109 protein-coding genes, 1 tRNA gene, 1 pseudogene and 1 riboswitch (2 of these 112 running past the window's edge) are annotated in these 112813 nt (G+C 54.5%); of the genes and pseudogenes, 58 read left to right on the forward strand and 53 right to left on the reverse strand.

Annotated elements, in window-relative coordinates:
* The 6 genes from ACI0FJ_RS00600 to ACI0FJ_RS00625 form a co-directional block, all read right to left on the reverse strand.
* Window positions 1-1212 carry the 5' portion of a transferase gene (locus ACI0FJ_RS00600; protein WP_424297911.1) on the reverse strand. Its footprint begins 222 nt before the window's first position, so the window shows 1212 of its 1434 coding nt (coding positions 1-1212); it begins with the start codon at window positions 1210-1212; its stop codon lies beyond the left edge, outside the window.
* Between the two features lie 82 nt (window positions 1213-1294).
* Window positions 1295-2761 (reverse strand): DASS family sodium-coupled anion symporter, encoded by a 1467-nt coding sequence (locus ACI0FJ_RS00605; RefSeq protein ID WP_424297912.1) that lies wholly within the window; start codon window positions 2759-2761, stop codon window positions 1295-1297.
* A gap of 30 nt (window positions 2762-2791) precedes the next feature.
* Complete coding sequence (locus ACI0FJ_RS00610; RefSeq protein ID WP_424297913.1) at window positions 2792-3340, reverse strand: CBS domain-containing protein; 549 nt, start codon at window positions 3338-3340, stop codon at window positions 2792-2794.
* Between the two features lie 39 nt (window positions 3341-3379).
* A complete protein-coding gene (locus ACI0FJ_RS00615; RefSeq protein WP_424297914.1) occupies window positions 3380-3748 on the reverse strand; it encodes a hypothetical protein in 369 nt (122 codons plus the stop codon).
* Window positions 3749-3956: 208 nt separating this feature from the next.
* Window positions 3957-4307 (reverse strand): NifB/NifX family molybdenum-iron cluster-binding protein, encoded by a 351-nt coding sequence (locus tag ACI0FJ_RS00620; RefSeq protein WP_424297915.1) that lies wholly within the window; start codon window positions 4305-4307, stop codon window positions 3957-3959.
* A gap of 7 nt (window positions 4308-4314) precedes the next feature.
* Entirely contained in the window at window positions 4315-5769 is a 1455-nt protein-coding gene (locus tag ACI0FJ_RS00625; RefSeq protein WP_424297916.1) for a sigma-54 interaction domain-containing protein, read from the reverse strand.
* 163 nt (window positions 5770-5932) lie between these two features.
* On the opposite strand from ACI0FJ_RS00625, the gene gluQRS reads away from it, so the two are divergent.
* Window positions 5933-6919: a tRNA glutamyl-Q(34) synthetase GluQRS gene (gluQRS, locus tag ACI0FJ_RS00630; RefSeq protein ID WP_424297917.1), complete on the forward strand. Its 987-nt coding sequence runs from the start codon at window positions 5933-5935 to the stop codon at window positions 6917-6919.
* 152 nt (window positions 6920-7071) lie between these two features.
* Window positions 7072-7170, forward strand: a riboswitch (TPP riboswitch).
* 106 nt (window positions 7171-7276) lie between these two features.
* Window positions 7277-8551 carry a phosphomethylpyrimidine synthase ThiC gene (gene thiC / locus ACI0FJ_RS00635; RefSeq protein WP_424297918.1) on the forward strand — a complete coding sequence of 425 codons (1275 nt, stop codon included), beginning with the start codon at window positions 7277-7279 and terminating at the stop codon, window positions 8549-8551.
* 443 nt (window positions 8552-8994) lie between these two features.
* Here thiC and ACI0FJ_RS00640 read toward each other — a convergent pair whose 3' ends face one another.
* Window positions 8995-10254 (reverse strand): APC family permease, encoded by a 1260-nt coding sequence (locus ACI0FJ_RS00640; RefSeq protein ID WP_424297919.1) that lies wholly within the window; start codon window positions 10252-10254, stop codon window positions 8995-8997.
* 116 nt (window positions 10255-10370) lie between these two features.
* Here ACI0FJ_RS00640 and ACI0FJ_RS00645 point away from each other — a divergent pair, with 116 nt between their 5' ends.
* The 4 genes from ACI0FJ_RS00645 to ACI0FJ_RS00660 all read left to right on the forward strand — a co-directional run bounded on the left by ACI0FJ_RS00645 (window position 10371) and on the right by ACI0FJ_RS00660 (window position 13897).
* Window positions 10371-11243 (forward strand): LysR family transcriptional regulator, encoded by an 873-nt coding sequence (locus ACI0FJ_RS00645; protein ID WP_424297920.1) that lies wholly within the window; start codon window positions 10371-10373, stop codon window positions 11241-11243.
* Window positions 11244-11416: 173 nt separating this feature from the next.
* Window positions 11417-12442, forward strand: a complete 1026-nt coding sequence (locus tag ACI0FJ_RS00650) for an ABC transporter substrate-binding protein (protein WP_424297921.1) — start codon at window positions 11417-11419, stop codon at window positions 12440-12442.
* Entirely contained in the window at window positions 12430-13131 is a 702-nt protein-coding gene (locus ACI0FJ_RS00655) for a GTP-binding protein (protein WP_424297922.1), read from the forward strand. Before ACI0FJ_RS00650 ends, ACI0FJ_RS00655 begins: the two co-directional genes overlap by 13 nt.
* Entirely contained in the window at window positions 13121-13897 is a 777-nt protein-coding gene (locus tag ACI0FJ_RS00660; RefSeq protein ID WP_424297923.1) for an ATP-binding cassette domain-containing protein, read from the forward strand. The genes ACI0FJ_RS00655 and ACI0FJ_RS00660 overlap by 11 nt, the downstream gene beginning before the upstream one ends.
* A gap of 262 nt (window positions 13898-14159) precedes the next feature.
* Here the strand turns inward: ACI0FJ_RS00660 and ACI0FJ_RS00665 are convergent, their stop codons facing one another.
* The 11 genes from ACI0FJ_RS00665 to trmD form a co-directional block, all read right to left on the reverse strand.
* Window positions 14160-14858, reverse strand: a complete 699-nt coding sequence (locus ACI0FJ_RS00665; RefSeq protein WP_424297924.1) for a GGDEF domain-containing protein — start codon at window positions 14856-14858, stop codon at window positions 14160-14162.
* Between the two features lie 850 nt (window positions 14859-15708).
* Window positions 15709-16470 carry a metallophosphoesterase family protein gene (locus ACI0FJ_RS00670; protein ID WP_424297925.1) on the reverse strand — a complete coding sequence of 254 codons (762 nt, stop codon included), beginning with the start codon at window positions 16468-16470 and terminating at the stop codon, window positions 15709-15711.
* A 236-nt stretch (window positions 16471-16706) separates the two neighbouring features.
* A complete protein-coding gene (smpB, locus tag ACI0FJ_RS00675; RefSeq protein ID WP_424297926.1) occupies window positions 16707-17168 on the reverse strand; it encodes an SsrA-binding protein SmpB in 462 nt (153 codons plus the stop codon).
* Entirely contained in the window at window positions 17158-18951 is a 1794-nt protein-coding gene (ptsP, locus tag ACI0FJ_RS00680; protein ID WP_424297927.1) for a phosphoenolpyruvate--protein phosphotransferase, read from the reverse strand. Before ptsP ends, smpB begins: the two co-directional genes overlap by 11 nt.
* A gap of 143 nt (window positions 18952-19094) precedes the next feature.
* Window positions 19095-19403: an HPr family phosphocarrier protein gene (locus tag ACI0FJ_RS00685; RefSeq protein ID WP_424297928.1), complete on the reverse strand. Its 309-nt coding sequence runs from the start codon at window positions 19401-19403 to the stop codon at window positions 19095-19097.
* Window positions 19404-19423: 20 nt separating this feature from the next.
* Window positions 19424-20194 (reverse strand): PTS system mannose/fructose/sorbose family transporter subunit IID, encoded by a 771-nt coding sequence (locus ACI0FJ_RS00690; RefSeq protein ID WP_424297929.1) that lies wholly within the window; start codon window positions 20192-20194, stop codon window positions 19424-19426.
* A 453-nt stretch (window positions 20195-20647) separates the two neighbouring features.
* Window positions 20648-21487: a 16S rRNA (cytidine(1402)-2'-O)-methyltransferase gene (rsmI, locus tag ACI0FJ_RS00695; RefSeq protein WP_424297930.1), complete on the reverse strand. Its 840-nt coding sequence runs from the start codon at window positions 21485-21487 to the stop codon at window positions 20648-20650.
* Window positions 21429-21833 carry a YraN family protein gene (locus ACI0FJ_RS00700; RefSeq protein WP_424297931.1) on the reverse strand — a complete coding sequence of 135 codons (405 nt, stop codon included), beginning with the start codon at window positions 21831-21833 and terminating at the stop codon, window positions 21429-21431. The genes rsmI and ACI0FJ_RS00700 overlap by 59 nt, the downstream gene beginning before the upstream one ends.
* A complete protein-coding gene (locus tag ACI0FJ_RS00705) occupies window positions 21815-22456 on the reverse strand; it encodes a ribonuclease HII (RefSeq protein ID WP_424297932.1) in 642 nt (213 codons plus the stop codon). Before ACI0FJ_RS00705 ends, ACI0FJ_RS00700 begins: the two co-directional genes overlap by 19 nt.
* 102 nt (window positions 22457-22558) lie before the next feature.
* Window positions 22559-22906, reverse strand: a complete 348-nt coding sequence (gene rplS / locus ACI0FJ_RS00710; protein WP_424297933.1) for a 50S ribosomal protein L19 — start codon at window positions 22904-22906, stop codon at window positions 22559-22561.
* Between the two features lie 52 nt (window positions 22907-22958).
* Window positions 22959-24236, reverse strand: a complete 1278-nt coding sequence (gene trmD / locus ACI0FJ_RS00715; protein WP_424297934.1) for a tRNA (guanosine(37)-N1)-methyltransferase TrmD — start codon at window positions 24234-24236, stop codon at window positions 22959-22961.
* Window positions 24237-24370: 134 nt separating this feature from the next.
* On the opposite strand from trmD, the gene ACI0FJ_RS00720 reads away from it, so the two are divergent.
* Window positions 24371-25234, forward strand: a complete 864-nt coding sequence (locus tag ACI0FJ_RS00720) for a YitT family protein (protein WP_424297935.1) — start codon at window positions 24371-24373, stop codon at window positions 25232-25234.
* Between the two features lie 82 nt (window positions 25235-25316).
* Here the strand turns inward: ACI0FJ_RS00720 and cls are convergent, their stop codons facing one another.
* The gene (gene cls / locus ACI0FJ_RS00725; protein WP_424297936.1) at window positions 25317-26750 is read right to left on the reverse strand and encodes a cardiolipin synthase; all 1434 of its coding nucleotides are present in this window, start codon (window positions 26748-26750) and stop codon (window positions 25317-25319) included.
* A 258-nt stretch (window positions 26751-27008) separates the two neighbouring features.
* Here cls and ACI0FJ_RS00730 point away from each other — a divergent pair, with 258 nt between their 5' ends.
* The 7 genes from ACI0FJ_RS00730 to ACI0FJ_RS00760 all read left to right on the forward strand — a co-directional run bounded on the left by ACI0FJ_RS00730 (window position 27009) and on the right by ACI0FJ_RS00760 (window position 33269).
* Window positions 27009-27770 (forward strand): SIR2 family NAD-dependent protein deacylase, encoded by a 762-nt coding sequence (locus tag ACI0FJ_RS00730; RefSeq protein ID WP_424297937.1) that lies wholly within the window; start codon window positions 27009-27011, stop codon window positions 27768-27770.
* A gap of 93 nt (window positions 27771-27863) precedes the next feature.
* Entirely contained in the window at window positions 27864-28550 is a 687-nt protein-coding gene (locus ACI0FJ_RS00735) for a MotA/TolQ/ExbB proton channel family protein (RefSeq protein ID WP_424297938.1), read from the forward strand.
* 12 nt (window positions 28551-28562) lie between these two features.
* Window positions 28563-28982, forward strand: a complete 420-nt coding sequence (locus tag ACI0FJ_RS00740; RefSeq protein ID WP_424297939.1) for an ExbD/TolR family protein — start codon at window positions 28563-28565, stop codon at window positions 28980-28982.
* Window positions 28983-29052: 70 nt separating this feature from the next.
* Complete coding sequence (gene tolA / locus ACI0FJ_RS00745) at window positions 29053-29835, forward strand: cell envelope integrity protein TolA (protein ID WP_424297940.1); 783 nt, start codon at window positions 29053-29055, stop codon at window positions 29833-29835.
* Between the two features lie 10 nt (window positions 29836-29845).
* A complete protein-coding gene (locus ACI0FJ_RS00750; RefSeq protein WP_424297941.1) occupies window positions 29846-31165 on the forward strand; it encodes a hypothetical protein in 1320 nt (439 codons plus the stop codon).
* 176 nt (window positions 31166-31341) lie between these two features.
* Window positions 31342-31947, forward strand: a complete 606-nt coding sequence (pal, locus tag ACI0FJ_RS00755) for a peptidoglycan-associated lipoprotein Pal (protein WP_424297942.1) — start codon at window positions 31342-31344, stop codon at window positions 31945-31947.
* Between the two features lie 245 nt (window positions 31948-32192).
* On the forward strand, window positions 32193-33269 hold the full coding sequence (locus ACI0FJ_RS00760; protein ID WP_424297943.1) for an FmdE family protein: 1077 nt from the start codon (window positions 32193-32195) through the stop codon (window positions 33267-33269).
* 139 nt (window positions 33270-33408) lie between these two features.
* Here ACI0FJ_RS00760 and ACI0FJ_RS00765 read toward each other — a convergent pair whose 3' ends face one another.
* Complete coding sequence (locus tag ACI0FJ_RS00765) at window positions 33409-34200, reverse strand: transporter substrate-binding domain-containing protein (protein ID WP_424297944.1); 792 nt, start codon at window positions 34198-34200, stop codon at window positions 33409-33411.
* 264 nt (window positions 34201-34464) lie between these two features.
* Here ACI0FJ_RS00765 and ACI0FJ_RS00770 point away from each other — a divergent pair, with 264 nt between their 5' ends.
* A complete protein-coding gene (locus ACI0FJ_RS00770; protein WP_424297945.1) occupies window positions 34465-34809 on the forward strand; it encodes a TraR/DksA family transcriptional regulator in 345 nt (114 codons plus the stop codon).
* Between the two features lie 402 nt (window positions 34810-35211).
* Window positions 35212-35523, forward strand: a complete 312-nt coding sequence (locus ACI0FJ_RS00775) for a hypothetical protein (protein ID WP_424297946.1) — start codon at window positions 35212-35214, stop codon at window positions 35521-35523.
* A 165-nt stretch (window positions 35524-35688) separates the two neighbouring features.
* Here the strand turns inward: ACI0FJ_RS00775 and ACI0FJ_RS00780 are convergent, their stop codons facing one another.
* The 7 genes from ACI0FJ_RS00780 to ACI0FJ_RS00810 form a co-directional block, all read right to left on the reverse strand.
* Window positions 35689-38799: an efflux RND transporter permease subunit gene (locus tag ACI0FJ_RS00780; RefSeq protein ID WP_424297947.1), complete on the reverse strand. Its 3111-nt coding sequence runs from the start codon at window positions 38797-38799 to the stop codon at window positions 35689-35691.
* The gene (locus ACI0FJ_RS00785; RefSeq protein ID WP_424297948.1) at window positions 38796-39977 is read right to left on the reverse strand and encodes an efflux RND transporter periplasmic adaptor subunit; all 1182 of its coding nucleotides are present in this window, start codon (window positions 39975-39977) and stop codon (window positions 38796-38798) included. The genes ACI0FJ_RS00780 and ACI0FJ_RS00785 overlap by 4 nt, the downstream gene beginning before the upstream one ends.
* Before the next feature lie 360 nt (window positions 39978-40337).
* Window positions 40338-42659 (reverse strand): ATP-binding protein, encoded by a 2322-nt coding sequence (locus ACI0FJ_RS00790; protein WP_424297949.1) that lies wholly within the window; start codon window positions 42657-42659, stop codon window positions 40338-40340.
* 410 nt (window positions 42660-43069) lie between these two features.
* A complete protein-coding gene (gene rpsI / locus ACI0FJ_RS00795) occupies window positions 43070-43462 on the reverse strand; it encodes a 30S ribosomal protein S9 (protein WP_424297950.1) in 393 nt (130 codons plus the stop codon).
* A gap of 15 nt (window positions 43463-43477) precedes the next feature.
* Window positions 43478-43906 (reverse strand): 50S ribosomal protein L13, encoded by a 429-nt coding sequence (rplM, locus tag ACI0FJ_RS00800; RefSeq protein ID WP_424297951.1) that lies wholly within the window; start codon window positions 43904-43906, stop codon window positions 43478-43480.
* A gap of 280 nt (window positions 43907-44186) precedes the next feature.
* The gene (locus ACI0FJ_RS00805) at window positions 44187-45095 is read right to left on the reverse strand and encodes a Tim44 domain-containing protein (protein ID WP_424297952.1); all 909 of its coding nucleotides are present in this window, start codon (window positions 45093-45095) and stop codon (window positions 44187-44189) included.
* 219 nt (window positions 45096-45314) lie between these two features.
* Window positions 45315-45713 (reverse strand): response regulator, encoded by a 399-nt coding sequence (locus tag ACI0FJ_RS00810; protein ID WP_424297953.1) that lies wholly within the window; start codon window positions 45711-45713, stop codon window positions 45315-45317.
* Window positions 45714-46140: 427 nt separating this feature from the next.
* On the opposite strand from ACI0FJ_RS00810, the gene ACI0FJ_RS00815 reads away from it, so the two are divergent.
* The 14 genes from ACI0FJ_RS00815 to ACI0FJ_RS00880 all read left to right on the forward strand — a co-directional run bounded on the left by ACI0FJ_RS00815 (window position 46141) and on the right by ACI0FJ_RS00880 (window position 57423).
* A complete protein-coding gene (locus tag ACI0FJ_RS00815) occupies window positions 46141-46461 on the forward strand; it encodes an SHOCT domain-containing protein (protein ID WP_424297954.1) in 321 nt (106 codons plus the stop codon).
* Window positions 46458-47246, forward strand: a complete 789-nt coding sequence (locus tag ACI0FJ_RS00820) for an HD domain-containing protein (RefSeq protein ID WP_424297955.1) — start codon at window positions 46458-46460, stop codon at window positions 47244-47246. The genes ACI0FJ_RS00815 and ACI0FJ_RS00820 overlap by 4 nt, the downstream gene beginning before the upstream one ends.
* A gap of 238 nt (window positions 47247-47484) precedes the next feature.
* Window positions 47485-48426, forward strand: coding sequence for a tetratricopeptide repeat protein (locus tag ACI0FJ_RS00825; RefSeq protein ID WP_424297956.1), 942 nt, complete (start codon window positions 47485-47487; stop codon window positions 48424-48426).
* A 259-nt stretch (window positions 48427-48685) separates the two neighbouring features.
* Window positions 48686-49168 carry an adenosine-specific kinase gene (locus tag ACI0FJ_RS00830; RefSeq protein WP_424297957.1) on the forward strand — a complete coding sequence of 161 codons (483 nt, stop codon included), beginning with the start codon at window positions 48686-48688 and terminating at the stop codon, window positions 49166-49168.
* 336 nt (window positions 49169-49504) lie between these two features.
* Entirely contained in the window at window positions 49505-50956 is a 1452-nt protein-coding gene (rpoN, locus tag ACI0FJ_RS00835; protein ID WP_424297958.1) for an RNA polymerase factor sigma-54, read from the forward strand.
* 29 nt (window positions 50957-50985) lie between these two features.
* Window positions 50986-51531, forward strand: coding sequence for a ribosome hibernation-promoting factor, HPF/YfiA family (gene hpf / locus ACI0FJ_RS00840; protein ID WP_424297959.1), 546 nt, complete (start codon window positions 50986-50988; stop codon window positions 51529-51531).
* A 7-nt stretch (window positions 51532-51538) separates the two neighbouring features.
* Window positions 51539-51982, forward strand: a complete 444-nt coding sequence (locus ACI0FJ_RS00845) for a PTS sugar transporter subunit IIA (protein ID WP_424297960.1) — start codon at window positions 51539-51541, stop codon at window positions 51980-51982.
* A 112-nt stretch (window positions 51983-52094) separates the two neighbouring features.
* Entirely contained in the window at window positions 52095-52997 is a 903-nt protein-coding gene (rapZ, locus tag ACI0FJ_RS00850; RefSeq protein ID WP_424297961.1) for an RNase adapter RapZ, read from the forward strand.
* Between the two features lie 31 nt (window positions 52998-53028).
* A complete protein-coding gene (locus ACI0FJ_RS00855; RefSeq protein WP_424297962.1) occupies window positions 53029-53460 on the forward strand; it encodes a PTS sugar transporter subunit IIA in 432 nt (143 codons plus the stop codon).
* Window positions 53461-53925: a PTS sugar transporter subunit IIB gene (locus ACI0FJ_RS00860; protein WP_424297963.1), complete on the forward strand. Its 465-nt coding sequence runs from the start codon at window positions 53461-53463 to the stop codon at window positions 53923-53925.
* Between the two features lie 19 nt (window positions 53926-53944).
* Window positions 53945-54619: a PTS sugar transporter subunit IIC gene (locus ACI0FJ_RS00865; protein WP_424297964.1), complete on the forward strand. Its 675-nt coding sequence runs from the start codon at window positions 53945-53947 to the stop codon at window positions 54617-54619.
* Window positions 54620-54735: 116 nt separating this feature from the next.
* Window positions 54736-55524: a hypothetical protein gene (locus ACI0FJ_RS00870; protein WP_424297965.1), complete on the forward strand. Its 789-nt coding sequence runs from the start codon at window positions 54736-54738 to the stop codon at window positions 55522-55524.
* A complete protein-coding gene (locus tag ACI0FJ_RS00875) occupies window positions 55517-56197 on the forward strand; it encodes a hypothetical protein (protein ID WP_424297966.1) in 681 nt (226 codons plus the stop codon). The genes ACI0FJ_RS00870 and ACI0FJ_RS00875 overlap by 8 nt, the downstream gene beginning before the upstream one ends.
* Window positions 56194-57423 (forward strand): amidohydrolase family protein, encoded by a 1230-nt coding sequence (locus ACI0FJ_RS00880; RefSeq protein ID WP_424297967.1) that lies wholly within the window; start codon window positions 56194-56196, stop codon window positions 57421-57423. The genes ACI0FJ_RS00875 and ACI0FJ_RS00880 overlap by 4 nt, the downstream gene beginning before the upstream one ends.
* A 95-nt stretch (window positions 57424-57518) precedes the next feature.
* Here ACI0FJ_RS00880 and ACI0FJ_RS00885 read toward each other — a convergent pair whose 3' ends face one another.
* A complete protein-coding gene (locus tag ACI0FJ_RS00885; protein WP_424297968.1) occupies window positions 57519-58034 on the reverse strand; it encodes a phosphatidylglycerophosphatase A family protein in 516 nt (171 codons plus the stop codon).
* Window positions 58035-58379: 345 nt separating this feature from the next.
* Here ACI0FJ_RS00885 and ACI0FJ_RS00890 point away from each other — a divergent pair.
* Both ACI0FJ_RS00890 and ACI0FJ_RS00895 read left to right on the forward strand, forming a co-directional pair.
* A pseudogene (locus ACI0FJ_RS00890) lies at window positions 58380-60518 on the forward strand (PAS domain S-box protein); the annotation flags it as partial.
* A gap of 128 nt (window positions 60519-60646) precedes the next feature.
* Entirely contained in the window at window positions 60647-60958 is a 312-nt protein-coding gene (locus ACI0FJ_RS00895) for a response regulator (protein WP_424297969.1), read from the forward strand.
* 67 nt (window positions 60959-61025) lie between these two features.
* On the opposite strand, the gene ACI0FJ_RS00900 is transcribed toward ACI0FJ_RS00895, so the two are convergent.
* Window positions 61026-62257 (reverse strand): IS3 family transposase gene (locus ACI0FJ_RS00900; protein ID WP_424297970.1). Its coding sequence is split into 2 segments (ribosomal slippage): window positions 61026-61903 and window positions 61903-62257, totalling 1233 coding nucleotides; the frame shifts between segments, so codons are not numbered across the junction.
* 108 nt (window positions 62258-62365) lie between these two features.
* The gene (locus tag ACI0FJ_RS00905) at window positions 62366-63439 is read right to left on the reverse strand and encodes an NAD(P)H-dependent flavin oxidoreductase (protein ID WP_424297971.1); all 1074 of its coding nucleotides are present in this window, start codon (window positions 63437-63439) and stop codon (window positions 62366-62368) included.
* A gap of 449 nt (window positions 63440-63888) precedes the next feature.
* Here ACI0FJ_RS00905 and ACI0FJ_RS00910 point away from each other — a divergent pair, with 449 nt between their 5' ends.
* Window positions 63889-64311 (forward strand): Hsp20/alpha crystallin family protein, encoded by a 423-nt coding sequence (locus ACI0FJ_RS00910; protein ID WP_424297972.1) that lies wholly within the window; start codon window positions 63889-63891, stop codon window positions 64309-64311.
* A 45-nt stretch (window positions 64312-64356) separates the two neighbouring features.
* Window positions 64357-66795 carry a Lon protease family protein gene (locus ACI0FJ_RS00915; RefSeq protein WP_424297973.1) on the forward strand — a complete coding sequence of 813 codons (2439 nt, stop codon included), beginning with the start codon at window positions 64357-64359 and terminating at the stop codon, window positions 66793-66795.
* Window positions 66796-66893: 98 nt separating this feature from the next.
* On the opposite strand, the gene ACI0FJ_RS00920 is transcribed toward ACI0FJ_RS00915, so the two are convergent.
* Both ACI0FJ_RS00920 and ACI0FJ_RS00925 read right to left on the reverse strand, forming a co-directional pair.
* Window positions 66894-67955 (reverse strand): phosphotransacetylase family protein, encoded by a 1062-nt coding sequence (locus ACI0FJ_RS00920; protein ID WP_424297974.1) that lies wholly within the window; start codon window positions 67953-67955, stop codon window positions 66894-66896.
* A 76-nt stretch (window positions 67956-68031) separates the two neighbouring features.
* A complete protein-coding gene (locus ACI0FJ_RS00925; RefSeq protein ID WP_424297975.1) occupies window positions 68032-68469 on the reverse strand; it encodes an arsenate reductase ArsC in 438 nt (145 codons plus the stop codon).
* A 151-nt stretch (window positions 68470-68620) separates the two neighbouring features.
* Here ACI0FJ_RS00925 and ACI0FJ_RS00930 point away from each other — a divergent pair, with 151 nt between their 5' ends.
* The 3 genes from ACI0FJ_RS00930 (at window position 68621) to ACI0FJ_RS00940 (ending at window position 70942) form a co-directional block, all read left to right on the forward strand.
* Window positions 68621-69463 (forward strand): helix-turn-helix domain-containing protein, encoded by an 843-nt coding sequence (locus ACI0FJ_RS00930; RefSeq protein ID WP_424297976.1) that lies wholly within the window; start codon window positions 68621-68623, stop codon window positions 69461-69463.
* 97 nt (window positions 69464-69560) lie between these two features.
* Complete coding sequence (locus ACI0FJ_RS00935) at window positions 69561-70517, forward strand: proline dehydrogenase family protein (protein ID WP_424297977.1); 957 nt, start codon at window positions 69561-69563, stop codon at window positions 70515-70517.
* Window positions 70518-70528: 11 nt separating this feature from the next.
* Window positions 70529-70942 (forward strand): DUF2000 domain-containing protein, encoded by a 414-nt coding sequence (locus tag ACI0FJ_RS00940; RefSeq protein WP_424297978.1) that lies wholly within the window; start codon window positions 70529-70531, stop codon window positions 70940-70942.
* Window positions 70943-71153: 211 nt separating this feature from the next.
* Here ACI0FJ_RS00940 and ACI0FJ_RS00945 read toward each other — a convergent pair whose 3' ends face one another.
* From ACI0FJ_RS00945 to ACI0FJ_RS00965, 5 genes are all read right to left on the reverse strand, one after another.
* Window positions 71154-72242 carry a two-component system sensor histidine kinase NtrB gene (locus ACI0FJ_RS00945; protein ID WP_424297979.1) on the reverse strand — a complete coding sequence of 363 codons (1089 nt, stop codon included), beginning with the start codon at window positions 72240-72242 and terminating at the stop codon, window positions 71154-71156.
* 303 nt (window positions 72243-72545) lie between these two features.
* Entirely contained in the window at window positions 72546-73157 is a 612-nt protein-coding gene (locus tag ACI0FJ_RS00950; protein ID WP_424297980.1) for a sugar transferase, read from the reverse strand.
* A gap of 334 nt (window positions 73158-73491) precedes the next feature.
* A complete protein-coding gene (locus tag ACI0FJ_RS00955) occupies window positions 73492-73971 on the reverse strand; it encodes a chemotaxis protein CheX (RefSeq protein WP_424297981.1) in 480 nt (159 codons plus the stop codon).
* Between the two features lie 125 nt (window positions 73972-74096).
* Window positions 74097-75314 (reverse strand): HDOD domain-containing protein, encoded by a 1218-nt coding sequence (locus ACI0FJ_RS00960; RefSeq protein WP_424297982.1) that lies wholly within the window; start codon window positions 75312-75314, stop codon window positions 74097-74099.
* A gap of 48 nt (window positions 75315-75362) precedes the next feature.
* A complete protein-coding gene (locus ACI0FJ_RS00965; RefSeq protein WP_424297983.1) occupies window positions 75363-76238 on the reverse strand; it encodes a CheR family methyltransferase in 876 nt (291 codons plus the stop codon).
* Window positions 76239-76910: 672 nt separating this feature from the next.
* Between ACI0FJ_RS00965 and rsgA the strand changes: the two genes are divergently transcribed.
* Window positions 76911-78035 (forward strand): ribosome small subunit-dependent GTPase A, encoded by a 1125-nt coding sequence (gene rsgA / locus ACI0FJ_RS00970; RefSeq protein ID WP_424297984.1) that lies wholly within the window; start codon window positions 76911-76913, stop codon window positions 78033-78035.
* A 56-nt stretch (window positions 78036-78091) separates the two neighbouring features.
* Here the strand turns inward: rsgA and ACI0FJ_RS00975 are convergent, their stop codons facing one another.
* On the reverse strand, window positions 78092-79042 hold the full coding sequence (locus ACI0FJ_RS00975) for a hypothetical protein (protein WP_424297985.1): 951 nt from the start codon (window positions 79040-79042) through the stop codon (window positions 78092-78094).
* A 227-nt stretch (window positions 79043-79269) separates the two neighbouring features.
* On the opposite strand from ACI0FJ_RS00975, the gene ACI0FJ_RS00980 reads away from it, so the two are divergent.
* A complete protein-coding gene (locus ACI0FJ_RS00980) occupies window positions 79270-79818 on the forward strand; it encodes an Hsp20/alpha crystallin family protein (RefSeq protein WP_424297986.1) in 549 nt (182 codons plus the stop codon).
* Between the two features lie 488 nt (window positions 79819-80306).
* The gene (locus tag ACI0FJ_RS00985) at window positions 80307-80891 is read left to right on the forward strand and encodes a TetR/AcrR family transcriptional regulator (protein ID WP_424297987.1); all 585 of its coding nucleotides are present in this window, start codon (window positions 80307-80309) and stop codon (window positions 80889-80891) included.
* A 135-nt stretch (window positions 80892-81026) separates the two neighbouring features.
* Here ACI0FJ_RS00985 and ACI0FJ_RS00990 read toward each other — a convergent pair whose 3' ends face one another.
* On the reverse strand, window positions 81027-82523 hold the full coding sequence (locus tag ACI0FJ_RS00990) for a hypothetical protein (protein ID WP_424297988.1): 1497 nt from the start codon (window positions 82521-82523) through the stop codon (window positions 81027-81029).
* 258 nt (window positions 82524-82781) lie between these two features.
* Here ACI0FJ_RS00990 and amrB point away from each other — a divergent pair, with 258 nt between their 5' ends.
* The 5 genes from amrB to ACI0FJ_RS01015 all read left to right on the forward strand — a co-directional run bounded on the left by amrB (window position 82782) and on the right by ACI0FJ_RS01015 (window position 87806).
* Complete coding sequence (gene amrB, locus ACI0FJ_RS00995) at window positions 82782-83591, forward strand: AmmeMemoRadiSam system protein B (protein WP_424297989.1); 810 nt, start codon at window positions 82782-82784, stop codon at window positions 83589-83591.
* A 222-nt stretch (window positions 83592-83813) separates the two neighbouring features.
* Window positions 83814-84692, forward strand: coding sequence for a hypothetical protein (locus tag ACI0FJ_RS01000; RefSeq protein ID WP_424297990.1), 879 nt, complete (start codon window positions 83814-83816; stop codon window positions 84690-84692).
* Window positions 84693-84990: 298 nt separating this feature from the next.
* Window positions 84991-85680 (forward strand): response regulator, encoded by a 690-nt coding sequence (locus ACI0FJ_RS01005; RefSeq protein ID WP_424297991.1) that lies wholly within the window; start codon window positions 84991-84993, stop codon window positions 85678-85680.
* Window position 85681: 1 nt separating this feature from the next.
* Entirely contained in the window at window positions 85682-87109 is a 1428-nt protein-coding gene (locus tag ACI0FJ_RS01010; RefSeq protein WP_424297992.1) for a sensor histidine kinase, read from the forward strand.
* A complete protein-coding gene (locus ACI0FJ_RS01015) occupies window positions 87096-87806 on the forward strand; it encodes a hypothetical protein (protein WP_424297993.1) in 711 nt (236 codons plus the stop codon). The genes ACI0FJ_RS01010 and ACI0FJ_RS01015 overlap by 14 nt, the downstream gene beginning before the upstream one ends.
* A gap of 221 nt (window positions 87807-88027) precedes the next feature.
* Here the strand turns inward: ACI0FJ_RS01015 and pnp are convergent, their stop codons facing one another.
* The 11 genes from pnp to ACI0FJ_RS01070 form a co-directional block, all read right to left on the reverse strand.
* Window positions 88028-90229: a polyribonucleotide nucleotidyltransferase gene (gene pnp / locus ACI0FJ_RS01020; protein ID WP_424297994.1), complete on the reverse strand. Its 2202-nt coding sequence runs from the start codon at window positions 90227-90229 to the stop codon at window positions 88028-88030.
* A gap of 348 nt (window positions 90230-90577) precedes the next feature.
* Window positions 90578-90847, reverse strand: a complete 270-nt coding sequence (gene rpsO / locus ACI0FJ_RS01025) for a 30S ribosomal protein S15 (protein ID WP_424297995.1) — start codon at window positions 90845-90847, stop codon at window positions 90578-90580.
* Between the two features lie 53 nt (window positions 90848-90900).
* A complete protein-coding gene (truB, locus tag ACI0FJ_RS01030; RefSeq protein ID WP_424297996.1) occupies window positions 90901-91818 on the reverse strand; it encodes a tRNA pseudouridine(55) synthase TruB in 918 nt (305 codons plus the stop codon).
* A gap of 3 nt (window positions 91819-91821) precedes the next feature.
* Window positions 91822-92853, reverse strand: coding sequence for a DHH family phosphoesterase (locus ACI0FJ_RS01035; protein WP_424297997.1), 1032 nt, complete (start codon window positions 92851-92853; stop codon window positions 91822-91824).
* A complete protein-coding gene (rbfA, locus tag ACI0FJ_RS01040; protein ID WP_424297998.1) occupies window positions 92834-93169 on the reverse strand; it encodes a 30S ribosome-binding factor RbfA in 336 nt (111 codons plus the stop codon). Before rbfA ends, ACI0FJ_RS01035 begins: the two co-directional genes overlap by 20 nt.
* A 78-nt stretch (window positions 93170-93247) precedes the next feature.
* On the reverse strand, window positions 93248-93535 hold the full coding sequence (locus tag ACI0FJ_RS01045; protein ID WP_424297999.1) for a DUF503 domain-containing protein: 288 nt from the start codon (window positions 93533-93535) through the stop codon (window positions 93248-93250).
* A gap of 103 nt (window positions 93536-93638) precedes the next feature.
* Entirely contained in the window at window positions 93639-96719 is a 3081-nt protein-coding gene (gene infB / locus ACI0FJ_RS01050) for a translation initiation factor IF-2 (protein WP_424298000.1), read from the reverse strand.
* Entirely contained in the window at window positions 96720-97037 is a 318-nt protein-coding gene (locus tag ACI0FJ_RS01055; protein ID WP_424298001.1) for a YlxR family protein, read from the reverse strand.
* Window positions 96949-98316, reverse strand: coding sequence for a transcription termination factor NusA (gene nusA / locus ACI0FJ_RS01060; protein ID WP_424298002.1), 1368 nt, complete (start codon window positions 98314-98316; stop codon window positions 96949-96951). Before nusA ends, ACI0FJ_RS01055 begins: the two co-directional genes overlap by 89 nt.
* Window positions 98317-98449: 133 nt before the next feature.
* Window positions 98450-98950, reverse strand: a complete 501-nt coding sequence (rimP, locus tag ACI0FJ_RS01065; protein ID WP_424298003.1) for a ribosome maturation factor RimP — start codon at window positions 98948-98950, stop codon at window positions 98450-98452.
* A gap of 101 nt (window positions 98951-99051) precedes the next feature.
* Window positions 99052-99127: transfer RNA gene (locus ACI0FJ_RS01070), tRNA-Gly, on the reverse strand.
* A gap of 156 nt (window positions 99128-99283) precedes the next feature.
* On the opposite strand from ACI0FJ_RS01070, the gene flgF reads away from it, so the two are divergent.
* From flgF to flgL, 9 genes are read left to right on the forward strand one after another with little or no spacing between them, the layout of a single operon-like run.
* Window positions 99284-100102 (forward strand): flagellar basal-body rod protein FlgF, encoded by an 819-nt coding sequence (gene flgF / locus ACI0FJ_RS01075; protein ID WP_424298004.1) that lies wholly within the window; start codon window positions 99284-99286, stop codon window positions 100100-100102.
* A gap of 32 nt (window positions 100103-100134) precedes the next feature.
* A complete protein-coding gene (gene flgG, locus ACI0FJ_RS01080; protein WP_424298005.1) occupies window positions 100135-100917 on the forward strand; it encodes a flagellar basal-body rod protein FlgG in 783 nt (260 codons plus the stop codon).
* Window positions 100918-100948: 31 nt separating this feature from the next.
* Window positions 100949-101932: a flagellar basal body P-ring formation chaperone FlgA gene (gene flgA, locus ACI0FJ_RS01085; RefSeq protein WP_424298006.1), complete on the forward strand. Its 984-nt coding sequence runs from the start codon at window positions 100949-100951 to the stop codon at window positions 101930-101932.
* A 60-nt stretch (window positions 101933-101992) separates the two neighbouring features.
* Window positions 101993-102703, forward strand: a complete 711-nt coding sequence (locus ACI0FJ_RS01090) for a flagellar basal body L-ring protein FlgH (protein ID WP_424298007.1) — start codon at window positions 101993-101995, stop codon at window positions 102701-102703.
* A gap of 29 nt (window positions 102704-102732) precedes the next feature.
* Complete coding sequence (locus ACI0FJ_RS01095; RefSeq protein WP_424298008.1) at window positions 102733-103854, forward strand: flagellar basal body P-ring protein FlgI; 1122 nt, start codon at window positions 102733-102735, stop codon at window positions 103852-103854.
* A 1-nt stretch (window position 103855) separates the two neighbouring features.
* Window positions 103856-104926: a peptidoglycan DD-metalloendopeptidase family protein gene (locus ACI0FJ_RS01100; protein ID WP_424298009.1), complete on the forward strand. Its 1071-nt coding sequence runs from the start codon at window positions 103856-103858 to the stop codon at window positions 104924-104926.
* 2 nt (window positions 104927-104928) lie between these two features.
* Window positions 104929-105411 carry a flagellar export chaperone FlgN gene (gene flgN, locus ACI0FJ_RS01105; protein WP_424298010.1) on the forward strand — a complete coding sequence of 161 codons (483 nt, stop codon included), beginning with the start codon at window positions 104929-104931 and terminating at the stop codon, window positions 105409-105411.
* Complete coding sequence (gene flgK, locus ACI0FJ_RS01110) at window positions 105411-107534, forward strand: flagellar hook-associated protein FlgK (protein ID WP_424298011.1); 2124 nt, start codon at window positions 105411-105413, stop codon at window positions 107532-107534. The genes flgN and flgK overlap by 1 nt, the downstream gene beginning before the upstream one ends.
* Window positions 107535-107543: 9 nt before the next feature.
* Window positions 107544-109094 (forward strand): flagellar hook-associated protein FlgL, encoded by a 1551-nt coding sequence (flgL, locus tag ACI0FJ_RS01115; protein WP_424298012.1) that lies wholly within the window; start codon window positions 107544-107546, stop codon window positions 109092-109094.
* Here the strand turns inward: flgL and ACI0FJ_RS01120 are convergent.
* Entirely contained in the window at window positions 109091-109396 is a 306-nt protein-coding gene (locus tag ACI0FJ_RS01120) for a hypothetical protein (protein WP_424298013.1), read from the reverse strand. The genes flgL and ACI0FJ_RS01120 overlap by 4 nt on opposite strands.
* Window positions 109397-109427: 31 nt before the next feature.
* On the opposite strand from ACI0FJ_RS01120, the gene csrA reads away from it, so the two are divergent.
* A complete protein-coding gene (gene csrA, locus ACI0FJ_RS01125; RefSeq protein ID WP_424298014.1) occupies window positions 109428-109664 on the forward strand; it encodes a carbon storage regulator CsrA in 237 nt (78 codons plus the stop codon).
* Window positions 109643-110146 carry a flagellar assembly protein FliW gene (gene fliW, locus ACI0FJ_RS01130; RefSeq protein WP_424298015.1) on the forward strand — a complete coding sequence of 168 codons (504 nt, stop codon included), beginning with the start codon at window positions 109643-109645 and terminating at the stop codon, window positions 110144-110146. The genes csrA and fliW overlap by 22 nt, the downstream gene beginning before the upstream one ends.
* Window positions 110147-110252: 106 nt before the next feature.
* Here the strand turns inward: fliW and flgM are convergent, their stop codons facing one another.
* Both flgM and ACI0FJ_RS01140 read right to left on the reverse strand, forming a co-directional pair.
* A complete protein-coding gene (gene flgM, locus ACI0FJ_RS01135; protein WP_424298016.1) occupies window positions 110253-110555 on the reverse strand; it encodes a flagellar biosynthesis anti-sigma factor FlgM in 303 nt (100 codons plus the stop codon).
* A 135-nt stretch (window positions 110556-110690) separates the two neighbouring features.
* Window positions 110691-111104 (reverse strand): DVU0524 family FlgM-associated protein, encoded by a 414-nt coding sequence (locus tag ACI0FJ_RS01140; protein ID WP_424298017.1) that lies wholly within the window; start codon window positions 111102-111104, stop codon window positions 110691-110693.
* A gap of 142 nt (window positions 111105-111246) precedes the next feature.
* Here ACI0FJ_RS01140 and ACI0FJ_RS01145 point away from each other — a divergent pair, with 142 nt between their 5' ends.
* Together ACI0FJ_RS01145 and ACI0FJ_RS01150 are read left to right on the forward strand one after the other, a co-directional pair.
* Window positions 111247-112122 carry an NAD(+)/NADH kinase gene (locus ACI0FJ_RS01145; protein WP_424298018.1) on the forward strand — a complete coding sequence of 292 codons (876 nt, stop codon included), beginning with the start codon at window positions 111247-111249 and terminating at the stop codon, window positions 112120-112122.
* A 78-nt stretch (window positions 112123-112200) separates the two neighbouring features.
* Window positions 112201-112813, forward strand: partial view of an ARMT1-like domain-containing protein gene (locus ACI0FJ_RS01150; protein ID WP_424298019.1) — the 5' end (the start) only. 1085 nt of this gene lie beyond the right edge of the window; 613 of the gene's 1698 nt are visible here — the first part of the coding sequence; it begins with the start codon at window positions 112201-112203; its stop codon lies beyond the right edge, outside the window.

The following is a 112813-nucleotide window of genomic DNA, read 5'->3' on the forward strand; positions in this document are numbered from 1 at the left end:
GTTGCCCAGGCTCAGGGATTTGCTGTGGGCCAGTTCTTCCAGTGCAATGGAGTTCAGTTCCAGATCTTCCATGGTTTCAATGTGGCCCCAAATGAGCTGGTTGTCCGGAATCTGGATGGGCTCCTTTGCATCGATGATGGTATGCGGCATCACAATGCAATTGCGGCCTATCTTGATGCGTGCTTCGGGGGTGCCGTGCACAAAGGAGTTGAATCCCACAAAGGTCTTGCGCCCCAGGTCGGCGTCGATGACTTTGCCGCCGTGGGCGGTGACGTTGAGGCCTTCGTATGTGGAGTTGATGATGTAGCAGTTTTCCTGGGCATTGGAACAGTCGCCCAGCGAGGAGTTTTCAATGTAGGCGCGTTGGGCCACCAACACGTTTTCCCCCACCGCGTTTTCGCCTTTGTACACGGCGTAGGGGTTGGCATAGGCTTCGTCCGGTACGGCGCACGAAATAACCGGGTGCACCGCCGTGTATACGGATTCGAAGTCTTCCTTGCGGCTTTCCACAAAATCCATGAACAGCCCCTGCGGGCGGTTGTCCGGCCCGGCCGTGATGTATTTTGCCAATGTTTCGGGATCGTGCCGGTAGGTAAACTCGAAAGTACCGGGCATGCGTATCCACACACATCCCGGGTCCACACGCCTGTCCATCAGTTCCCCGGCCTGGACATAGGCGTACGCGCCAATGGAGCAGGAGCGGAATGTGGACAGGTCGGCCGTGGCAAAGGGGCCTATGAAGCAGCCTTCCACGGAGGTTCCGTGGATGTTGGCATACTGCATGGACAATGTGTTGTGGATTTTGAAAACTTCCACGTTTTCCGGGTCGTGGGAGTTGTTGTGCACCAGGGTTTTTACCAGAAAGCTATGGCGTATTGCTATGCGTTCATTGTCGAACAGCCGCACCTTGTGCCCGTGTATATCGACAATGTCGCCTTTGCGTTTCAGTTCATCCCCACGGATGTCGCTCTTGTAGAGAATGGAGTGGTCCACCTCGGCCCGGCCCAGAAAATAGGTACCCGCCAGACTGGAGTACTTGAATTTGAAATACAGCGGATGTTGCGTGGTGAGTGCGTAGAATGCGTAGTACAGCGCGTGGCTGTCCAAGGGTATCTGTCCTTCGATGTAGCGGCGGGCGTCAAATCCTGGATACCGGAGGTTGACGTTCACCCGCTCGGCAATATGGTCGAGGAGCTTGCTCAGTGTTTTCATTAGTCCGTGGTCCCTTCCGTTGAAGCGTTGGTGGGCACGTCGGGGGGAGCTTCCCTCTCCCCCCGACGTTTTATTTCAGCAACTACGGTGTGGGTATGGTTACAGGCATTCCCATGATCGGCCAGATCACGTAGGCAGCCAGGGCAACCACAACCATGAGCAGAATACTAGCTGGGATGCCGTAGGTAAAGAACTCACCTGTAGTGAATTGTCCCGAGTCGTAGGCAATGGCGTTGGGCGCGGCACCGACCAGAAGCAGGAAGGGCATGCCCGCCGTTACCAGCGAAGCGTACAGGATGACGTCCGGGGCCACGTGGAGGTACGGAGCAATGACCAGGGCAACGGGCAGCGATATGGCTATTGCCGCAACGTTCATGATGAAGTTGGTCATAATCATGACGAAGAAGGCGATGCTCAGTACGAAGATGAACCAGTTTGCTTCCTGGAACATGGCCAGCCAGTTGACGGCCATCCATTTGGCGGCTCCGGTTTCCCAAAGGCAGAAACCGATGCTCATGGCACCGGCAAAAAGCAGGATGATGTTCCAGGGAATATCTTCCAGATCTTTGAGATCGAGAATCTTGAATACAAAGAACAGCACGCTGGAAACCAGGATAAGCGCAGTCTTGTCCACGGCGTGGAGCGCGGGCACGAAGGCGCGCAGGCTCATAAGCACGATGACGCCGCCCACGATGATTGCGGCCATTATTTCGTTGCGTGTAAGCGGCCCCATCTTGGAGTTGAGGTCTCTGGCCTTTTCACGCAGGCCGGGGATGGTGGCCTTTTCCGGCTTGCAGACGATCATGAAGAATCCCCACAGCAGGAGGACCATGAGCCAGCCGATGGGGAACATGTACCAGGAGAGTTCGAAAAAGCCGATTTCGCGGTGGACAACTTCCTTGAAGAAGCCAAGGGCCACCGCGCCACGGGCCGCGCCCAGCAGGGTGATGATGGAACCGGCACCGGCAACATAGGCCATGCCGATAAACAGCCCCTTGCCGAACTTGGTGGGCTTTTTGCCTTCGCCGTACAGGCTGTAGATGGCCAGCAGCAGCGGATAGATGGTGGCCGCAACCGCGGTGTGGGCCATGATGTGCGTAAGCAGGGCGGTGACCACGAAAACACCCAGATAGATGCGGCTGGTCTTTTCTCCGACGATTTCGAGCATCTTGTAGGCCAGTCGTTTGGTCAGTCCGGTCTTGGTAAAGACCAGCCCGATCATGATGGAGGCGAAGATGAACAGAACCGACGGGTCCATGAAGTCTTTAAAGGCGACCTTGGCGGGCCGGATGAGAAACATGACCTGAAGAATGCCGATAAGCAGGCTGGTTATGCCGATGGGCACGACCTCGAAAACCCACCATGTACCGGCAATAAGAAAAACCGCCAGCGCGCCTTTGCCTTCGCGGCTGAGCACGAAATGCTTGCCCAACGGGTCTACGGCGTCGGGCAGAGGCGGACAGTAGTACATGAGGCAGAAAAGGCTCACGCCCAGGAGCATGAACACCAGTCGTTTCCAATTGAAAGTGTTGGTCTGAGCCAAATCCATTTTTGCAACCTCCGTTCTTGCGATGGCCTTTTACCTGGTCGCGCAGCCTAACATGCAGGCCCGTATCTTTTCGAAGACGTCGCCGAAACGGAGGACGCCTGACACCTTGCCATTGTTGTCACGGACGAGCAGGGGCTGGTGAACCCCTACCATGTAACGGTGGATGGCACGCTCCAGGTCGTCGTCTTCGGATACGAACTCGCCTTCAAGGGGAGTGTGCATCACTTCGAGCACGCTGGATTCCTTTCCACTAGTGCAGAGGTTGGGGAGGGAGTCCGACCACAGGTCGAATTCCCGAAATATGGAGGCCACGTATTCGCTGGTAAGGACTTCGTGTTCCACTTTCCCATCGGTAATGCGTCTGTAATTTGGTTCGAGTGATTGAAAGATATCAATCATGGTGACTTTTCCCAGAAGCTCGCCGTTGTCGTCGAGCACAAGCACGTCGCGGTGGGCGTGGCCATTTTGGCCCTTGCCCTTGAGGTCGGCGTCCAATGCCAGGAAAACATCCAAAAGAGTGGCATCCTTGTGAACGGTCACATACTGGTCCACTGGGATCATCAATTCCTTAACTTTCATTGCGATCCTTCCTGCTGGTGGATTGGGACTATGGTCGAGTTACGATTCGTTACCCATACGAAGCGTCGTGGTGAGAACATCCTTCAGTTCGCCGATATTTACGGGGGTGGCGATTTCCGTCAGCGCACCGTATTTCATGGCGTCCATGGAGAGGTGGACATCACCTGAATGATTGATGAGGACGACTTGCGCGTTGGGACACAGATCCCTGATCTCCGGGATGAAAGCGAGCCAGGTCTGCTCCCGGCTGGAAAGCCCGAGCAACAAAGCTTTCATCTTTTTGCCACAGGCGAGGCATCTGGCCTCGTCCAGGTCTCCGGTATCCAGTGACGCAATTCCGATTTTGCTAAGCTGCAAAGCCAGATTGCTGCGAAACGCGTTGTCGCTATCAACAATCAGCACGTTCATAGCCCAGTTGTTCCTTGTGAATGTGTACCGGTTAACCCAAACCGGTAACCTCTTTATAACAAGGATTATGCCGTAAATCTATAAATTAATAAAAACAGCCTGTTGTCTTATGCTGGGTGGGGGAATGAGAAAAAAGAGACAAGGATAAAAGACAGAATGAAACAATATGAACTGTTTTGGATGGGTGATTATGAAACTAAATGAGACGTTAGGACTCTTCCTGCCCTACATATGCGCCGGGGTGGAGTCGTTCTTCGAGGTGTGATTTTACCGCGGCTTCGGCTAGCCCTACCACGTCATCATACATGCGCACTCCCTTCCACTGGAGAAAATCGTAGTATTCACCTTCTATTCCGGCACAGATAACCGTCTTGATGCCTTCGGTGATCACCAACCGGCAGACTGCCTCGGGGGAGGCACTGTCCAAAACCACCAGCTTGTCTTCCCTGGCAACGAGTTCTTTGTCGTGGCGGACCACGGTTACAATGAGCACGTCGGTCGCCAGGTCAAAGCGCGGTGCGATGTCGGCGTCGAGCAGGGGGATGAGGATTTTTTCCATGCGTGTTTCAGTCCAGTCCGTGGTTTTTCATCTTGCGCCACAGGGTGCTTCGCCCCCATCCCAGAATAGCTGCGGCCTTGTGCTTGCGTCCGCCGGATTTGACAAGCGCGTCCAGTATCATCCGGCGCTCCACATCCTCCCAATTGGCGTCCGTCCCGATGGTGTGCCCCATGCTGTTGCCTGGCGCCGCATCCATAGAAAAGGGGGGCATGCCGTTGCCGTTTGTGACCAGGGAAGTGGGTTCCGGGAGCGGACCGGGAACTGCATCGGGGCGGCGCAGATAGCTTGGCAAATGGCGTACATGAATAATCTCGCCGTCACAGAAATTGACCGCGTATTCTATTACGTTGCGCAGTTCGCGTACATTGCCCGGATAGGGATAGGTGTCCAGCAGGTCGATGGCCCGCTCGGAAAAACCAGTGATGTTTTTGCCGAAACGTTGGCAGAAGCGGCGCAGGAAGTGGTCCTGCAGTAGGGTGACGTCGCGGCCGCGTTCCCGCATGGGGGGCAGGTGCAGGCGGATGACGTTGAGGCGGAAAAAAAGATCCTGTCGGAAACGGTTTTCCCGCACCATGCTTTCCAGGTCGCGGTGGGTGGCGACAACGACGCGGACATCCGAGACAGCGCCTTTTGTGCTGCCCAGCGGATAGATGACCTTGTCGTCCAGAAACGACAGCAGCTTGACCTGCAGATGCAAGGGGAGGTCGCCTATTTCCGTGAGAAACAACGTGCCTCCGTGGGCCAGCCGGAATCGGCCCGGCTTGTCCTGGTCGGCCCCTGTGAAGGCCCCCTTGGCGTGGCCGAACAGTTCGGATTCCAGAAGGGTATCGGGCAGCGCGCCGCAGTTCACCTTGATGAACGGTCCGCCGGAACGTTCGGATGCCTTGTGGATGGCTTCGGCCAGCATGTCCTTTCCTGTGCCGGTTTCGCCCGTGATGAGGACGGAGGAGTCGGTCTGGGCAACGCTTGGCACCATTTTGAACACGCGTTCTATTTGTGGACTTTTGCCGATGAGGCCGCCGAAACTGTATGTTCCGGGACCGGGGATTTCATGCTCTCCGGTAGCTGCCGCCGAGGTGACGGTCTCCACAATGCCCACCTGGCGGCCCTTGCCGTCGAGCAGCGGGGCTATAGTCAGCCGGACCGTGAGTTTGCGGCGTTCCCGGTTGATGATGGTGGCTTCGGATTTTTGTGGCTCGAAAGAGTCTATCTGGGTGCCGTTTCCGGCGTGGACGGGACAGCCCCGGAGACAGTAGTCGCAGCGCAGGGCGTGCAGGCATCCCAGGCCGATGATGTTCTCGCGCGCCGCTCCGGTAAGTTGTTCATAGGCGGTGTTGGCCAACATGATGTGGCCTGTTTTGTCCATTATGCAGACGCCCACGGGCAGTTCGTCGAAAAAATTCAGGAATACGCCCGGAGCGGACAAAACCCCGCCCAGATGATGTACTGCGGAATCCATCATGCTAGTCCAGTAGCACGGCAAGGCATGACCGGCAATCGCTTTGCGCGGGTATTAAATATTGTATGTGAACGACGGCGGGCATGGGGGGCTTTTCAACCGTAAAGGGTTTCCGTACCATGCCGCGATTGAAAAGCGGCCCTGGGCCGCATGCAGGAGATGGAGAGTGAGTACTATTCGCGGACGTTTCGCGCCGAGTCCGACAGGGCGCATGCACCTGGGCAATGCCTTTGCCTCTTTGCTTTGCTGGCTTGCGGCCCGCAGCCGGAGGGGGGAGGTCGTCTTTCGCGTGGAGGACATAGACCCGCAGCGCTCGCGTACCGAGTACGTGGATTTGCTTTTGCAGGATCTTGAATGGCTGGGGCTGGACTGGGACGAAGGGCCGGACAAGGGCGGAAGCTGTGGGCCATATGTGCAAAGCCGGCGGCTGGAGCGTTACGAGGCAGTTCTGAATACTCTGCAGGAGCGGCGTCTGGTCTATCCCTGCTGGTGCACGCGCCGGGAATTGCAGGAAGCGGCGCGCAATGGGCCACAGCCTGCCCGCCGTAATGCCGGGCCTGCCTATCCTGGTTTTTGCCGCGATTTGAGCGATGAAGAAAGGCGAGCCCGCATGGCCGGAGGCCGTACTCCTGTGCTGCGCTTGCTTTTTCCAGAACGCGACTATGAATTTACAGATCTGAATCTCGGCCATGTTTTGCTTTCCGGGGCGGAGATTTACGGCGATTTCAGCCTGCGCCGTTCGGACGGTGTTTTCGCCTACCAGCTTGCCGTGGTGGTGGACGACGTGGACATGCACATCACGCAGGTTGTGCGCGGGGCCGATATTTTGGACAGCACTCCCCGCCAGATGCGCCTGCTGGAACTTTTGGGAAAGCCGTTGCCCGAGTATGCGCATGTGCCTCTGTTGGTGGATGGCGGGGGAAAAAAACTTTCCAAAACCCACGCTTCCCTGGAGCTGGCCGCATTGCGCGGGGCTGGCGTACGCCCGGAAAATATCGTTGGGTACCTGTTGTGGCTGGCCGGGCTGCAGCAAGCGCCGCGCCCCGCCCGTGCCGGAGATTTTGTGGACAATTTCGATTTTGGGCCTGTGCCTTTGCAATCCATCGTCATTGCGGACAATGTGGCGGATATTCTTGCTGGCATGGGACGCTGATGGCCGGCACCGTGCGGAATGGGGTGGCATCGGGTCGGGGGTGTTTTTGCTTTCTTCGTAAAACCCCACATATAAACTTTCAGTATACACAGCTGTTTGTTTGTTTTTTCCTGTTACCCACTTGCATTCCCTTCACCCATCTGTAACATTGTCTCTGCCGATTGGGGTGTCCCGCGCGGAGCGGGGCTGAGATTAAACCCATGGAACCTGATGCAGTTCACACTGCCGAAGGGAATCGGGGCCGTGCCCCCCTTTCTCGGGGCATACACTCCACGACCTCTTTTCTTCTTTTCCCCGGCGGACTGCCAACGCGCTGATTGGGAGCGCACAACCCGCTTGCTCAAGCAAGGACGGATTATGTTGCAAATACAGAAAAACAAAGCTTTGACCGCACTTATGGACTCCTGCCTGGCTGATGTCTGCCAGCGTGAAGGTCTGGAAGAATCCGCAGTACGCGAGGCCATTGCCCAGGGGACAATGGTTCTGCTCGGCAACCCTGGCCGCAAGGATTTCAAACCCACGTTGGTGGGGCAGCCTGCCAAGGTGAAGGTGAACGCCAATATCGGAACGTCTCCCTTTATGAACGAGCCTGAAAGGGAAATGAAAAAGGCCAAGCTGGCCCAGGCTGCCGGTGCCGACACCATCATGGACCTTTCCACGGCGGGCGACCTTACCGCCATTCGTCAGGAAATGCTGGATAGCTGCCCCCTGCCTTTGGGAACCGTGCCCATCTACGGCGTGGCCGCAAAGTACATTCTGAACAAAGAAGATCCGGCCGAATTCAAGGCCGATGAACTGTTCGAGGAAATTCGCCGTCAGGCCGAGCAGGGCGTGGACTTTATGACCGTGCATTGCGGCGTGACCCGTCGCGCCGCTGCCCTGGCAAAGAATGCCAAGCGCATGATGGGCGTTGTTTCCCGCGGCGGTTCCATCACCGTGCGCTGGATGCATATCAACGACAAGGAAAACCCCCTTACCGAGCGTTTTGACGAGCTGCTGGAAATCGCGGTGAAGCACAACGTCACCCTGAGCCTGGGCGACGGTATGCGTCCTGGTGCCGGTGTGGATGCTGGCGATACCGCCCAGTGGGATGAGGTCATCACCCTTTCCGAGCTTACCCGCCGCGCCTGGGATGCAGGCGTGCAGGTGATGATTGAAGGCCCCGGCCACGTGCCCATGAACGAAGTGGAAACCCAGATTCGCGGCATCAAGCGGCTGTGCATGGGCGCTCCTCTGTACGTGCTTGGACCCCTGGTTACCGATTCAGCTCCCGGCTACGACCATATTGCCGGTGCCATCGGCGGTGCCATTGCCGTAACCCACGGTGTGGACTTCCTGTGCTATCTTACGCCTGCCGAACACCTTACCTTGCCCAATGGCGAAGACGTGCGCGCCGGTGTTATTGCCTCGCGCATTGCCGCCCAGTGCGGTGAGGCTGCCTTGGGACGTCCCCATGCCGTGCAGCGTGACAAGGACATCTCCCAGGCTCGTGCCGATCTCGACTGGAAACGCATGGCAGAGTTGGCCCTTGATCCTCCCACGGTGCACCATCGCCGCAAAGACCATGCGGACAAGGACGAATGCGCCATGTGTGGTGAATTCTGCGCGGTGAAGATGCTGAAGGATTTCTAACCACTGAAAACAGATCGGGGGCCGGGGCCATAATGGCTCGGTCGGCCCCTGTTTTTGATTTAATGAGAAAGGCCCTGCCGATGCATATGCGTTGGCAGGGCCTTTTGTTGTCGTGTTTGGAGGTTGTCGCGCCAGCTTATTTCGGGCCAGCTTGTGCGGGCCAGCCGGTTGAAGGCGGGGCATGGTGTGCTGGAGACGGCTCCCGGTCGGATTTTTGCCAGTTGGAGCGTATTTCAGCCTCCGTAAACCGTAAAAATATATATGAAGGGTGGGGGCGTTACGCCCTCAGGCTGCTGACAAAGGCACGGCAGCGTCGTTGCCTCAAAAAACTCAACCCCTCGCGTATCAGGAAATACGCGTCAGCCTTGAGTTTTTCTTACGCCTCGCTCTCGCACCTTTTTGAGCAGCCTGGAAGATGTAACTTTGTAACCAATCTTAGGACGTTACGCCCTTTCTTTTGTGTGTTTTCGTTGCAGCAGGCCGGCCTCCTGCGCCAGTACCGCGCAGGTGACTGCTCCCAGCCCCACCAGAATCCAGGGCGGAGAAAAGGACAGCAGGGAAACAAACCCCAGGCAGAGCAGGGCGCAGGCCATGCGCAGCGGCCAGGGGGGAATCAGCCGCATGGCAGCGGCCACAGCAAGCAGGGAGTTGGACAGAAAAAATGCGTTTGCCGCAGCAATAATATCTTCCAGGGAAAGGATCTTGAGGTGCAGCAGGAGAAGACTGATGAATTGAAGCCCGACAAGGAGTCCCAATGCCGCGACGGGGGCATCGTGTTTGTTACGTTTGGCAAGAACGGCGGGCAGGCGATGTTCTAGAGCCAGGGATGCGGCAAGGCGGGATACACCGCCGACAATCATCAGATAGGTACAAACGCACAGCGTGGTGGTGATGAGCATGATAACCACATCCGCCAAGGGCCCAAGCAGGATAGTGACCACAGCGGCCACGGACCGAGGGCCCTGGGTGTATGGTCCTTGGGTAGGCGGGATGACGGCCAGGGCCCAGGCAATCAGGATGTACACTCCGCAGATTATTGTTACTGCCAGGGCCGTGGCCACCGGAATGGTTGTCTTGGGCTGCCGTACATCCATGGTGTAGTTGCCGATGATTTCCCAGCCTATGATGGCCCAGAACAGCACGAGCAGGGTTCGTCCCATGGCCGCAATGTCCAACGGCGTACCCGGCAGGGGAAGCGTGGGCTCGGTGCATATGGTCGTCAGGCTGCCCGCTACCAGCACAATGCTCACAGCCACGCTGGCGGCAAAAGCGATATTTCCCACCAGGGTTATTCTGCGGGTAAGCAGCCAGCCGCACAAAAGGAGCAGACCGCCTGCCATGAGAGTCTCCACATCCGGCTGCAAATGCACAGCGTGTGAAATGGTCTTGGCCGCTGTCATAAGCACGGCTGTGGGGCCCACGCACACGGCGCACAGCAGATAGACCGAGGCAAGCCTTCCTGCCCGTGCGCCAAAGGCCTTGCGAATGGCAATGGGCGCGCCCTCCGCTCCGGGATAGGCCAGTGCCAGTTTGGCAAACACCATGGCAAAGGCGGCTCCCAGCCCCATAATCACGAGCCATGCGGCAAGGGTCCATTGGCCCAGCCGTGCCTGCGCTATGGGCGGGAGGAGAATGACGCCAGACCCTAATACGGCTCCGGCAATCAATCCGCTCAGTTGCAGCACCCCTATTTTTTTCTGCATTGTAAAGCTCCTTGACGTGGTTCAGCTGGTTTCGTAGCAGAAGTTGGAGAATCGATAAAACTGAATTTTTAAAAGAAAACATTCGCTAAAGCTGATTGATCCCATGCGGAGGGCGTATGGAGATTCGCAATTTTCTGACATTCAAAGCCATTGTCGAGCAGGGCAGCTTTGTTAAGGCGGCACGGACGCTCCATTATGCGCAGTCTTCGGTCACCTCGCATATCAAGGCGCTGGAGGACTACTACGGGCAGCCGGTGTTTGACCGTATCGGCAAGAGCGTGGTGCTCAACGCGTTCGGGCAGTTGGTATACAAGCGCGCCAGCGTGTTGCTGGCAGCATACGATGACGTCCTGGCGTTGAAAGACGAGACGGGCGACCCCATGGGACGTCTTCGGATCGGTGCGCCGGAATCGACCTTGCTCTACCGGCTGGCTCCGGTTTTGCGGCGGTATAAGGAACTGCATCCTCAGGTGGAACTGGTCATGGAAAACGCCACCTGTCCGCAAATGCGCCTGGCTTTGCGCAGCGGGGAACTGGACATGGGAATTTTGTTGGAACAGGTCGGCAACGAGCCGGACCTGGAGCGACTTCTTCTGTTTGAAGAGCCCATGAGCATTGTCATGCCCAAGGAGTACCCGGGCGACGAACTGTCGTCGGAAAACAGCTACACCATTTTGTATACCGAGGCGGGATGCAGCTACCGGGCGATATTCCAACGGCTGCTCGAAGAACGGGGTGTTGGTACCGACAATGTCATTGAAACCGCAAGCCTCGAGGTCATCAAGCAGTACATATTGTGCGGCATGGGTGTTTCGTTTCTGCCGACCGTTGTCGTGCAAAAGGAATTGGCTGCGGGCGAGCTGAAGCATGTTCCCTGGCAGACCTTGGACCCTGTCGTCATTCAAATTGTCCGGCACAAGGACAAGTGGATTTCGCCCGCCATGGCCGCGTTTACCCGTATTCTTCAGGAGGAGGCCCGTCGCTGGTGAGCCATAGGGCATGAAGTGGGAGTCACTGGAAAATCTGCATTCTGTTTGTATTCTCTTGGCAACTGGTGCACGTTTTGCAAAAAATCGCCAAGACATGCGTGGAAGGGATATTTAGCTACATTTTTGTGTTTTCTTCAGAATTGTCTCATATTTTCGCCACAAAAAGGAGCATTATGAAGACTCTTGACCAACTCATGGCCTCGGTTATCGCTTCGGGCCAACAGGATACTCCGGATTCCGGCGATCTCGACCTGCTGCTGTATTCTCCCTGTCCGGTCAAGCTGGCGGTCAAGGATCGGCTCGATGCCATTGTTTTGGAATCCGAAGCCGCAGGCGACCCGCTCAATATCCACATTCCCATGGGCTGCACCTCGGTGGACCCGTTCGATCCCCTTTACCTGGAGACCGACCCTGACAGGCTGCCGGACATTATTGCCTCCATCGGTTTCGGCGATTTTTTCAGAAAGGGATTTGCCGAACGTTTCGTGAATACCGGACTGTTTGAAGCCGTGCTGCCGGAAAGCGTTCATCCTTTGCATAAGGAAGCGGGAATAGTGGACCCGGAGGGGCGCTACACGGTGTACTCCCTTACTCCCTATATATTCATGGTGGATACGACCCGGTTGGGCGATTTGCCGCTGCCCCGCCGCTGGGAAGATCTGCTGCACCCGCGTTACCGGGGGCAGATCAACATGTGTGGCGACGGCGACGACATGGCGGACGCGGCCCTGATGTGCATCTACAAGGAGTTCGGCATGGAGGGCGTTGAAAAGCTGGCCGCCAATGCCCACGGCCTCATGCACTCCTCGCACATGGGCAAATCCGGTGGAGCGTCCAAGGCCGGAGGAATCTACATACTTCCGTACTTTTTTGCGGAAACCTCGCAGCAGCCGGAACATATGCGGGTGATCTGGCCCGAAGACGGCACGGCCGCCAGTCCCATCTATTTTCTTGCCAAGCGCACGGCCCGCCCCCGGCTGGACAAGCTGCTGGATTTTTTTACCAGAGGATTCGGCCAGATCCAAAGCGCCCGCTGGTTTCTGCCTTTGGGTGGTCCCTTGCCCGAGAGCCTGCCTGCCGAGGCCCGCATCAAGTGGGTGGGCTGGGATTTCATCCGCAGGCATGACGTAACAGCCGTGCGTGATGAACTGAACAGTACCTTCAGGCGCTTGGTGAAGGAAACGCCGTGCGACTCGTAACCGTTGCCGGGCCGCCTTCATGCGGCAAGACCTCCATACTGACCAAGGCCTGCTCCGAACTCATGCGCCAGGGCGTCTCCTGTGCCGTGGTCAAATTCGACTGTTTGCAGACAAAGGACGACGAAACCTATGCCGAGGCAGGTATTCCAGCCACGGCTGCTCTCTCCGGCGGACTGTGTCCCGACCATTTTTTTGCCACCAATCTGGAGGAGGCGTTTGCCTGGGCAGAGGGCACAGGGGCCGAGTGCTGCATCATTGAAACCGCAGGGCTGTGCAACCGGTGTTCTCCCCACTTGCGTGGGGCGCTGGGGCTGTGCGTCATCGACAACCTCATGGGCATCGAGGCACCCAAGAAGATCGGGCCCATGCTGCGGCTGGCCGATCTGGTGCTGGTCACCAAGGGGGATCTCGTTTCCCAGGCCGAGCGCGAAGTCTACCGCCACCGCATCCGGCAGATGAATTCCAAGGCCATCATCCGGCACATCAACGGACTTACAGGCCAGGGATGCCGCGACCTGGCCACCATACTCGCCATGGCGCCGTCCATCGGCTCGGTTACGGAGATGCGCCTCCGTTTTGCCATGCCTGCGGCGGTCTGTTCCTATTGTCTGAGCGAAACCCGCATCGGCAACCGCTATCAGAAGGGCAATGTAAAGAAGGCAACTTTCGGAGGCGGCCATGAGCGGTGATTTCTTGACCTTGAAGAGCCTGACCGTCACGGCGGGGCAGGACAAGTCCGGGCGTGATGAAAAACTGGATATTGTATTTTTGCCTGGAGAAATAACGGCGCTGCTCGGCCCTACCGGATCTGGCAAAAGCCGCTTTCTGTACGACATCGAATCCCTTGCCGACCGCGATACACCTTCGAACCGCTGCGTGCTGCTGGACGGAACCAAACCCGACGCGGACCGTCGGTTCGAGTTGCAGGGCAGGCTGGTGGCACAACTTACCCAGAACATGAATTTCGTTCTGGACATGGGAGTGCGCGACTTCATCCGTACCCATGCGGAAAGCCGTGGAACGGACGATCCGACCGCCACAGCCGAAAAAGTCATCCAGGCGGCCAATGAACTGGCCGGGGAACCTTTTCAGGTGGATACCCAGCTCACCCAGCTTTCGGGCGGCCAGTCCCGTGCCCTGATGATTGCCGACGCAGCCTTGTTGAGCTGGTCGCCCATTCTTCTCATCGATGAAATAGAAAACGCGGGCGTGGACAAGACCCGGGCTTTGGAGCTGCTGGTCAAAAGCGACAAGATCGTGGTTATTGCCACGCACGACCCGGTGCTGGCGCTTTCCGCCAACCGGCGTCTGGTGTTCGAGCACGGTTCGGTGCGCGCCATCATGGAGCGTTCTGCCGAAGAGGAACGGCTGCTGGTTCGGCTGGAGGAGATGGAAGCGGAGTATTCGCGCATAAGGTCGTGTCTCAGACGGGGCACCCCTGTGTCGGGCGGCTGAAAAAGGCGCGTTGGCTGCGTTGCTTCGGAATATTTAAGCCGCTCATGTACTTAAGAGTACACTTCGCGTTTAAATATTCCTCGCGCCTTGCTTTCACACCTTTTTGAACCGCCCGACAGGACGTACTTTTCTTGGCGTCTGCTTGCGCGGGGAGCGTTCGGGGAAGGGAAAAAAGGCAGGGCGGCTGCGTTGCTTTGAAAGGCTTTTCCTTTTGTTTTCCACTTGTTGGGGCAAATCAGACAGAGAAATTTGACCGTATGCCTTACGCCTGTTCGTCCGGTTTCAGGCAGGTAATATTGTCCTGCGACGGGTCGGCGATATAAATGCAAATCTGGTTTCTTCCATTTTCCTTGCTCTTGTAGAGAGCTTTGTCTGCACGTTGGACAAGGTTTTCCGCTGACGTGTTGTTATCCGGAACCATCGTTGTCACTCCAAGACTCAGCGTGACGATTTTTCCCGCCGTGGACGTTTTGTGAGGGATGTTCATTTTTCGCATATGATCTTGGAGTGTCTCGGCCACGTTGCGGGCTCCATTTTCCCCTGTATTCGGCAGTATCATCACGAATTCCTCCCCGCCGTAGCGGGCTGAAATATCCGAACCTCTTCCGCCGGACTTTCTGAACACATTCGCCACAGCCCGTATGCAGTCGTCTCCGGCCTGGTGCCCATAGGTGTCGTTGAAATTTTTAAAGCAGTCTATGTCGGCCATTATCAGGGAAAGAGGATGGGAAGTCCGCTGCAAACGGCTGAATTCTTCCAGCAGTTTCCTGTCAAAGTATCTTCTGTTGTAGAGATTGGTAAGCCCGTCCTGGTTGGCGATATTGGCGATGTGCCTGTTGGCGTCCCTCAGGTCGCGTTCCATGCGGTGGGCGTTGAGAATGATCAACGACTGGGTAATGCCTACCACGGCCACGGTTGTCATTATAATCAGAATACACTGGAATATTTCGGATTCTTGCATGAAACTGTGCGGTGTCCCTTGCAAGGATGTTACAATGATCCGGAGAACAGCCGAGGAAAGGGCAAACGAAATCATCGTGATGAGCAACCAGTTCTGGCTTTCGAGAACTGCCGGAACAAAACGATAGGCAATATAAAGTGCTTCGCTAAAAAGTATCGCCAATAGAATGCTTATGCATATGACGCGTGCAAACAGATTTGGATGAATATATGTTGCTATGAAAAATGTGCCCCAGTACGCGATAAGCAGGAGCGAATAGAAAACAGGATTTTTCTCCTGAACATTGAGAAATTTTTCCAGACCACGTGTCAGCATGTACGGCATTGCAAGTATGAGAAAATTTGCGCAAAGAATGGTCAGAAAATCGGGGAGAATGCCCCGGAGTGCAATTAATGCGGCTCCAAGGCTTATACATATGAAACCGATGGTCCAGTTGTGGAATCCTGGGTATGTTTTTCTCGCTATGGAATGGTACAGCATTATGCCTGCTGTGGTCATCGAAACAATCGCTCCGGAGACCATAACAGTTCGTATATCGAGTGAGTACACCATCAGTTTCCTTTCAAGAGAAGATTAATGCTTTGCTGGTACCATATAGCGAAGGGGATTATTCTTTCTTCTGTTGTCTCCGGGTGGATGTGCATTGCTCCTTTTTCTTGTCGGAACCGGGTGCTGGTTCAACAAGCTGTTTTCCGGAAGAGCGCTCCGGCAATTTTGCGTGACTATATTTAGCACAGAGCACATGGCTGTGTACACAAAATGTGCACAATCAAGATTTGCTGAGGCGTTATGGAAGGGCAGTCGGTGGATTAAAAATTCAACAGGCTTTCACCTCGATCTCCCTATTCTTTTATTCGGCACGTCCCGACGTAAGAAATTGGGCCCAGTCATCACGCTGTCTTTGCCGGGCAAGCGAAGCGGCCCTGTGGTGGTCGTAAGGAACTTTTATCTGCCGAACCTCCCAACCTTTTCGATTTTTTTCGAGGAGTGCATAGGATGCATGGGGACAGAAATTTTCCATGGCATGGGGAAACGGTTCATCATCCGAGTAGGCGGGCAGCCCCACGCTGCCTGGATTAACCACAAGCTGTCCGTTGCCAAGTGCCACAGTGCGCGGAATATGTGTATGACCGCAAAGGATAAGCTCCTCTGTCCTGCCCGCCAGGGACGACGTGATGTCGTCGTCTGAACGCATGGCGGGATGGCCGGAGGCAACGTCTTCCAGAAGATATTCCATGTCGTTTATCGGGGAACCGTGACACATGAGTATGTCGCTTTCCGGACAATACAGAGACGGCAGGGAAGCCAGCCATGCCAACGGCTCGGTGCCAAGGTCGTCCAAGACGAATTGCATCGTCGGGTTGGCGGCGGTTTCTGCAGGAGTCGCCTCCAGAATTTGGCGGTCCTGGTTGCCCAAGATAGTCAGGATGGTCAGGTTGGTGGGCATGGAGAGGCTTTGCAGCAATTCCCAGGTGGCACGTGGAGCAATGGGGCCGTAAAAAATATCCCCAAGGTTGAACAGCAGCTCCACCCCGTTGGCCTTGGCATTTTCCAAAACGGCTTCTAGTGCAAAACAATTGCCGTGGATGTCCGATAGAACAGCGATTTTCATGGACGTATCTCCAGGGAAGAAGTTCTCGGAGGCAGGCTAAAAATAGGTGTGTCGCGCCCGTGGAATTTATTTGATGGAATTTATTTTGTGCTAGGAAAATCAGGAACGCGACACGACACAATAGTGGGCACAATGAGGTGTGGCCTTACATTCGGGAGCGGTGGAAGCGCACCTGAAAACCGTATTTTCAGGGCGGTAATTCCGCAAAGTACCCGGGGTACTTTGCGGAGGTAATGCTAAAAATTAACCATTTGCCGTTTGGTTTCGCGGTCTATGTCGCGCTGCTTGAGTTCCTGCTTGCGGTCGTAGGTCTTTTTGCCGCGTGCCAGGGCTATCTCCACCTTGAAGCGGCCATGGACCAGGTAAATCTTGGTGGGAATGACGGCCAATCCCTTCTGATCCACCTTGGCGGATAACTGCGTTATCTCACGCGTGTGCAAAAGCAGCTTGCGCGGCCGCTCCGGGTCGTGCTCGCTGTATCCCGAGTGGTCGTAGGGCGCAATATGGACCCCCACGAGCCAGGCTTCGTTGTTGCGGAACTGGATATGGCCGTCCTTGAAGCTGATTTTCCCTTGGCGCATGGATTTTACTTCCGTGCCGACCAGGGACATTCCAGCCTCGAAGATTTCGAGAAATTCGTATTCGTGCCGTGCTTTTTTGTTCACGGCCACGGTTTTATGCGGCTTTTTAGGGGGCATTGCCGTTTCCTTCATCGCTTTCCAACAGGGAACTGAAAAAGGTCAGTTCCTCGGGGAAGCGTTGGTAAATTATGTCTTTAACCAGACGGTTTGTACGCGAAACCGTGCTGGAAGTAAGTACGAGTTTGAGCAGCGAGGCACATTCCTCCGTGGTTGTTTGCCGGATGATGCGCTTTATGCCCGGAATGGCCTGCGGGTTGAGGCTCAGGCAGTCGATGTGCATGCCGATGAGAATGGGAACGCAGAACGGGTCTGCCGCCATTTCGCCGCACAGGGATATCTCGATGCCCGCCTTGTGGGCCGCGTCCACGGCGTGTTTGATGCTGCGTACAATGGCCGGATGGAGCGGCTGGTACAGATAGGACACATGGTTGTTGGTCCTGTCTATGCCCAACGTGTACTGGATGAGGTCGTTGGTGCCGATGCTGAAAAAGTCGACTTCGCGGGCCAGGAATTCGGATACCATGACGGCGCTGGGCAGCTCGACCATTATGCCGGTGGGCAGATCCGGGTTGAAAGCGACGCCTTCCATAGCCAGCTCGCGGCGGCATTCCGAAAGCATGTTCTTGGCGTAGCGCAGTTCCTTGAGCCCGGAGATCATGGGGAACATGACCCGGACGTTGCCCTGGGTGGCTGCGCGGAGAATGGCCCGAAGCTGGGTTTTGAAAATCTTCGGGTGGCGCATGCAAAAACGTATGGCGCGCAACCCGAGCGTCGGGTTGGTCTCTTCCAGCGCTCCAAAGGAGGAAATCATCTTGTCCGCGCCCAGGTCCAACGTGCGAATGGTCAGCGGCCGCGGATTGAGAATGGAGGCCAGCTCGGAATATTCTTCGTAGAGTTCCGTTTCCGTGGGCAGGTCCCTGCGGTTCATGTACTTGTATTCGGTACGCAGCAGGCCCACGCCTTCGCCGCCGTTGTCCAACACCTGCGCCACTTCCTCGAACAGCTCTATGTTGGCCAGGATGCGCAGGGAATGACCGTCCCTGGTTTCGCCGGGCAGGTGACAGAAACGGATGATGCTTTTCTGGTAGTCGTGGAACTGATCGCTGAGCTCTTCGTATTGCGCAAGTTCATCTTCGCTTGGATCGACGAGGATCTTTCCCTTGAATCCGTCGACAACCACCAGATCGCCATCCGAGACCTTTTCCTCAAGGTCGGATACGCCGACGACCGCCGGAATTTGCAGAGAGCGGGCCAGGATGCCGGTGTGCGAGGTCTTGGCGCCCAGCGTGGTTACAAGGCTCATGATGCGGGTAACCTCCAGCTCCACGGTGTCTGCCGGGGAGAGGTCGTGCGCCATAAGCACCACGCGGCCTTCAAGAGCCTGCAGGTCTTTCTTCCCGCCAAGCAGCTGGTCCATGATGCGGCCGGCCACAATACGAATGTCGCCCAGGCGTTCACGGAAATATGGGTCGTCCAGTGATTCAAAGACACGGCCAAGTTCATCCACGGCCTTTTCCAAGGCCCATTCGGCGTTGATGGCGTGTTTTTCCAGAATGTCCGCAGCGGTTTTGGAAAGTTTGGGGTCCCGCACAATCATGATGTGCGAGTCGATGATAAGACCGTGCTCCTGCAGTTCGGCAGGCACGTTGGCGCGAATTTCCTCAAGCTGCGCAGCAGTGGCGGCAAAGGCCTTGTTGAGGCGTTCCAGCTCCCTTGCTATGCGGCGTGGGGATATGATGCGGCGGGGCAGGCGTTCGTACCGGTTTCTATTGAGAAAGAGCGCCTTGCCGATGGAGACTCCGGCTGAAACCGGAATGCCGCGAATGATTGTCCTGGCCATTGCTAGCGTCGCACTCCTGTGGCTTATCCTGAAAAAACGTGGCCAATTTGGTGTAGGCCGTTCGCTGGGCAACGTATGTTATTCGCGAGGTGCCGCCGGTGCGGAGTGGTGTTCCCACCGGCGGCGCCAGGCGATGGAGTTTTTCAATCCTCGTCGAATTGATTGTGAAACAGGGTTTCCAAACGGTCCAGAGCCTGGACTGCGTCGCAGCCTTTGGCCCGCATGACCAGATTGGTTCCAGGTGCGGCGGCCAAAGTCAGGATGTCGAGAATGCTTTTGGCATCCACTTCCTGTCCGGCGGCTTTCAGCACTATGGTGCAGTCGAACTTCTGGGCTTCCTGGGCAAGCTTTGCGGCGGGGCGCGCATGCAGGCCAAGCTCTCCGGTCACATGGACGTGCCGGACCAGGAAGCCGTTGTCGTTTTCGTCTGCAGTGTTTTGATTTTCGAGCATTTCAACCTCTATTTTCTTGGTCAGGCAGCCATCAGACTGGTGATAAACCGGCTGGTGAAAGGCCAGACCACAAGGGACAGAAGTATGAGCCAGGCCACGAGTTCTCGGGGCAGCTGGAGCCGTATGGCCAGTGCGGCGGCTAGTCCCAGGGTACACATACCCCAAAGCCATTCCCGCCACTGCAGCGGCGCGGGCCATAGCAGCACCCAGAAAAGTATAAGCAGCATACAGTTGACATATTTGATGCGCTTGCCCCAATCAATGAGGTTGAGACGGCGAATAGCCCTGAGAACCTCGAACTGACGGCGAAAACCAACCCAAAAAGTTACTGCCTTGAAGACCTGCAACGCTGTGAGCAAAACGGCTCCCAATACCATGGCGGACACCGGATAGCCAGCGGAAATCAGGCATACCGTGGCCAGGGACCACAGCGCCAGAAGGCTGCCGCCAAAGAAGGAATCACCTATGGCGGAAAGAGTGTAAACCGCCGTACTTTTGATGGATTCGAAAGCGTCCGTCGGCACCACTTTTTTGGCTATCCCCGTTTCCAGAGAAAGAAAAATTCCGGCCAGCATGGGGGTCCAGAAAAAATGGGTATTGTAATGTTTGATATAGCGTTTTCTTGCAGCAACAAGAGCGTCCGGGTCTTTATACAATGCCTTTAAGCCAGGTTCCAAGGCGAAGGCCAAACCCACATTTTGCATTCCACGTGTATTAAAGGCCGCACCGACCAGATAGCAGCGGGCGAAACAGTGCAGCATTGTCATGCTGGAGAGGCGAGCGGTCGGCATAAGCATCCTTCAGGTTGTTGAAAAGCGTGCGTTAGCTACGTTACTGCGGGAAATTTTCTCCCCTCGCGTATGGAAGAATACGCGTCGGGTCAAAATTTTCCTTGTGCCTTGTTTCCGCACGCTTTTGAACAACCTGCCGTGTGGGGTGTTTGAAAAGCGCACGTTAACTACGTTACTGCGGGAAATTTTCTCCCCTCGCGTATGGAAGAATACGCGTCGGGTCAAAATTTTCCTTGTGCCTTGTTTCCGCACGCTTTTGAACAACCTGCCGTGTGGGATGTTTGAAAAGCATACGTTAACCAGGTTATCGGCCTTTGGGAAATCCGTTTTCCTTACGGTCTCCCTGCCATTCTTTTCAGTTCGTATCCGCCCAAGTCTGAACAACTGGACAAAGGGACGGGCACAAGTTTTTTCAATTCTACTGAGTTTGCGTTTTTTCGGCAAAAATCTCGATTATTTTTCTTTTTGTGCCGCCATCCGTTCGTACACAGCCTTGGCAGTCCAGCCGAGCGACCGGTCTGCCACGCGTCGGGCGATGGCCTTGGGCTTGCCACCTGCTTCGGATTCCTCGGCAATGAGTTCATCGAGGGCGTCCTCATCGAGCTTTTCGTCGCGGTCCGGCGGGGCGATAACCACGGTGATCTCTCCGAGGTATTCCCGCTCGTCCCCTGCCATTTCATCGAGCTTTCCAAGGATAAACTCCTCGTGCTCCTTGGTCAATTCGCGGCAGATGGCGCATGGGCGGTTACCCAAAGCTTCCAGGGCCAGACCGAGCGTGGACTGCAGCCTGGATTTTCGTTCAAAGAAAACCAGGGTGGTCCGTATGTGTGCGAATTCCCCCAGAGTGGACTTTACGGCCTTGTCGGACCGGGGCAGAAATCCCAGAAAAGTATAAGGATAGGGCGGCAGCCCGCAGGCGCTGAGCGCGGCCATGGGAGCGGACGGTCCGGGAACGGGCGAAACATCCAGGCCTTTTTCCCGGCAGGCCCTAACCAGCCGGTAGCCGGGGTCGGAAAGCAGCGGGGTGCCTGCGTCCGAAATGAGGGCCACGTCCTTGCCCGATTCCAGCCAGTTGACCACGCTTTGCACGCGGCCTTCCTCGTTGTGCTCGAAAAAGCTGACAAACCCTTTGGCCTTCAGCCCCAGGCGTTGAAAAAGAAGTCCGGCGCGGCGGGTATCCTCCGCCAGAACCACATCCGCCTGTTGCAGGATGTCTTTGGCGCGGGGCGAAAGGTCACCAGGGTTGCCAAGCGGTGTTGCCACCACCCATAGCCGGGGAGAGGTCAAAGGCATTTTCAACATGCTCCAGAGTAAAGGATTCTCCGTCATACAATACACTGACGAAGTCGAAGCGGCAGGGGGCCTGCCATTTGTCTTTTTCGCTCAGCCACAGGCCCGCCGTCCGGGCCAGGGTTTTGCATTTGCTTGCCGAAAGCCCGTCCTGTGGGCTTGCCAGGGAGCCGGGGCCGCGTGTCTTCACTTCCACAAACACGTACATGCCGCGCCGCTTGCATATTATATCCAGTTCGCCCTTGCCCAGCCGGACATTGCGGTCCAAAACCGTGTAGCCCTTGGACCGGAGAAAATTCGCGGCTTCATCTTCGCCAAGTCGTCCCAAGTCTAGATGCCGGGCAGACAAATGGCCACCTCCCGTTCCGTGCGCACTCCCCTGAAGGTCACGCGGTGGACGCGACAGGGGCCGAGCCGCTCTATGGCTTCCATGTGCTCCCGTGTTCCGTACCCTTTATGCTTGGTCAGTCCGTATCCGGGATAGCGCCTGTCCAGTGCGGCCATGAGTTTGTCGCGAAAGGTTTTTGCAATGATGGAAGCCGCGGAAATGCACGGCTGGCTGAGGTCGCCGCCAACAATGGCCCGCTGGGCAATGGGGGATGAAAAGGTTCGGTTGCCATCGACCAGCAGCAGGGCGGGCCTGCTTTTGAGTTGTTCGCTGGCCCGGGCCATGGCGCGCATGGTGGCCTGCAAAATATTTATTCGGTCTATTTCCTCGGGCCAGGCCACCCCCAGCGCCCAGGACACGGCCTGTTCTTTGATGGCTGCTGCCAGAATTCCGCGTTTGGCTTCCGGTACCTTTTTGGAGTCGGTCAGCCCCGGCAGGTCGTATGCGGCTGGCAGAATGACTGCGGCAGCTACCACGGGTCCGGCAAGACAGCCGCGGCCGGCTTCGTCTATTCCGGCGGTAAGTTCCGGGGGGACAGCAGCTTCGGCAGCGCCGGAAAGCGGGGATGTCAGCAGGTCGGCCATAGAATGAATCCTTTGCAGAACACCGATAAAAAATGCCAAACGCAAAAAGGGAAGCCCCTGACGAGGCTTCCCTGAATGAACAATATCCGACCCCGTGAGGGACTAGTAAATGTTCTTGGACTTGATGCGGGCGGCTTTGCCCTTGAGAGCGCGCAGGTAGTACAGGCGGCTGCGACGTACACGGCCTTCGCTTACTACTTCAACGCGTTCGATGAAGGGCGAATGCAGGGGGAAGATACGCTCCACGCCCACGCCGTCGGAAATTTTACGCACAGTAAAAGTCGCGTCCGTGGTGCCGTTATTCCTACGGGTTACCGCGCCCTGGAAAACCTGGATGCGTTCCTTGTCGCCCTCGATGATGCGGAAATGCACCTTGACCGTGTCACCGGCCTTGAACCGGGGTACATCCATGCGAATGTGTTCGCTTTCAATCTGTTTGATAATATTCATGGCGCTCCTCCTGTGAGAAAAACGTTCGTTTGCGCGTTTTATATCTGTCCGTTTAGTATGCGTCTGCCAGCAATCTGTCCAGTGTAATCGCAGCAGCTGCCCGGACGGACAGATGGTTGTAATCGTCCATGTAGCGGATCGGGGGCAATGTGCCGTCCACGCGGTCCATGACTTCCCTGGCGAGTCCGTGTCCGGTTCCGAAGAGGAGTACGACCGGCCTGTCATCCATGACCTTTCGCAACTCGCTCGCGGATACGGTTGCCTTTCCCACGGCGCTTGTGGCTGCGAGATAGGGTATTTGTCCCGTGCGTTCATGCACATCGTCAATGATCTCGTCAAGTGATGCAGCGAGTCGTATCAGCGACATGGCTTCCGCCCTGTCGGGGTTGCTTCTGCTGCCGGGGCCGTTCACCCAATGCTGTACCAGACGTTCGGCCATTTCCCTTTGATCGGCCAGAATCGTTTGCACGTACATTCCGGCCAGTCCGTAAGAACGGGAAACGCGGCTAATATCGTGTAAATCCAGATTCGTCAAGGAAACGGCTGTTACTTTTTTTCTTGGATCGTACACCGGATGATGCAGCAGGGCGGTGTATAGGTTGCGTCCCAGCCGGGGGCGCGGCAGGGAACGCAAAAATTTCACGTCGTGCTTGTCCAGCGTGGCTTCTTCCAGCAGTTCCGGGCGTCGCAGAAGGGTGGTTTCCAGGGATTTCTGCCTTCGCCAGGTCGCAATGCGGCCGTGGTCCCCGGAGGTGACGATCTGCGGAACCTTCAGCCCCTCGAATTCCTCGGGGCGGGTGTAGTGGGGATATTCCAGCAGCCCGCCGGAAAAACTCTCCTCCTCGCCCGAGGCAATCTTGCCCATAAAGCCGGGAACAAGCCGGGAAACCGCCTCTATGACGGAAAGCGCGGCGCTTTCTCCGCCATTGAGAACAAAGTCGCCAACACTGACGGATTCCACCGGATAGAGGTCTTCAAAACGGGCATCGATTCCTTCGTATCTCCCACAAATTAGAGTGAGAGATTCGGATTTCGAAAGATTTTGCGCTTTTTTTTGAGAAAAAGGCTTGCCTCTCGGAGTCATAAGGAGTAGTGCCCCCGGCTCTTGAATGGTTTGCATTGCTGCCGCGAGTGGCGGCAGAAACATGACCATTCCGGGGCCTCCTCCATATGGAGTGTCATCCACGCTTTTATGGCGGTCGGTGGCGAAATCGCGCGGGTTGATCAGTGAAAATGATAAAAGCCCGGCGTCCACCGCACGGCCCATAAGGCCGGATGACAGAGGGGACTCGAAAAATTCCGGGAACAAGGTCAAAATGTTTATGTGCATGGCTTTTTCCCACGGCCCGCTGAAGAAATAATTGAAGTCGTCAAGAAAACGTGAGCCTGCGGGATATACGAAAACAACGACTTTGAAAAGTGAACGACGTTCATAACAATAAATATGTGTTTGGGAGGGAAGCCATGTCACCCGCTCGCATCAAGATTCTCGCATCGTCCATAGCCTGGAACCTCACGCTCATTACCGTGGGTTCCGTCATTTTCGCTATCGGCATGAAGTCCATCGCTGTAAAGCACGGGCTCGTGGCAACCGGCGTGTTCGGTACCGCACTCATGGCCGAATACCTCAGCGGGATATCTGCAGGTACCTGGAACATTTTGCTGAACATCCCGCTGTTCATCGTCGGCTGGCTGTTCGTAAGCCGCAAGTTCTGCCTGTACAGCGCGTATTCCGTTGTTGTGACAACGATCGCCTTTGAACTTATACAGATAAATTTCCATATCGACACGCAGCTGTATGCGGCGGTGGCCTGCGGTGTCATCTGCGGCACCGGGCTGGGCATCATCTTTCGTTCGCTGGGGTCCAGCGGCGGGTTGGATATCGTGGCCGTTCTGCTGTGGAAACGCTACAATATAGGCCTGGGGCAGACCTACATGCTCTACAATGCGATACTCTTTTCGGCCAGTGCCATGTTCATCGACATGGACCTGATCGTCGTATCCACCATCATGGTCTTCATCCTGTCCGTTACAGCCGAGCGTTGTTTATCCTTGTTCAACCAGCGCAAGGCCGTGCTGATCATTTCCGACGAAGCGCAAGCCATCGCCGGTGTGGTTTCCCGCAAGATAGGACAGGGCGGTACCATTCTGGACGGCCATGGTGCGTACAGCGGCGAGAACCGCAAGGTGCTGCTGACCATCATCAGCAATGTCCAGCTCAAGAAGCTGGAGGAAATCGTCTACACCCACGACAGCCAGGCCCTGATGGTGGTGGAAAACACCTTCTCCGTACTGGGCGCGTCTTTTTCCCCGCGCAAGGTGTACTAGGCGGAAGATACTTACAATTTGCCCGAATGAATTGCACAGGGCCGGAGGAAGTTTTTCCTCCGGCCCTGTTTTGCGTTGTATTCTATAATATAGGGGCGAACAGCCTCGCCACCCTGACCGCCGCCTTGAATCCGATCCAACGTCCGGTGTATTCCTCTGCCGTGCAGCGCACGCATTGGGCAAAATCCTGTTCCAGCATCTCTTCCACGCTGCGGACAAAGACCGGATCGAATCCCACCATTGATATCTCGAAGTTGAGCCGGAACGAACGGTTGTCGCAGTTGGCGGTGCCCACGCTTGCCATGGCGTCGTCCACCAGGATGATTTTCTGGTGCAGAAAACCCGGCTGGTACCGATAGAATTTTACGCCCAGGGATTCGAGTTCCGGCAGGTAGGAGAACGAGGCCATGTAGACCACCTTGTGGTCCGGCTTGAGCGGCAGCATGACGCGTACGTCCACGCCGCGCAGGGCGGCCAGCTGCAGGGCGGCGATGACTTCGTCCCCGGGCACGAAATACGGGCTGACGATCCAGATGCGTTTTCTCGACCTGTGAATGGCGTGGGTAAAGAACAGATTGCACGATTCCAGCTCGTCGGCCGGGCCGGTGGGCAGGGTGAGAAAGGGCATGTTGGCCTTTTCGGAAGGGCGTATGGTCCAGTCCAGCTTGGGCATGGTATGGGCGGACCAGTACCAGTCTTCCATAAAGGAAAGCTGCACCAGGGTGACGCACGGCCCTTCAAAGCGGCAATGGGTGTCTCTCCATTTGCCGAATTTGGGGTCGCGGCCCATGTATTCGTCGCCCACGTTCAGACCGCCGACAAAGGCGACCTTGCCATCCACCACCACGATCTTTCTATGGTTGCGGAAGTTGATCTGAAACTGGTTGCGCCAGCCCTTGGTGGTATGAAAGGCCCTGGCATCCACGCCCGCGTGCAGCAGTTCGTCCACATATTCGGTAGGGAGCTTGTGGCTGCCTATCTCGTCGTACAGCAGGAATATCCGTACGCCCTGGGCGGCCTTGGCCAGGAGCTTTTCCTTCAGGTCGCGGCCTATCCTGTCGTCGTGGATGATGAAAAATTGCACCAGAATATAGTCCCTGGCCTGATCCATGGCTTTGAAGATGGCTTCGAAGGTGGCATCGCCATTGATCAGAAGTTGGGCATGGTTGCCTTCGACAATGGGCGTTTTGGCGAGTTTTTCCAGCATCTGGAAACGGGCCTGGGGGCCGTCCAGGGAGACATCGAAATTCGACCGGTAGGGTTTGAGTTCGCGGGAAATCGTTTCAATTTCCTTGTCCCCTTCGCGCCGGGCCCGCACATAGCCCTGAAACCGGTTGCGCCCGAAAATCCAGTACAGAGGGACGGCCAAATAGGGAAACGTGACCATGGACATGATCCAGGCAATGGCCCCTTGTGATGATCTGGCTGTGAACAGGGCATACAGTCCCGACATGATACCGAGCAGGTGCAGGCAGCCCACAAGGGCGAGAAGAATATTTTCGTAATGCGCTTCCATGCATTCTCCCGAAAGCCTTTAAAAAAGGGGGTGCGGACCTTGCAGGCGGTTTGTCGCCCGAGGTCCCAAAGGCTTTGCATCGTCTGTTGTCATTTCATCTTGTTGTAATACTTCTAGCATATCGCAGGGGGTGTTCCTGCGGCATCATAGCATGGGGACGGGCGGCCAACAATTGGTGCTGCGGCCGTTTTTTTCCGTGCAGGGCGCAGGCTTGGGCAAGGGCTTCCCCTCGAAGGTTGGGCGTGGTATTTTCGGAATATGAAAAGAAAACAAGATGATCTGCTTTTTGCTGCAGCCGACATTCTGCGCAATGCCAAAAGCGTTGTGGCCTTTACCGGCGCAGGAATTTCAGTGCCCAGCGGCATTCCGGATTTTCGCAGCCCCGGCGGGCTGTGGTCGAAATACGATCCTTGGGAGGTGGCCTCGCTGCAGGCCTTGCGCGTCAATGCCACAGGTGTGTGGACGTTTCTTCTGGAAGCGGTGGACATGTTCGGGAGGGCGCGGCCCAACCCGGCGCACGAGTCCCTGGCCCGATTGGAATCCAAGGGATTTCTGGACGGCGTCATCACCCAGAATATCGACGGCCTGCATCAGGCGGCCGGGTCCGCCAATGTGGTTGAGTTCCACGGCGGATGCGAGAATTTTTATTGCATGCGTTGCCGTCGCGAGTACGACGCACAGGAGGCCCGCAGCCTGGGCAAGGATGACATTCCCTGGATGTGTGAATGCGGAGGCGTTATCCGTCCCGACATCGTTTTTTTCGGGGAAGGAATTCCCGGCCCTGCAACAAGGCGCTCCGATGAAATGGTGCGGCGTGCCGATGCCGTCATCATTGTGGGCACCTCCGGCGAGGTTACGCCCGCCTGTCTCATCCCCGGACGCATCAAGTCCGGCGGTGGAAAAGTCATTGAAATCAACATCGGTCCCACCGGGTTCGGCGGAGTAACGGACATTCGTTTCGATGCCCCGGCCGAGCAGGTTTTGCCCGTGCTGGCGGACCTGGTTGAAAGCCCGGCCTGAACAACGTACCCTGCCCGAAATTCCGAATGCCGAGATAACGTCCGGTAGATGGAAGGGCTTGATTTTCAACAATAACTCAACCAAGGTATTGCTATGGACACCCTTTTTTGGAGTGTGCTCACCGAATCTTCCGTTGTCATCCAGCTCGTCATGCTGCTTCTGGTTCTCATGTCGTTGGCCAGTTGGAGCGTTATCTTTTTTAAGTTTGTAACGCTGATCAAAGCAAAAAAACGGGCAGTTGCCGACTTTAAAACCTTTCAAGACGCAGGCGACCTGAGCGAGGCCATGCAGGCCATCAAGGACCGCCGTTCGAATATTTTCCAGATAGGCTATATGGCAGTGCGTGAACTGCGCAAGCTGGAACGGGCCAAGCTGGACGAAGGCGTCAAAGGAAAGCTGGCTCTGGACAACGTGCGCCGGACCCTCCGGCAGGGCGTCAGTTCGGAAATGTCCAATTTGGGCGCGGCTCTGCCGCTGCTTTCCACCTGCGCCAACGCCGCTCCTTTTCTTGGCCTGTTCGGCACGGTGTGGGGCATCATGCGGTCGTTCCATGCCATCGGCCTGATGAAGACCGCGTCCCTGGCCGTTGTCGGCCCCGGTATTGCCGAGGCCTTGAGCACCACCGTCGTCGGCCTGTCCGTCGCCATTCCGGCGGCCATTGCCTACAACGTCTTTGTGGGGCTGTTGGGCCGCGTGGAAATTGAATTGGTCAACTTTGCTGGTGAATTTCTCAACCGCATGCAGCGTGAACTCGGCCTGGGTGCCGATTCCGCCGAATAATCGGAGGGCCCCATGTCCTTTGATTACCAGAGCAAGCGCGAGTACATGGCGGACATCAACCTCACGCCCCTTGTGGACGTGGTGTTCGTGCTGCTGATCATTTTTATGGTGACTGCGCCGCTGATGACACAGGGCGTTGATGTGGAATTGCCCCAAACCCGTACGGTCAAGAATCTGCCCATGGATACCAGCCATGTGGTGCTGAGCGTCAAAAAGGACGGAAGCGTCTTTTTGGACGAGTACGAAGTTCCGCAGGACCGGCTGGAGCAGGATCTCAAACGGCTTGTGACCACAGCCGGAAAGTCCCTGTACCTACGTGCCGACAAGCAGACGCCCTATGGCGAGGTTGTCCGCGTGATGGGTGAAATCAAGGCTGCCGGAATCGAGAAGATCGGTGTGGTGGCCGAAGAGGACAAAAAGAAATCAAAATGAGCATTCTGCCTGCAAGGCTATATGACTATCGGCTTTCGCGCGGAGTGTCCTTGATGAGGTGTCGGGTCTGATGCGGCTGACCAGTATTCTTTTCTCCGTGCTTGTACACGTTCTCGTGTTGGTGCTGGCTTTCTTTTGGAAGCCTGCCTCCACGGTGCATGTCCGGTTGGATGTGCCGTCGTACCAGGTGGATCTTGTTACCTTGGAAGCGCCCAAACCGGCGCCCAAGCCCAAGGCTGTGCCCAAGCCCGAGCCCGAGGTCAAAAAGCCCGAACCTCCCAAGCCGAAACCCGAACCCAAGGTCAAACCCCAGCCAAAACCGGAACCCAAGCCCAAGCCGCAGGACATCAGCGCCAAAAAGGTGAAGAAGAAAAAACGTCCCAAGCCCAAGCCGCGCGAAAATCCCAAGGATGTTCTCGCCAAAGCGCTCAAGTCTGCCAAGGCGGATGCGGCCCGCAAGGAAAAGGCGGAGCGCAATGCCCTGGCCAACGAGCTCAAAAACCTGCGCAGTCAGGTTAAAAAGGATGACGAACAAAGGGCTTCTTCCGGGCAGGGCGAGGCAGTGGCCTCGGGAGCCGAAGCGGTTTATGCCGGTATTGTTGAAGGTTTGATCAAACAGAACTGGCGCTATCCGGCCATTACATCCAGCGCCTATTTGACCTGCGTTGTCCAGGTGGATCTTGCACCCGACGGCACGATTACGGGCAGTCGGATTCTGCGTTCCTCTGGCCGGGGCGATTTCGACTCCTCCGCATTGCGCGCGGTGCAGGAGACGCAAACCCTGCCGGAGCCTCCGGGCCACGACATCAAAACAATTCAGATCAACTTCAACTTGCAGGAGTTGTTGGATTAAACGAGGTATTATGCGTTTAAGACTCTTTTTCAACACCCTTGTTCTGTGTTTTTGCCTGCTTTGGGCAGGAGCCGCGCCAGCCATGGCCGCCCGGGTGCTGACCGTGGACATCCACGGCCCCGGACAGAACAAGGCGAATATCTATTTGGCCCCGGCCTTTGCGCAAGAGGGAACAACCCTGCCCTCCATGTCTCCCAAGCTGGCAGAGGCCATTCGGAACGACCTGGCTTATCTTCCTTTTCTGTCTCCCGAGTTGCCAGAGAACATCCTGGGCGGTCCCAAACTGAAGGGAGCTACAAGCAAATACATCGATTTCAAGCGGTTTCAGCTGAGCAAGGTGGACCTGCTGGTCTCTACGGTATGGACCGAAACCCTTGGCGAACAGAGCGTGGAACTGCGCGTATATGAAGTCTTTTCCGGGAATCTGTTTCTGGGCAAGGCCTATTCCAATATCGGCCCGGACAATGTGACGCTTGTGGCCGATCGTTTTTGCGCCGATCTGATGAAGGCCCTGACCGGGCAGGAAGGTTTTTTCTCGTCCAGTCTGGTGTTTTCCAGAAACCAAGGAAAGCAGCGCACCATCTGGCGCGTCAGCGCCACCGGCCGCAAGCTGCGCCAGTTGACCCAGGACGAAGGCAAGGCGTTGAGTCCGTCCTTTTCCCCGGATGGCAAGCGGGTGGTCTTTTCCTACGTAAGCCGGAACGGGCACAGGCTGGGCGTGTGGGAAAAGGGGCAGAAGACCAGGCTCCTCAAACTGCGCGGCAATTCCGTCATCGGCCCCACGTTTACTCCAAACGGCAATATCGCGCTGACCCTGGATATGACCGGCCAGCCCGATATTTATCTGTTGGGACCCGATTACAAGGTGGTGCAGGAACTCGCCAAAAGCTGGGCCATCGACGTTTCCCCGTCGTTCGACAGCAGCGGCAAGCTCATGGCCTTTACTTCGGGCCGGGCGGGCAACCCGCACATCTTCCTGCTGAATAGGGAAACCAAAGAGGTCCGCCGCATTACTTATGATGGAAAATACAACACCAGCCCCAGCCTGAGCCCGGACGGACGGCTGATTGTCTTTTCCAGGGATTCGTCCGAGGGGCACCGTTTGTTTTTGCACGATCTGGCCAGCGGCAGGGAAAAGCAGCTGACTTTCGGACCGGGCAGTGACGAGACCCCTGCTTTTTCTCCCGACGGGTACCACATTGTTTTTGCTTCCAGCCGAAGCGGGGAGTACAAGCTCTACATGACCACCCGCTATGGAGATCCTGCCGTGCTTGTGAATACCGGGCCGGGAGACGCCAAGTCGCCTGCCTGGGGACCCGCGATGGACTGAGCAGGTCAATGATGCTACAGGGTGTGCACGGAAAGTGTTTCCGTGCAGCTGGGCATGACTTAGAGGGGTTGATTTTAATGCTGAAGCCGCTACAACGTAACATAGTGTTGCAATAATAAGCGGCTGTTCCCCCCTAGGGGCTTACAACAGAAAAGCCGGATTAGAAGGAGGCCTTGATGAAAGCCGTTATCCGCATGATACTGATTGTCGCCGCTGTTGCGGCTCTTGCCTTTGCCGCCGGTTGCGGTTCCAAAACGAAAGTTGAATCCACCCCTCCCGGTGTGACCGGCGTTAAGCACACCGGTCCGTCCGCTGCGGAACTGGAACGTGATAAGCAAGCCGAGCTTGCTGCTGCCAAAGAACGTGAGCTGGAAGAACAGCGCCTGCGCGAACAGCAGGACGAAGAACTTCGGGCCCAGAAGGCCGAGGCCTACACCATGGCAGTCGAAGAAGTCGGCAATATGATCCACTTTGATTTCGACTCCTATCAGCTCAAGCCCGAAGCTCGCGAGCTTTTGCAGCGCAAGGCGGAATACCTGAAAAGCTTTCCGCAGCTGCGTCTGGTAGTGGAAGGGTACTGCGATGATCGCGGCACCGAAGAATACAACCTTGCCCTAGGTGAGCGCCGTGCACGCGCCGCCTACGAGTTCCTGGTCCTTTTGGGCATCTCGCCCGACCGTATGAGCATTGTCTCCTATGGTGAGGAAGATCCCGTTGATCCCGGCAATAACGAAGTCGCCTGGGCCAAGAACCGCCGCGACCAGTTCCGGATCATCAAATAGGGCACACCCTGACGGGCTGAGGTCCGTTTCCCCCCAGCCGGGGGCAAGCTGGGGAGGATTTATCCTTCCGGGCTTGTGATACTGCGCCTTAACGGCCATGGCACTTGGTGTCGTGGCCGTTTTTTTTATACTTTTTTGTATTTGAAAACGCATGAAGAAAGCGGTTTATTGACACTGCTCGGCGAAAGATACTACTCACAATGGGTGTTATTAATTAAAAAATAATATTCAATGGAGCGCTAAAAATGAGAAGAGTTCGTCTTGGGAATCTCTCTGCCGTTCTTGCTGTTTTGTGCGTCCTGTTTGCCGCCGGATGCGCCACAAAACACGGCGTTACCGCGTACACCCCGGCCATGGAACAGGCCGCCACGACCATGCAGCAGGCTATGGACCACATAGGCGCAAAGCAGGGGGATACGAACCTTCTGGTGCTGACCAATGCTCCGTCTGTGCAGATGGGCGGACAACCGGCCCTTCCGTATATGGATGTGGCTATGCAGGTTACGGGATGCACGTTGGGGACGCGTTCGCTGCTCGCCATCCAATCGGGGCCGACCGAGGCGCTTTGGTTTTCCTTGTATAACCGGGATAACGGCCAGCTTGGCTATATGGTGTCCGGCAAGTCCGGGTTCAAGGTGCAGTATGTGGACGCCAGCCCCCAGACCGTGCTCACAAGCAAGGGGTGGAGCCATGCAGCCAAGGGAATCATTGCACCCAACATGTTTCGTACAGTCGGTATCTCCCTGGTATGGGCGGCATCTCCCCCCTGGAACACTCTCAAGGCCATACAGCTGCACAACCACATCTGCCCCGGGCTTTCCGCCGGAATCGCCGTATCCGAGTACATAATGAAGAATCTTCCTCCCGCTCCGGGCGAAAAGGTCGTGTTTGTCGGCGCTCCGCCGTTCTGCGCCATGGATGCCTACCAGATGTTTTTCGACGCCACGTCGGGAAAAAAGGGCTCCTTTTCCATGCTGGTGGGCAACGAGGTACTCAAGGAGCATGGCTACAAGAATTCTCCCGCCTGCATCTATCTGCGTGTGAATCCCAAAAAGGATACCTGCAAGGGTGCCATACTTACTTTCGATTTTGACAAGGCTGCCGGACTTGCCGGACTCACATACGCGGACCTCTCCCCCAAGGGCGGTCCCTCCAATCCCATGTTCTACATTTCCCGTGTGAAAATTGCCCGTGTGCTGGCCGGGCTGAGCACAAAACGGAAAATGGGGCTGGTTGCCGTGGACAAGACGTTCGAAGGAAACGCGGAGCTTGCCCAGTTTATTGAAAATGCCAATGCCGATCCGTACGGTTTTGCCCGTTAAAAGGTTCGGCTTGCTGCCCCATCAGAATCGGCCGACCGCCGCTGCTGAAGAGTGAATGAAAAATCCCCCACTGGAAAGTTTCCGGCGGGGGATTTTGTTTGTCTGTGATTGTGCCTGAGCTTGTGTCTGGGCGGGGCAGTTATTTTGAAGCGTTTTCCCTGCCCACCTTGAGCAGCACCTGATATTCATCCGGGTCTGAATTGCCGAACCAGCGCGTGTAGAGCATGTCGTACACATTGGATTTGAGAATGCGCTGCATGCCCTCGCTGATAGCCTTGGCAAGTTCCGGTTGCTGCGTGGCTACCGGGAAATAAAGCATGTCCGAATAGAGCGGGGTGTCGAGCAGCCGCAGATTGTGCAGCTTGAATTTGCGTATGTTGTACAGAGCGGTCTTTTTTGCCCCGCAGAACGCATCTGCCTTGCCGTCCGCCATGGCGCGCAGCGCGTCAGTCTCCGAAGGGTAGAGAAGCACGCTTATATTGCCCAGGCGTTCCAGAATATTTTGAGATAGAGAGCCTTTTTGCGTAGCCACTGTAATACCTTTGAGGTCGGAACGCGCCATAATGGGGCTTTTTTCCGGCACGACAACAGTTACGTCGAAGCGTGCATACGGATAGTCGGGGAAGATGTAGAGCTTTTCGCGTTCCACTGTCTTTCCCATTCCCGCGCTGACGTCGATGGTTCCGGCGGCCAGATTTCTTTGCACCTGGGCCCATTCTCCGGGAGCTGCGGAAATTCTGTAGTTGGAACCGGTAAGGGCGGCATAAAGCACATCCAGGGCAAAGCCGGAGGGTTGTTTACCCTCCATGTATGTCTGCGGGGGGAAGTGTTGATCAAATCCGAATTCAATGAGTTCCTGTACCGCGTGGGCAGGGATGGCCGTCATGGCGCAGCAGGCAAGCAAAGCAAGAGTTGCTATGATGGATCGCATAGAACCTCCGGTTTTTCATGGTATATAACCCTGCTAGATGGAAATGGGCAAGGTCTTGTTGCCTGCCGACTGCAGCTTGCAGGACGACATAGAACCAGTGGCATGTCTGCCTGTGGCGCGAAAGTTGGTGTCTTTTTACGCACAGATTTGGAGTTCGTTGAAATGTAACAGGATGGTGACCGCCTCTCTACAGTGCTGGGGCATAGGGATATTGCAAAGAAAAAGTGCAAGGCCCTGTAACTCATCAGACTGCGAGGTAGAGCCATGAATGGAATTCAGCGGACGGAAATCAGAAGGTTTCTCCAGGAAAGCATTCAAAATCTCAAAAGTGCTGAGGCCGAACTTGATCACTTGGAAAGCTGCGCCGACGACAACGAGTATGCCTCTCGTGTAAGCGAGTACAATATGAATCTCGTCATGCGCGAACGCGATGCACGGAAGCTGGGGGATCTTGAGGATGCCCTGCGGCGTATCGATGTGTACGACTTCGGATGCTGCGAAGAGTGCGGAGAAGACATCGGCCTGGCACGCCTGAAAGCGCAACCGACAGCCCGGTTGTGCGTCAGATGCCAGGAAGCCACGGAAAAGGAACTGGCCTACGTTATCTAGTCGGAAGCCGTTTCCCTATTTGGTCTGACCCGAGTGCTGCCTGCGGAGGCGCGGCATGGATGTATCCTCTGCCGTGCGTTGTTCGCCTGCGGCGTGGATCGTCTGATCTTGTCTGACCTTGTCCCGGCCTGTCCATGGGGACTGCCGCGAGTGGTGGTCCTCCAGAAAATTGTTGGTCATAACGTTGGGGGAGCGCGAGGCAAAGGCGGCCATGGTGCGAGTGAAGATAACGGGCAGTACTCAATTTGAGGTAGAGATGGAATAATAGGGAAAGCCGTGCGGGTGATGGTGTGAAAAATGAGGTTTGGGACGTTGGCAAATATAAGAGCTGTTGTTGACTTTGGTTTTCAATATCAATAGCGTAGCCTCGAAATATAACCCAAAAAACGCCTTGGAGGCCGCATGGAACGCATCAACCGCTTCGGCACGACCCGCGATATGATTATTCAGGAAATTGAGGAAGACAACAAAACCTATCTCCTGGCGATTGATTCAAAGGGGCTGTACTTCACCACCCCGGACCGGGTGGACGCTCAACTTGCCGATATAAACCGCTATGGCATCCGGCGCGGAGAGTTTGTGCAACGTTTGGAAAATTTGGGATATTCCCCGGTGGATATGTTTGAAGAGCACAAGAACAAAATCAAGGTTGTGACCCAGACGACCAAAAAGCTGATCAACCCAATCAAAGCTTCCAAGCGTGGGCTGGTATAGCGCTTCGGAAAATTCGTTTCGTCCGTGCGGCTTGCCGGTCGGTGTTGCTCTCCTCACTGCCGGAAGGCAGGCTCGCACGGAATAATGGGAAGCAGGCCTTTCCGGTGTCCATTGAGGAGCTGTGGGAAAGCCCATTGGCGCCAGCCAAAAAATGTGTCCCGCCAATTATCTCGCCGCGCTCGGCTCGCTTTTCGTGTTTCCTTTTTTTCCGAACAGGCGGCGTATCTTTTGCTGAGCCGCATCCATGTACATGTAATAGACCGGGGTGAAGTACAGCGTCAGCAGCTGCGACACCATCAGCCCGCCCACTACGGCAAGGCCGAGGGGCCTTCTGGCCTCCGCACCCGCGCCAAGCCCGAGGGCGATGGGCAGGGTGCCCATGAGCGCCGCCATGGTCGTCATCATGATGGGCCGGAAGCGGATAAGGGCGCCTTCCCGTATGGCGGTTACGGCGTCCATGTTCTGCCTGCGTTGCGCATCCACTGCAAAGTCGATCATCATAATGGCGTTTTTCTTGACGATGCCGATGAGCATGATGATCCCCACGAATCCGTAGATGTTCAGATCCACTCCGAACAGCATGAGCGTCGCCAGCGCTCCCACGCCTGCCGAGGGCAGTCCGGAAAGGATTGTCAGCGGATGTACGAAACTTTCGTACAAAATTCCCAACACAAGATAGATGACCAGAATGGACATGAGCAGAAGCAGCCACAGGCCGCGCATGGAGTCCTGAAAGGCTTGCGCCTCGCCCTGAAAGCTCGTGCTTACGGACGGCGGCACAACCCGTTGCGCCAGCTCCTCCACCTTGGCGACGGCCAGCCCGAGCGAGACGCCCGGAGGCAGGTTGAAGGATATGGTTGTGGAGGGGAGCTGCCCCGAATGGTTGATGGACAGCGGCCCCACGCCGAGTTTCCATTGGGCCAGCGTATCCAGGCGGATGAGCTTGCCGGACTGGGCTCGGATCGAAAGCATGGCCAGGGCCGAGGGGTTGGCCTGATACTCCGGGGCCAGTTCCATGATGACGTCGTAGGTATCCGTGGGCGCATAGATGTTGGATATCTTCCGGTTGCCGAACGACGTTGAGAGTGCGTTCTCCACTTGGTAGGCGCTGACGCCGAGGGCCGAGGCCTTGTCCCGGTCTATGGTGATATCTAGTTCCGGGTTGTCGAATTCCACATCCGAGGTCACGTCCTGCAGCTCGGGAAGCGTCTGCATGGCCTTTTCCATTGCCCTGGTGGCGCGGAACAATTCTTCCGTATTGGGGCTTTGCAGTGTGAACTGATATTGCGCCTTGGAACTGCGCCCGCCGATGCGTATGGGCGGCGGGTTGGAAATGAACCCCCGTATGCCCGGAACCTGTGAAAGTTTGCGGCGCAGACGTTGCATTACAGTATTGATGTCGTCGCGTTCCCTTGTAGGCTTGAGGTCGAACATGATGCGCCCGGAGTTTCCCCCTCTGTTGGGACCGCCGCCGCCAACCACGGACATGTAGCCTTCCACAGCTTCGTCTTTGGCTACAAAGTCCGTCAGTGCCTTTTGGCGCTGCATCATGGTGTCGAAAGCTACGCCCTGTTCGGCTTCGGTTCGGGCCATGAGCCGCCCGGTATCTTCGCTGGGCAGAAAGCCCTTGGGGATGGCGTGAAAAAGAAATCCTGTCAGCCCCAGCACAAGGATGGAGGCCGTCATGGTCAGGCGGTGGTGGCGGATGGTCCAGTCCAGGGTGTGGGAGTAGACCCGGCGCAACCCTTCAAAGCCTCGCTCGAAAAAAGTAAATATCGCCCCGTGGCGTTCCTGCGTATTGGGCCGGATGATGAGGTTGCAGAGCATGGGCGTAAGCGTCAGGGAGACAAGACCGGAAATCAGAATGGATGCGCATATGGTAACGGCGAATTCGTGGAACAGCCGCCCGACAATGCCGCCCATGAACAACACCGGAAGAAAAACCGCTGCCAGGGAGATTGTCATGGAAACGATGGTGAAGGCGATTTCACGCGATCCGTCGAGCACTGCATCCAGAGTGCTTTTTCCCATTTCCGTATGCCGTACGATGTTTTCCAGCATGACGATGGCATCGTCCACCACAAAGCCCACGGAAAGGGTGAGCGCCATGAGCGTGATGTTGTTCAGGCTGAAGCCGGAAAGATACATTACGGCAAAAGTCCCGATAACCGACATGGGCAGGGCCATGCTGGGAATGAGGGTGGCCGAAATTTTACGCAGAAAAAGAAAAATGACCATAATGACCAGGACAACGGTGAGCAGCAGCGTGAACTGCACGTCTTCCACGGATTCCTTGATGGATTCGGAGCGGTCGTACAGGACGTTCAGCTTGATGGCAGCAGGCAGTTGCGCCTGGAACGAAGGCAGCAGTTTTCGTATAGAGTTGACGACCTCCACCGTGTTGGTGCCGGGCTGGCGCTGGATGGCGAGAATCATGCCCGGTTCGCCGTTGTACCAGTTGCGGCGCCGCTGGTTGTCCACGCTGTCGAACACGTCGGCAACGTCGGACAGGCGCACGGGCGAGCCGTTTTTCCAGGCAACCACCAGAGGCCGGTAGTCCTTTGCCTGCATGAGCTGCCCGTTGGAGCGTACAATGTATTCGCGCACCGGTCCGGCCACCGTGCCTACGGGGAGGTTCACATTGCCTTTGCGGACGGCATCGGCGATTTCGTTCACCCCCAGTTCCATGGCGGCCAGCCGTTCCGGGTCCAGCTGAATGCGCACTGCATACTTTTGCGATCCGTAAACCATAACCTGGGCCACGCCGTTGACCATGGAAATACGCTGGGCCATGACGTTTTCCGCGTATTCGTTAACGTCGGAGAGCCGTACCGTGGGCGAGGAAAGGGCCAGGTACAATATGGGCCAGTCCGCCGGGTTGACCTTGCGGAAGCTGGGAGCGGAGGTCATGTCGTCGGGCAGTTTGCGCAGGGCCGTGGTGATGGCCGATTGCACATCGAGCGCTGCGTCGTCGATGTTGCGGTTCAGGTTGAACTGAAGTGTTATGCGGGTTGAGCCGAGGTTGCTGATGGAGGTCATGGAATCCAGCCCGGCAATGGTGGAAAACTGTTTTTCCAGGGGGGTGGCCACGGACGAGGCCATTGTTTCCGGGTTGGCTCCGGAAAGGTTGGCCTGCACCTCGATGGTGGGAAAGTCGACACTGGGAAGGTCGCTGACCGGCAGGCGCAGATAGGCCATGATGCCGGAAATGAGAATGGCGGCCATGACCAGGGTGGTCATGACGGGGCGGCGGACGAAAAGGGAGGAAGGGTTCATTGCCGTGCTTCCTCGTTTCCTTCAGTTTGTTTCTCAGCCTTTGGTGTGTTTTTTATGCTGACCCTGGCGCCGGGTTGCAGGGCGACCTGTCCGGCCAATACGACCACCTCTCCTTCCTTGAGGCCGGAGTCGACTACCGTGCGTTTTCCCACGATGATGGACGTGGTTATATTGCGCGGCTCAACCGTCCCACTCTCGGCGTTATTTTTATCGGGAACAACCACATACACATACGAACTTTCCAGACCGGGAAGAATCGCTCCGGTGGGCAACAGCAGAGCGTTGTGCAGGGTTCGTAATGTAACGTGGACGCGTGCGAACTGACCGGGCCAAAGCATGTTGTCCTTGTTCTGGTAGGAAGCCAGCAGGCGGATGGTGCCGGTGGAAGAGTCCACTGCATTGTCCACTGCCGCAAGTTCCACTTCGGCCTTGCGCTGGTTGTTGCCGGACGGGGCCACCATCACTTTCATTGGCCCTTGTGCCAGGCGTTCCATTATCTCGCCCAGGTAGCGTTCGGGCAGGGAGAAGGAAACGTTGATGGGGTGAATCTGGTTGATGACACACAATGTACGGTCGTCGTTGGCCTTGATGACGTTGCCTTCGTTAACCTGCACAACACCTATGCGTCCTGAAATGGGAGCCGTGATGGCCGTGTATTCAAGGTCCAGTTCGGCCTTTTTCAGCTCGGCTTCATTGAGCCGGATGGTGCTTTCCAGCGACGTCGCTTCGGCATAGGTGTTGTCGTACTGTTCCTGGGCAACCACGTTCATCTGGCGAAGCTTGGAATAGCGGCGCAGGTCTTCACGGGCCTTGTCCAGATGGGCGCGGTCGCGGTCGAGCTTGGCCTTGGCCTCCATTATCACCAGGTCGAAAGGTCGTGGGTCGATGCGGAAAAGCAGATCGCCCTTGCGCACGTCCTGCCCATTGCGGACAAACTGCTTTTCAATGATGCCGCCAACGCGTGATTTGACGTCGACCGTGGCTAGCGGAGTTACGTTACCCACTGCACTGAGGGTGTAGGGGACGTCTTCGCTGCTGACCGCCGCCACGGTAACGGGAATTATCTTTTCATGTTTCTTTTTGGGGGCTTGGGAACCGCAGGAAACAAGGAGAATGAGCGTGCACAGGCAGAGTACAGTGGTCGAAAGACCGGTGCGGAGCATCTTTGGGCGTTTCATCGGGTAGTCCTGAAAATGTGTGGAGGGGAAAAACAGGAACACAGTATGACAACCACAGTAGCGAAAGGGGGCCGGGAGGCACGGGAAAGAAAACTGCAGACAGGCTTCATAGTACCCCAAGGGCCACAGCTTTGTCCGGGAGAACTGCTGTGGCTATTCCTTCATCATGCGTGTTCGTCTGGGCATGTTCTTTTTTGTGTGGTTTTCTTGGAAAACAAGCAAAAGAATCTTTGGAATGAAGTGCTTCAACTGTCAAGTTAGGATTGTGTAAAGAGAGGGTGACAATGCCGGGAGCGTGGCAAATTTTCCGGGGACAAATATCTCCCCCAAAAGTCCTGCACAAGACCGCGTGAAGGCCGTTCACCTCTTGTTCTGGAAAATGGTTTTGGCTGCCTCGCAATTGAGAAGGGAGGAAATAACCTTCAGCAGCTTGGGGGCATCAATGGGCTTGGACATGTATTCGTTCATGCCAGCCGAGATAAAAGTTTCCCTGTCCCCCGACATTGCATATGCAGTCATCGCCACTATTGGAATATCCTTGTTTCTCTTCCCCGCTTTTCCCAATCGGATGGCTTTGGTAGCCTCTACCCCGTCCATGACCGGAAGCTGGATATCCATAAGGATGAGGGAAAAAAGTGTTTCGGAAAGCCTGTGAAGCGCTTCCTCGCCAGTTTCAGCCGAGATGGTCTGGTAGCCTGCTTTCTGGAGAATCGCCTGGATGGCCGTGCGGTTGATCATATCATCTTCCACAATCAGGATGGCCGAGGAATTCGGACATGTATCGCTTCCGATTCTGGAGGACATTTCGATTTCGGCAGTCTGCCCTTCAGCCGGTTTGAAGGGCAGACAGAAATGAAATGTTGTTCCTTTGCCTGGGACGCTTGCAACAGAAATATGACCACCGATGAGATGAAGAAGCTGCCGGACGATGGACAAGCCCAGTCCAGCCCCCTGGTAGGCCCGTTTATATCCATCATCCGCCTGCGTAAACGGTTCGAACAGCATCTCAATAATGTCTTCTTCGAAACCGATTCCCGTGTCGGAAACAGAGAAGAGTACCCGAACATCCGATGAACCTGTCGGAAGATTGTAGGCCTCTATGGTAATTTCACCTTTGCTCGTGAATTTAACTGCGTTGCCGACGACATTGTTGAGTATCTGGGTCAATTTCAAATGATCGCCGACAAGCACTTTGGGTACGGCGTCGTCGATGTACATCGCAAGCTCTATGCCTTTCTGCTTGCAGGAGAGTCCGAACAGCTGCTCCAGGGATTCAAAAACTTCCATCATTTCAAAAGGCTGTTCCATCACGCTGAGTTTGCCTGATTCTATTTTGGCGAGGTCGAGAATGTCGCCCAGGAGGGAGGCAAGCCGTTTGGCGGATTGAATCGCCAGGCTCACATAGTTGTCCTGCTCTTCGTCAAGGGGCGTGGTCTTGAGCAGCTGGTGCATGCCGATTATGCCGTTAAGGGGCGTCCTGAGCTCATGGCTCATATTGGCGAGAAAAGTCGATTTGGCCCGATTGGCGGCGTCGGCCTTCAACTTTTCCTCGGTAAGCTCGATATTTTTTTCCAAAAGGATTTGATGGCTCTTGCCGAGTTTGACGACCATGTCGTTGTATTCTCTGGCAAGTTCCAGCATTTCCTCTGGAAAATGTTCCACCAGGGGTAAAGTCCCTGTATCGCCTCTCCCAAGACTTTGAAAGGCCTGGGTAAAGTGCTTCTTGGCCGTGCTGATGAGTTCATTGGTCGAAATGACCATGACGGAAACCCAGGCCAAACCGGATATTTTTTCCCAGTGGATCTGGTAGGATTCTTCTCCTACGTTAACGTTTGCATAGCCGCTTGGGCTTTCGAAAAGAGTTGCAGGGTCAAGGCTTTTGAACATTGCATGCACTTCTGCAAAGGGAATGAGGGATACTTCTCCCTTGCTCATTTTTTTGGTTGTAATGCCCAGGCTGGAAGCAATTAATGTTCCTGTGTTGTTTATGATGCAGGTAAATTGTGTCTTGCGGTTGGATATGAGAATTTCGTGACGGACGAGGGTTTCAACCTGGATGTCTATGCTCCATAAGCCAACAAATTGATCTTCTACATATATAGGAATGGATGCCGCGACTATGAGCCCTTTTCCTGCATAGTCGATATGCGGCGCAGACCAGCATACTTGGTGTGTTGGATTGCTTTGGGGGCAAACAGAGATATAGGTATGGTAGCTGCTCCATTCAAAGTCTGGAGTTATTGCCGTTATCTGATCTATGTATGGATATTGAAATGATGTGTTGGAGACATCCTGGTAATATATCCATACAGACCCGTGCATCCGTTCATGCACAAGTTTGAGTATATTGCTCACGTTTCTGTGGCAAAAAAGGCGATATCTTGCTTCTGGGTTGTTTTGTTGGTCGGGAGGCCAGGAATAGCTTAGTATGTCGTCCGGCAAAGTTCCCTTTCTGAACGCTTCCAGATGCGGAATGCTGAGGAAAAAACCGTCTTCCCCAACTTCGAAATGTGCCTCCGCAAGCCAGCTGTCTATCCTTTCATCGTCTTTGGAAGTCTCTTTGAAAAGTTTGTTCGTCAATGCCTGTAGGTAATACAGCGTGTCCTCGACCCGCTCGAGTTCACAGGATACGACACGCACGATCGACCGGAGTTGATTCTGTATCTGCTCGTATTCAGGCATGACCTTTCCCATGTATAAAGACTTTTCTGCTCTTCTAATTGATTACACATGTTTACGGCCTGGATCAAGCTGGGGGAGAAAAAATACTTGGAACTTCAAAGCCCCAGAGCATGTTTTTTCTGACAACGGGGCCCCAGACAGGCGGAGATAGGGAGAGACTGGGGGAGACTGGGGGGAGATGGATGATGGACTGCGCAAGGAGATGGAGAAAGTGATCTGAATAAGGCTTTAAAAATTTACAAGAGATTACGAACCACGAAGCTGACAACCGAATAGATGTAGGTCTTCTTTTGTACGGGGGAGTGAAGTCGTCTGAGAGCAGGAGGGGAGACAAAGGGAAAATAAAAAAGGCGAAGCCATGCGGCTTCGCCTTTTGAGTGCGTATTGCGTAGACCGCAATCCGTCTCGGCTTAACGCTTCGAATACTGGAAGCGGGCGCGAGCGGAACGCTGACCGTACTTCTTACGTTCCTTGGAACGTGCGTCGCGGGTCAGGAAACCGGCCTTCTTGAGGGCGGGACGCAGGTCCGGATCCACTTCGAGAAGGGCGCGGGAGATTCCATGACGAACGGCCTGGGCCTGACCGGCCACACCGCCGCCTTGGACGTTAACTTTAATATCGAACTTGCCAATTGTCTTGGTCAGGTTCAGGGGCTGACGGATGATCATCTGCAATGTTGCCCTGGGGAAGTATTCTTCGTAGGGGCGACCATTGATTTCGATCTGTCCGGTGCCGGTGTATACTCGTGTGCGGGCCACTGCATTTTTGCGGCGTCCGGTGCTGTAGAAAAATTCCTGGCTCATAGGAAAGTCTCCGAATTAGAGTTCAATCTTTTGAGGCTGTTGGGCTTCATGCGGATGCTCAGTACCAGCATAGATCTTCAGCTTCTTCAGAAGCTGGCGACCCAGGCTGTTCTTGGGGAGCATTCCGCGCACTGCCTTGCGAATGACCTCTTCGGGCTTGGTGGCGAGCATATCGCGCAGCCCGATTTCCTTGATGCCGCCGGGGTGTCCGCTGTGGCGGTAATATTTCTTGGCGTCGAGCTTGTTGCCGGTCACGCGAATTTTTTCAGCGTTCACTACAACCACGAAATCGCCGTTATCCATATGGGGGGCGAATTCGGGCTTGTGCTTGCCGCGCAAACGCATGGCGACCTGGGTCGCCAGGCGGCCGAGAATTTTATCCTCGGCGTCTACCAGAACCCATTCGCGCCTAAGGTCTTCAGGCTTGGGTGTCCATGTCTTCATTGCCGCTAACTCCTTAGGGCTCTTCATTACACGAAGAGAATTGCCATACTCGATTTCCGTCGTGGGTCGATCACGCGACCGCAGGGTGTAACGGAGCGACGGAACGGAAGTCTGTACCAATAATCGAAGTGGAACGCCAGAGAAAAATGTCCGATTTACAAAAAAAAATACTGCGCAGAAGGAGGTTGAGAGGCAGATATCCCCGGAAGCAAAAGCCTCCGGGGATGTTTTTTATGGAAAGGGCGTAATCTTTCTGCAAAGCACTTTACGCAACGGCTCGCTAATCTTCAAGCTGCTGGATTCCGTCCAGCCTCCAGGTCGAGGAGGCATCGCGGCTGTCGCGGATAAAATGCCAAACTTCCCGTACCTGCTCCGTGGAGCTGAGGGAGACATCCTCGCGCATCATAACGTCGTAGTACACCGTGGCATGGGTTATTTCGCCTTCCTGCTTTGCTTCCAGAAGACGGGCGTTGACCAGCAGCACTTCGGTTTTGGAAGGCTGCGGGTCCTCTTCGGCCTGGGATTTGATTTCTTTGTATACGGCATCCGTGGTGAATTCGCGGATGTCGTCCAGGTCGCGGACATCCCAGGACTGCTGCAGGCGGTTATAGACCGCCTTTGCCCCCTTGATGAACTCATCCGCATCAAATCCCGGAGGCGTATTCACGGAGGGATCGGACCCTTCACCTTGCGGTCCCATGGGCCTGCGCGGTTCGGAGCTGAGGTTGTCCCAGGCGGCGTCTGCCGCATTGTAAGGATTTGTCCCGGACCTCGTATACTCTGCCCTGCGTGTGGGGTTTATTCCCGACATATCTTCCCGCGGACGGCGGGAACGCAGAAAGCGCATCAGAAAATAAATACCCAGTCCTATGATGAGGATGTCGAAGATGCCGAATCCGCCGCCGAATCCACGGCCGAAAAAGAGCGAACCGAGCAAGGAGCCGGCAAGCAAGCCGCCGAACATGCCCATTCCGCCGAATCCGCGCTGTCCTGTGGTTCCGGGGCGCTGCATGGTCGACTTCTGGTTGGTGCCGAAACTGGGGGCCGGGCGCGGAGCTGACCGGCTGTACGAAGGGCTGGACCCAAAGGAGCGGCTTCCGCCGAAGCGTTTGGCGTGGGCTATTTCGGTCGCGGCCATGATCAGACCGAAAATAAGGAACGGCAAGCCCAGTAGCGCGAGTCGTTTCATTGATTTTTTCCTTGGTAAACGGGTGGGTTCATTGTGTGCCGTCAAGCGGCAGGGTGGATTTACCTGCGTGTTTTGCATGGTTGCCGAACAAAACCGCGTACAATTTGTATTGTAACGATCGGATGGTTCTGCAAAAAAAGTCAGATTTTTTTACGTTGAAAACATTACTCGAAAAAATACGTCCTGGTTTCCGAATGTCAATGGTGGGGGAGCGTCAAATTATTCGATAAGGCCCAGGTTTTGGAGCAAATGTAAAAGCATATGCTTGTCTATGGGCTTGGGCACGTAGGATGTGGCTCCGCCTTTGTAATAGGCCTCCACCACGTTTTTGGGGTCGTCCAACGCCGTGGTCATGACTATTTTTGATTCTTTTTCCGATGGCGTGTTGGTTTTGCGTTCAATTGCCCGAATTTCCTTGAGCGCTCCCTGTCCATCCATCTCGGGCATCATTATGTCCATGGTTATCAAGTCGTAAGGTCTGCCTTCCTCGGCAGCCATGCGAAAAGCATCCACAGCCTCCTGGCCGTTAACTGCAATGTCACACTCCATATAAGGAGATAGTATCTTTTGGAGTAGTTTTCTGCTTGTGAAGTCGTCTTCAACAATGAGAGCGCGCATGGGACCTCCCGCTTGATTATGCTCAGACAGTGTAATCCCTAACGATTATTGTCGGAAAAAGCCAGAGCCGGACGGGGATGGGAAAACCGGGTGGAGGCCGGATTCCAGAAAAACGGAGCGGCTGTCCCCCCAATTTATTGACGATTGCCGCGGGGAATTGTTGCCGCAACCCAGGGGAAAATGGCAAGAAAAAGTCATTTTGTGAGGGAAGTGATCCGTCCTTTACATCTTGCCATGCCAATGCGGTAGACGTACTCTGGCCCGGCTTTGAGAACAGGTAGAACGCGGCGCCTCTTCTGTATTCTCCCTTTGCTGGACTTTTTTCCGGTAGCTTGCCACAAGTTTTCGGAGTGGAGCGGGGAAAGCGTGCAAACAGGGGTATCGGATGGGGTTTCAGATCTAAAATTTCGATTGGGAAATCATAAGGATGGATGTGCAGAATATAGGGCAGGCAGCCAAGCAAATTGCCAGCAATGCCACTTCCGACTGGTTCATGTGGCCGTTCAGCAGGGGGTATGGCGAAGGGTTCTGGCCGACGGCGGCCAAGTTTTTGTTTGTGGCTGCAATTTTTGCGGGTATTTGTCTTTTCCTCCGTTTTTTATACGGCCCCAACGGTAAGTTTCGGGACAAGGAACTGGACAGGGAATACGAGGAAATGCGTCAGAAGGAATTGCAACACCTTGAAGACAAATATCGCAGTGGGGAAATTACCAAGGAACAGTACGAGTGGAGAAAAGAGCGGACATGAACGGGAAATTCCCGTTGGTAGGCGCTCATACGGAGAGGTTTTGCGCCATTGCCCGGGAATATGTTGAACGGGCGGACGGCAAGGCGGAGAATCTGGTCATCAAACGCGACCATTCCTTGCGGGTTTTGGACAATGCATTTTGTCTTGTGCAGGAGTTGGAGCGCTCCGACCATTTGAACCAGACCGTGCTTCTGGCCGCGTTGTACCATGATCTGGGACGTTTCCCGCAGTTGGAAAAATACGGGACAATGGACGATTCCAAGTCCGAAGACCATGGACGTCTGTCGGTGCAGGCCCTTTTACGTGATCGTCTGCTGGACGAAATAGACTCCGCCGACCGGAAAACGATCATAGGAGCTATCTACCTCCACAATAAAAAGGAAGTGCCGTCGGGGCTGCCCGAGGATATGGATTTCGCATTGCGTGTGGTGCGTGACAGCGATAAATTGGATATTTACAAAGTTATGCTGGAAAATCTGGGTGAGGCGGCCTGCCGGGATAATCCTGCTGTTGTTTTGGGGCTCCAGTACGACGAAACGGCTTATACGCCGGAGATTGTAGAGGCTGTACGCGAGGGGGAACTCGCCGACTACCGCGCCATGCGATGGGTTAATGATTTCAAGCTTCTTCTTCTCACCTGGGTGTATGATCTGAACTTTCCCGCGTCCCGTCGTTTGCTGGCGGAGCGGAAAATGGCCCATGCCGTGGGAGACCTGCTGCCAGATGTGCCGGAGTTGCAGGACATTCGCCGAAAGGTGCTGGGGGATCTTGAGCGCTCGTTGTGATGAAGCGCGCTCCTCTGCATTGTATTGTCCTTTCTTCGTTATCCGTGGGTTCACCGCCTATTATAATTGCTGTTTGGTGGATTCATGCTGAAATACAAGGTATATGACTAATATGCTCGGAACCGTACTCATATTGACGTCCAGCGAGCTCAATGCTCGCCGAGACAAAAATTCCGTTGGAGCTTTCTCTCCCAGAGCTATCAAATTTTTTGGAAAAGGGGCTGACGCCTTTGATTTTATGTCCAGCCATCAGGTGGACCTGGTGCTTTGCGACAGTCAGCTCAATGATATGGACGCCCCCCGTTTTCTCAAACTGCTGCGCCAGAACATGAACCTCAAAAAGATACCCGTGGTCATGGTGACCATGGAAAATCAGAAAAACAAGGTTCTGGATTGCATTTCCGCAGGGTGCACCGGGTATATCCTGCGTCCGTATTCCATGGATACCTTTGAGCGGCATATCAAGCTTGCCCGCAATATCGAGACGTTCAGCGAAATCGAGGAAATCCAGCTGGAAGAAGCCCAGAACATGGTCAGTATGGGCGAGTTCGACGACGCCATCGAAGCCTTTGAAGAGATCATCACCATCCAGGACGACGCCCAGAAGTATTACGACATGGGCTGCAGTTTCCTGTTTCGCCGCAAGTACGGCAAGGCCATTATCGCCTTTAAAAAGGCGGTCAAGCTCAACGATCTTTTTGCCGAGGCGTACAAGGGACTGGCCGATGCCTACAAGGGCAAGGGCGATATGGAAAATTGCCGCTCCTTTCTCAAGAAGGCGGCTGAAATTCACGCCCAATTCGATCGTCTGGAAGAAACCAAGGCTCTGTTCATCGAAATTCTCAAGTTCGAAAGCGAAGCTCCGAACCCGTTCAACACCCTGGGGGTGCGGTTGCGCCGCGAGGGCGATTACGTGGGAGCCCTGCACGCCTACGAGCAGGCCATAAAAATTACGCCGGAAGACGAAAATATCTATTTCAACAAGTCCAAGGCCCATTATTTCATGGGCGATCTGGAAAGGGCAAATGATGCCTTGGTCGAAGCATTGAAACGCAAACCCGACTTTACGGAAGCTGCGAAATTATACAAAAAAATCAACAAAAAAGAGTGGGCTCAGGGGGGCGAGACCCCGGAGCCGGAGGAAAACGGCCGTCCCCGCGCCATGGTGGACGACACCTGATTGCTCTTTGGGGCAATGCTGAGGCCAGCCCATGAAGCTGAGAAAAAAACCGCAGGGAGCATCTCCTGCGGTTTTTTTCTGATGAAGACCGCAAGTGGGGAAGGCCGAACTCTCTGCTGCATCATGTTCTTGCCTGGAGCATTCAACTTGCGGGGGCAGGCTGCACTGGACTTTTTCCGCCCAGCTTGTACAACATGGCTTTGCATATCCCGCAGGCCATTTAGGTTGCCTGCCTAATTATAGGTAGTGAGGAATCGCCATGGAAATGACCGTCGTTCAGATTGAAAATCCCGAGTCCCTGAATTTGGTTCTGGGAATGTCTCATTTTATCAAAACGGTGGAAGACCTGCACGAGGCTGTCGTGGGCACGGTCCCGGGGGCGAAATTCGGTATCGCCTTTTGCGAGGCCTCGGACAAATGCCTGGTGCGGTGGTCGGGCACGGACGATGAGCTGGTGGAACTGGCCAGGAAGAATGCGTACACCCTGTCGTGCGGGCACAGCTTCATCATCTTTATGCGCGACATGTTCCCCATCAATATAAAGAACACCCTGATGAACGTTCCTGAAGTCGTCCGCCTGTTCTGCTGCACAGCCAACCCTGTACAGGTCATTGTGGCGGAAACCGATCAGGGGCGGGGGATTATGGGAGTAATTGACGGTTTTACTTCTGCCGGGATCGAAACCGAGGATGACATTGCCGCTCGCAAAGGATTTTTGCGGGCCATCGGATACAAGGCCTGAGCCTTTTTCTTAGAGCTGAAAGCGGGTAAAAAACAGCCCGTCATCGTGAGGTGGCGGGCTTTTTTTAGAATTGGAAAATGGGAAAGGGCGCATGAAGATTTCGTAGCGAAAAGGGGGAGACGACCTGGCAACCGCAGGGATGCTGCATTTTTTTCTTTTATGGGAACATTTTGGCCTTTTTGTTGCATACTGGGGCAGAGTATGGCATATTGGATTCACGAGTAACAGGTAGGGAAAAACCTGTAAGATCAGTCTTGTCGGGGCTTGTCGGAGTGCTTATTTTTTACTCTGGCCAGTTCCTGTACAGCTTTTTATCTGGAGATAACGTACTTCATAATGGGTCTCGAACTCAGGCAACAATTAAAGCTCACGCAACAGCTGGTGATGACGCCGCAGTTGCAGCAGGCTATCAAACTTCTTCAGCTTTCCCGCCTCGAATTGATGGAGACGGTGCAGCAGGAACTTCTGGAAAATCCTTTTCTGGAAGAAGGGCCTGTTGTCGCCGAAGTTTCCGGATCGGACGATGCGGGCGACGTGCAAACGTCGAAGGCGGAAGACGTTTCACCGGCTACGGCGGCTGATGAGTCTGTAACCGCTTTGCGTGATGCGGATTGGGAAGACTATCTTGGCGAGTTTTCAAGCACGGCCAAGCAGTCCATGTCCCGCAATGCCGAAGTGCCCGAAGAGGGCATGAGTTTCGAGGCTCGTCTTTCTTCCAAGCCATCTTTGGAAGGACACATCGCCTGGCAGATGCGTCTTTCCGACCTTACGGAACATGAAGTTCTCATCGGCGAACATATTATCGGCAACCTCGACAGGCTGGGCTATCTGCAGGCCGACGTGGAGGAAATCGCCAGCGAGACCGACTCGGACGTTGAAGATGTAGAGCGCGTTCTTCACCGCGTTCAGCGTCTCGATCCGGTAGGTATTGCCGCACGTACGCCCCGTGAGTGTCTTTTGATTCAGCTGGAAGTTGAAGAATACCAAGACCCTGTGCTTCTTTCCCTGGTCGGCGACCACCTGGAAGATCTGGAAAAGCGTCGCTACAAGCCGTTGTTGCGCAAGTTCAAGATGACCATGGAAGAGTTGCATGATTATCTTGAGACGATCCAGACCCTTGATCCCATGCCCGGAGCGAGTTTTGGATCTGAAGATCCTATTTACGTCAGCCCGGACGCCTATGTGTACAAGTACGAGGATGATTTTGTCATCGTGCTCAATGACGACGGGTTGCCCAAGCTGCAGATCAACGACTCCTACTCCGACAGCCTGAAGAGCGGCGGAGCCGGTGCGGACAAGGACTTTTTCCAAGAAAAGATGCGGTCTGCCGTCTGGCTTATGAAGAGCCTGTACCAGCGGCAACGTACCCTTTACAAAGTAATAGAAAGTCTGCTCAAATTTCAGAGGGATTTTTTCGAGGAAGGCGTAACGCGGCTCAAGCCGCTCATCCTCAAGGATGTGGCTGACGACATCTCCATGCACGAGTCGACGGTCAGCCGCATTACCACAAGCAAGTACGTGGCCACGCCGCACGGTACTTTTGAATTGAAGTTCTTTTTCAACAGCGCTTTGGATCTCGACGACGGCAGTCAGGTAGGTTCGGAAAGCGTGAAGGCGCTCATTAAAAAAATAGTGGACGACGAGAACCCCAAAAAGCCATTCTCTGACGAGAAGATCGCAGAAATGCTCAAGGAGAAACTACAGGTCAACATTGCCCGTCGGACTGTTGCCAAATACCGCACGGCGCTCGGCATTGCATCGTCGAGCAAGCGGAAGCAATATTTCTGAGTTGCGTAACCGAAATTAGGAGGTAGCCTATGAACATGGCGTTTAATTTCAAGAACTTCGAGCCCTCTGACCACTTGAAGAACTACGCCTCCAACCGGTTTGGCAAGCTGGCCAAGTACTTCAACAATCTGGAAAACGTAGACGTTCAGGTCAATTTGTCTGTGGAGAAGTTCAGGCAAATGGCGGAAGTCATTGTCGTTGCAGATAATCTGCATCTTTCCGCTTACGAGGAAAGCGAAGACATGTACGCCACCACCGACATGGTCCTGGACAAGGTCGTCGCCCAGGTGAAGAAGAGCAAGGCTAAGAAGCAAAGTCGCCGTGATGCCATGTCCGATAAGGTCGGGCGGATGGAGGCTGTGCTTACTGGCGGTTCGGACGATGGGAGCCGGAGGCCGGCCATCGTTCATTCGGACAAGTTTGAAGTAAAGCCCATGGACCTCGATGAGGCGGCCATGAAGCTTCATTCGCTCAATTACGAATTCCTTGTGTTTCGCAATGCCGCCAACGAGCGGGTAAACGTTTTGTACAAGCGGAACGACGGGGATTTTGGTCTTATCGACCCCGGGATGTAACACGATCATGAAACTTGGTGAGTATCTGGAACCAGAGTATGTGCTGGCCGACATGAAGGCTGAAAACAAGCAGGAGGCTTTGCGCGAACTGCTTGAACCTTTGCAAAACGTTCCCGGAGTGGACGTGCAGCATGCGCTGGACATACTTCTGGAAAGGGAAAGAATCGGCACGACGGGAATTGGAGATGGTATAGCCATTCCCCATGGCAAGCTTGAAGAACTGGAACGGATTCTGCTGATCTTTGGCCGCAGCGCCAAGGGGGTGGATTTCCAGGCCCTGGACCACAAACCATGTCATATTTTCTTCATGGTTCTGGCTCCGGAGCAGACCACGGGAACACACCTGCGAATATTGGCGCATATCTCGAGGCTGCTTAAAAACGAGGGCTTCAGAGACAGCCTTATGCAGGCCGACCCAGGCGAGCTTCATAAGCTTATCGCCGCGACCTAAGCGTCGTGCCGGAACAATGAAAACAGCAAGGGGTGCGGGGAAACCGCACCCCTTTTTTCTAAGCACGGGTAAAGTTGCAGCAAAGGATGCTGGAGCCGTGCAGGAGGGTGCGATGACTGATGAGGATGCGACCGAAAAATTGACCGTGGTCATACTTTCCGGGCTTTCCGGGGCAGGAAAGAGCACGGCCTTGCATGTCTTTGAGGATATAGGATTTTTTTGCGTGGACGGCCTTCCCGCCAGCATGATTCCCCGCCTTGTCGAATTGTACTCCGGGCAGGGGGGCGAAGGGCAGACCCGCTACAAAGGGCTGGCTTTGGGGATGGACATCCGCCAGCGCGATTTCCTCAAAACATGGCGCGCCACGGAAGACGAACTCTTCACCATGAACATCAGTCTGCATCTGCTGTATCTGGAGGCGGAGGAGACCGAGCTTACACGCCGCTATCACCAGACACGCAGACCGCATCCCTTGGAGTCGGCAGATATGGGGCTCCAGCCAGCCATGGAAGAAGAGCGCAACCTGCTTGAGCCCTTGCGTACATCGGCCACCTTGGTTCTGGACACGACCCATTACTCCATCCACGATTTGCGGCGCACTTTGCAGGAAAAGTGGTCCTTTCTGCGGCAGGAATGCCAGGGCATGCGTATTCATGTCATTTCTTTCGGCTTCAAGCACGGGCAACCCAAAGAGGCGGACTGCATGTTCGACCTCCGTTTTCTGCCCAATCCATATTTCGATCCCAGCCTTCGTCCACTGTCCGGAAAGGACCCGGCTATTGCCGAATATGTCTTGGGAAGCGAGGTGGGAAGCGGGTTTGCCAGCCATCTCAAGGAATTTATTTGCTATATGGTCCCCCTTTACGCTAAAGAAGGTCGTTACCGCCTCACGCTGGCTTTCGGGTGTACCGGAGGCCGTCACCGTTCAGTGGCAACGGCGGAAATGATTTTTTCCATGCTGAAAGAAATGAAGTATTCGGTTACGCTGGAACACCGTCATATAGAGCGGGTGTAGCGGATTTCGGCAACACGCAACGGAAAGGGCGATGTCTGCAAACGCAAATCAATTGACCGTCGGATTGCTTGTGGTGACGCACAAGGATTACGGCCAGGCTTTGCTTGAGGCTGCTGAACTGATCATGGGGGATGCCCCCGATGTGAAGACAGTGGGTGTTGAAGCGAGCACAGAAGTGGACGCAATAATAACCAGAATCCAGGAAGCCGTTCGCGAGGCGGACAAGGGGCATGGTGTTCTGGTCCTTACCGATATGTTCGGCGGTACTCCTACAAATCTGAGTCTTTCTTTGCTGAACAAACAAAATCTGGAAGTCGTTACCGGTGTCAATATGCCCATGCTGCTCAAAGCAATGGGCGGACTCCACCTTCCTCTCGGCCAACTTGCCGCAGCAGCCAAACAGGCGGGAGAAGGCGGCATTATTGTGGCCGGTGAACTTCTGCGGAAAAAAGCAGGCGTATAAATGTTCTGGGCACGCATCGACAACAGGCTCATCCACGGCCAAATCATCGAAACCTGGCTGCCCTTTACAGGTGTGGATACCCTCGTCATTGCCAACGATGACGTGGCCAATGATGTTTGGCGGCGTGAGATAATGGCCATGGCCATGCCCACGGATATCCGCCTGTATTTTGTGGAGGTGGAGGATGTGGGCAGTTTTCTGCACGGCAAATTCAGCGGTGCAGTTCCGAATGCCATGGTCCTTTTTGCCAATTGCAGCGACGCCCGCAGGGCCTACGACTCCGGGCTCAGGATGACCACCCTGAATATCGGCAACCTCCATTTTTCGCCTGGCAAACGTCAAATCGCCCCCAATATCGCCTTAAGCCTTGATGATGAAGCCTGCCTCCTGTATTTTGAGGAACACCACATTACGCTGGATTTCCGATGTATTCCCAGTGATACGGCACAGGTGAGGTTGACATGACAGATTTCCCCCTTCCCGCTTGGATAGTCATAAGCGCTTTTTTTTTGCCCTCCTGACGCAGCTTCGTTTCACCTTCAATGTCGGGCTGATTGAACGGCCTCTTGTTCTCGGTCTGGCATGGGCCAGCTTTAGCGGGGAATATGTTTCCAGCCTGGGAATAGGCGTTTTTTTTGAACTTTTCTGGCTGGATCTTTTTCCCGCAGGTACATTCATCCCTCCCAATTATGTAGCCGCCACCATTGCGCCGCTGGCCATTTGCCACCGTTACGGATTGTCATCTCCTGCCGAGGTGCTGCCTGTGCTGGCTTTGGGAATGGCAGTCGGCAAGTTTGGACAATGGCTGGAACAGATGCTGCGTAATCGCAACGATGAAGCCGACATCCGCCTCCATGAAGAGAAGAATTTTCCTCGTCAGACCACCACAGGGCTTGTGGCAGCGGCCATTGCCCGCAACATTGCCGCCAGCTTTCTTTTTATGATGGTTATCTTGATCGGTGTGGCCCTGACGTCCCCCTGGTGGCACCCCTTCTTGCTGGAATGGCAGGAGCTGGTGAGTTTTCATTGGTGGGAACTCTGGTTCTGCTCCAGTATCGGCGGTATTCTGGCAATTCGTTGGCGACGCGTGTACGGTCTCATGGCTGCCGGCGTCATAATTATCGCCATGTCTTCGTTTTTGGGGTCTGCTTCGTTCTGACGCTGTGCCGCGTTTTTTGGGGAATGCTTTTCTTGATCGGCTGCAGGCGTTGTGCGCTGTTTCGCCGATGCATCGCGCGGACTTGCCGTCCGCAATCTCTTTGATGGAATGAGAATATGGCAGATGGATTCAATGATTTTTCCCAGGCTTTGTATGATGAAGTCATGGGAGAAATGGCGGGTACTTTTTTCGGCACGCGAACCCGCATGGAAGAATTGACCCAGGCTCTGCAATCCATGGCCGAGCATCTGGCCCCTTTGGCTGCCGGAGTCGTCTACCGGGGGCAGACCCTGCATTGGCTGCTGCCGGATGTAGGGCCTTTTTACAAACTGCTTGGCATGGAAACAGAAAACGAGGCAAGGCTTGCCAGTCTTTTTACCCCTGGTGAGACTATGCGCCCGGCTTTGCCGTGTGGCCTGCCCATGGCTTTTACAGAAGCGGGGCGGTATGCCAAGACCGTCTTTCTGGCTTATGAATTTTTGTTCAAGGATGCAGACGCCTATATGCATGGCGTTTACAGCCAGCACCCGGACAAGCCCGGGCGTAAGCTCTTGAGTCTGCACTTCCTGCAGGTTCGGGATTTTTGTTCCAAACTCAATGCCAGAATACGTGAAGTCAACACGTTTCAGACGCCTTCCGGCGCGTTGCAGAGCATGCGGACTCTGCAGCCTGAGGAACTGGACAAACAACGTCTGTCCGGCGCGACCCTTGCGGACTATTCCCAACACCTGGATGAGGAGATGGCTCTGCCGGAAGTCGATTTCGCTCAATTGAACCTTCCCGAATTTCCCGATCTCCCCAAACCTGACGACATCAAGTCCGCTTTGGTGAACATGGCCAGGGAACAGCATTCTGCACACAAGGACGTTGTTCAGGAAAAAATGGAGCATATCTGTCATGCGTAAGCGTCTTCGGTTCTTTTCTTTGCTGCTGTTGGCGGTCGGCTTTTTCGTCTCCTCCCCTGGTGTCGGGCATGCGGCACCAACGTCCGATGCCATCCGCTCCTCTGATATCGTCCAGACTGCCGAGGACAAACCGGCTGTTGCTGCCGTACCGTCATCCGCTGGTGAACAGCCGTCGGAATCCGATCCGGCCGCGGCAAAAGAAGACGAGCCCGCAGCACCGCCCGCAACCTCGCAGCCCCCCCAACTCTCGCAGAATGCCGGGGATACACCTCCCGAACAAAATTCCGAACAAAATTCCGTTCGCGAAAAGGCAGCCCCTGAGAAAACCGGGGTGGCCGTCCAGCTGATACATAACGGCTCCGATCCGGTGGGGCAGGCCCTTGCCTTTGCGCTCAAGGAACGTCTCGTCCGTTCTCCGCTGTTTCATTTGGGCAGTAACGGTGAACACAAGATCGTCTTGCGTCTGAAGACCCGTCCCGTCTTTTCGGATCATCCCCGTTTGATGAGCGCCTATGCGTTGACCTGGACCTTTTTGGAGAATGCCGACACGTTGAGTTATTTCCTGGCGCAGGAATGCGGCATCGTCGATTCCACCCAGCCTGATGAATTGGCCCGGACTTTGGCCGCCCGTACAGACAAGGTGTCTGCAGACGCATCCTATCTTTTCGAATGAAAAATCAGCCTGCTTTCAATCATCCCGGCTGCCGTCCGGGGGGCTATGCCGCTTTGCGTGCGGCCCGCTGCCTGCCTATGACCGAAGTGTCTGCATCCTTTGGCGGAACCATCGGCCAAACTGCGGAGTGCGCTGTCATCAGGGACGCACTGGTTATCTGCCGCAATGGGGGGATCGAGGCGGTGGGTACGTGGGACGAGCTGGCCGACAGGCTGGAGGCACCTGCGCTCGACCTGGGGGAGGCCGTGTTGTGTCCCGGTCTTGTCAACGCACATACGCACGTCAATCTTTCGCATATCTGCGGGAAAACAGCATCCGGGCAAGGGTTTGTCCCTTGGGTTGCCAGCCTTGTACAATTTTTGCGTACCCGGCCTGAAGCCGAAGAGCTGGATGCTGCGATAGCTGAGCTGTCCGGATGCGCTACTGTTCTGGTAGGTGATATTGTTTCATCTCATGTCCAAAGGATGACGGATGCTTTTGTCCGTTCTCCCGTGCAATGGGCTCCCATGGTGGAATTTATCGGACCGGGCAAGACCATGCGTTGGCCGCGAGAATTGAGCGAGGAAGATTTTTTATCCTTTGATGTGCGTGGTATCAGCGGGCATGCCTTGTACTCGACAACACCAGAGTTGTTGACGCAAAGCAAATCGTATGCATCTGCCCACGGGCTTCCATTTGTGATGCATTTGGCTGAATCGCCGGAAGAGACTGAAATGCTACAGAAGGGCGAGGGTGAAATGTTGGGGTTTTATACCCGGGCGGGATTTGTTTCACCCCATTTCAGTGCGCCTGGGACAAACCCTGTTGCCTATGCCCATTCTCTGGGGTTGCTGGACAAAGACACACTTGCCATCCATTGCGTGCAGGTGGATGCCGGGGATATGGAGCTGCTGGAATCCAGCGGTGCAACTGTTTGCCTGTGTCCGCGCAGCAATGAGTATATTGGGGTTGGACGCGCACCTTGGGAAGAATTCTTTGCTTCCTACATCCCCGTGTGCATTGGCACGGACGGGTTGAGCAGCAACACCAGCCTTGATCTTTTTGAGGAATTGCGTTTTATGGCCGCTCGCTGGCAAAACGGTCCGTTCCCCTGGCTTGCAGCCTTGCGTGCCGTGACCTGCACTCCGGCCCGTGTTTTGAAAGCGGATGGTTTGTTTGGCTCTATAGCGCCTGGCAAATCCGCCCGTATGGCTGTTTTGCCGTCAGATATTGCTGAAGCGCTCTAACGCACACGTATTTCCGCTGTCTTCTTTCTTGTACCACATCGGCACCAGCCGAGCCGTTTGTAGTATCCGCAAGCGGGTTTCAGCGTCTCCGTTCTTTACGTAAAATACAGCACTCCCCATATGCAGCCCCAGAGGCAGATCATGGCGTAGAGTCCGGCCAGGACATCGTCTATCATTATGCCATAGCCACCGGGCAGCCATTTTTCCGAGGCCCGGACCGGCCATGGTTTGGCAATATCGAAGATGCGGAACAGAACGAATCCGGCTGCCAACTGCCAAAGCCCCAATTGAGTGAAAGGCAGGAAGACGATCCATTGTCCCAGAACCTCGTCGATGACCACCTGTCCGGGGTCCTTGCGCCCCATGACTCTTTCAGCCTGGCCTGCGCACCAGCCACCCACGAAAAACAGAGCGACCAGTAGTATTCCTTTCAGCCAGAGCGGATTATGGAGAAAGAGGGGCCGGGCCAAAAGTGCGGCCACCAGGGAACCTACCGTTCCCGGCGCTACGGGCGATCTGCCGAAGAATCCCAGAGTTGAAATGCTGCAACATATTTGTTCCCAGGAACGGGGAATCGTGGAACCTGGGTCGTTGTCGTACTGTGAGGGCATAAAAGTCTCCTGTTTGGCGCTGTGCTGTCGGTGTTGTTGCACAGCCCGGAAGCGGGGGCAAGCTTCAGGATAATATATCAACAGGCTTGTTGGATAGTGCCTGTATATGTATATTGGTGACTATTGAGGACCTTATATTGTTATTGGGTGGGCTTGGGGGGTGACAATTTACGGAGCGCAGGAGTTCTTATGGGGCAGAAAGAGCCTTCCGTCGCCGAGTTGCGGACGCAGCTGGAAGAGGCGCAGAAGCGAAACGGGGAATTGAAAAAATCCCTGGCAAGAAAACTAGGCCTTCCGGGAAAGGCTGGCTCTGGTATTTGGGAAATTGCCGAGTACCTGCCCGCTATGATTGCCCATATCGATCCCCATGAAAAATTCGTTCAGGTCAATACGTCGTATGCCCGGTGGTTTGGGCTGGAGCCTGAGAATTTCATAGGCGTGCATGTTGAACGCATCCTGTCTTCTGCAGAATACGAGAGAATGCGGGACTATCTTCAGAGGGCTATTCAGGGGGAATTTGTCGAGGTCGATGAAGAACGGACGTCAGCTAATGGAATACGTAACAAATTCAAAATGTTGTATGTTCCGCGCCAGCACGGCGGTGGAGTGTTTGTTGTTGTCTTTTGCGGTCACGAGCGGGTTGGGACGGATACGGGAGCTGCGTTTTGCTGGCAGCATGTGGTTGAGCAGGCGTCGTGGGGACTGGCTGTGAGTTCACCGGACGGCCACTTCATACAGGACGCCAACCCCGCGTATGCCCGAATGCATGGCTACGATGTGGACGAGATGAAGGGCAAGCGCATTAAGGAATTGTACCCTGACGACGGGGTTGAAATATTGGAGAGAATGCGGGGTGAATCTTTGAAACAGGGGAAAAGTTCTTTTTCCACTTTTCACAAACATCGCGACGGTACTGTGTTTCCTGTCAGAATTGATCTGACTTCGGTACGGGATGAATCCGGAGAGTTCTTGTACAATATCGCCAATGTGCGCGATGTTTCAGAGCGCAGGAAATTTCAGGAACAGTTGGCCAAAAGCGAAGAACGGCTTCGCAAGGTAGTGTCCAGCATGCCTATACTTTTGGATGCATTCGATGATCAGGGAATGATAATGGTTTGGAACAGGGAGTGCGAGCGGGTTACAGGCTACAGCGCCGACGAGATGATCGGAAACCCGCATGCGCTTGAATTTCTTTACCCGGACGAGGAGTACAGAGCCTGGGTTTTGAGCAGCGTCCATGATGAAGATTTTCAGGGGGTGGAGTTCTCTCTTTGCGCTAAAGACGGAACTTCCAAGATCATTGCCTGGAGCAAGTTGTCGAAAAGTAATCCGGTGCCTGGCTGGGCTGCCTGGGCAATAGGGGTGGACGTAACCGAACAGCGTCGTTTTCAGCATGCTTTGCTCCGCAGTGAGGAACGCTACAGGGGGATGTTTGAAAATCTGCAGAGCGGGGTCGCTGTTTTCGATGCCATAAATGGGGGAGAGAACTTTGTTATCAAGGAGTTCAATCCGGCTGCCGAGCGCATAAACCTCAGGTCCCGTGAGGAAGTTTTAGGGAAAAAGGTTACCGAGGCTTTTCCCGGTATAGTGGAGTTAGGCCTGTTTGATGTATTCCAAGAGGTCTACAAAACAGGGAAACACCGCCGCCATGCAGGCAGCAAATATGAGGATGCCAGGATCTCTTATTGGGCGGAGAATAATGTCTACAGGCTGTCTTCCGGTGAAGTTGTGGCCGTACACGATGACATAAGCCAGCGCAAGAAAATGGAAAATGATCTGTTTTCTGCCAAGGAACGAGCTGAGGCCGCCAGCCTTGCCAAAAATGAGTTTCTGGCCACCATGAGCCATGAAATACGAACCCCGCTCAATGGCGCAATGGGGATGCTGCAGCTGGCCCTGACAACGGGACTGACCGATGAACAGAGTGAATATATTTCAATAGCTTTGGAATCGAGCCGGAAATTGACGGCGATCCTTGGGGATATCCTGGATTTGTCTCGTATTGAGTCGGGTAAGCTTGAAATTAGCAAAGAGCAGTTTGAATTTTCTTCGTTGGTGGAGTCTGTGGCCAGTATTTTCGAGCGAACAGCCCTTCAGAAGGGATTGAATTTTGTTGTGGAGATTTCGGACAAAATAGCTCCCTTTTTGCTGGGGGACGAAGGCAGGGTTCGCCAAATCCTATTCAATCTGGTGGGGAACGCCGTCAAGTTTACGGAGAAAGGTGAAATTTCGCTGCGCGCACATTGTCTTTCGTGGGGTTCGGAGCGGGAACGGGTATTGTTCGTAGTCAGCGACACGGGCATAGGCATTTCAGATGATAAGATCGTCCGTATCTTTGACATATTCACGCAGGGAGAAGGCTCGCATACCAGGAAGTATGGCGGGGTTGGCCTGGGATTGGGGATTGTCCGCAGGCTGGTCCGGCTGATGAACGGCTCCCTGTGTATGGATAGTACCGATGGGGTGGGGACGACGGCTTACCTTGTGTTGGACTTCGACGTTACCACGCCGAGAACCCGGAAGGGCTTCTCCCCCCCAGTGTTGACGTCGAAGGAAAGGGCAGGGTGCTGCTGGTGGAGGACGACCGCATCAACCGGCATGCCTTGCAGCGCATGTTGGAGAAAAAAGGTTATGCTGTGCAATGCGCACAAAACGGGCGTGAGGCAGTGGAAAGTGCCGCGGATGGCAAGTTCGACCTTATCCTCATGGATATTCAGATGCCGGAAATGGACGGATTGGAAGCGACCCGCCGGATTCGCAATCTCAAGGGACCCATTTCAAAGGTCCCCATTATTGCACTGACCGCCCACGCTATGAAAGGGGATCGCGAACGGTTCATGAAAGCGGGCATGGACGAATATTTGACCAAGCCCGTGGAGTTTCCCGAATTGCTTGGTTTGTTGACACGGTTGGGGGGCGGGTAAGTGTGTTCCCAGTTGTTTTGTCTGCTGAGGCGTCCTAACTTAGGTTGACGTTTTTTGAAGGTTTCACTCAGGCTGTGGGGCTAGCCCCACAGCCTGATTCGTGTACATCGTTTGGCGTTCTCATTCCCAGGCTGAGATGTGGCCGTTGTGAGTTGTATATCTCAACGGATTCCCTCACCAGAGTATTGAGTTCCGCAAAGTCGTTGCATTTGGCAAACATAAACTCTTGCTTCAGAATACCATTCATCCGTTCCGCCAGGGCATTTTGATAGCAGTCATAACCATCTGTCATGGACGGAACCATTCCGGATTGTTGGAGCTTTTTCTGGTAAACCGAAGAAGCGTATTGGAGCCCTCGATCTGAGTGGTGAATCGTATTCACCTTCCTTCGCTTATTTTTGACTGCCGCGTCCAGTGCTTTGGTTGTGCTTTCCGCTCCGAGATCCCGACTCACGTTGTATCCCATTATCTTCCGGCTGAATGCATCTGTAACCAGCGAAAGGTAACACGTTTGCTCGCGTGTCTTTACGTAGGTTATATCGCTTACGAACACCTGCTCAGGACATTTGGGCTGAACATCTTCCAACAGATTGGGATGTTTTTTTAGCCAATGTTTCGAGTTGGTTGTCTTTGTGTAGTTCTTTCTTCGCTTGATGAGCATGTGCTCTCGCCGCAGCAGCGAAAACAATCCATCACGTCCGAGCTTGATTCCCTTTGCAGAAAATGCGTCCTTTAACAGGTAGTACAGCTTTCTGGTTCCAAGGCGGGGCATCCTGGCCCGCACGTTCAGGACCATGTTTTTTGCCTCCTGAGACATGGCTTCTCGTGCATCATGGCGTTTTTCAGCCTGATACACGGACTGCCGACTAACCCCGAGCTGCCTGCAACAAGCAGACAAGCTTATTTGTCTTTCTTTCTGAAGACTTCGTGCAGCTCGGGGGTAAGTTTTTTTCTTATTGAAGTCCCAAGCTCGCGGTCGGAAATCTCAATCATTTTATTGAGAAGCATGGTCTTGATCTTTTCTTCCTCAAGCTCTTTCTCCAGCCGCTTGATCTTCTGGGCCGGTGTTTCTTTGGCTTTTGGGGCTTTGCGGGAATGTACCATGGGCCTGCTCCAATCAAGGGTGCCGTGTTTTCTGAGCCACTTCAGCACAGTGCTTCGCCCTTGAATACCATAAAGAGCCTGAGCCTGCTTGTACGTCATCTCGCCTTTTTCAACCTGGGCCACGACGGACAATTTAAAGGCCATCGTGTAGTCACGCTGAGTTCGCTTTACTCGCTGTTTTTCTTGAGCATCCATAAAATAGGTCCTTTGGGTGTCAACCTATTTCAGGACGGGACATGCAAAATAAAAAGGCCCGGATAGATCTCTATCCGGGCCTTTATGCGCTTTGGCGAATGGGAGAAATCAGGCCTTGCAGCTATTGTACTCCTGGCACAGGGACTCGATGAGTTCCTTGACGGATACAATTTTATTCACCCGGTGGGCGTTGTATCCGGCAAAGACAAGTCCTTTTTCCACCAACCCTTTCTTGGCATTGAGCAGAGCGTTGGAGATGCAGAATGTGATTTTTCTATGATCGCAGCCGCGGATGCAGCGGTAGTGGCATGAGGTGGGTTTTTCGTTGCCTGCCTCCATGGAATCGAGAAAAGGCGTACGAATTGCCTGTCCTGGCAGCCCTACAGGGCTGTGCAGAAGGGCCATGTCCTCTTCTTTGGCGTCCAGATAAGCCTGCTTGAATCCGGGGGCGGCATCGCATTCGTGCGTCCCCACAAAACGCGTTCCCATTTGCACGGCGGATGCGCCAAGGCCCAGGAATTTTTTGATGTCGCAGCCATCATATACCCCACCCGCGGCAATTACCGGAATGGGCTCGTTGTCGCTTTTCCAGTACTGGCGAACGGCCTGGATGACTTCGGGGAGAATTTTTTCCAGGGAAAAATGTTCGTCTTTGATCTGGTCAGGCTTGAAACCCAGGTGTCCGCCAGCTTTGGGGCCTTCCACCACAATGGCGTCGGGAACACGGTTGTACCGGGACAGCCATTTTTTGCAGATGATCTGCGCAGCTCGAGCGGAGGAAACAATGGGAGCCAGTTTGGGCGACTTGGCGCCGTCCAGATATTTGGGCAGGTCCAGAGGCAGTCCGGCGCCCGAGAAAATAATATCCGCTCCTTCCTTCACGCTGGTCGATACCATATCTGCAAAGTTGGCCAGGGCGACCATGATGTTGACGCCCAGAATGCCATCGCTTAGTTCGCGTGCTCTGCGGATGTGTTTGATAAGTGCGCGATGGTTGGCTTCTTCAGGCTTTTTGTCGAAATCCGGCTCTTCATGGCCGATGCCTGCGGTAGCGATAACGCCGATACCACCAGCATTGGCCACTGCGGACGCCAATCCTGAAAGGGAAATCCCGATCCCCATGCCCCCTTGGATAATGGGAAGGGATGCTTTCAGATCACCGATTGAAAATTTCGGCAGCACTTGTATCTCCTTTTCCAAATCTTCCCCAAAAAAAACGACCTGTTTCAAACAGCCAGGTTGGTTACGAAAAGACTGTGGTTGTCATTGATTCGTTTTAAATAATCCTGGCTTACGGGTTGGCCGAAAGGGAATAGCGATGTTTTGACTGTTAGTGGTTAGGACTCTGTTAAGTTTAGAGAATTAGCGATTTAGCTGAATAGTCCGATCCTGTCCAGGGGGAATGGAGGGGCTCGTCAGAAAGCTGGGGGACCACAGTTTTCTTGCCCGCGTGTTTTCTTTATTCAAAGTTTATTTTATACCCATGATTATGAAGGTGCAAAGTTTTTCCAGGCGCGTCTGAAATTGGAAACTACGTGTGGAAGACAAGCCATTGTTCGCTGTAGTATAATTTGTTGAAATATATGTTGATGCGTAGTCCGCAGTCTGGAACAAATTGGAGGACGACCGACATGCCCAACTTTATAATTTGGAAAGACCGGGAGTTGAAACGTCTGCGGGATGAAATGGAAAAGACCTTTTCCTTGGTTTGCGAAGGGCTTAACTGCCCGGATATGGACACCACCGTTCATCCCCTTAAAGGTGTACTGCATGAAACCTCGGAGTTGATCCTTTTTGAAGGCGTTCTTTCCGATTATGGTCCCGAGGATATCAGCGTGGAAATTTCCGAGAACGAGCTGATTGTTTCGGGATGCAAACGGGAAGATCAATGCGATGTCAATTACTCTATCTCCGGTACATTTCGTTCCAGTTACACCTTGCCGGGCAAGGTCATGCCCGAGCAGAGTGAAGCTCGGTTCAAGGATGGCCATCTGCTTGTGAAGATGCCGCGCAGGCTGGAGGGCTTCTTCAAAATGCGTATTCAATTGGACTAGTATTTCATTTCGAGGTTGCAACACTCGCCTTCAAGGGAGGACGCCATGACAGTAGATATCTCCACTTACCAGGTTGCTCTGGAAGACCTGCGCTGGCGCTTGGACCTTTCCAAGCTTCCTTTTGAAACCACGGACGAACTCAAGCCCCTTACCGATATCATAGGTCAGGAACGAGGTGTGGATGCGTTTCGTTTCGGCATGGGCATGAACAAAACAGGTTACAACGTGTTTGTGACAGGTGCGCCCGGCTCGGGCCGCCTGACGACCGTCACCAAGCTGCTCAAGGAAATCTCCGCGCGGGAGAAGGCACCGGACGATCTCTGCTACGTCAATAATTTCAAGGATTCGGAAGCCCCCATCCTGCTGGTTTTCAAGGCCGGGCAGGGCGAGCTGTTCCGCAAGGATGTGCAGGAGTTCATCGATACCCTTAAGCGGGAAGTGCCGCAGATTTTCGAAAGCCCGGAATATGTCGCGCGAAAGGGCGAACTCATCGAGGCGCACGAGAAAAAGACCCGGGAGTTTTTCAAGTCGCTGGAAGAGAAGGTCAAGGAGTCTGGTTTTGCCCTGGTGCAGATCCAAAGCGGCGGAGGCTCGCGCCCCGAGCTTATGCCCCTTGTGGACGAGAAGCCTCTTCCCATGCTTGAGCTTGAGGATATGGTCAATAAAGGACGTTATCCCAAGGACGAGTTCGCCACTTTGCAGGAAAAATACGGCAGTCTGAAGAAAGAGATCGATCAGATATTTTTGGAAATTCGGGAGCTGCAGCGTAAGCTCAAGGAAAAAGGGCGGGACATGGACAAGGTCATGTTCCGGACCACGGCAAAGGAGCGTTTGGACCCGCTGCTGGAAAAATATCCGGGCAAGCCTGCAGACTATCTGACGGCCATGCTTGAGGATATGGCCCAGAACCTGGAGATTTTCAGCCCGCAGACGCCGCCCCAGGGGCTTCCTCCGGGATTCATGGTAGCCAAGGGCGATCAGTTCCAGCCCTATCAGGTCAACGTTTTGGTGGACAACACGGAGCAGAAGAGTCCGCCGCTTATCATCGAGTCCTATCCCACCTATCGCAATCTGTTTGGAAGCATAGAGCGGGTTGTGGATAGGTCCGGCGTATGGCGTACGGATTTCAGCAAAATCAAAGCCGGATCGTTTCTCAAGGCCAATGGCGGCTATCTGGTTATCAACCTCATGGACGCCCTTACCGAGCCCGGCGTGTGGCCTGCACTCAAACGCGCACTCAAAACATCCAGCATGGAAATTCAGACGTTCGACCCCATGTACTGGTTTACTTCCACCGGATTAAAGCCGGAGCCCATCAATATCGACGTCAAGGTCGTGGTTCTGTCCGACACCCGCATTTATTCCATGCTGCGCTATTACGATGAGGACGTTCCCAAGATATTCAAGGTGCGGGCCGACTTCGACACCAGCATGGAAAAGACGGACGAGAGCGTCATCCAGTTCTCCGAGTTCATGCGCTCCACCACGCAGGAGCAGAATCTTCTGCCGCTGGACCGTTCCGGCCTTGCCGCCATGGTGGAACACGCCGTACGCATGGCCGGGCGCAGGGAAAAACTCTCCACCCGTTTCCCAGAGCTTACGGACCTGCTGTGCGAGGCGGATTTCCGGGCGCGGGAGGACAAGGCGTCCGTCATTACGGAAGAGCATGTCAAAAGGGCATTGGATGCCCGTATTTATCGTTCCAATCTGGTTGAGGAAAAAATACAGGAGATGATCGACCGGGGCAGCATATTCATCGATACCGACGGTGCTGAGCCCGGACAGATCAACGGGTTGGCCGTCTACGGGCTGGGCGATTATTCGTTCGGCAAGCCCAGTCGTATTACGGCCTCTATTTCCATGGGCAAAGAAGGCGTTATCAACATCGAACGGGAAGCCGACCTTTCGGGAAGCATACATAACAAAGGCGTGCTCATCCTTGGAGGCTTTCTGCGGCGTATGTTTGCCCAGGACAAACCCTTGGCCATGTCCGCCTCCATTGCCTTTGAACAGTCCTACGGCGGAGTGGATGGCGACAGCGCGTCCAGCACGGAAATCTACGCTCTGCTTTCCAGCATTGCGGATATTCCCCTTCGCCAGGATGTGGCCGTCACCGGCTCGGTGAACCAAAAGGGCCAGGTGCAGCCCATCGGCGGAGTCAATGAAAAGATCGAGGGTTTTTACAGCTGCTGCCGGCATGGCGGGCTTACCGGCAAGCAGGGAGTCATGATTCCCAAGGCCAACGTCAAGGACCTCATGCTCAAGGACGAGGTTGTGCAGGCGGTGAAGGACGGCAAGTTTCATGTCTGGGCCGTGGAGACCATTGAGCAGGGGCTGGAAATTCTTACCGGCATGGCTGCGGGGCAGCGGGGTGAAGAGAATTTGTACCCTGCCGACTCGGTGTACGGCATGGTCGATGCCAAGCTGAGAGAGCTTGCCGAGGGCCTTGTGGCATTTGGCAAGTCCGGGAAGGATGATGAATAATCTCGCCTCATAAAAAAGAGGATGTCCCCAAAAAGCCCCGGCTGTTCATGGCCGGGGCTTTTTTTGCTTTTTTTGTGGGAAAGAGTTGGAATTGCCGTTCAAACGCCGAGCTGCTGCCGGATGTACTCCAGATCGATCTGCTCGGAGACGATCTGCGCACCTTGCTTGATTTTGACGGCATCACGGAATTTGTGTCGTGTCAGCAGGTTTTCCATCTTTTTGGCCACGGAGTAGGTATCCTCGCGCACGATGATGATGGGAATTTCCAACACTTCGGAGCGGGTCAGGATGATGTCGTTGGGGTAGAGGTTGCCCGTAAGGATTATGCACGGACAGCCGCCCTCAAGGGCCACCAGCTGAACGTCGGAACGGTCTCCGCCGACGATGATGGCGGAATTTTTGTGCTTTTTGAAGTGGGTGAGGAAGTTTTCCACCTGCATGGTGCCGATAAGGAAGTTTTCCACCACCCGGTCCGATTTGCCGTGTGCGGAGATGACTTTGCCGTTGAGGCGTTCTGCCAGGTCCGAAACCTTGATGGCCCCAAGCAGCGGGTCTTTGGGGATGACCCCGAGCACTTTGACCCCGGAGCGTTCCAAAAAGGGGAGCAGATGGTTGTCCAACTCGTCCCTGTAGGATTCGGGCACGTCGTTGAGCACTACGCCGATGAGGTTTTCCCCCAGGGCTTCCCGCATCACGGCGAGATAATCGTATTTGAGTTCCCGGTCGAAGCGGTCGATGATGACGCATTTGCAGCCGAGTTCCCGTACGACGTTGACGCCGTCCACACCGCAATATCTCCCCGAATACATGCTTCCTGAACCGGCGATGAGCGTGACGTCGCGTTCGCTGTCCAGCTGTGTGAACGACTCTTTGATTTTTTGCATCAGATCCTGGCACTGGCCGCTGAATGCCCTGGATTTGAAATCTTTGGTGACAAGCACCGGCGTCACCAGGGTGGGGTCCTGATCCAGTCCCAGTATTTCCTGCATGAAAAAGGCGTCTTCATCGCCCATTTTGCCGTCCCGTTCGATGGGGAGCGCGCCGACGGGCTTGCAATAGCCTACATTTACATTGTTTTTTTGAAGCCAAAGCCCGATGCCAAGGGCGATCATGTTTTTTCCGGAATAACCAGCGGTGGAACCAATATAAAGCCCAGACATCGCATCCCTCCAGATAATATATTGTGTTCCGTGATATATTGGTTGCGGATTTTTTTCAATCAGCTGTTGCGTACGGCTACGTCCGTTTTTTCAAGTTTTCCGGCATGTGGAGGACATACTCCCGTATGGCGTCACGCACGGTCTTGTAGTGTTCCAGAGCCTCCTCTTCCGTGGCAGCATCCTTTGCCAGCTGCGGTGGATCGTCAAATCCGGCATGAATGCGCACGGCCTGTCCCGGAAAATAGGGGCAGTGCTCATTGGCATGGCCGCACAGGGTGACGATGAAATCGAACTCGCGGGTGGGGAGCTCGTCCACGGTCTTAGAGTGTTGCTGGGAAATATCCACTCCGGCCTCGGCCATGGCGCGGATGGCCAGGGGATTCATCCCGTGACGTTCCACTCCGGCACTGTAGGCTTCGAGGACATCGGATTTCAAGGCCTTGGCAAATCCTTCGGCCATTTGGCTTCGGCAGGAATTGCCGGTGCAGAGAAAAAGTATTTTTATACGAGACATGAAGGTTCCTTAAGGTTGTCGAGTTGAAGGCAGTATGCCATAGCCTGCCGTGACTGTACAAAACATCATTCTGACAATACGTTTTATGCACAAAGAAAGCATGGCGTTTTCCATGGAGTTTTCACGACAAATAAACGGTGGATGATCTGATATGGGAAAACAACCTGAACATAAAAGCGTGTGTTTCTGGCGAGATCCTGCATTGCCCGGCCTGGAAGTCCGGTTTTCCAGCTACCGGCGAAATGCTTTTCGCAGGCACATGCACAGCGCCCAATCCATTGGGATTATTCTGGAAGGAGAGACGGTCTTCGATCTTGAAGGGACGCCTTACAGGGCGGGTGCGGGGGATATGGTCTTCATCCCTGCGGAAATGGTACACGCTTGCAACCCGCAATCCACCACGGCGCTGACGTACATCATGTTTTATGTGGATTTGTCCCTGCTGGGGGATGTTGCGCGTGAAGTGTGGGGAGATGATGTGGAATTGCCGAATCTTGAACCGCCGGTCGTGACGGACGATGAATTGTTCGCCCAGTGGCGGAACCTGCATGCAGCCATAGCCCATGGGGCCGAGCTGCTGGAGCGGCAGTCGCTGATGATCCAGGCTTTGGGCAGCAGTATAAAGCGTTTTGGGCGGACTGACGGGGAGAGTGCCCCGGAAAGGCCGAAAGCATCGTTGGAAGTGGTGGCTTCGACCAAAAGTTTTTTGCAAGAGAACATGTGCGGCAAGGTCAACCTTGAGGAACTCGCCCGGGTGGCTGGCTTGAGCAGGTATCATTTTTTGCGGGTATTTCAAGAGCAGACCGGCCTTCCTCCCCATACGTATCAGAACCAGCTGCGCGTCAACCGGGCAAAGGAAATGTTGGCGGAGAGCATGCCCATAGCGCAGGTCGCCGCGGAACTCGGTTTTACGGATCAAAGCCATTTTTCCCGTGTCTTCAAGCAGTTTACCGCTGCCACTCCACGCCAGTATCAGGAGTCTCCATCGACCTAAGTCTGCAGACCGTTTCAGGACTTTTTCAGCAATTTCATACCATACTCTCTCCGCCTTGGGCGGTATACGCCCACTTTAAATAGTGGAGGTATACGCCGTGTGGCAGAAGACAATGATCGCGCTTGCCCGGAGTGCGAGGCTGACGGAATGGGCGGAAAAAGCCGCGTGCATGCGTTTTTTCGCGCGAAGGTTTGTGGGAGGCGGAGACTTGGAATCCGGCCTGGAAAGTGTGCGGAACCTGCATTGCAAGGGAATACGCTCTTCGCTCTTTTTTTTGGGAGAATATGTGGACGATGCCCAAATCGTTGCACAGGGCCTTCGGGAAATTGAAAACGCAATCCGGGGGCTTGGTGCTCTCGGTCTGGACGTGCATGTCTCCGTGGACCCTACCCAGGTGGGTGCCATGCAGAATTGGGACGTCTGCCAGAAAAATGTGGTCGACCTTGCCGGTGTTACGGCTTCCCAGGAAGGAAACGGCGTGAATGTTGTTATGATCGATATGGAGGACTCCTCGGTTACGACACGCACGCTGGATATGTTTTATTCCCTCCATGACCGAGGGCTACCCGTGGCAGTGACGGCGCAATCGTCGCTGCATCGTTCGCCGCAGGATCTGGCCCGCCTTGTTCAATGCGGGGCAATGGTTCGTCTGGTTAAAGGCGCATTTGCGGAATCCAAGGATATAGCGGTTACTGGCCGTGCTGCCCGAGATGCATCCTACAGGCAAGGAATCGACCAGTTGTTTTCCAAGCAGGCCCACAGCAACGGAGTACGGCCGGTACTTGGTACCCACGACCACGCAATGGTGGGGTATGCCGTGGAACAGGCCGAAGCAAACGGCTGGACCATGGACGAATGGGAAGTGGAAATGCTGTACGGTGTGCGCCCGGATTATCAACGCCAGCTTGTTCGCAAAGGTGTTTCCTTGCGGCTCTATGTTCCGTTCGGTCGCAGCTGGTGGCCGTATTCCATTCGCAGAATCGGGGAAAATCCCTGGAACGCCGTGTTTGCGGTCCGTTCCGTGGTTGGTAATATATTTTCCGGAAAGAATTGAGGATATGTTTTATGAATATTGACGAGATGAAATATGTGATCCTGGTGGACGGTTCCCTTCCCAAGGGCGTGGCTGCAAATACGGCGGCGGTTCTGTCCGCTACTGTGGGGAGCTGCGTGCCGGAACTTATCGGACACACGGTGGAAGACGGTGCCGGGGCGCAACATCAGGGCATCACCATGCTGCCTATTGCCGTACTGCAATGCAATCAGTCGCGCATGCAGGAGGTCCGCCTCAGTGGAGAGCAAAAAGGCATGCTCGTGGTTGGATTTACCCGGACAGCCCAGCACGCCCATGACTATGAGCACTACGAAAGATGTATGTCCGGAGCCGAACCCGATGAATTGGAATATCTGGGAGTGGCAGTGTTTGGAGAACGGAAGGCCGTGACCGGACTCACCGGCGATATGGGGCTGTTGCGCTGAGCAGCGGCAGTGCCCTGATGTCGTGCTGTCTGCTGGTGACCTGTCGTGGCCTCCAGAAAAGTGCGGTACGATCTTTTCCCCAGCCAGGGCTCCTAGCTCTGGGCCCTGCCTGGGCCCCTGGCTGGCCCCCTGCCTGGGCCCCTGGCTGGACAAGTAGGGAATGGCACCCTGTAAGGCTGGGCAATCTGGGGACGGCTGAAAAACTGTTGGCCTATTTGGTCAGGGGCAGGCGGATGCTGACTTCGGTACCGCGGTCGCTGCCCCGTTGGATGTGCAGGGTTCCCTGGTGTTCCTTGATGATGCGTTCGGCATTGCTCAGCCCCATTCCCACTCCCACAGCCTTGGTGGTGAAGAAAGGGTCGCGAACATACGGGAGTATTTCCGGGGCGATTCCCTTGCCGTTGTCCAGTACTTTGAGATTGTAATGGTCGTCATTTCGACGGCCTTCCAAGTGGATGCGTCCGTCTCCGTTGCTGATGGATTCCAGGGAATTGGTGAAAATTTCCTGGAGTGCCCGCTTCAGAAGTTCCCTATCGGCCCAAACGCTTGCCTCTTCCACATCTTTTTCCCATTGCATGGGACGGTTCTGTTCCCGCAGCTGAATGTCGGTCTCTTCGCATGCGCAGCGGACAACCTCCCCGATGCGTATTTCCTGCATGTCTGTCGAATGGAGACCGGTGTAGCCCGTGACCGCGGTGACTATCTCTTCCAGGCGTTTGGAGGCCTCCAGAATGCCATGCAGCATTTCGTTGTCCGGCGAGTCAGGATCGGACCGGCGAAGCAGAAGATTGGCAAATCCGCCGATGGTCATCATCGGATTGCGGAGTTGATGGGCAATGGCCGTGGAGAGGTTGTTCAGGCTTTCGAGACGTTGTCGCTGGATGATATTGCGTTCTTCAAGAATAGCTTTTTCGCGCTGGTGCATCTGGTAGATGTGGGTAACGTCGTGCAACAGAATCATGATGCCGAAACGTTTGCGATGCTCAGTAAGAGGCGAAGAGGAGATGTTGAGGTAGAGCAGAGTGCCGTCGGTGCGTTCGAATCTGGCTTGCAGCGTCAAATTGCAGCAGTCCACCTCCACGGCCCGCCGCATAAATTGGGAAAATTCTTCTTTGTTTTCAATTCCCTGAAACAGCTCTTCCCACGTACGGCTTACACATTCTTTTTGTGCGATCCCTAAGATCTGTGCAGCCTGCATGTTGGCAACATAGGCTTCGCCGCGTGTGTTGACGATCAGGATTCCGTTGGTGAAGCTTTCCACCAAATCCTGAAAGTATGTGGAGTTAATCCAGGGCAACATGAAGGAACTCCCCTAATGGTAGCCGGGGTAGGGTGATTTGAGCCCAGACCCCGCTGCCCGACGCTTTTTTGAGAAAAAAGCGTAGAAGCTGTAAAGCCGGGGTGTAGAAAATCTGGACGTGTTTGGCAAGTCGTATCAGGGCGTAAAATCAACAAGATTTTCTTTTACAGAGGAAGGTTATGAACACTTTTATGAAGCAATGTTGCGGGTATCCGTGGCATGCGAGCCTATAGCATATCAGTTATTCGCAGAGAAAAATAAATTGCATGTTTTTCTTTTGTAACCGCACTGCACCGGACCTGTTCAGTAAGCACCTCTTCCCCCCAGAACCGCAATGAATGTTCTGGCAAGGATGCTGATATCCGTGGTCAGGGAGTGTGTGGAAATGTATTCCACATCCATGGCGACCTGTTGTTCAAAGTTCAGGTCGCTTCGTCCCTTGATTTGCCAAAGGCAGGTAAGGCCGGGCTTGACCTCCAGCCTGCGTCGTTGCGCCAGGGTGTACCTGGCGACTTCTGCCGGGAGCGCGGGCCGAGGGCCTACCAGGGACATTTCTCCCCGCAGCACATTGTACAGCTGTGGCAATTCGTCGATGGAAAGCTTGCGAATAATTCGCCCCACGCGCGTAACACGCGGGTCGTGCTTCATTTTGAAGGTGATGTCTTCCGATCTGTCGGCGGCAAGTCGGCCCAGATGTTCATCCGCATTACGGTGCATGGAGCGGAATTTGAGGATGCGAAAATGGCGTCCGTTCAGTCCTACCCTGGTTTGGCTATAGAAGATTGGCGAGCGGTCATCCATCCATACGGCAAGCAATGTAAGCAGGAAAACAGGGCTGAGGACGACGAGGCCAACAAGCGCGCCGAAAATATCCAGCATGCGTTTGAGTCTGCGTTTCCGGATCATGGACATCATGCCTTGTCTTTGCTGCGTGTTGCAGCATTGTTTACGCATGGGGCTTTTGTCTTTCCGTAAGGCCCGAGCGCAACGCAAAAAACTTCACCGGACGGAAACTACTGCATACCGGGACATTGAGCGTTGGCCGCCACATGAAAAACAGGAGCCAGCATTCTTTATTTGGAAAGAAATGTCCATATATGCTTTGTCCAATTACCGCAACTTCGGGCCGTAGGTGAAAAATCCGGCCCCGTCCCAGGGGCCGGGCACAATATCATCTCGTCACTGTAAACAGGGCTTACAGGCTTACTTGTTTTTGGGGAAAGGGGAGAGGGATGGAAAGAGGGGGGCTTCAGGAGTCGGCAAACGCGACTTCCACGACGAATTCACCTTCTTCGATGGAAAAGGGGATGGACAGGACAGGAGCTGTATCGATGTGGCGGATGACCAGTCCCTTGCCCGATACCACGGACGGGGTGGAGGCATCGAAGCTCATGCCCTGGTCGGAAAGGTGGGCACGGGCCTGTCCCGAGATCATGTTGGTCAATTCGCCGACGGCGTCGGCAATTTCGTCGTTTATCTCGGTATAGCTTTCATAAAGCATGTTGTTCACGATTTTAAGAATCGCCCCTTCCGAAAGCGTGAGGGACATGGTTCCCCGGCTGTATCCGCTTACGCCGATAAGCCCGGTTATGTCGCCCACGGCCCTGCGATCCTTATTGATGTAAGGGGTTCCAGGGGTGGCTTCCACACGTGCCATGGTGGAAAGTACATCCATAACAGCAGTTAGAAATGGATTTATGAAGTTTACGTCGTATTTTATTTTGCTCATGGCCTTGTGAAACAGCCTTTTGGGAGGCTGCTGCATACTGAGGTGTAAATTTATTGGAGTATATGGAAGTTCATCTTCTCCACGTGTTTGTGAAGAAGATGAACCTTCGATGCTCTCGAACGGGCCTACATAAATGCAGACGTTATGTCTTGGATACTTTCGTCATATATTTCGACGAGTTCCTGTATGCTGTCAGCTTCAAGTCCCAGTTCATCCCAGGCTCCGGGTGACATTCCAGGAAGAACGTACATTCCAGACTCCGAGATGGCAACTGCGTTTGCCATGTTGTCGGCCAGCTGAACAACTGCCGCCTCACGCGGCATTTTGGTTTGGAAGGGATCATGGTGGGAGATGATCAGCTGACGTAGATCTTCCGGAAACTCCCATTTTTCCAGGAGATTGCCGGCAACCTGTACATGATCGAAACCAAGGATTTTCTGTTCGGCCTCAACCAGAGGCACCATGTTGGAGCGGGCGAACAGTAGCGACTGCACAGACGCATACGGCATGTTCTTGTACATGATGAGCCTGCCGGTATCATGCAGCAGACCGGCCGTAAAAAATCTGTCCGAGGGCAGCCCCAGCTTGGCAGCCACGAGTTTGGAAAACATGGCGCAGGAAATGGAATGGCGCCAGAAGATTTTCATGTCGATAAGTTCTGCCGGAATGTCCTTGAAGAAATTGATAGCGGAAATACCCAGAGCCAAAGTTGAAATTTCCTTGGTCCCGGCCAGCGAAACCGCATGCGGGATGGAGTCCACCTTGGCGGCAAAGCCGAAGATGGGCGAGTTGACAAGCCGCAGGAGTTTGCTGCTCATGCTGGGGTCCATGCTTACGACCTTGGCGATGTCCGCAGCCGAACTGGTGGGCGAGTCGAGCACTTTTTTGATGCGGAAATAAATGTCCGGGAAAGAGGAGAGGGATGTTTCGTGTTTGACGATGTCTTCGTATGAGGCGCGGCCCTTGAAGAACAGGTCGCGCATGTGTTCCACGCTTTCTGCTGCAAGGTCGCTTTCACAGGGCATTTCCCATCCCTTGTTGAGAGCGTCCCATGTGCGTTCCAGCAGAATTCGGAACAGCTCCTTGAAAACAGGAGCGTCCGGATCGACGTACATGAAAAATTTGCGCACGTATGTTTCGATTTGGCGCAGGCGGATTTTGCGGTCGGCTTCGGCGGATGCCGGTTCAATGTACACAAAACCCATTCCCAGCGTATCCAGAAGACTGATTACATCCGCATCCGCCTGGGTTCCAGAGTCGATGACCGTGGAACCATCAAGCCCTCTTACATTTTGAGCCAGAATCATTCCCGGCTCCAGGTGCTCCAAGCATATTTTTTTCACGCCATAAGCTCCGTTTTTTTCGGACTGTGCTGTGCCTTGCCAGTGGATTTACTGTTTCTGATAAATGATTCCGCCGATCTTCACGATGGGCTTGAAGGCACGGGTCAGTTTGTGGATGCTCTCCGAATGACCGAGTATCAGGTAGCCACCGGGTACGAGGTTGTCGTAAAAAGCTTTGAGCACCCGCTTCTTCATTTCATCATCAAAATAAATAATGACATTGCGGCAGAAAATAATCTGCGATTTGGGCACACGCTTGGCAGCAGCCGGATCGTTCAGATTTATCAGGCCGAAGGAACAGAGCTTCTGCACCTTGGGATGAATTTTATACCCACCCTTATCTTCGGTGAAGTATCTTTTGACAATGTCGGCAGGTGTCGTTTTAAACGCATACTTGCTGTACAACCCGCGACGCGCTTTGATGATCATGGCCGGGGAGAGGTCGTTGGCTGTAATATTGATCTTCCAGCCGATGATGGACATCTTCAGCACTTCGTGAAGAATCATGGACAGCGTGTAGGGTTCTTCCCCGGAAGAACAGCCAGCGGACCATATGTTGAGTTCTTTTTTATTGGCCGCCGTCTGCTGTTTTATCCAGTCGGCAAGCACAAAGTCCCGGAACACGTCCAGTTGACGTTGGTCCCGGAAAAAACTGGTTTCGTTGGTGGTTATTTTTTCAAAAAGGAAATCGAGTTCCTTGTCCTTGTTCGCGGAATACCGAAGATATTTATAGTATTCCCCAAAACTTTTCAGCTTGAGCTCATTGAGTCTTTTTCCCAGACGGTTTTCAATAAGATATTTTCTCTTGAGCGGAATATCTATTCCTGTCTGCGAGTATATGAATTCCTGAAAATCCTTGAACTCAGTGTCAGAGATTTTCGGTGTCTGGCGTAGACTGAGAGAGGCAAAAGACGGTGTCGTCATGATGCTCCTGTCGCGTCGAAAGTGTTGAATATGGTCAGCAGCTGGGTAACAAAAGCTGCCGATTGCATGATCATTCCTGCTCTTTCGCCTAAGGGGCATGTCCCGAAGGAAATACAAAAGGAGTCAGAAAAAGTTCCGCTTACATATTCATTGTTTTACTCGGTTTCGTCAAATAAATGGGCTCATAAATACGTTATAATTTTTCCCGTTGTTTTAATATCTTGAATTAAAACGTTATTTTAAGCAAGTGTGGGTGGCTGGTGATTGACTGTATACAGGTAAATCTGTAGATGTCGCGAAATAACATCATACATAAAGGACTTTTTTTGCTCCGCATTACTAAAGATCTTGTGCCTCCGGTCGCCTGCCGCGGGACACAATTCTAGCATCGGCCTTCTTTTCGGCCCCAGCTGTTTTGCTGTAGCCGGAAGGGCGGTGCTCGTCAGGCATTTATCCTCTTGGGTTTTCATCCGGGAACCCGGTCTATTTTTGTGTCCTTGGTTGGCGGCCATACCCTCCCCGTAGCTAATCGGTGAAAGCAGGTCTGGAACTGTTTGCGGGACGCGCCTTTGCAGCGTTTTCCCGCCTGTTTCAGCCAGTGAAAGCCTCAGGAATCTCTTTTTGGGAGAGGCTTTCACGTTATGGCGTTCAATACGGAGTTTACACAAGACAATGGATAACAAGCAGTGCATTCGTACTCTGGAGAATACCCTTGAAAGCCCCTTGGATTGCCTCGGCTGGGCTTTGTTTAAAGAGCATGCCGGAGCATTTGATGCGGGAGAGACGGGGAATACGGCCCGGGTAATTGGAGTTCGCAAGAACAGCTTTGTACTGAGCAACGGGTGCGAAGAATGGCTGGCATTCCCTGCTGGACGGCTACGGCAGGCAGGGGAGACGTTTCCCGCTGCCGGAGATTGGGTCCAATTTCGGGAAAAGCTTGTAACAAAGGTTTTACCTCGAAAAAACACCCTGTCCCGAGGGGCAGCGGGCCTACGACACGGCAAGGACGGAGGCGCACTCAAACAGCAGATAATGGCGACCAATGTTGATACGGTTTTCATTGTCTCGGGTTTGGATCGAGACTTCAACCTTCGTCGTTTGGAGCGCTATCTTACCCTTGTCTACAATTGTGGCATGATGCCGGTGATAGTGCTTACAAAGGCGGACCTGCAAGAGGGAGCCCAGATATTCGTTTACGAGGCCGAGCACGTGGCTCCCGGAGTTCCGGTGCATCTGGTTTCTGCGCGTACCGAGGCTGGCATCTCGGTGCTGGAACGCTATCTGGAGCCGGGGCGTACGGTTGTCCTTGTTGGTTCGTCCGGAGCCGGGAAGTCGACTTTGGTAAACCGACTTGCCGGAGCTCCCGTACAAGCCACCGGCGAGGTGAGCGGCAGCGTGGGCAAAGGCAGGCACACTACCACCAGCCGGGATCTCATTCTCATGCCGCAGGGCGGAATGATCATCGATAACCCTGGTATCCGCGAGATTGCCTTTTGGGATATGGCGGAGCCTGGAGCCTTGGGTGCAGCCACCAGTGCCTTTCCTGAAATTGAGGAATTGGCCCGGGGATGTCGGTTTGCCGACTGCCGCCACCTTCACGAGCCTGACTGCAACGTACTGCAGGGTCTTGCTGACGGAATCATCATACCTGAGCGTCTGGAAAGCTACCGGAAGATGCAGCGCGAAATGGATTACCTTGCGTTACGGCAGGAATGCCATTCCTCGGGGCAGGTGGAAAAAAAGCGCAGGAAGGACATATCCAAGCAGGTAAAGGCCTTAAAAAAAAGACACTGGTAAAAACGACAAAATGATTGGTGAAGGCGGAGCCGCTGTTGTGGGGCTCCGCCTTTTTTTTACATGATCGCCGACCCCATGGTGCAGGCAGGGCCGAGAAGTACGAACGGCAGGATAAAGCGGCTGACCGTGACGTCTTCCAAAGGGGCACTGACTGGTTTCATCCCGTCCGCATCAAAGAAAACATGCCCTTTGTCAAAGGTAACCTGCAAGGGGGCTGGTTCACGACTTTCTCCATCGCAGGGGCTGTAGCGTATAGGAGGTTCGACCCGCTGAGGGGCTTGGCCTTCCCTTTGAAGGGTAAAGGCGTGGGAAACAGAGCGCAGTCCCACCACTTCCCCAGACTGGGAGAATCGCAACGAGTTGCTGTCGCCGGTAATGCCCACGGCGTCCGGATCGTAGGCGAGGAGTTCGCCCAAGGGGGTTGTAATGGAGAGAGCGCTGGCTGGTTCCACGGATTTGATGCTGCCGTCGTTGTAGAACGATACCCCAATGCGTACAGGCAGTGTTGTTCCCTGAAAGGGGACCTGAATTTGAGTATCCGGCCAAAGGGTAAGGCTTTTAATGTTTCCTTTCGGTCCGAAGTATAAAGAGAGCACATTGGTCTCAATGGGACCGACCGGTGTGTTCAAAAGGAGCGGCTCGGCCAGTTGCGCTTCGTCTTCCTGGCTCCAGAAACCTGAAAGGGTTCCATTGAGTGGGAAGATTCGTTTTAGTGCGCCATCTTCGTACAAAGTGATGAGTTCTGCCGGAATTTTTCCCAAGGGGGTGTGCACTTCGGTTTGCTCTTCAAGGGGCAGATTGCGGATCATTCCGTTGGGATGGAAAGAGACGGTGGGGAGCTGTCGTTTGCGAAATGTATTGGCCGTGAATTGAGGGATCAATTCACCATAAGGCGTATGGAGATGGCTTTCGGTATGCGAGATACAGGAACGCACATTGCCATCACTGAAATACTCCAGAGATGGCAAGGCGTTGATGGGGCCGTAAATGGTTTGAACTGTGGGCATTGGAGCCTCCTTGTTCAGACAACTGCAAGGACTGATCCATTCGTAATATGTTGAAAATAAAAAAGAAATTTATTCCTGTTTTGTAGGTTGGCTTGTTTTTGGCTACGTCTTTGTCGCCTGCTACAAAAATGGACTTTTTGTTTTTTCAGGGGAATCTTGACTGTATGAAACGACTGTTTATTTTAAATTCCGACACAACATAACCATATTAAAACATGGAGGACGTTATGGACATCGCCAGGCTGAATCCTTGGAATTGGTTCAAGAAGGAAGACGAACAGGAAAAGATTTTGCCCGTAAAACAAACGGCGGATACGGACAGGCATTCGCCCCTGAGTCCGCTGGCAGGTTTGCACAGCGAAATCGACCGGATTTTTGACCGTGCTTTCCACGGATTTGGCGCGGAATTCCCGCTGTGGAGTGCTGGCTTTTCCCGTGGGGAGAGTCTGTTCAAGCCCAAAGTGGATGTGGGCGGTTCTGACAAGGAATACACTATCAGTGTGGAGCTGCCCGGCATTGATGAGAAGGACATATCCGTGGAGCTTAACGGGGACGCCCTTGTCATAAAGGGAGAAAAGAAGCAGGAGGAGAAAACCGAGGAAAAGGGCTTTTACCGTGTAGAGCGGAGCTACGGTTCTTTTCAGCGTGTTCTGAATGTTCCCGACGATGCCAATGTTGACGGTATCAAAGCAACGTACGCAAATGGCGTGCTTCGCCTCGTTTTGCCTCGGAAGGAGCAAAGCGAGCCACAGACGAGAAAGATAGCCATAGGCTAGATATCTCGCAGGACTTTTGATCCTGCGGCATCAGAGCTTTTCTTTGAAGAAAATCAAGGCTCCGGATATTCCGGAGCCTTTTAACTATGCCAGGGGTCCATGGAATGAGGGCGCTGTTATGCCCAACAATATTGCGGCTGTGCAGGGGGCGATGAATCAGGGCCGCCAATATGTTTCAGTAGCTGCAATTGGAGAAGTGGTTTGCTTTTGTGCTGGTAATACACTTTTTGTATCGAATATAGATTGTTACTGTTTTGTTGACGAAAGAAGTCCCTGTAGTGTATCCCTCTAAATTGATTACTCAATCAAATTTTTTATTGTAGCCTATTCTGACCGGTTCCGACCTGAAGGTGCAGATATGCAGCCAAAAGCAGGGGCGGGTCCGTAAGGGTGGTGTATTGGAAATTTTCTGGGGTTGCCGGAATTTTTTCTATGGCCTTATTTCAGCTATAATAGTTTTATTTGGAATTGAAGGAAACTGACCGACCATGAGCAAGCCCAACAGCAAGGATATCATTCTGGCGACAGCCCGCGCTCTTTTTGGCGAATACGGGTACACGAGCACAACGTTTAAAAAAATCGCTGAAAGTTCCGGGTTGGCATTAGGGCTTATCACGCATTATTTCGGCAGTAAGGAAAATCTGTTTGTCCAATCCAGTTTGAGCATTCTGGATACGGTTCAGGAAGAGCTTGAAAAGGCCACTTCCGTGGCTCCAAACGGGCTGGAGGCAGTGGTTTCTTTTGCCAGGGTTTATCTTGAATTTGCCAGAAGCCGAAGCAGCGATTTTCTTATTTTGGTCAGCTGTTCACCGTATAGCGACCTGAAAAATTCCATAGCCAAGGACGATATGACCCAGATATTCGAGCATCTCGTGAACAGACTGCGCGAGCATATAGAGGCTGGACAGGCCGATGGAAGCGTTGTGCAGGAGAATTCGTTCCAGCTGGCCAATTCGGTTTTTGCAACCCTGGTCGGTGGAGTCCGTACCATCATGCTTGCTTCCTATTGTCCCGAAGGCTTTTACGATGCCACGCTGCGCTATATTCGCAGAGCTGTTCAAACGAGGCGATAAAAGGCAGCTTCCAAAGTCCGAAAGCTGAAGGGCAATGGCGTACTGCCTGGGGTGGGCACCTTAAGCTGGCATATTTTAAAGCTTTATGGGCAGCTCTTTGGAAGGGGATTGGGGGGGAGGAATGCGCGTGTGGCTTCAGTCTCCGTTGGTCTTGGCGCCTACACCGAATTTTACAAACAGTTCTGCCAGCTTGGTCTTCACATTGGTGGTTGTTTTGTTGATTGCACTCAAGTTCAGTACAACCAGAAACTCCACTCGTATTTCCGCATGATCGAACAGGTTCAGAATGCGGAGTGCAAGCCCCTCATCCGTCTGCAGGACCTCCAGCAATTTACCAATCTCGGTGCGGTTTCTGCCACGGAACAAGAGCTGGGCCGGGTTTGAAGTATCCGCCACAAAGAGCTTGTTCTTTTTTATCTTGGTTAATCCATGTTCCGACAGCGGGGCTATACTTGTCGCCGGTACTCTTCTCGACCGGGCCACGCGCAGAGCCACTCGTCCGCCTTCGCCCTGCATGAGGGCCTGAAGGTAATTGCCCACTTCGGCTTCGTAGGCATAAAAGAACGCTTTGCGGATGGAAGGGATGTCGAAGGTCGCGGTAAGTTTGCGGACGGTAGCACGCTGCGATTCGCTGAGGTTGCCCAGTGCCCTGTGGAATTCCTCACGGAGTGTATCCAAAGCCAGGGCTGCGCCTACTGCCAGGGCAAGTGCCTGTTCCTTGGCAAAATCCTGCTCCGCCTTTTCTTTTTCCGACAGGGACTCGTCCTGAGGGGCGGGGTCGGAAAGGATCTTGTGCACAACCTTGCTGGTAGGATCGAGGCAAACCAGCCGGGAAATATAATTGAGTTCGTCCGGCGTATAGCCTTTGAGCAGACTGTCGCGCACAAAAAGCAGAAGTTCCAGAATACTGCGTTGGCGCGGCTGACATTCCGGATCCTTTGCCAGATTGTTGACTTTGGACTGGACTCGGGTTTTCTGGATGGGCTTGGTTTCCGGGCAAAGGTCGGCAAGAAAGTCGTCCAGGGCGTAATGAATGACGATATGTGAACCGTCGCGTGTCATCTGCCTTTCCGACGGCTGCATTATGGTTTTAATCCGATTGCTTATGTAATCCTGGCAGAATACCCGGTTCATTTCCTTCCAGTATGGTCCGCCAAACTCGAAATCTTTTGTTATTGTTTCTACTTTTTCTACAACATGTTCGCCGAATAGAATGATCAAAGTTTCTTCAATATTGTCGTGAATCAATGATGAGGCGTTTACCGTACCTTGAATGTATTTAAGGATAAGTGTTTCCGAATTGAGAATATCGTTTTGGATACGTTGCTTTTCTTCTGCAACATCTGTCTTTGCATACTGGGTAAGAGTGTGAACAAAAGCGGCATTGTATCTTTTAACAAGATCATGGGCGGAATGACTTGCAGAGCGAAAACACAACATGTTGATGATGCCGTGTTGTTGATTCTCAAGAAGTGGGAACTCGTTTATTTTTGAGTGATTTACGCTGATGAGTTCCAAAAGCATGTCACGTTCGAGCACTTCCCGCAAAGCACTGCGTTCTTTCAAACTGGAAAGCTTTGCCAAATATTGTGCAATGCGTTCTTCTGGAGGAATTTTTTTTTCAGTGCTCATCAGGTCGGAGAACTCCCAAAGTGTCAACAAAGTGTCAAAAGAATCCCAACTGAACAGAGTATGGCATTTAAGTATACAAGGTACCCAATCTTTTTACAAATGTTAAGCACTGTGTCGGGTACAAACTTGCCATAGGCGGACAGTATCGGGCTTTGGCAGGTGAAATCTGGTTTTGCAGTCTGCTGAACTTTGGTACCCTCTGTGTACGGGCATACGAAGCCGGTCATGCGATTCGTACAAAAACAGGAAGGAGCGAAAATGCAGCGTAAACCGATAGTTGCAGGGCAGTTTTATCCAGGAGACGAGGCATCTTTGCGCCTTACTGTAAAGAAGCTGATGCCGGAAGATGGGGACCGGGATGTAAAGCGCTCCTTGCTGGTTATGGTGCCACACGCCGGTTACATGTACTCCGGTGGCGTTATGGGGCTTACCCTGTCCCAGGCAAATCTTGCGGGACGTTGCATACTGATGGGACCGAACCACACGGGCAGGGGCGTTCCCCTGTCTGTTTGGACGCAGGGGAGCTGGCAGGTGCCGACGGGTGAGCTGGCCGTGGATGAGGCGTTGGCGGCCGGAATACTCTCCCAGGTGCCGGGGGCGGAGCCTGACGTGGAAGCTCACATGGGAGAACACTCCCTGGAAGTCCTTTGTCCTTTTCTGCTGGAAATCAACCCTGCCATGACCATCGTTCCCATATGCGTGGCTCTGCGAAGTGCCGAAGCTCTGTTCCAGACAGGAATGGCGCTGGGCAAACTTCTGGCAGCCGAGCAGGAACCTGTAACCATTGTGGTCAGTTCGGATATGAGCCATTACATCTCGGCAGAAAATGCCCGTGAACAGGACGGACAGGCGTTGGCAAATGTTGTCTCCCTGAATGCGCAGGGCTTGCTGGAAACGGTTGTGCAGCGGCAGATAAGCATGTGCGGCGTACAGCCCATGGTTGTCGGAATGTTGGCGGCAATGGAGATGGGCGCGAGTGCTGCCCGAATAACCGGGTATTCCACTTCCGGCGATGTTACGGGAGATAATTCCAGTGTGGTCGGATACGCCGGAGCCATTATCAGCTGAGGTACCCCGCCGGAACATAAGGCTGTTTTGTGGGTGAGGGGCGGTACGGTCCCGGAAGTGCGGAAAGCATGAAGAATGAGCGGATGGCACCCCGCGGAATGGGGGTGAGTGATACCGTCCTTCTGCCAGAGGAGTCCATCCGCCCGCTGTTTTCAACCTCAGAATTTGTATCTGACTTCCACCATGCCCCCCCAGAGCATTCCCGAGGTCTTCGGTCGCCACGTGGTCGCCATCACGGTGGTAGGTCTTTATTTTGCGGCTGAAGTGAAATGTTGGCCCTGCGGTCAGTGTCAGATTGTTTGCCGGGCTATAGTCCACGCGGAGCAGAGCCTGCCAGCTGCTTATTTCAATGAATCCTTTTTCCTGAACCGTACTGTCGTCTGCCAGGCGATAGTACTTGCTGTCCGTATTCACGCCCGCCCGCAGGGCGAGATTGTCTGCAAAGGCATATCCTGCCTCAAGGTCGGGGTAGCCGAGATGGAGGAAGAAGCCTCTTCCCTCACTGTCGGTTCCGTCGTAGTTGATGTTGCCAAGAAAAGGCAGAACCCGGGTGCTGATACTGTTGACAAACCCGGCCAGACCAAAGCCCACCTCCCAACGCTCCGAAATTTGGTAGACCAGCCCAAGTCGGCCGCCCCCGCCGAACGAGTCCTCCATTTCCTTTTCAAAAGACGAGGTGGCGAAAATCCCTCCGAACCAGGACCAGTTGTCGGAGATTTCTCCTTGCAAATTGGTGCCCAGGTGCAGTCGATGCAACGAGGACCAGGGATCGTCCTGCCCGTTGCCGAAAGGAAGGTTCTGTTTGTCGCTCCAACTGAAGCTGTCTACGTTGTAGGAAAAATTGAATATTCCGTACCTGGCGCGAAATCCCCCCGAGTATACGCCCATTTTTCCCTGATCGTCGTCGAACGATGCCTCGGGGATGAAATTTCCGTTGAGGCGCAGTCGCAAAGAAGGGGAGGTGGATTTTTTTTGCTGAATACTGTTTTCGTCCGTGCCCTGCTCGTTCTGGGTATTCTGGGCAAGTGCCGTGCCGGACAGGACAAGAACGAGAAGCAGGGGGAACAGGTGTGCAAGTTTCGCAACACAACTGCCTGGTAAAAGAAGGGTGGTCGGCTTCATATGTGATTCCTCGTCTATGATGGAGATTATAGACAAAACAGGACAGAGGCACCCTCTCCGCTTTTGGTCTCCATGAACCCAGCAAGAGCCTGCGTCTGCAGCAGAGCCATGCTTTGCCGGCATAGGATTGGGAATATGTTTGTGTGTTCTTTATAGTGGCGTATCATATGGGAATTGCATGCTAAAAATTGGTTCGAAATTGATAAAAGCTGTTAAAATGTGTAAATTTCGGCGTTGAAGGTTGCTCTAGCCATGTATTGCCGGGTATGGGTCGGCAATGGAAAAAAGAATCCTTATATTTGATGACGACACCAAGCTGCAGGCTTTGCTCCGAGAGTATTTGGAAGGATACGACTTTGTTGTGTTCTGTCGGCCGGACGGGTGTTCCGCCTGCCAGGACATTGGAGAGTGCTCTCCCGATCTTGTTATTTTGGACATTATGATGCCCGGAAAGGACGGAGTGGAAGTTCTGCGTGACATACGGAGCAAGGAAAACGTGCCTGTAATCATGCTCACTGCGCGTGGAGACGATTCGGACCGTATCGTGGGCTTGGAGTTGGGCGCGGACGATTACCTGCCGAAGCCGTTCAACCCCCGCGAACTTCTCGCCCGTATGAAGGCCGTGTTGCGTCGGTACGATGGGGGCGCAAGCAAGCCCGGCCAGGAAAATATTCTCGAGGCGGGGGGGCTGCGTCTGGATACCTCCCTGATGGTTCTTTTTGTAGAAGGGGAGGAACTTACGCTGCCGTCTACGGAATGTCGTCTGCTGGCCGAGTTGATGCGCAATCCGGATGTGCCCATGTCGCGCGACCTTCTCATGGATAGGGTGTGGGGGCGCGATTTTGCTGCGTATGACCGAAGCATCGACGTCTATATCAGCAAGCTCAGGCAGGTATTAAAGTCGCACAGCCGCCATACGAATCGAATTCAGACCGTCTGGGGGACTGGATACAAGTTTCGAGGCTGACATGAGGCTCCACTCGCTTTATCTCAAATTTCTCATTTATTTTATTCTGTTGCTGCTCGTCACCCTGGCTCTTCTGGGGGGCTGGTTTCGGACCACTTTTTGGGAGTTTCTTGAAGAACAGGAAATGCAGGAGACGGGTCCGGAAATCAATCTTGTCCGCAATGCCATTCTGGTTGCAGTGGACCGTGCCCCCGGCCTTCCCTTGCAGCAAAATCCCTATCTGGCGGTGCTCCTGGAATCCTTGGACGAAATGTATGATGTGGTTGGGTGGATAGAACTTAAGGACGGTTCCATTCTTACCGCGGATTACAATCTTCCGCTTCCTGCAGTTCAAAAAGAAGGCAAAGGAAAGGATTACGGCGGTGGTTTTGTGGTTTCCAAAGTAAAACCCCTGGGGCGGTACTGCGCTCACGGAGAAATGGAAATCACCATGGGGCTGCACGGCAAGGCCACGTTGCATACCCTCTTCGAGCGGAGCAGGCTGTACAGTCAATCCACAGTGCTTTTTCTGCAGGGGCTGGGGGGCGTGTTTTTCATAGTTGCCTTGCTCATCATCCCCATTACCCGTCTTATTTCCTCTCCAATCAAGCGATTGGAACGAGCCGCACTCCGTTATGCCGAAGGCGACCTCTCCTCGCGCGCCCCGGATTTACGCCAGGATGAGATCGGCGAGTTGGGCCGCGCCTTCAACTATATGGCGGGGCGCATCGAACGTATGATTCGCAACACCAGGGAACTGGCTGCCAATGTTTCCCACGAACTGCGTAGTCCCCTAACCCGATTGCGTATTTCCGAGGAATTGGTCCGGGAAAAGTTGGAGCGGGAAGGCGGCCCAGACGTTAGGGGCTATCTGGACAGTATTCGGGCGGAAGTGGATAACCTGGACGAGCTGATTGCCAGAATTCTGGAATTTTCCAAACTTGGCCTTACGGAGATGTCTCCCGAGGGGGAGATGCTCGATTTGGACCAAATGGTGCAATCCGTGTTGGAGAGCTACACCCCAATGAGGGAACGGAAAAATATAGGGCTGAGCACGGATTTTTGCGGCAATGCTGCTATACTGGGCGAGTACAATGAAATTGTTTCCCTGTTGACAAACCTTGTCGACAACGCCGTAAAATACTGCCCGGAGCAGGGCGAAGTGTCTGTGCGGACCCAGATAATCGACGGCCGTGTCCAGATACGGGTTACAAATACCTTTGAGCGGATTGACGAAGACGAGTTGGCCTGTATTTTCGAGCCTTTTTATCGGGGAGCGTCCTGCAACCATCCTGGATTCGGCCTGGGACTCGCCATGGTAAAGAGGATTGCGACTCGCCATGCGGGCGATGTACAAGTCGTCAATATTTCCTGGGGAGTGCGATTTATTGTTTCGTTCCCCTTGGCTGAACATGCAAAACAATTGGGAGCGCACCATGAAAATGCGTAATGTTTTTATTCTGCTTGTTGTCGTCGCATTGGCTTGTACTTCCTGCGGCAAGCGGCAACCTCTGCCGCAACCGCGCAAGGTGGCCGATCCTTCCATGCTGGCTGGCGCGGTCAATACTCCGGATTGGGACCTGGCAGCTGTGGCGTACGAGTATACGGGACAGGGAATCAACTACCTGGAAGCAGGAGTCCTGCCTGTTTTTGTCATTTTCAAAAACAAAAGTGCCATGCAGCCGGACCTGAAAATGGATGAGGCGCGCGGAGTGGCTCCGGGCGGGGAATATCTTCCATACAGTCTGCAGGAGGCGGAGCGTCTTATTTTCGATTCCGAAGCATTTGCGAACACCGCTTCCAACGTCGCCCGTACCGGAAGCATAGGAGCCATTGCCGGAGCCGGTCTCGGAGCACTCATCGGACTTGTGGGCGGTGGGGATAATATCTGGAAGGGAGCCGTCATCGGCGGGACCATCGGAGCAGGAGCCGGAGGAATTTACGGAGGCGTTGGGTCGGAAGACGACCTGAAAAAAGCGGTTCGTGAGGATTTGGCGCACTACTCCTGGAGCGATGTACCTGTTCCGGCAGACTATACCAAGGTTGGCTATGCCTACCTTCCCAACAATGTGGGAATCACCGCGCTCAAGGTGGTGGTGCGCACACCGGATGGCAGCAAGACCTACACCCTGCCGTTCAGCAAGTAGGCTGCAGGGATTTGTCTTTGCCGATGTGTGACCAAGGTGGCAGGGCGATCTCCCTGCCTGGAAGGTGTGAAGCGAGTTTTTCCTGACGCCAGTTTGTCTTCCTGAAGAGGTGGAACATTCCACCGGCCAGCAAAAAGAAAAACGGCCCGTTCAAATGAGCGGGCCGTTTTGTTTACGTATGAGGTACGGATTCCGTTATGGAGTCCGCATTGGCTTTAGGTCTAGCGACGTCCGCCGCGACCACCGCCGCGGGGGCCACCGGAACGAGGTGCGCCCTTGGGTGCGCTGTAGTCGTCCAGGTTGACTTCCTCACCGGCTTCTTCAAGCAGCCAAGCCTTGCGGGAAAGGCGGATACGGCCGTTGGACTGAACCTCGACCACCTTGACCGAGACTTCCTGGCCGACACTGAGCAGGTCGCCGGGATTTTCCACGCGGGCCACGTCCATCTGGGAGACGTGCAGCAGGCCTTCGCAACCGGGCAGGACTTCGACGATGGCGCCGCAGTCGATGAGCTTGATGACCTTGCCCACATAGTTTTTGCCCAGTTCCGCTGTCTGATCGTAATACAGGATCATCTCTTCGGCCTTTTTCATGGCCTCGGAAGTGGGGGCGAAGATGGATATCTTGCCGCTGTCGTCGATGTCGATGTCGGCTTCCGTGGCAGCAGTGATGGCCTTGATGGTCTTGCCGCCAGAACCGATGACGTCGCGGATCTTGTCGGGGTTGATGGTGACCGTCTTGTACTGGGGAGCATGCTCCGATACTTCGGCACGAGGCGTTTCCAGGCATTCCTTCATATGATCGAGGATATGTACCCGGGCGTCGTGGGCCTGAAGCAGGGCGCGCTTGAGAACATCCTGCGGAATGCCCGCGATCTTGATGTCCATCTGTACGGCGGTAACGCCTTCGCGTGTACCGGCTACCTTGAAGTCCATGTCGCCCAGTGCGTCTTCGTCACCCAGAATGTCGGTGAGGATGATGTACTCGTCGTCGACCTTGCACAGGCCCATGGCGATACCGGCTACGGGTTCCTTGATGGGAACACCGGCGTCCATGAGGGCCATGCAGCCGCCGCAGACCGAGGCCATGCTGGACGAACCGTTGGAGTCCATGATTTCCGAAACAACACGAACGGTGAAGGGGAATTCATCGGCAGAAGGCATGACCGGCAGCAGGGAGCGTTCGGCCAGGTTGCCGTGGCCGATTTCCCGGCGCGAGGGGCCGCGCAGCATACGGGCTTCACCCACGCAATACGGGGGGAAATTGTAATGCAGCATGAAGTTCTTGGTCTTGTCGCCGACCAGGGTTTCGTAGCGCTGTTCATCGCGCGAGGAGCCCAAAGTGGCAACGGCCAGAGCTGCGGTTTCGCCGCGACGGAACACTGCAGAACCGTGCGTGCGGGGCAGCAGACCGGCTTCGATGGACAGCGGACGGACCGTGGTCAGGTCGCGGCCATCGAGGCGGATGCCGTCGTTCTTGATGCGCTGGCGGACGATATTCTTTTCCATATCGCCCAAGATGCCTTCCACTTCGCCCTTGAGGGTTTCGCGTTCGGGGTAGACTTCCTGCAGGGCTTCCAGAACCTTGCTTTTGACAAGCTTCTTGGCGTCCTTGCGTTCCATCTTGGCTTTGACCTGAAGGGCCTGGCCAAGTTCTGCCGCAGCCAGTTCTTCGACCTTGGCGGCCAGTTCGGCGTCAATCTCGGGAGGCGTAACTTCGATCTTTTCCGTGCCGACCATTTCGCGCAGCTTGTGCTGTACGTCGAACAGCGGCCTGATGTTTTCATGTCCCCAGGCAATGGCGTCGGCTACAATCTCTTCGCTCAGGAAGTTGGCGCCGCCTTCAACCATGACCACAGCGTCTTCGGACGCGGCAATGACCAGGTTCAGGTCGCTGTGTTCTTCAACACCCTTGTAGGTGGGGAAGAGTACGAAGTTGCCGTCCACATAGCCTACACGGGCAGCCGCAATGGGTCCCATGAAGGGGATGCGGGAAATGTGCAGGGCTGCGGAAGCACCGGTCAGGGCCAGTACGTCCGGGTTGCACTTTTTGTCCGCGGACAGAACCGTGGCGATGATCTGCACTTCGTCGCGGAATCCCTTGGGAAAGAGCGGACGGATGGGCCGGTCGATGAGCCTGGATACCAGAGTCTCGTGGTCCGACGGGCGACCGATTTCGCGGCGGAAGTAGTTACCGGGCACGCGGCCGGAAGCGTAGGCCATTTCCTGATAGTGGCAGGTCAGGGGGAAGAATCCCCGGTCCACTTCCAGAGTCTGGGTCACGGCGGTGACCAGGATGACTGTACCACCCGACTGGACGATCACAGAGCCATCGGCCTGGTTCGCCATACGACCGGTTTCTATTTTCACTTCAAGATCGCCGACGTTCGTAGTCAGCGAAGTAGGAGCAAAGGGTACGAGCATGTCGTCTCCTTGTGGTGAGAGGGTTGATCCCCCGCTGCTCCAGCTGGTCTGTGGTAAGGACTTGAATGATTGGAAAATTCAAGCACCCGCCACAGCCAACCAAAGGGAAGCGGAGGGAAGAGTTAAGCCGTTGCCTCGGCCACGGATATACACGATTTGTCCATTACTTGGAACCATCCGCCGCATCGGGCGAAAGCCTTTTGGCAGGATGTGAAATGGGAGTCGCGAATTCCGGAAGATACGCCTGGCCGCTATGTTCCGCAGAGGGGGGAAGATACGGCTGGGCCGGGCAGGGCGGTCAACAGTGTTCGTACGCCGCCCCGAAGGGCGGCGTACGGAACGACAAAACTATTTGCGGAGACCAAGCTTGGCGATCAGATCGCGGTAGCGCTGGACGTCCGTATTCTTCAGGTAGCCGAGCAGCTTGCGGCGCTGGCCGACAAGCTTGAGCAGACCGGTCCTGGAGTGGTGGTCTTTCTTGTGCACTTTGAAGTGCTCGGACAGATAATTGATGCGGGCGGTGAGCAGGGCAACCTGCACTTCGGGCGAACCAGTGTCGCCTTCGTGCTGTGCGTATTCTGCTACAACTTTGGATTTGTCTTCGGCGGTCATAACCACAGCGGCATTCCTCCTGTTAAATAATGATTGTAATAAGCCTTTGCCGATGGGCGCTACCACAAACCACGCAGAATAACCCACTTGGTTCGACCGTTCACATCTTGGGTTTCGGATACCGCAAGAGCCTTGCCATCCTCGTCCAGGAACATTGCCCTGGCACCGGGACCGGCCTGTCCTTCTGCGGACAGACGCATTCCGTTTTTGACCTTGGCCGTATCCTCCGGTGAGAGGACCGCCTTGGGCCAATCGGGAAGCATGTCCTCCAGCGGGAGGAGCGACTGCTCAAGCAGTTCTTCCGGACGTTCCAGGAACTCGTCCATGGAAACGGCCGTATCAAGGGTGAACGGGCCGCTCGCCTCGCGAGTCAGCGCAGTCATGACAGCGCCGCAGCCCATCCGCATCCCCAGGCTGTGGACCAGGGAGCGGACATATGTGCCTGACGAACACGTCAGGCGAAATTCGGCATCTGGCGGTGCGACTGAAATCGCCTCGCTGCCGGATACCGTGATTTCCTTGGTCTTGATGGGAACTTCTTTGCCTTGCCTGGCCAGTTCATACAAGGGCTTGCCCTTGTGTTTGGCCGCGGAATAGGCAGGTACTTCCTGCACTTTTATGGCATCCCAGTCAAGAATTGCGTCGCGCAATTGCGCGGCGGAAATATGATTTGTTTCGGCTTCCTGGAGCACCTCTCCCTGAATATCGTAGGTATCGGTGCTCTGGCCCAGACGCAGGCTGCCCCGGTACGTCTTGTCGTGACCGGTCAAATAGGGAGCCAGCTTGGTTCCGTTGCCCAAAAGGGCCAGCAGAACGCCCGAAGCCAGGGGGTCCAAAGTTCCGGCATGGCCGATCTTGACGTTGCCCAAGGCTTTTTTGACCATGTTCAGACAGTCGGCAGACGTGGGGCCGCTGGGCTTGTGAAGAATGAGCAGGCCGTGCAGGTCGCGGACAGGCCTTTTGTTGCGTCGGCCCATAGGCTATTTTTCTCCAAGTACTTTGGCGCAGGCATTGCGCAAAAGGTCGGCAGCCCTGTCCATGGGACCGTCAAGCTGGCCGCCGCTGGCGTTTTTGTGTCCGCCGCCGCCAAATGAAGCAGCCACAGCCTGAACATTGACCTCGCCGTCCGAGCGCAGCGAAAATTTGATTTTCCCATTGTCTTCTTCGCGCATGGCAATGGCGATGTCCACGGTACGGACGCGACGGACAAGGTTGATAAGGCCGTCGCTATCTTCCCGGCTTGTTCCGGTCTGGCGCAGAATTTGGCGGGTGATGCGAACCATGCCTATGCGGCCATTGTTGTGAAATTCGGCAGCGTCGAGAACCTTGCTGATGAGGCGCAGACGGCCTTCGGTCCATTGATTCTGGATCTTCTTGTTTATCTCGCCGGGCTGCAGCCCCAAACGGATGATGCGGCCAGCTGTTTCCATGGTCTCCGGAGACGTATTGCCGTAGCTGAAATATCCGGTATCCGTGACCATTGCGAGGTAAAGGGCCTCACCCAGCGCACCGTCCAAAGGAATGTTCAAAGCGTCCGCCAGTCGTGCGACCATTTCACCTGTGCTGGAAAAACTGGGATCGACCCAATTGTGGTCGCCGAACATGGAGTTGCCCAGATGGTGGTCGATATTCACGGTGACGCGTTTGGAAAAAAGGTCGTTCAGTTTTCCTCCGGTCCGTCCGAAATCTCCACAATCCAAAGTTACGATGCAGGTCGGGCAGTCAGCCAGGTTGCGGGGCGGCTTGTCCATTATGGGAGCCGGCAGGGCCAGCCAGGTGAAGGAGGCGGGAAGGCCGGAAACATTATACAGATGAACCTGCTTGCCCAGGCGCTGGAGAATGAAGCCAAGAGCGGCCATGGAACCTATGGCGTCACCATCGGGATTGTAATGGGAAACCAAAAGGAAACTGTCCTGTTCCTGCAGAACTCCCAGAACCTCCTGAAAAGGGGCCGAGTCGGAGAGAGAGGCAGGAACGACAGCTGCTGAGGAACTATTCCTCGGGGCGTTCATACACCATCTCCTCGAGAAATTCGTCGAAGACGAAGACCAGATCTGGTGTGCGCTTCAGCTTGCAAGTGCGGCCGATGCGGGAGCGTAAAAAGCCCTTTGCCTTTCCCAAAGCTGCCTCAACGTTGTGGTGGCGGTCGTCATCGCCCATATAGGTAACAAACACTGTTGCCCGGCTCATATCCGGGTTCAACTGCACGCCGCTTACTGTAACCAGTTCCAGACGCGGATCCTGGACTTCCTCCACGAGGAGGCGTCCGATCTCGCGCATAAGCTGATCCGCAATGCGGAAATGGCGTTGGCCCTGTCCTTTGCTCATAATCTTAACACACTTTGTTCAAAATGAGAGGCGACTTTCCCTCGAGTGCTCGCAGTTGCGTGCTTTTCGAGGGGCGCGTCAGTCGCTGAAAATTTCAACGCTGCTGTCCACGAGATCTTCGTCGCAGACGGCTTCCACCATGTTCAGGGTCTTTTGCAGGCGTCCTTCAACAACCTTCGTATCCGGGCCGACAGTAACAGCAGCCAGTACAAGGCGGGCATGGTCGTCCTGTGATTCGACCTCGCTCACCGCGACATTGAACTTGGTACGCATTTTTTGTTTGAGGCTGGCTGCCACACGGCGTTTGCCCTTGAGCGAATCGTTCCCGTGAAGGTGGTATTCCAGCCGAAGTACGCCTATGAACATATTTTAATACGGCCCGTTCCATGCGGTTCACGAAACGGGCCGGGAGTTGCGTTGCGTTCTTCTAAGTCCGTATCATCCTTTGGCAGGGGATACGGACCTCATGTTATTCCAGGGTTGCCGCCGTCTCGATCATTTCAAAGGCTTCAATGGTGTCGCCGGTCTTGATGTCGTTGAAGTTGGCGATGGTCAGGCCGCATTCGTAGCCTTTCGCCACTTCCTTGGCGTCGTCCTTGAAGCGCTTGAGCGAGGACAGTTCCCCGGTATGCACAACCACACTGTTGCGCAGCAGGCGGATCCTGGCGTTGCGCAGAATCTTTCCATCCACAACTGCGCAGCCGGCAATGGTACCGAGACGCGACACCTGGAACGTCTGGCGGACTTCCGCCTGTCCAAGATAGCGTTCGGACACGATGGGTGCCAGCATGCCGGTCATGGCATCCTTGATTTCGCCCACCAGCTTGTAAATGATGTCGTAGAAGCGGATTTCCACCTTTTCCTGTTCGGCAACTTCCTTGACCTTCATGGTGGGGCGCACATTGAACCCGATAATGACGGCGTCCGAGGCGGAAGCCAGCAGAATGTCGGATTCGGTGATGGCACCTGCACCCATGTGGATGATGTCGATCTTGATGGTATCCGTATTCAGCTTAATCAGAGCGTCGCCGATGGCTTCCAGCGAACCCTGCACGTCGGCTTTGAGCACCAGGTTGAGGTGCTTGACTTCCTGGTCCGGACGGGACTGCAGGAAGGATTCCAACGTAACCTTGGTTTCCTTGGCCAGGTGGCGTTCACGCTGCTTGAGCTGGCGTTGTTCCGCAATGCGGCGGGCGACCTTGTCGTCCGTCACACCCACGAATTCGTCACCGGCTTCAGGCACGCCCTCGAATCCCTGTACTTCAACAGGAATAGCAGGACCAGCTGTTTTGATCTTTTTGCCCTGGTCATTGAACATGGCCCGGACACGACCGCTGAACTGTCCGCAGACAAACGCGTCGCCCTGGTGCAGAGTGCCTTCGGAAATCAGCACCGTACCTACAGGACCGCGTCCCTTGTCCAGGCGGGCTTCAACGATGTGGCCGCGCGCTGGTTTGTCGGGGTTGGCAGTCAGTTCCATGACTTCGGCCTGCAGCAGAATGAGTTCAAGCAGGTTGTCGAGACCAGTCTTGGCTTTGGCCGACACCGGAGCAAAAATGGTTTCTCCGCCCCAGTCTTCGGGCATCAGACCCAATTCGGACAGTTCACGTTTGGCACGTTCGGGGTCCGCATCTTCCTTGTCCATCTTGTTGACGGCAACGATGATGGGAACTCCGGCGGCTTTGGAGTGGCTCACTGCTTCGCGGGTCTGGTCCATGACGCCGTCGTCGGCTGCCACAACCAGTACCACGATGTCGGTAACTTCGGCACCGCGGGCACGCATGGCGGTAAACGCTTCGTGCCCCGGGGTATCGAGGAATACGATTTCACCGCGGTTGGTGTTTACGTGGTAGGCGCCGATATGCTGGGTAATACCGCCAGCTTCACCACCTGTAATGTCCGAAGTACGGATCGCGTCAAGCAGGGAAGTCTTGCCATGGTCGACGTGGCCCATAATGGTCACGACAGGAGGCCGCGGCTTGAGATCTTCCGGCTTGTCCGTCTCGGTGGGGATGATGAATTCATCTTCGGAGAAGCCGACCTTTTCAACCTCGTATCCGAACTCGGCGGCCACCAGTGTGGCGGTGTCGAAGTCCAAAGACTGGTTGATGGTCGCCATTATACCAAGTCCCATGAGGATGCGGATGACCTCGGGAGTCTTTACACCCATAAAGTGGGCCAGCTCCGAGACGCGCACGGCTTCTTCAAATTTAACTTTGCGTTTGGCCTGCTTCATAGGAGCGGTATGGGCCGGAGGCGTCGGTTTTGCCTGCTGCCTTCCGCCTTTCTTGCGCTTGCCGCCCTTGTTGTCGCGCAGCTTGTTCAGCGCATCGCGATCGTTGTCGCGAGAGGGACCGAACTCGACAACACGCTTATCCTTGCGCCCGCGGCGCTTGTTGGCGCCTGTCTTATCTGGACTTGGTGCATCCTGCTGGGGTGCAGTTCTGTTTGCAGCAGGACGGGGACCACGTCCTCCCGCAGGAGCAGGCCTGGACGGACCGGACGGACCGGAAGGACCGTCGGATTTCGGTGCGGGCCGCTGCCGAGGTTGTCTTTCGGCTGGCTCAGGCTGTACTTCGGGTCTGGAAATGACCCGAACCTGGGGACCGGAAAATTTTTCTTTTTTCTTGCCTTTCTTTTTTTTGCGAGGCTTCTCTTCATCCGCGTCGGTCGCGGCGGCAGCCTGCTTGGGAGAGTCGGTAGAGTCTGCAGGTTTGTCCGTCTTTGGCGCGACCGCAGCTTCTTCTTTCTTTTCGTGCTTGGGCGCGGTTTCTACGGTTTCCTGCGCTGTAGCAGTATTCACTTCAAGATCCTTTTCAGAATCCCCTGTTGCGGCAGTCGTTACTTCGGGCTCTTTGACAGCTTCCGCAGATGTGGGATCCGGGGTAGGGGAAGAAACCGCTTCGGGGGCTTCGGCCTCCGGCTGTTTTTCTTCCTTGGGTTCGACCGAGGGGACTTCTTCGGCCGGGACTTCATTGGCAGGTTTAATGATGCGCGCCGTGGGCGTTGGCGTGGCCTGTGCCTTGGACGAGGCCGACTTTGCCTTTTTACGGGCAGGAGCAGGCTTTTCTTCCTTGGATTGAACTTCCGTTTCTTTTTTGGAAGAAACAGCATCATCCTTGGGCTCGTCAGCGGCTTTCAGGTCTTTTTGAACGTCGTCGGCTTTTTCAGGAGCCTCGGCCATGACGGCAGTCTGCTCCTTTTCGGCTGGTACAACGACTTCCGGTGTATCGTCCTGTTCGGAAACAACTTCGGCAGATTGGTCGGGGGCTTCGTCCTGGGATTCCTCTTCGGACGCTTTGTCCTTGGCGCCTTTGCGTGCGGGGCGACGGCGACGACGCACAACCACTCCGGGCTGTACTTCGTGACGTACCACTTCCGTGGCCGCCTTACCCTGGCTAACCGCTTTGCGTACTTCCTCCGCACTCTCTTCTTCCAGGCTGCTCATGTGGCTTCGCACCGGAATATCGAGATCACGCAGGATGTGGAGGATCTCTTTATTGCCGATGCCCAGTTCGGCAGCGAGATCTTTCACCTTCATTTTCGACATTTAGTCCCCCTTGCACTTTGTCCGCCAGCCCGAGTACTTGGCGAACCTTCTGCTGCATATGCTTTCCCGGCAGTGATAAAAACCGCGGCCGGGCATGGTCTTGTTCTCATCCAGTATCAGCTTCCGCTCCTGTCCATCCTTGTGACAGACATGGCGGACCAGCTGATCCTTTGGGAGTTTGCGTCTACAAACGACGCACGTCCGTTCCGGTCCTTGTCCCATTTCGGACTCAGGACGGAGTATTATCTTCGTTCTCAGGCGCTGCTTCCTCGGTAGATTCGGCAGGCTGTTCAGTATCCTGAGTAACGGGTTGCTCATCGACGTCTTCTGCGCTTTCAACCGGCTCTTCGGCCACATCTTCGTCAGCCTCGGGAACCAACAGTTTGAATGCGGCTTTAAGATTGTCGTATTTGCGACCGTTCATGCCTTCTACGGCCATGATTTGTTCTTCCGAGGCCCGAGCGAGATCGATTGCCGAGTCGAAACCGGCGCTCAGGAATTTCTCCACGTTGATTTCGGCCACGCTTGCCAATTGTTCCAGGCGTTCGCGGTCGGCATGAAGTTCTCCGTAACGGCTCTCGGTGAAAATGTCGATTTTCCAGCCCAGCAGTTTGCTGGCCAGTTTGACGTTCTGCCCCTTGCGGCCAATGGCCAGGGTCAGCTGATCGTCAGGTACGACAACTTCCAGAAGTTGTTCATCTTCATCAACGGCAATACGCGTAATGACAGCGGGGTTGAGCGCGTTGCGCGCAAAATCCGCAATGTCGGGACGCCAGACGACGATGTCGATACGCTCACCCCGGAATTCCTGCACCACGGCCTGGATGCGGGACCCGCGGATGCCTACGCAAGCGCCGACCGGATCGACATCTCGGTCGGTGGACATAACCGCGACTTTTGCGCGGCTGCCCGGATCGCGGGCGACTCCCATGATTTTGACCGTTCCATCGGAGACCTCGGGGACCTCGCGGCGGAACAGTGCTCGCATGTAGTCGGGGTGGGAGCGGGAAATATAAATTTGCGGACCGCGTCCTTCCTTGAGCACGGAGATGATAAAGCCCTGCACCCGGTCGCCACGCTTGTAACGTTCCTTGGGGATCTGTTCTTCGCGGGGGAGGAGAGCTTCGGTACGGCCCAGGTTGATGATCCAGCCTGTGCGGTCGCGGCGCTGAATGATGCCGGAAACGATTTCGTTTTCGCGGCCCTTGTATTCTTCGTAAATGATTTCCTGTTCTGCGTCACGCATGCGCTGGATAATGACCTGCTTGGCGCTTTGCGCGGCAATGCGTCCAAGGTCGGTAACGTCCAGGCGAAAGCCCATGTCGTCGTCGAGCTGAACGTTGGGGTCGTGCTGGCGTGCATCTTCAAGGTTGATTTCCGTGTTGGGATCTTCAACCTCTTCTACCACGATCTTGAAATGATAGACTTCGATCTCGCCCGTTTCGTCATTGAACTGCACTTCGACGTCGAAGTCGTCGCCGTATTTACGCAGAACGGAAGAGCGCACCGCGTCTTCCAGCGTGTCGATAAGCAGATCGCGATCGATGCCTCTATCCTTGCTGATCTGGTCGATGGCTTTTTTCAGTTCGGTTGCCATGGCCCCTCCAAAAACAAACGGGCATTGTTATCATTATATTGTTGAAGACACCCCAGAGGGGTTCCATACCATCCCGGCGGATATTCTCGCCGGACAGTATATCTATCGTCCCGCAGAGGGGCGAAGGACCCGGTTAGCGCTTCTTCTTTTTCTTTTTCGCCACGGCACCCCAATCGCTTATTACCAGCTTGACGCGGGCAACTTCGTTCCAGGGTAGTTGGTTGGGAGTGTCATCGGTAAGAACGCTTATGGCATCCTCGCTGACGCTTTCCAGTTTGCCCTTGAAGTTCTTGCGTCCGTCGATTGCGTTATGGAGCCGGGCATCCACATGTTGTCCCACATAGGGGCGTATCTGTTCTAAGGAAAAGAACGGACGCTCCATGCCGGGGGACGAGACTTCCAAATTAAATTTTCCGCGTATCAGGTCTTCTTCGACATCCAGAAAAAGGCTGATGTCTCGGCTGAGCGAAGCGCATTGGTCTATGTTCACGCCGTTTGCGGATTCCACATAGACGCGCAAGACCTGCCCACCGGGTTCGCCCAAGAGCTCCACTCCCCACATGTCCAGCCCGGACTGCTCCACAAGTGGGGCAATGCCTTCAATAATTGCTGCTGTACGTGGTGACGGTTTCATGGCTGCTCCTTGAGAATAAAAAAAAGTGGACCCTAGGGACCACCTTCTGCTGCGAAAACCCCGGGGCCAACCGGACTCGATACGAGGAGAAAGTTTTATCCTGGAGCGGGCGACGGGGGTCGAACCCGCGACATCAAGCTTGGGAAGCTTGCACTCTGCCAACTGAGTTACACCCGCTCGGAAAGAAAGCCTAATAACAGACAGGCTGTGGTTGTCAAGTTTTATCGACCTTATGGTAGTTATTTTATGTTTTTTTCAAGAAAAAGGTGAAATTTCACTGAAGTTCAGTTGGCCTGCTTGTTGCATATTCATGCGGCAAGGAGGTCCGCGATTATGCAACAAAGCAATTTGAGCGCCCTGTTCGGGGCCATGTCCAACGAGCACAGGCTCAATCTCATCGCCAATAATTTGGCGAATGTGAATACTACCGGCTACAAGAAGGACAAGGTCGCCTTCAAAGACGTATTCATGCATTTCGCGCACGACTACATACTCGACTCCAAACCCTACATACGGGCTAAACCCTTGTGGCCCGAGGCTGACGTCATTGCCAAGCCCCGGTTGTCCGACCAGAAAACCGACTTCTCCCAGGGGAGTCTCAAGGTCACGGGAAACCCGCTCGATCTCGCCATTCAGGGCGAGGGATTCTTCAAGGTTCAGAACCCACAGACGGGTGACACCTTTTATACCCGCAATGGAAACTACATGCTGGACAACGGGGGGCAGATTATTGACGGCAACGGCAATTATCTGCTGGCCGGAGGCGGTCCGGTGACGGTGCCCCAAAATTCCACACTGGTCATCGACCAGGCGGGGAACATCCGGGCCGGGGAACAGGAGGTAGGGGCCATCGATCTGGTGACCTTCAATAACCCGGAGGACCTGAAAAAGGTCGGGGCCAACCTTTATACTATGGATAATCCTGCGGAAATACCGCTTAACACCGGTGCTCCCGAAGTGCCCGAAGGGGAGGATTCCCCCCGGGTGGTAGGGGCCATACAGCAAGGCTTTCTGGAATCTTCCAACGTGGAGGTCGTCACTGAGATGGTGGCCATGATCGAGGTACAGCGTTCGTTTGAAGCGTACCAGAAGATCATGACCGGAACCCAGCAAATGGACCAGAAACTGATTGCAACTGCCGCCAAGGCTTAACACCTGCGGCTTTACTTCGGAGGTAAAACGCCATGATGCGTTCGTTATGGACAGCTGCAACGGGTATGGTTGCCCAGCAGACTCACATCGATACCCTCTCCAACAACCTGGCCAACGTAAACACCGTGGGCTTCAAGAAGAGCAAGGCCGAATTCGAAGACCTGATGTATCAGACCTTGAATATCGCCGGTACGCTCAACGAGGCGGGCAACCGTTTGCCCACGGGGCTGCAGGTTGGCATGGGCGTTCGTCCCGTCACGGTGCACAAATACTTCAGCCAGGGCGACTTTCAGAACACAGGTAACCCTCTGGATGTGGCCATCGAAGGGGACGGTTTCTTCCTCATCGATTACAACGGTCAGGATGCCTACACCCGTGCCGGGTCCTTCAAATTGAACAACGATGGCACCATTGTGACAGCCAACGGATATCCGCTGCAGCCTGAATTCGTGGTACCGGCGGAAACCTCCAATGTGGTCGTTACCTCCACTGGGCATATTTCTGCCCTGGATAAAAATGGTGAGGAATTGGCCGGGGCGGACCTGCAGCTTTATACCTTCGTCAACCCGGCCGGTCTCAATGCCGCGGGCCGCAACATGTACTTTGAAACCCAGGCAAGCGGGGCGGCTACACCCGGCGATCCGGGGACGGATAACGTCGGAACGCTGGCTCAGGGCTTTCTGGAAGGCTCCAACGTGGAACTTGTGGACGAAATGGTCAGCATGATTGTCGGGCAACGCGCCTTTGAGGTGAACTCCAAGGCCATTACCACTTCGGACTCCATGCTGCAGACCGCCATCCAGGTGAAGCGTTAAGCCGCCACTGAACTCAACGGGAGAATTTGTAATGACTTGGTACAGGGGATTCGGAACATGGTTTGGCCTGATGGTTTTGCTGCTTCTGCCGACGTTGGGCGTTGCACAGAACGGAGGCAAAACATGGGCCGTCGTCACCAAAAGAGCGGCCTGTGCAGCAGGGGAAAATGTCCTGCTGGGAGAAATCGCCCAGCCGTTCGGCCATGTGCCGGATGGGGTGTGGCGGCGCATGGCGCAGACCGAACTTTGGAAAGCCCCTTCGCCGGGAAGTCGTCCCATAACGTACAGTGTGCATGATCTTCAGTCGCTTTTGCAAAAGTCGTTGGGATCGGGCGCCAAAGCCGTGCGCATTTCCGGGCAGCTCAGCCTGCAGCGGGGAGGCCGGGTTATTGACGCCGAAGAAATAGAACGGCGGACTGTCGACTATTTGACGCCGCGTCTCGCGGCAGGAGGCGGGGAAGTTACCCTGCGCAATATCACCACTCCAAATTTCGTTTTTCTGGATAAGGATTTTCATTCCATGGCTATCGAACAGCAGACTGGCGATGACGCCGGAAGGGTTACGCTGCGTTTTGCGGCCAAGACCATAGACGGTCGGATTCTGCGCCGTTTCGCCGTGAGCCTGTTTGTTGACCGCTGGATCAACGTTCCCAGTGTCATGCGTCCTGTGAATCCCGGAGATATCCTTACACCCGACCTCATCACTTTCGAACGCAAGAATGCTGCATATCTGTCCGGCAAGGTGTGGGACGGCCAGGGCGGTCCCTGGGTCGTCAAGCAGCCCATAGGTCGGGGCATGGTCATCTATCGCGACAACCTGCGCGTGCAGCCCCTGGTAATGAAGGGGGACCGGTTGGAACTGGTTTACAAGAGCAAGCATGTGCAGCTCTCCACGGATGTGGAGGCAATGGAAGACGGCGGGCAGGGCGATGCCATTCTGGTACGCAACCTGCAATCAAAGAGAGAAATACGAGCCAAGGTCTGGGACAAGCGGACCGTGATGATTAGGCGGTAGCGCGCAATGTCCGGCAGACAAGGCTTGAGAGCAAGGAAAGACAATCGGGAGGGCACCCCCATGAATCGTATCATAACCGTCATTTTTCTGGCCTTCGTGGTCACGGCATGCGCACCGGCGAAACAAACGCCCGAGCCTGCGCCTGTTCTTACGCCGCCGCCTTCCCAGCCTCAGGTAAGTTCCGATAATCCCGGTTCCATATTCGATCCGGGCCAGGCATCCCTTTTGTATGAGGATAGCAGGGCCCGCCGGGTCGGCGATATCGTGATGGTCCATGTGGTGGAAACGTCCAAGGGCAAGCACAAGGCAGATACGACCGCGGGTAAGGATTCCAGCATACAGCTTGGTGTCGAGAACTACTTCGGCCACGGAAATTTCAATGCATTCCCCTTCGGCATCCCCAACATGGGCATGTCCGGTGCCACGGGAACGACCCCCCTGGTCAAGGCCGGCAGCAAGTCCGGTCTGACAGCCACGGGTGAAACCAAGCGCGAGTCCAACCTCAAGGCTGTGGTTGGCGTGCGGGTGGTCAAGGTGCTTCCCAACGGCATTATGCAGGTAGAAGGCGCACGCGAGATGCGCATCAACGAGGAAACACAGATTCTTGTGGTGCGCGGCCTGATTCGTCCCCAGGATATCCAGCCCGACAACACCATTACTTCGAACTATCTGGCCAATGCCAAGATCGAATATTTCGGTCAGGGCGTGTTGGCCGACAAGCAGCGGCCCGGTTGGTTGACCCGTATACTGGACAACATCTGGCCGTTCTAAAGCATCTGCAACGTATAGAGGGATATGGCATGACGTCACGGAAGACCACAGCACGCATTTTCACAGCGCTTTTCGTCCTTGCGGCTGTTCTCTGGACAGGATTCGGGCAGGAAGCCCAGTCTGCCAGACTTAAGGACATTGCCTCGTTCAAGGGCGTACGCTCAAACCAGCTGGTCGGCTACGGCCTGATCGTGGGTCTCTCCGGGACAGGCGACAAGCGGGGCAGCGAATTCACCATCCAGTCCATGGTCAACATGCTCGACCGCATGGGTGTGACCGTGAACCGTAGAGACATCAAGCCAAAGAACGTGGCTGCCGTTATGGTTACGGCAAAAATGCCGGTTTCGGCCAAGCCCGGTTCCCCGCTTGACGTAACCGTCTCCAGCCTGGGCGACGCCTCCAGTCTGCTCGGCGGTGTGCTGTTGCTCACTCCTCTCAAAGGTGTGGACGGCAAAGTGTACGCCTTGGCTCAGGGTTCCCTGACCTTGGGCGGATTCATGGTGGAAGGTGCGGCGGCTTCGGCCCAGAAGAACATCACCACCGTGGGTATAATCCCTGGCGGAGCGACAGTTGAACGCGCTGTTCCCTTTGATTTCAACAATATGAATTCCATGACCTTGAATATGTCCATGGCTGATTTTTCAACCACCATGCAGGTAGTGAACTCGGTCAATGCGGCCTTGGGCGGAAAGTATGCCCGGGCCCAGGATGTTTCCACCGTACAGATCAATGTACCCGAACGTTTTGTGGGCAACCTGGTTCCGTTGATGGCTTCTTTGGAAAATCTGGAAGTTCGTCCCGACGGCAAGGCCAAGGTTGTGGTGGATGAAAAGACCGGCACAGTCGTGCTGGGCAACGATGTTCGTCTGTCCAAGGTGGCCGTTGCTCATGGCAACCTGCAGGTGGTCATTGCGGAAAGTGCGGACGTGAGCCAGCCCCCGGCCTTCAGCAACGGGGATACCGTGGCCGTGCCGCAAACCGATTTGGGTGTGACTGAGCAGAACAAGCGTCTCATGCTCATGGAAGGGGCGACCCTTAATGAACTTGTGGACGGCCTTAATGCCATTGGCGCAACTCCCAGAGATTTGATTTCCATCCTGCGTACGCTCAAGGCAGCAGGAGCGCTCATGGCCGAATTGGAGGTGATCTAACATGACCAATCCGTTCAATGCCGGTATCGACACCAGCCTTTCCAAGGCTTCCGAAGCCCGGACCCAGGCGCGCATGACGAATTTGCGCAACCGGCTCATGGGCGGAGCGGACAAGAACGATCCTAAAAAGCTGAAGCAGGCCTGCCAGGATTTTGAAGCCGTATTTATGAACAAGATATGGCAGAAAATGCGGGCCACTGTTCCCAAGGCCGGATACCTGCACAGCCGTTTTGAAGATCAATACATCTCCATGTTCGACAACGAAATGAGCAAGAAGTTTGCTTCGGCAGGCGGTATCGGCCTTGCGGACATGATGTTTTCTCAGTTGAGCCAGAAGCTCTCGCAAAAAAGCCAGAGCACTGCTCCGGGCGGACCGTCCCGTCCTTTGGACCGGACCGATACGTTGCCGGGAAAGCCTTCCGTGCCGACGGAAACCGTGGAAAATATTCAGGAACACCCCCAAACGCGATTCAATGACCCGGCGTTGCTGGCCGGGGCCGAATTGACTCATCGGGTGAATAGTCTGGCGGCTCGCATCGAAATGCAGATGGCCGGTGGTGAAGACACTGCTTTGGCGGAAAACGACAGGCAGCCAACTTCAGTTGCAGGAGGAACTCCCGACGCAAATGCATCCAGGGCGACAATGCCTGCATCGGGCAGCGTCATTACGCCCTTTGGTTGGAGCAGCGATCCGGATTCCGGATCTCGCCATTATTCCCCCGCCGTCGAGGTTGCCGTTAATTCAGGGTCGCAGATTGCCGCAGTGCAGGACGGCCAGGTCGCCTATGCAGGCAAGAATGCCACGGAAGGGGACGTCAACGGTCATATGGTCATCATCAACCATGGCAATGGACTGCAGTCCAGATATCAGTTTAACGGCGATTTGAAGGTACACGCCGGAGAACATATCGAAGTTGGCAAGGCCATTGCAGTAATAGAGCAGGACAACCCGGATACACCCGCCGCTCTGCGCTTTGAATTGCGTCGGAACGGGCAATCGGAAAATCCGGAATCACTTGTAAATCAAGTGGTTGCAGCTAGAAAGACCATTACAGGACAACACACGGGGTAATCATGGACACATTGCTGATACGGCAAAATTTGACCAGGCAGGGCAAGGCTCTGCATGTCCTGCATCACCTGCTTATGGAAGAATTTTCCCATCTTCTGGATGGCGAGCCCGAAAAAGTTTCCATCGTTGAGATGGCTTTGCAAGAACTGATGCGGCAGATCGCCGTGGAACGCCTGGAGCTTAAGAGCATGCTCGGCTCCGAGCCCGGCAAGGATGTGCGTCTGGCCGACAGCATGGATAAGTTTTCACCTGAGGATCAGAAGGCGATCATGGAAGTGACCATGCAGGTTGACGAAATGGAACAGACCTGTGCGCGCCAAGCGGATAAGAACCGTAGCCTGGCTCTGGCGTTGTTTGATCAGAGTTCTTCCATGATCCACTACCTCCACGATCAGGTTAAGCCCAAGAACACCACGGCGTATTCGGCCAACGGTCGTTTCGCCAAGGCTCCCAAGGGAGCACCCATGGTATCCGGGAGGCTGTAATGGCTGGCATCAATACCCTTCTCAACATCGGCAATAAGAGCCTTTTTGCTTCGCAAAGTGCCATTCAGGTCACTGGGCAGAATATTGCCAATGTTAATACCGAAGGGTATCACCGGCGCACTCTGCTTCTCGAAGAGTCCATGGCCATCAACTATAGGCCTGGACAGATGGGGACCGGTGTCGATGCCACGGAAGTCATCCGCCATTTCGACCGTTTTATCGAAAATACCTACAACGATAAAAGTTCAGAAATGCAGCGCTGGCTGAATATGTTCAAGAATCTTCAAGGCGTGGAATCGCTGTTCAACGAATCCGCCAGCGCGGGGATCAGTGCGTCGCTTGATAAGTTTTTCGAGGATTGGCAGGGCCTGTCCAACAACTTCCAGGGCGAGGCCAGTCGCCAGACCCTGATTGACGACACGAAAAATCTTTTGTCCATCATCCGTCAGGCCGATGATCAGATGGGGCGTTTGCAGAGGCAGGTGGACGAGTACATCCAGCAGGATGTGGACGAGGTTAACCGGATCGTCCAAAGCATCGCCGACATCAACAAGCAGATAAACACCCAGAATATTCCCGGGCAGAATAACGTCAACCAGCTGTATGATCAGCGTGACAAGCTGGTCCGTGATTTGGCCGAGAAGATCGACATCAAAGTCCTCGATAACGGGGACGGAAACATGACGGTTCTCACCAAGTCCGGATATACCCTTGTGGAATCGGACAAGACGTACGACATCAAGTTCGAGGCTCCCAAGACAATCCGCAGCTTGACGAACTCTTCCTCTTTTGACGGAACAGTATATTTCCAGGGCTCGGACGACTACGAATACTACTTTGAAGTTGCCCAGGCAGGCGTGGTTTCCAATGCTTCTCCTTCGGCCATGCTGCGGGTCTCCCTGGACGGCGGGGAAACGTTTCTCAAAGATGATGATGGAGATGACCTTCTTGTTCCGGCGCGTCCCGCAGATTCCAAGGTAACGGTCCGCGGCCTCACCATCTGGTTCGGCAAGGAAGGCGATTCTCTGTCCGCCCCGAACAATCAGATGGAAGTGGGTGACAAGTTCGTGGTGGTGCCGAAGTCGGGAATCTACTGGTACGAAGATACCAATACCGCCGAAAATATTACTCCCCAGCTCACCATGAGCGGGCTCGACAACAATCGTCGACTGACCGGTGGCAGCCTGGCGGGATATTTCAACTTTCGTGATGATGCCGTGGGCCGCTACAAGGAAAAGTTTGATGCCTTTGCGCGCAGCCTGATCTGGGAAGTCAACCGGATTCACAGCACGGGCGCAGGGCTGACCAACTTTACCATGACAGACGGCACCTATGGTGTGGAGAGAAACGATGCAGCCCTGGCCAGCGGGGCGGCTGGGTTGGCCTTTGGAGACCGCCTGGCGTCGGGAAGCTCCATGATCTACGTGTACGACAAAGCTTCCGGTGAGCTGGCTTCCAGCGCAGCTTTGGACTTTGATCCCTCCACGCCCGGCCAGCAGAATTTTGATCCGAACAAGCATTCGCTCAATGATGTCGTCACGGCTATCAACTCGACATTTAACGGCAGTCTCAAGGCTTCCATCGTCGACCACAAGCTGCGGGTCGAGTCCGAAGACGGTAAGGAGTTCGCCTTTGGGGCGGATACCAGCGGGTTGTTTGCGGCTCTTGGGCTGAACACTTTTCTGGACGGCGATTCCGCGTCCAATATTTCCGTGAATAAAGCGGTTGGGGCAGACCTCAATCACATCAACAACGGCCATGTGAACGGGGCGGGCGAGGTGAACACCGGCGACAACTCAACGGCGTTCAACATCGGAAAGCTGCAGGACACGAAGGTCAGTATCTCCACCGCCCATACGGGAACCACGAAGGAAACCCTTTCCGGGTTCTTCAATGCCATTGTTTCCAGTGTGGGGGCGGATACCGCCGCTTCCAAATTCAATGCCCAGTACCAGGACGCTCTGGCTCAGGACCTTGATCGCCGTCAGCAGGAAGTGAGCGGGGTCAACTTGGACGAAGAAATGAGCAATCTCATTAAATTTCAGCACTCCTATACCGCCGCCGCCAAGCTTATTTCCACGGCGGATCAGATGCTGCAAACATTGCTTGGACTTAAGCAGTAGGGGGGCGTCGTGTACCGCATAACGCAAAACCAGCTGTATACCAGTTCCATTACGAACATGAACCGGACGTTGGCCGATTTGGTGGAATCCAATCTGCAGGCGTCCAGCGAAAAGAAGATCAATCGTCCGTCGGATGATCCCGTGGGCATGGCTCGTGTGCTTGGATACCGAACCTCTCTGTCGCAGATGGATAGGTACAAGGAGAATATTTCCACAGCCACGGGCTGGCTCAGCTTGGCCGACGAAACACTTGGGAGTGTTTCAACCCTCATCAGCAAGGCCAAGGGGCTTGCTGAACAGGCGGCTAACGGTACCTACGGATCCAGCAACCGGCAGCAGGTTGCTGAAGAAGTCCGTCAGATTTTCAACCAGTTGATCGCACTGAGCAACAAGGAGTTTGAAAACAACTCCATTTTTGCCGGGCATAAGACCGACCAGGATGCCTTTGTTGAGCGGCTCTGGCTTATGGACAACGATGGAACCCTGGACGGCATCGATTGGACCGTCACCGGGGCTTCCGACCATACCATGCTGGTGCAGTTCACCGATGCCGGGAATCCGGATGGCGGAACGTCTTTGGCTCTCAACGACCCTCAGCTTCAGGTTCGGTATTCAACGGACGGAGGCAGCACCTTCAAGACCGGCACCATTACCACTTCCGGCGGAGATGCCACCCTGGATTTGGGCGGAGTGCGGATAACCATGCCGCAGACCAAGGCGGTGACCACAACGGATCTGAATGACACCAACGACTCCGATGGTTCTTGGCTGTGGGTACGGCCAACTGCCGAGTATTTGGGCGATGACAACGATGGTGTGGAAGTGCACAAGATGGGGACATCCCTGACTGGTACGGCCAACGGTATCTTTTCCCAGAATGTGACTGTTCGCATTGATACGACCTCGAATTTGGATCAGAAGATTGAATATTCATACAGTCTGGACGGTGGAAACTCCTGGGTAACCGGAAATGTTGCCTCCAACAGCGCTGTTGCCAGTAATGCCGTGCTTCTGATCCCCGGCGGCAACCTAGTTGTCGGCTCCAACGCTGGCAATTCCCTCCAGGCCGGGAGTCAATTTGTTGTTCAGCCGCGTACGGCAGACATCAACGTGGAGATTTCTTTTTCCGAAAAAATAACCATGAATTCCGTGGGCAAGGATATTTTTGGCGGTGTGTATAAAGACCCCGACGATCCGAACGCCAGCCTTGTAATGGGGAATTCGCCGAATAAAAACCTTTTTGACGTGATGGGACGGCTCATCGGCTACCTTGAGACCAACAACGAGGACGGCGTATCCCAGTGTGTGGCCGATCTTCGTCAGGCACATGAAAATGTACTCAACCATGATGCAAGTGTTGCCGGGCGGGAAAACAGACTGACTGTTTCGAAGTCTATTATTGCCGGACTGGAATTCAATGAAACACAGCGTATGAGCAATATTGAAGATGTGGACATCAGTGAACTTATGACCAAACTGGCACAGCAGCAGATTGCCTATCAGGCCGTGCTGAAGTCGTCGTCCATGATCATGAACATGTCTTTGGTCAACATGGTTTAGTCAAAATTTGAAAAGAACGGCGTGCCCCTGGCGATTTGTTTCGTCCGGGGCACGGTTTTGTATTGTTCCACGTGGCGGTGCAGCGTTCCAAGACGGCTTTGCAGATCGTCTTCCGTGCATTTTAAAACCTTGACGGACGAACGTTCACCCGGCATCAATAGAAACCGCCCGAAATTTACGGGTTGTTTCCATCCCGCCGGAACAAGCGGGCGCGGCTGATCGCCGGGGCTCCCATTGAACGGACGGTTTGCCGAAAGATCAAAATGTGCGGTCTTTCGCATGATCGCCTGAAACGGCGTCATGTACTTTAGTCAGACACACAAGCAGGCGTACATGCTCATACTTACCAGGCGGCCAGGGGAGAGCATTCACCTTGGCGACAACATCAAGATCACGGTCCTGAGCGTGAAGGGCAAGCAGATCAAGATAGGGCTCGATGTGCCGGACGATGTGCCGGTGTATCGCGAAGAGCTTTATATCAAGGTCAGGCAGCAGAATAGAATGGCCCTTGAATCGCTCGATCAGGACCTTATGGCGGCGGCTTCCCTATGGCAAAAAAGGAAATCGTAATTCAGACAAGGGTGGGCGAACGCACTGTGGACTTGTCGCGTTCGATCCATTTCCCCAAAGGTCTTATCGGCTTCGAGGACAGACACGAGTTCGCCTTGCTGCAAATACGGGACGATACTCCCTTTATGTTGCTGCAATGTCTTAGCGACAGGTCGTTGGGCCTCATCGTGACCGACCCCTATCCTTTTTATGAAGGGTACGAGCTGAACGTGGGCGATGCGGAGCAGAGAATTTTGCGCATCAACTCCATTCGCGAATTGGCCGTATTGGTCACGGTGAGCATTCCGCCAGGTCGTCCCGAGGAAACAACATTGAACCTCACCGGTCCCATTCTCATCAACAGCTCGTCGCGTATCGGGCTGCAGGTCCCTCAGACCGATCCTTCACTGCCCAGCCATTATCGGTTGGACCCGCAGGAAAAGGACGAAGACACAGTGGGGGAAAAGAAGGCGGAAGCTGAAGAGGATGCGGAACACAAGTAGTTTTTTCCGTTACCGCGTGAAATAGGATCATAAAAAAGGGCCGTTTTTGCGGCCCTTTTGAGTATACTCGTCGGAACGGGGGGAAAGCCGTACGTCGACAGCACGCTTACATCAGCAGCTCAAGATCCTGTTTTACAAGGTTTTCAGCCGTCTTATGAAGGTCGGGCTGGTAGGAACCGTTGGCAACCTTCGCCTTGAGTTCTGCAATGCGTTCGTTGCGCATACCGTCCGAGCTGTTGGCCTCGGAAAGGGCGACACTGCGCAGCCGGGCTTCTTCGGAAAGATTGATCTTGTCCGCATCCGCCCCGGGAGCGGTCTTTCCCTTCGCCGCGATATCCTGGATACGCGACTTGTCGATCTTCTTGGTGTCGTAGGGGTTGGTCCCCTGGAGCAAGTTCTTGATTATCATGCCATTTCCCCCGATCTCTCCAAATCTTTAAGGATATACAAACCGTGTATGTGTTTTTTCTCTTGTCTTTCTTATCGTCCCCTATAGGGCGGTTCTTAATATCAGGTCAAAAGAAATTTTTTTCTTTTGTGCCGATCACATCAGGGAACGGTCCACCGTGTCCAGGGCAATTTCCCAGAGATGCGCCAGCAGGTCTTGTGTTTCCTCGGGGTTGAGCCTGACAGGACCGTCTGGGGTATTCTTGAAAACTTGCAAGTCCTGTTCCATGTAGGGATATTCGAAAAATAATTCCCCACCGGCAACAACTTCCAAACGCTGCTTGAGCTCATTCACCACGGGATTGTCAATGCCAAGCACCAGAAGATTGTCTACCAGTTCGCGGGCGATTTGCTCCACAAGTGCCATACGCTTGGCGTGCTTCTGCTCCTGCGATTCCGCCGGGCGATCTCCGCGCAGACGGCGTACGTATCGCGTCAGTCGCCTTGAGCTGATGAGCTGCTTTCCATAGGTGCGCAGCATGGTGTGTGTTTCTATGGCATTTTGAGTCATTACATTTCACCCTTTCTCGGTTTCTTTATCGGCTTTAGCCGTGGCAAACTTTAGGGGTGGAGCGAAAAAAAATAAAAAAAATTAAATCAGCGGATAAAAAGGCCTCGTAGAGAGTTTCGGCAGTGGAGGTCTTGAATCCCGCATGGGTTTCAACTACCAAAGACAGACCATGCACAAACCATTGTCCCATATAGCCATTATCGTCAGAAAAGATCATCCCGAAGCGGAACAGTCCGGGCGGGATATTGCGGCTTGGCTCGCACAAGCCGGAGTGAAAGCAACTTTGCGGGAACATGAACCTGAAAAGGACGATTTACGTGATGTGGCCCCTCTTCCCGACCTTGTTCTGGTTTTGGGGGGAGACGGAACATTTATTTCAGCAGCCAGGGAAACATTGCATCGTGAAATCCCCTTGCTTGGAGTCAACCAGGGGAAAGTCGGTTTTTTGACAGCTGTTGAACAAAGGCAATGGCAAACCGTTCTGCAAGATATTTTGGACGGCCAGTTTAGTGTGGAAGAGCGTACCGTCCTTGAATATACATTGGAGCGAGACGGACAGCCTATCCGGTGTGGATTGGCCATCAACGATGTGGCTGTCAGCCGCGGTATGGTGGCCCGGCTGGTGCGTCTGGCAGTGGAGTTGGACGGAGAACGCCGGGGCGACCTGCGTTCGGACGGACTTGTCATCGCCACGCCTACGGGCTCGACTGCCTATTCCATTTCCGCGGGGGGGCCGGTCATCCATCCCCGGATAGACGCCTTCTGTATTACGCCAATCTGTCCTTTTCGTAACTATTTCAATCCGTTGGTTGTTCCTTCCGATGCCTCGCTTGCCGTCATTAATGAAGACAAGGCTGGCGAGGTTATTCTGACTGAGGATGGGCAGAGAGCCTTTCCCATGCAGGAGGGTGACCGCATCACGTTTCGGTGCGCACGCTACCCGTTGCGACTGCTTGTGCCCAACGGAGCCTCTTTCTTCAGTACGCTTGTGACCAAGGGTTTTTTGACCGAGAGGTGAACCTTGCCCGAATTGCCTGAATTTTTTTCGGCTTTGGACATTCAGTTTGGTGTTGACCCTGCGTTGGATGCCTGGCTCATGCATTTTATGACGGTCAACAACATTTACTACGCCACAGAGCCGGACAAAAATGCTTCGCCCGAGCAGATGCGGTTTATGGTCTGTCTGGACGACGACCTTTTTTTTGCCTCCTGCTCGGACAGGATGCTCAGCCATCTTATCAACGATTCCCTGGATCACGACTTGCTCAGGGCGTACGCAGACAAATGGCACACCCTTGTGAATCTCGTGTATACGTATGTCCCCGAGCAAAGCACACGGCGGCGGATTCTCGGGTTGTGCCGGTACAAGTTTCGCGAAGTGCTGGCATCGCCCAACATGATTCCTTCGCGGTTGCTGAAGCGCTTTGTGACCATGTTTCTGACCCTGGGCGGTATCAGCGATCCGCACCGCGAGCGCCGTCGGCTGGCCAATGAACGGGCTTTTGCAAGCCTCAAGAGCCGAGAGTTGTTTTCTTTTTTGCAACTCTTACCCCGGGATGTTGCGGAAAAAGCGACAACAGCCGGAGACGGCAGGCTGACTTTGGCACAGGCCCGGTTCGACCTGGATATGATGGAAATGACGCGGCTTATGCTGCTGGCTGTAACCCCGGAATTGTGGAACGGCGGGAAGGCGCTCGAGCCTGGAGAGC

The sequence above is a fragment of the Desulfovibrio sp. 7SRBS1 genome (assembly GCF_049723905.1).
Taxonomy (GTDB): domain Bacteria; phylum Desulfobacterota; class Desulfovibrionia; order Desulfovibrionales; family Desulfovibrionaceae.

Bases quoted from the DNA above. Each gene is read 5' to 3' on its own strand.
- ACI0FJ_RS00605 (WP_424297912.1), bottom strand. From the start codon at position 2,761: ATGGATTTGGCTCAGACCAACACTTTCAATTGGAAACGACTGGTGTTC.
- ACI0FJ_RS00610 (WP_424297913.1), bottom strand. From the start codon at position 3,340: ATGAAAGTTAAGGAATTGATGATCCCAGTGGACCAGTATGTGACCGTT.
- ACI0FJ_RS00615 (WP_424297914.1), bottom strand. From the start codon at position 3,748: ATGAACGTGCTGATTGTTGATAGCGACAACGCGTTTCGCAGCAATCTG.
- ACI0FJ_RS00620 (WP_424297915.1), bottom strand. From the start codon at position 4,307: ATGGAAAAAATCCTCATCCCCCTGCTCGACGCCGACATCGCACCGCGC.
- ACI0FJ_RS00625 (WP_424297916.1), bottom strand. From the start codon at position 5,769: ATGATGGATTCCGCAGTACATCATCTGGGCGGGGTTTTGTCCGCTCCG.
- thiC (WP_424297918.1), top strand. From the start codon at position 7,277: ATGTTGCAAATACAGAAAAACAAAGCTTTGACCGCACTTATGGACTCC.
- ACI0FJ_RS00640 (WP_424297919.1), bottom strand. From the start codon at position 10,254: ATGCAGAAAAAAATAGGGGTGCTGCAACTGAGCGGATTGATTGCCGGA.
- ACI0FJ_RS00645 (WP_424297920.1), top strand. From the start codon at position 10,371: ATGGAGATTCGCAATTTTCTGACATTCAAAGCCATTGTCGAGCAGGGC.
- ACI0FJ_RS00650 (WP_424297921.1), top strand. From the start codon at position 11,417: ATGAAGACTCTTGACCAACTCATGGCCTCGGTTATCGCTTCGGGCCAA.
- ACI0FJ_RS00660 (WP_424297923.1), top strand. From the start codon at position 13,121: ATGAGCGGTGATTTCTTGACCTTGAAGAGCCTGACCGTCACGGCGGGG.
- ACI0FJ_RS00665 (WP_424297924.1), bottom strand. From the start codon at position 14,858: ATGCAAGAATCCGAAATATTCCAGTGTATTCTGATTATAATGACAACC.
- ACI0FJ_RS00670 (WP_424297925.1), bottom strand. From the start codon at position 16,470: ATGAAAATCGCTGTTCTATCGGACATCCACGGCAATTGTTTTGCACTA.
- smpB (WP_424297926.1), bottom strand. From the start codon at position 17,168: ATGCCCCCTAAAAAGCCGCATAAAACCGTGGCCGTGAACAAAAAAGCA.
- ptsP (WP_424297927.1), bottom strand. From the start codon at position 18,951: ATGGCCAGGACAATCATTCGCGGCATTCCGGTTTCAGCCGGAGTCTCC.
- ACI0FJ_RS00685 (WP_424297928.1), bottom strand. From the start codon at position 19,403: ATGCTCGAAAATCAAAACACTGCAGACGAAAACGACAACGGCTTCCTG.
- ACI0FJ_RS00690 (WP_424297929.1), bottom strand. From the start codon at position 20,194: ATGCCGACCGCTCGCCTCTCCAGCATGACAATGCTGCACTGTTTCGCC.
- rsmI (WP_424297930.1), bottom strand. From the start codon at position 21,487: ATGCCTTTGACCTCTCCCCGGCTATGGGTGGTGGCAACACCGCTTGGC.
- ACI0FJ_RS00705 (WP_424297932.1), bottom strand. From the start codon at position 22,456: ATGGCCGACCTGCTGACATCCCCGCTTTCCGGCGCTGCCGAAGCTGCT.
- rplS (WP_424297933.1), bottom strand. From the start codon at position 22,906: ATGAATATTATCAAACAGATTGAAAGCGAACACATTCGCATGGATGTA.
- trmD (WP_424297934.1), bottom strand. From the start codon at position 24,236: ATGCACATAAACATTTTGACCTTGTTCCCGGAATTTTTCGAGTCCCCT.
- ACI0FJ_RS00720 (WP_424297935.1), top strand. From the start codon at position 24,371: ATGTCACCCGCTCGCATCAAGATTCTCGCATCGTCCATAGCCTGGAAC.
- cls (WP_424297936.1), bottom strand. From the start codon at position 26,750: ATGGAAGCGCATTACGAAAATATTCTTCTCGCCCTTGTGGGCTGCCTG.
- ACI0FJ_RS00730 (WP_424297937.1), top strand. From the start codon at position 27,009: ATGAAAAGAAAACAAGATGATCTGCTTTTTGCTGCAGCCGACATTCTG.
- ACI0FJ_RS00735 (WP_424297938.1), top strand. From the start codon at position 27,864: ATGGACACCCTTTTTTGGAGTGTGCTCACCGAATCTTCCGTTGTCATC.
- ACI0FJ_RS00740 (WP_424297939.1), top strand. From the start codon at position 28,563: ATGTCCTTTGATTACCAGAGCAAGCGCGAGTACATGGCGGACATCAAC.
- tolA (WP_424297940.1), top strand. From the start codon at position 29,053: ATGCGGCTGACCAGTATTCTTTTCTCCGTGCTTGTACACGTTCTCGTG.
- ACI0FJ_RS00750 (WP_424297941.1), top strand. From the start codon at position 29,846: ATGCGTTTAAGACTCTTTTTCAACACCCTTGTTCTGTGTTTTTGCCTG.
- pal (WP_424297942.1), top strand. From the start codon at position 31,342: ATGAAAGCCGTTATCCGCATGATACTGATTGTCGCCGCTGTTGCGGCT.
- ACI0FJ_RS00760 (WP_424297943.1), top strand. From the start codon at position 32,193: ATGAGAAGAGTTCGTCTTGGGAATCTCTCTGCCGTTCTTGCTGTTTTG.
- ACI0FJ_RS00765 (WP_424297944.1), bottom strand. From the start codon at position 34,200: ATGCGATCCATCATAGCAACTCTTGCTTTGCTTGCCTGCTGCGCCATG.
- ACI0FJ_RS00770 (WP_424297945.1), top strand. From the start codon at position 34,465: ATGAATGGAATTCAGCGGACGGAAATCAGAAGGTTTCTCCAGGAAAGC.
- ACI0FJ_RS00775 (WP_424297946.1), top strand. From the start codon at position 35,212: ATGGAACGCATCAACCGCTTCGGCACGACCCGCGATATGATTATTCAG.
- ACI0FJ_RS00780 (WP_424297947.1), bottom strand. From the start codon at position 38,799: ATGAACCCTTCCTCCCTTTTCGTCCGCCGCCCCGTCATGACCACCCTG.
- ACI0FJ_RS00785 (WP_424297948.1), bottom strand. From the start codon at position 39,977: ATGAAACGCCCAAAGATGCTCCGCACCGGTCTTTCGACCACTGTACTC.
- ACI0FJ_RS00790 (WP_424297949.1), bottom strand. From the start codon at position 42,659: ATGCCTGAATACGAGCAGATACAGAATCAACTCCGGTCGATCGTGCGT.
- rpsI (WP_424297950.1), bottom strand. From the start codon at position 43,462: ATGAGCCAGGAATTTTTCTACAGCACCGGACGCCGCAAAAATGCAGTG.
- rplM (WP_424297951.1), bottom strand. From the start codon at position 43,906: ATGAAGACATGGACACCCAAGCCTGAAGACCTTAGGCGCGAATGGGTT.
- ACI0FJ_RS00805 (WP_424297952.1), bottom strand. From the start codon at position 45,095: ATGAAACGACTCGCGCTACTGGGCTTGCCGTTCCTTATTTTCGGTCTG.
- ACI0FJ_RS00810 (WP_424297953.1), bottom strand. From the start codon at position 45,713: ATGCGCGCTCTCATTGTTGAAGACGACTTCACAAGCAGAAAACTACTC.
- ACI0FJ_RS00815 (WP_424297954.1), top strand. From the start codon at position 46,141: ATGGATGTGCAGAATATAGGGCAGGCAGCCAAGCAAATTGCCAGCAAT.
- ACI0FJ_RS00820 (WP_424297955.1), top strand. From the start codon at position 46,458: ATGAACGGGAAATTCCCGTTGGTAGGCGCTCATACGGAGAGGTTTTGC.
- ACI0FJ_RS00825 (WP_424297956.1), top strand. From the start codon at position 47,485: ATGTCCAGCCATCAGGTGGACCTGGTGCTTTGCGACAGTCAGCTCAAT.
- ACI0FJ_RS00830 (WP_424297957.1), top strand. From the start codon at position 48,686: ATGGAAATGACCGTCGTTCAGATTGAAAATCCCGAGTCCCTGAATTTG.
- rpoN (WP_424297958.1), top strand. From the start codon at position 49,505: ATGGGTCTCGAACTCAGGCAACAATTAAAGCTCACGCAACAGCTGGTG.
- hpf (WP_424297959.1), top strand. From the start codon at position 50,986: ATGAACATGGCGTTTAATTTCAAGAACTTCGAGCCCTCTGACCACTTG.
- ACI0FJ_RS00845 (WP_424297960.1), top strand. From the start codon at position 51,539: ATGAAACTTGGTGAGTATCTGGAACCAGAGTATGTGCTGGCCGACATG.
- rapZ (WP_424297961.1), top strand. From the start codon at position 52,095: ATGACTGATGAGGATGCGACCGAAAAATTGACCGTGGTCATACTTTCC.
- ACI0FJ_RS00855 (WP_424297962.1), top strand. From the start codon at position 53,029: ATGTCTGCAAACGCAAATCAATTGACCGTCGGATTGCTTGTGGTGACG.
- ACI0FJ_RS00860 (WP_424297963.1), top strand. From the start codon at position 53,461: ATGTTCTGGGCACGCATCGACAACAGGCTCATCCACGGCCAAATCATC.
- ACI0FJ_RS00870 (WP_424297965.1), top strand. From the start codon at position 54,736: ATGGCAGATGGATTCAATGATTTTTCCCAGGCTTTGTATGATGAAGTC.
- ACI0FJ_RS00875 (WP_424297966.1), top strand. From the start codon at position 55,517: ATGCGTAAGCGTCTTCGGTTCTTTTCTTTGCTGCTGTTGGCGGTCGGC.
- ACI0FJ_RS00880 (WP_424297967.1), top strand. From the start codon at position 56,194: ATGAAAAATCAGCCTGCTTTCAATCATCCCGGCTGCCGTCCGGGGGGC.
- ACI0FJ_RS00885 (WP_424297968.1), bottom strand. From the start codon at position 58,034: ATGCCCTCACAGTACGACAACGACCCAGGTTCCACGATTCCCCGTTCC.
- ACI0FJ_RS00895 (WP_424297969.1), top strand. From the start codon at position 60,647: ATGTTGGAGAAAAAAGGTTATGCTGTGCAATGCGCACAAAACGGGCGT.
- ACI0FJ_RS00910 (WP_424297972.1), top strand. From the start codon at position 63,889: ATGCCCAACTTTATAATTTGGAAAGACCGGGAGTTGAAACGTCTGCGG.
- ACI0FJ_RS00915 (WP_424297973.1), top strand. From the start codon at position 64,357: ATGACAGTAGATATCTCCACTTACCAGGTTGCTCTGGAAGACCTGCGC.
- ACI0FJ_RS00920 (WP_424297974.1), bottom strand. From the start codon at position 67,955: ATGTCTGGGCTTTATATTGGTTCCACCGCTGGTTATTCCGGAAAAAAC.
- ACI0FJ_RS00925 (WP_424297975.1), bottom strand. From the start codon at position 68,469: ATGTCTCGTATAAAAATACTTTTTCTCTGCACCGGCAATTCCTGCCGA.
- ACI0FJ_RS00930 (WP_424297976.1), top strand. From the start codon at position 68,621: ATGGGAAAACAACCTGAACATAAAAGCGTGTGTTTCTGGCGAGATCCT.
- ACI0FJ_RS00940 (WP_424297978.1), top strand. From the start codon at position 70,529: ATGAATATTGACGAGATGAAATATGTGATCCTGGTGGACGGTTCCCTT.
- ACI0FJ_RS00945 (WP_424297979.1), bottom strand. From the start codon at position 72,242: ATGTTGCCCTGGATTAACTCCACATACTTTCAGGATTTGGTGGAAAGC.
- ACI0FJ_RS00950 (WP_424297980.1), bottom strand. From the start codon at position 73,157: ATGATGTCCATGATCCGGAAACGCAGACTCAAACGCATGCTGGATATT.
- ACI0FJ_RS00955 (WP_424297981.1), bottom strand. From the start codon at position 73,971: ATGAGCAAAATAAAATACGACGTAAACTTCATAAATCCATTTCTAACT.
- ACI0FJ_RS00965 (WP_424297983.1), bottom strand. From the start codon at position 76,238: ATGACGACACCGTCTTTTGCCTCTCTCAGTCTACGCCAGACACCGAAA.
- rsgA (WP_424297984.1), top strand. From the start codon at position 76,911: ATGGATAACAAGCAGTGCATTCGTACTCTGGAGAATACCCTTGAAAGC.
- ACI0FJ_RS00975 (WP_424297985.1), bottom strand. From the start codon at position 79,042: ATGCCCACAGTTCAAACCATTTACGGCCCCATCAACGCCTTGCCATCT.
- ACI0FJ_RS00980 (WP_424297986.1), top strand. From the start codon at position 79,270: ATGGACATCGCCAGGCTGAATCCTTGGAATTGGTTCAAGAAGGAAGAC.
- ACI0FJ_RS00985 (WP_424297987.1), top strand. From the start codon at position 80,307: ATGAGCAAGCCCAACAGCAAGGATATCATTCTGGCGACAGCCCGCGCT.
- ACI0FJ_RS00990 (WP_424297988.1), bottom strand. From the start codon at position 82,523: ATGAGCACTGAAAAAAAAATTCCTCCAGAAGAACGCATTGCACAATAT.
- amrB (WP_424297989.1), top strand. From the start codon at position 82,782: ATGCAGCGTAAACCGATAGTTGCAGGGCAGTTTTATCCAGGAGACGAG.
- ACI0FJ_RS01005 (WP_424297991.1), top strand. From the start codon at position 84,991: ATGGAAAAAAGAATCCTTATATTTGATGACGACACCAAGCTGCAGGCT.
- ACI0FJ_RS01010 (WP_424297992.1), top strand. From the start codon at position 85,682: ATGAGGCTCCACTCGCTTTATCTCAAATTTCTCATTTATTTTATTCTG.
- ACI0FJ_RS01015 (WP_424297993.1), top strand. From the start codon at position 87,096: ATGAAAATGCGTAATGTTTTTATTCTGCTTGTTGTCGTCGCATTGGCT.
- pnp (WP_424297994.1), bottom strand. From the start codon at position 90,229: ATGCTCGTACCCTTTGCTCCTACTTCGCTGACTACGAACGTCGGCGAT.
- truB (WP_424297996.1), bottom strand. From the start codon at position 91,818: ATGGGCCGACGCAACAAAAGGCCTGTCCGCGACCTGCACGGCCTGCTC.
- ACI0FJ_RS01035 (WP_424297997.1), bottom strand. From the start codon at position 92,853: ATGAACGCCCCGAGGAATAGTTCCTCAGCAGCTGTCGTTCCTGCCTCT.
- rbfA (WP_424297998.1), bottom strand. From the start codon at position 93,169: ATGAGCAAAGGACAGGGCCAACGCCATTTCCGCATTGCGGATCAGCTT.
- ACI0FJ_RS01045 (WP_424297999.1), bottom strand. From the start codon at position 93,535: ATGTTCATAGGCGTACTTCGGCTGGAATACCACCTTCACGGGAACGAT.
- infB (WP_424298000.1), bottom strand. From the start codon at position 96,719: ATGTCGAAAATGAAGGTGAAAGATCTCGCTGCCGAACTGGGCATCGGC.
- ACI0FJ_RS01055 (WP_424298001.1), bottom strand. From the start codon at position 97,037: ATGAGCAACCCGTTACTCAGGATACTGAACAGCCTGCCGAATCTACCG.
- nusA (WP_424298002.1), bottom strand. From the start codon at position 98,316: ATGGCAACCGAACTGAAAAAAGCCATCGACCAGATCAGCAAGGATAGA.
- rimP (WP_424298003.1), bottom strand. From the start codon at position 98,950: ATGAAACCGTCACCACGTACAGCAGCAATTATTGAAGGCATTGCCCCA.
- flgF (WP_424298004.1), top strand. From the start codon at position 99,284: ATGCAACAAAGCAATTTGAGCGCCCTGTTCGGGGCCATGTCCAACGAG.
- flgG (WP_424298005.1), top strand. From the start codon at position 100,135: ATGATGCGTTCGTTATGGACAGCTGCAACGGGTATGGTTGCCCAGCAG.
- flgA (WP_424298006.1), top strand. From the start codon at position 100,949: ATGACTTGGTACAGGGGATTCGGAACATGGTTTGGCCTGATGGTTTTG.
- ACI0FJ_RS01090 (WP_424298007.1), top strand. From the start codon at position 101,993: ATGAATCGTATCATAACCGTCATTTTTCTGGCCTTCGTGGTCACGGCA.
- ACI0FJ_RS01095 (WP_424298008.1), top strand. From the start codon at position 102,733: ATGACGTCACGGAAGACCACAGCACGCATTTTCACAGCGCTTTTCGTC.
- ACI0FJ_RS01100 (WP_424298009.1), top strand. From the start codon at position 103,856: ATGACCAATCCGTTCAATGCCGGTATCGACACCAGCCTTTCCAAGGCT.
- flgN (WP_424298010.1), top strand. From the start codon at position 104,929: ATGGACACATTGCTGATACGGCAAAATTTGACCAGGCAGGGCAAGGCT.
- flgK (WP_424298011.1), top strand. From the start codon at position 105,411: ATGGCTGGCATCAATACCCTTCTCAACATCGGCAATAAGAGCCTTTTT.
- ACI0FJ_RS01120 (WP_424298013.1), bottom strand. From the start codon at position 109,396: ATGACGCCGTTTCAGGCGATCATGCGAAAGACCGCACATTTTGATCTT.
- csrA (WP_424298014.1), top strand. From the start codon at position 109,428: ATGCTCATACTTACCAGGCGGCCAGGGGAGAGCATTCACCTTGGCGAC.
- fliW (WP_424298015.1), top strand. From the start codon at position 109,643: ATGGCAAAAAAGGAAATCGTAATTCAGACAAGGGTGGGCGAACGCACT.
- flgM (WP_424298016.1), bottom strand. From the start codon at position 110,555: ATGATAATCAAGAACTTGCTCCAGGGGACCAACCCCTACGACACCAAG.
- ACI0FJ_RS01140 (WP_424298017.1), bottom strand. From the start codon at position 111,104: ATGACTCAAAATGCCATAGAAACACACACCATGCTGCGCACCTATGGA.
- ACI0FJ_RS01145 (WP_424298018.1), top strand. From the start codon at position 111,247: ATGGGTTTCAACTACCAAAGACAGACCATGCACAAACCATTGTCCCAT.